This window comes from Candidatus Eisenbacteria bacterium (genome assembly GCA_020847735.1).
In the GTDB taxonomy this organism is placed as follows: domain Bacteria; phylum Eisenbacteria; class RBG-16-71-46; order RBG-16-71-46; family RBG-16-71-46; genus CAIXRL01.
In genome coordinates this window covers 1-87,780 of sequence record JADLBL010000007.1, presented here as the reverse complement: position 1 = coordinate 87,780, position 87,780 = coordinate 1, and the positions used below count along the sequence as shown (strand labels likewise).

Here is an 87,780-nt window from a genome sequence, read left to right as displayed (position 1 = left end):
GGCTCGCAGGCCTCGACGCTGGTCATTCGCGCCATGGCGCTGGGCGAGGTCCGGCTCGCCGACTGGTGGCGGGTCATCCGCCGCGAACTCATGACCGGCCTGCTGATGGGCGCCATTCTCGGCGCCATCGGCTTCACCCGCGTCTTCACGTGGGAGCACCTGTTCCACAGCTACGGCCCGCACTACCTGGTGATCGGTTTCACCATCGGACTGAGCGTGATCGGGGTGGTGACCTGGGGCACGCTCTCGGGGTCCATGCTGCCGTTCCTGCTCCGCCGGGTCGGGCTGGATCCCGCGAGCGCCTCGGCGCCGTTCGTCGCGACGCTCGTGGACGTGACCGGCATCGTCATCTACTTCACGATCGCGAGCATCGTCCTGCGCGGCACGCTGCTGTGAGCGACCCGCGGCCCGCGCGACACCCGCGCGGGCCGGCTCAGCCGGCGGCCCCGTCGGACTCGCCGACCGGCAGGCCGGGGCCGGCGTGCATCTCGTCGGCGAGCGTCCGGGCGCGCCGAAGGTCGAGGCGCAGCCAGCCGGCGGCCTCCTCCCAGGTGCGAAAGACGCGGACCTGCCCGCCGTCCCGCAGCACGTCCACGCGCATGCCGAACATGCGGGACATGCCGAAGACGATGTCGCTGCGCGCGACGATCGCGGTGCGCACCCGGCTCGTTTCGTCCGTGCCGGTCGCGACATAGCCCGCGGCCTCCCGGGTCTCGGGCGCCGACAGGTCGAGATGCTCGATCCCGGTCGCGACCACGAGGTGGGCCCCGACCCCGGCCAGGCCGTCGTCACGTTCGCGCGCGCGGCGCACCGTCGCGACGTCGGCGGCCTGAACGCGGCCCCAATAGCAGGTGACCACGAGTTTCTGGTCCGGATCGAAGCGGTAGTCCGTCGCCATCGCTCACCTCCGCGGGGGGCAGGCGAAACGGTGTTCGCGGGGAGCCGGACCAACCCGGGCGGCCCGGCATGGCGACCGCCGCGCGGAACACGCGCCCGCCGCCGTCGCGTGAACCCTACCCGAGGGTCGCCCGGCACGGGAACGGGAAACGGACGGCGGTTCAGCGCGTGCGCACGAGGCGGGCCGTCGAGACCCCGCCCGGCAGGATCAGCCGCGCGAGGTAGACGCCCGGCGGCAGGACGCGGCCCTCGTCATCACGACCGCTCCATGCGCGCGTGTGCGCTCCGGCCCCGATCCTCCCGTCCAGCAGCGTCGCGACACGCCGGCCGCCGACGTCGAGCACCTCGAGCCGCGCGCGGCCCGCCACGGGCATCGTCCAGGCGAGGCGAGTGCCCGCGGAGGCGGGATTCGGCCACGCCGCGAGCCGCACCCGCGCCTGCGGCGCGGCGGCCGGCACGTCGAGCACGTAGACGCCGTCGTTGAACATCCGCCACAGCCGGTCGAGGGCGGCGGTGTCGCCGGCGCTGGTCGAGAAGGCGACCATCAGCCTGGTCGTGAGGTCGCGGTCGTGCCGACCGGCGGGCAGCAGCGGCGACACCCAGCCCGAGAGCGACTCGGGCCCGACGCCGCGCACGATCGGGGTTCCGGGCGGCATCGTGTCGGGGTAGATCTGCGCGACCGACAGCGAGTCCGTGTTCGAGAGCTCCACGTGCTCGAGCCAGCGGCCGTCCCAGCTCGGGGTCTCGCACCCCGACCAGCAGTAGCCGCGCTGCACGTAGAGGCCCGAGACGTCGCGCCAGCGCAGGGCCCGGTAGGAGGTGAGGAAGCTCACGCGCGCGGCGTAGAGCTGGCAGGCGGCACTGTCGGGCCGGTCGCCGAAGTGCACCGTTCGCTCGACCACGAACCACGGCTGGTCGGCGACGAACGTGTAGGTGGTGGTGACCGGCGGCTGGTCCTGGCTGCCGCTCTCGATGCGCACCCGCACGATCGTTCCGGCCGTGTCGAGCACCGTCCAGTCGTGCCATTCCAGCCGTTCGTTGCGAATGAACCCCGTCGAGTCCACGCCCCGCCGGGTCTGCCCCCAGAACTCGTTGACATGCGCGTCCTCGCCGGCGATGTCGCGCTGCGGGTTCCAGTCCTTGAAATAGACGCTGGCCAGGAAGTCCGGCCGGTCGAGGTCGAAGAGCAGCCGAAGCCGCGAAGTCTCGACCATCTGCAGGGATGGGTTGACCGTGACCACCCCGGCGAGGGCCGGGGGAGCCGAGAGCGCGGCGAGGAGCAGGTACGCGGGGTGCAGGCGCATGCAGTGGGGGCGAATTGTACGCGATGAACCGCCGCGGCCGCGAATGGCGGCGGGACCTCCGAGTGAGGCGATCCGGCGCGCTCCGCGTGCGTGCGCCGGAGGCTTGAAATCCCGCCCGCGCATCCACTAATGTCCCGCGCGGTTCGTGCCAGCACTCCACCACCTTTAAGGGGGCCCCGAGAGGTCCCGAAGGGAGAACCGGGTGAACATGTCCGCTCCATCCCTGCCCGCCCCGGCGCCCGCGAGCGCTGGGCTTTTTTCTACCCCGCCCGCCGCGGCCAGCGGCCGTCACCTGCTCGGCCTCGAGGGCATGTCGCGCGCGGCGCTCGAGGGCCTGCTCGAGGAGTCCGCCGCCGAGCGCGACTGGCTGCGCAAGGGCGCGCCCAACCGCGACGACCTGGCCGGCTGCTCGGTGATGCTCACGTTCATCGAGGATTCGACCCGCACCCGGACCTCGTTCGAGGTCGCGGCGCGGCGGCTCGGCGCCAACGTGTTCACGTTCAGCGCCTCGACCTCGTCGCTGAACAAGGGCGAGACGCTGCTCGACACGATGAAGGTGTTCGAGGCGATGGGCGCGCAACTCGTCGTCCTGCGCCACTCGCAGTCGGGCTCGCCCGCCTACCTCGCGCGGCACCTGCCGCGCACCGGGATCATCAACGCCGGCGACGGCATGCACGAGCACCCGACGCAGGGCCTGCTCGACCTGCTGACGCTGCGTGACGCCTGGGGCGGGCGCTTCGAAGGCCGGCGGCTGGCGATCGTGGGCGACATCGCGCACTCGCGCGTCGCCCGCTCGGCGATCGCCGGGCTGACGACGCTCGGCGCGCTCGTCACCGTCTGCGGGCCGGGCACGCTGATGCCGGCCGAGGTCGAATCGCTCGGCTGCGCGCGCGCGGAGACGATCGAGGAGGCGATGACGGACGCCGACGGCGTGATGGCACTGCGCATCCAGCAGGAGCGAATGGAAAAGGGCCTGCTGCCGTCGCTGGTCGAATACGCGCGGGTCTGGGGCGTGGACATGGCGCGCGTCGAACGCATGAAGGACGACGCGGTGGTCATGCACCCGGGGCCGGTGAACCACGGCGTCGAGGTGGACTCGACCATCGCCGAGTACGGGCGCAACGTGATCCTGCAGCAGGTCGCCAACGGCGTCGCCGCCCGCTGCGCGGTCCTCAGGCGTTGCTGGTCGGCGTGGAAGGCGGAGCTGTCGTGAGCACCCTGACGCTCTTCCAGAACGCGACCCACTGGCGGACGGGCGAACGCGTCACGATCGCGGTCGAGGACGGCGTGGTCGTGCCCATCCCGCGGCGCGGCCACGAGCACGCGCGCGTGCTCGACGCGCGAGGCGCGGTGCTCGCGCCCGGGCTGGTGGACCTGCACGTCCACCTGCGCGAGCCGGGCCAGTCGGCCAAGGAGACCATTGACAGCGGCACACGCGCCGCGGCGGCCGGCGGCTTCACCGCGGTCGCCTGCATGCCCAACACGGTGCCGGCGGTGGATTCGCCGGCGTGGGTCGAGTGGGTTCGGCACCGCACCGGCAACGCCGCGCACGCGCGCGTCTACCCGATCGCCGCGGTCACCGTGGGCCAGAAGGGCGGGCAGCTCGCGCCGCTCATGGCCATGGCTCGCGCCGGCGCGGTGGCGTTTTCCGACGACGGCCACCCGGTCGCGAGCGCGGCGATGATGCGCCGCGCGCTCGAATACGCGCGTCCGACCGGCCTGCCGATCGTCTGCCACGAGGAGGACCCGGAGCTGCGCGGCGAAGGCGTGATGAACGAGGGCTTCACCGCCACGCGTCTCGGTTTGCGCGGCATTCCCGGGGCGGCCGAGAGCGTCATGTGCCGGCGCGACGTGGACCTCGCCGAGCTGACCGGCGGGCGCGTGCACCTCGCGCACCTTTCGACCGCGCAGTCGTTCGAGACGCTGCGCGACGCCCGGCGCCGCGGCCTGCCGGTGACCGGCGAGACGTGCCCGCACTACTGGATCCTGACCGACGAGGCGGTCGGCGACTACGACACCAACGCCAAGATGAACCCGCCGCTGCGCACCGCCGAGGACGTGCGGGCCTGCATCGCCGCGATCGCCGACGGCACCGTGGACTGCCTGGTCACCGATCACGCCCCGCACACGCCCGACGAGAAGAACCGGCCGTTCTCCGAGGCGCCGTTCGGCGTCGTCGGGCTCGAGACCGCGCTGGCGCTGACGATCACGTTCCTGGTCGAGCCGGGCCACGTCTCGCTGGCGCGCGCCATCGAGCTGTGGACCGCCGCGCCGCGCCGCATCTTCGACCTGCCGGAGGTGGACCTCGAGCCGGGCTCGGTGGCCGACCTCGTGCTGTTCGACCCCCGATCGGAGTGGACGGTGAACCCGAAGCTGTTCTACTCGAAGGGCCGCGCCACGCCGTTCGCCGGCTGGACCGTGCGCGGGCGCGTGCTCGCGACCATGATGGGCGGGCGCTTCACGCACCTGGCTCCCGACGTCGAGTTCGAGCACCAGCTCGTGCTGCCCGCCGGGGCGGCGACATGACGCGCCGGCCGCCGGCGGTGCTGGCGCTCGAGGACGGGCGCGTGTTTCGCGGCGAGGGCTTCGGCGCCGTGGCCGAGACGACCGGTGAGGTGGTCTTCAATACGGCCATGACGGGCTACCAGGAAGTGATGTCGGACCCGTCCTACTGCGGGCAGATCCTGACGTTCACGTATCCGCTGATCGGCAACTACGGCGTGAACGAGGAGGACTGGGAGAGCGAGAAGCTGCGCGCGCAGGGCATGGTCGTGCGCGACCTGTGCGAGGTTCCCAGCAACTGGCGCTCGACGGGGACGCTCCACGAGCTGCTGGAGAAGCGCGGCGTGCCCGGAATCAGCGGCATTGATACGCGCGCGCTGACGCGCCACCTGCGCGACCGCGGCGCCATGCGCGGCTGCCTGTCGAGCGTCTCGACCCGCGCCGACGAGCTGGTGGACAAGGCGCGGCAGAGCCCGAAGATGCAGGGGCTGGCGCTCGCCGACGTGGTGACGTGCGTCGAGCCCTACTGGTGGGGCGAACACGGCGCCGGCGAACGCGAGCCCGCGCCCGACCGGGACAAGCCTCTGTGCGTGGTGTTCGACTTCGGCGTCAAGTGGAACATCCTGCGCCGGCTGCGCGCCGAGGGCTTCCGCGTGCGCGTCGTGCCGGGCCGCACCCCGGCCGCGGACGTTCTGGCGATGGACCCCGACGGCGTGCTGCTGTCGAACGGCCCCGGCGATCCCGAGCCGCTCGATTTCGCGATCGCGACCGCGCGCGAAGTGTGCCGGCGGGTGCCGACGCTCGGCATCTGTCTCGGGCATCAGCTGCTCGGGCTGGCGTTTGGTGCGACGACCAGCAAGCTCAAGTTCGGGCACCGCGGCGCGAATCACCCGGTGATCGACCGGCGCACGGGCGTGGTCGAGGTCACGAGCCAGAACCACGGCTTCATGGTGAACGCCGACACGCTGCCCGAAGGCGAGTTCGAGCTCACCCACTTCAGCGGCAACGACGGCACGCTCGAGGGCATGGTGCACCGCGGCCTGCCCGTCTTCAGCGTGCAGTACCACCCCGAGGCCGCGCCGGGCCCGCACGATTCGCGGCCGTGGTTCCGCGCCTTCGCGGCCGCCGTCGAGCGGCGCCGCGGCAGGAAGCTGGTGCCCGTTCCGACGGGAGGGAGCCGCTGATGCCGAAGCGCACCGACGTCCGCAAGGTGCTCGTGCTCGGCGCGGGCCCGATCGTGATCGGGCAGGCGTGCGAGTTCGACTACTCGGGCACGCAGGGCTGTCGCGCGCTCAAGTCGCTCGGCCTCGAGGTCGTGCTGCTCAACTCGAACCCGGCGACGATCATGACCGATCCGGAGTTCGCCGACCGCACCTACGTCGAGCCGCTGCTGCCCGAGATCGCCGAGCGCATCATCGCCCGCGAGCGGCCGGACTCGCTCCTGCCGACGCTCGGCGGCCAGACGGCGCTGAACCTCGCCGTCGCGCTGTCGCGCCCGCCCGCCGGCGGCGGGCCCGGCGTGCTCGAGAAGTACGGCGTGAAGCTCATCGGCGCCTCGCTCGACGCCATCGAGAAGGCCGAGGATCGCGAACTCTTCAAGCGCGCCATGCAGCGCGCGGGCATGCAGCTGCCGCGCAGCGGCTACGCGACGACGGTGGCCGACGCCGTCGCCCTCGGCGAGCAACTCGGCTACCCGCTCGTCATCCGCTCGTCGTTCACGCTCGGCGGCCAGGGCTCGGGGCTGGTCAAGGACCGGCGCACGCTGCGCGAGGCGGCGCGCATCGGCATCGCCGCGAGCCCCAACGGCAGCATCCTGATCGAGGAGTGCCTGCTCGGCTGGAAGGAGTTCGAGCTCGAGGTGATGCGCGACGGCGCGGACAACGTCGTCATCGTCTGCTCGATCGAGAACTTCGATCCGATGGGCGTGCACACGGGCGACTCGATCACGGTCGCGCCGGCGCAGACGCTCTCGGACCGCTGCTACCAGGCGATGCGCGACGCGGCGCTGCGCATCATCCGCGAGATCCGGATCGAGGCGGGCGGCTGCAACATCCAGTTCGCGGTTCACCCCGACACCGGCGACATGCGGGTGATCGAGATGAACCCGCGCGTCTCGCGCAGTTCGGCGCTCGCGAGCAAGGCGACCGGATTCCCGATCGCCAAGATCTCGGCGCTGCTCGCGGCCGGCCTGACGCTCGACGAGATCCCCAACGACATCACGAAGAAGACGCCCGCCTGCTTCGAGCCGTCGCTCGACTACTGCGTCGTCAAGATCCCGCGTTGGGCGTTCGAGAAGTTCCGCGCGACCGAGCGCCGCCTCGGCACGCGCATGAAGTCGGTGGGCGAGGTCATGGCCATCGGCCGCACGTTCCCGGAGGCGCTGCTCAAGGGCTGGCGAGCGCTCGAAGCGGGCGGCGACCTGCTGCCCGGAGCGGCCGCCCCGGACCAGATCGAGGAGCTGCAGCTCACGCTCCGCGAGCCTCACCCGGACCGGCTGCGCGACCTGTTCCGCGCGCTCGCCGCCGGCGAGTCGCCGGAATCGCTGTCGGTGCTGACCGGCATTGATCCGTGGTTCCTGAACCAGATGCGGCGCATCACCGATTTCGACCGCGTGCTCGCGGACACCGGCTGGGACGACGAGCGCGTGCGGCGCGCCAAGCGCCTCGGTTTCTCGGACCGCCAGCTCGCCTTCCACTTCGGGCTCGCCGAGCCGCAGGTGCGGTCCCGGCGCATCGAGGCCGGCATCGTTCCGGTCATGAAGGCGGTGGACACCTGCGGGGCGGAGTTCGAGGCCGAGACGCCCTACTTCTACTCGTCCTACGAGGACGAGTCCGAAGTTCCGCAGTCGAAGCGGCCGCGGGTGCTCATCCTGGGCTCCGGCCCGAACCGCATCGGGCAGGGTCTCGAGTTCGACTACTGCTGCGTGCAGGCGGCGCTCGAGCTCAAGACGCGCGGATTCGACGTGCTGATGGCGAACTCGAACCCGGAAACGGTCAGCACCGACTACGACGTCTCGAGCCGGCTCTACTTCGAGCCGCTGACCGCCGAGGACGTGCTCAACATCGTGGACGCCGAACAGCCGATCGGGGTGATCGTGCAGCTCGGGGGGCAGACACCGCTCAAGCTCGCGAAGGCGCTGCACCAGGCGGGCGTGCCGCTGCTCGGAACGCCGTTCGACGGCCTCGACCTGGCCGAGAACCGCTCGCGCTTCCGCGAGCTGATCGAGCAGCTCGGCCTGCGCCAGCCCGAAAGCCGCATCGCGCGCTCGCGCGAGGAGGCGCTGGAGTGCGCGGAGTCGCTCGGCTTTCCGGTGCTCGTGCGGCCGTCGTACGTGCTCGGCGGGCGCGGCATGCGGGTCGTGTACGACCGCGCGGACCTCGAGGACTGGCTGGTGCGCGAGGCGCTGATCTCCGACGAGGAGCCGGTGCTGCTCGACAAGTTCCTCGAGGGCGCGCTCGAGATCGACGTGGACGCGGTGGCCGACGGCGAGACCGTCCTGGTCGGCGCGGTGATGGAGCACATCGAGGAGGCGGGCGTTCACTCGGGTGACTCGACCTGCGTGATCCCGCCCTTCACGCTCGGCGACCACACGCTCCAAGAGGTCCGGCGCATGACCGCGGTGCTGGCACGCGCGCTGGGCGTGCGCGGACTGCTCAACGTGCAGTTCGCGGTGCGGCACGAGCAGGTCTACGTGCTGGAGGCGAACCCGCGCGCCTCGCGCACCGTGCCGTTCGTCTCCAAGGCGGTCGGCCTGCCGCTCGCGCGGCTGGCCGCCCGGGTCATGACCGGCGAGCGGCTGTCCGACATCCGCCCGCCGGAACCCGAAGTCACCATGGTCAGCGTCAAGAAGCCGGTGCTGCCGTTCAGCCGGTTCCCGGGCGAGGACGCGCTGCTCGGCCCCGAGATGAAGTCCACGGGCGAGGTCATGGGGCGCGACCTCGACTTCGGGCGGGCCCTCGCCAAGGCGCACCTCGGCTCCGGCGAACCGCTGCCCGCGAGCGGCACGGTGTTCCTGAGCGTCCGCGACGACGACAAGCGGGCGATCACGTTCATGGCGAAGAAACTGGTCGAGCTGGGGTATGAACTGGTGGCGACGCGCGGGACCGCGCGGTTCCTGGCCCGCAACGGCGTGCCGTGCCGCGAGGTGTTCAAGGTCCACGAGGGCCGGCCGCACGTCGTGGACCTGATGGAGAACGGAGGCGTCCAGCTGGTGCTCAACACGCCGCTCGGCCGGCAGACCGAGTTCGACGAAAAGGCCATCCGCGAGCGCGCGGTGGCGCTCGGAATCCCCGTCATCACGACGGTGGCGGGGGCCATCGCGGCCGTCTCGGGGATCGAGGCGCTGAACCGCGGGCCGCTCGACGTGACGAGCCTGCAGGAGGCGCTCTGACCCGGCGTCGCGCGGCTTCGCTGCTGGTGGTGCTGGTCACGCTCGCCGCGACGGCCGGCTCGTGCGCGTACTACAACACCTTCTACCTCGCGCGCCGTTACTACGACCGCGCGACCGACGGGCAGCCCTACGAGGTCGGGCGCACCGCCGCGGGCCAGGTGCAGAACTACACCAAGGCCATCGACTACTCGAAGAAGGTCCTCGCGAACTACCCGAAATCGAAGTGGGTGGACGACGCCTACCTGATGTGGGCCCGGGCGCTGATCGGCCGTGACGATCCGCTGCAGACCATCAACATGCTGCAGGACTTCCCGACCAACTTTCCGAAGAGCGACCTCAAACCGCAGGCCGAGTTCTACCTCGGGCTCGCGAGCCGCAACGCCCGGCGCTACGCGCAGGCCATTTCGGCTCTCGACGACTTCCTCGCGCAGGCCCCGAAGAGTCCGCTCGTGCCGTACGCGTACTACGAACGCTCGCTGGCGCTGTCGTCGCTCAAGCGCTACGGCGAAGCCGCCGCCGCCGCCGGGCAGATCCTCGAGAAATATCCGAAGCACGTGCTCTACGACCGCGCGCTGCGCCAGCGGGCCGAGGCGCGCTTCCAGCAGGGCGACTACGACGGCGCGCGCGCCGACTTCAGGGCCATCGGGGCGCGGGCAACGAACGACGAGGAGCGCTTCCAGTTCCTGATGCGCGAGGTGGACTGCCTCGAGGCGGCCCGGCGTTTCGACGACGAGCTGGCGCTGCTCCGAAACGAGCTGTCGCACACGCCGCCGCCACCCGAGCTGCAGCCGAACCAGCTGCCGCCCGCCGGCTCGGACCACTACGGCCGGCTCACGCTGCGCGTCGGCACCGCGCAGCTGCTCGCCGGCCGGACGAAGGAGGCGCTGGCCGAGTTCGAGGCGGTGCTCAAGGACTACCCGAAATCCGCGCTGTCGGCCGAGGCGCAGTACCGGATCGGATTCGCCTACGAGACCGGCGCCGACGACTTCCCGCGCGCGCTCGAGGAGTACGGCAAGGTGAAGGAGCAGTTCGGCACGTCGTCGTTCACGACGCTCGCGCAGCAGCGGACGGACGACCTGCAGCGCATCGAGCAGTTCCGCAAGGGCTCCGGCGCCGATTCGCTCCAGAAGAAGGCCGAGGCGGCGTTCCTGACCGCCGAGCTCTATCTGTTCCAGCTCTCGCGGCCCGAACGCGCGCTCGAGGAGTACGCGAAGGTGGCGCACGACTACGCGGGCACGGCCGTCGCGGGCCGCGCGCTCAACGCGCAGGCGTGGGTACTCTCGCGGCGGCTCGACCGCAAGGCGGAAGCGGATTCGCTCTTCTGGCTGGTCGTGCGGAAGTACCCGGCCACCGAGGCGCAGCTCGCCGCGCGCGACTATCTCGAGACGGCCGGCCAGACCGTTCCCGACAGCCTGATCGTCGCGCCGGAGCCGCCGGCGCCGGACACGACGAAGGCGGACACGCTGGCCTCGCCGGCGCTGCCCGCTCCGCCGGCGGGCGTTCCGCGCCTGGGCGAGCACGCGTTCGCGCCCGCGGACTCGCTGCGGCGCGGGATGCCGGGCGCGATGCCCATGCGGCCCGAGGACCGCCTCCCGCTGGGCCGTCCCGGACCGGGCGGCCCCGCGGGGCCCGGACTCTTTCCGCCGGGATCGCGGCCCGACTCGCTGGCGGGGCGCGACTCGCCGCGCCTTCCGTCGCCGATCGCGCCGGGCCCGGACAGCGCGCGCGCGCGACCCGACACTTCCCGCGCCGCCGCGGACAGTTCCGGCGCGCATGCCGACAGCACCCGCGCGGGCACCCGCAGATGAGCGCGCCGGCCGCGCGCACCTGGCGCCAGTGCGATGCGCGCGTGCGCGCGCAGCGCCACTTCGGCGGCGACTTTCACTGGCTCGACCTCGACGTGCCGCCCGATTTCGAGACGCCCGAGGCCGGCCAGTTCGTGCAGCTGCTTCTCGAGCCGCCCTCGCCGGTGCTGCTTCCCCGGCCGATGAGCATCGCCGGCGCCGTCCGTCGCGCGCGCTCGCTGACGCTCGGCTTTCTCTACGCGCCCGTCGGCACGGGGACGCGGGCGCTCGCCGCGCTCGAACCCGGCTCCCGCGTGCGCGTCACGGGCCCGCTCGGACGCGGCTACCCGCTCGGGCGGCCGGGCACGCCGGTGCTGGTCGCGGGCGGACGCGGCGTCGCCCCGCTGCTCATGGCGGCCGACGCGCTCGCCAGGCAGCGCCGCTCCGCCGAGTTCGTCTTCGGCGCGCGCACCCGCTCGCTGCTCGTCGGGCTCGACGAGGCGCGCACGCGGATCGTGAAGCGCGGCGGCCGGCTGCACCTGGCGACGGACGACGGCTCGCGCGGCCTGCGCGGCAACGTCGTGCAGGTGCTCGAACGCCTCGCTCCAAGGCTCGCGGCGCCGCTCGTGATCCACGCCTGCGGCCCGCACGCGATGCTCTCGGCGATCGCGCGCTGGGCGACCGCGCACGGCGCCGAAGCGTGGCTGGCGATGGAAAGCGTCATGGCCTGCGGCACCGGCGTCTGCCGCGGCTGCCCGCTGCCGTGCTCGGCGCAGGCGCGCGAACGGGTGCTCGCCGCGGGAGCGGCTTCGGGAGCCGCGGCCCTCAGGGGCAACCCCGAATGGGCCATGTGCTGCACCGACGGTCCGGTGTTCGAGGCCCGCGATCTCGACTGGGAGCGCGTCGAATGAGCCGCGCGCGCGAGTGGGGCCGGGCGATCCCGCCCCGGCGCGTGGATCTTTCCGTGCGCATCGGCTCGCTCGAGCTGCGCAATCCGGTGCTGACCGCCTCGGGCACGTTCGGCTACGGCGACGAGTACGCGCACGTCGTGGACCTCCGCCGGCTGGGAGGGATCGTCACCAAGACGGTCACGGTGCGGCCGCGCCCCGGCAACGCGCCGACGCGCATCGCCGAGACCGCGGGCGGCATGCTGAACAGCATCGGGCTCGAGAACGTCGGGCTGGCGCGCTTCCGGAGCGAGAAGCTCCCGCGGCTCGCGGAGCTGAAGGCGACGGTGATCGCCTCGGTCGGCGGCGAGACCGAGGACGAGCTGGCCGAGCTGCTCGAAGCCCTCGGCGCGGAGCCGGGCGTCGCGGCGTTCGAGATCAACTTCTCCTGCCCGAACGTCGCGGCCGGCGGCGCGCGCTACTGGGCGAGTCCGTCGCGGCTCGAGGCGACGATGCGGCGCCTGCGCCCGCTTTCCCCGCGGCCGCTGATCGCGAAGCTCTCGCCCGACGTGACCGACATCCGCGACACCGCGCGCGCCTGCGAAGCCGGCGGCGCCGACGCGCTCACCGCCGTCAACACGTTCGTCGGCATGTCCATTGATCTGGATCGCATGCGCAGCCGGCTCGGCCGCGCGACCGGCGGGCTCTCGGGCCCCGCGATCAAGCCGCTGGCGCTCGCGCGCTGCCACGAGGCCGCGCACGCCGTGGGCATTCCGGTCATCGGCTCGGGCGGCGTGGCGGGCGGCCGCGACGCGCTCGAGTTCATCGCCGCCGGCGCGGCGGCCGTGCAGATCGGCACGGCGACGTTCGTCGAGCCGGGCGTCGCGGCGCGTGTCGTGGACGAGATGCGCGAGTGGCTCGCCTCGCACGGCATCGCGCGCGTCGCGGACTTCCGCGGCACGTTCGCGGCGCCCGCCGCGCAGGGCTGCGCGCCGGCGGACGCGCGCGAGCTCGCGGAGGATCGCCCGTGAGCGCGCGGCCCGACTTCGCGATCGCCTTCGACGTCGCGACGCTCGCCGAGGCGGTGGCGCTCGACGATCGGCTGGGCGGGGGCGACGAGTTCGCCAAGCTCGGCCTGGAGCTGTTCGTCGCCGAAGGCCCCGCGGTCGTGCGCGCGTTCAAGGCCCGCGGGCGGCGCGTCTTTCTCGACCTGAAGCTGCACGACATCCCCAACACTGTGAGGGGTGCGGCGGCCTCGGCCGCGCGCCTCGGCGCCGACCTGCTCACCGTGCACGCGACCGGCGGCGCGGCGATGGTGGCGGCCGCGGTCGCGGGCGTGCGCGAAGCGGGCGGAGCGACGCGCGTGGTCGCGGTCACCCTCCTCACGAGCCACGACCCCGCGGCCATGCCGGCGGGCTTCGCCAAGCCGTTCGACCTCGGTGGGACCGCGCTCGCGCTCACGCGCGAGGCGCTCGCGGCGGGCGCCGCCGGCATCGTCTGCGCGGCCCCGGACCTGGGCCCGCTGCGCGCGGCGCTGGGCCCGGAGTTCTACGCGGTGACGCCCGGGATCCGCATGTCGGGCGGGGCCGCGCACGACCAGAAGCGCGTCGCCACGGTCGAGGGCGCGGTCCGCGACGGCGCGAGCCTGCTGGTGCTGGGCCGGGCGGTGACGGCGGCCGCCGATCCGCGGGCGTCGCTCGAAGCCGCCCGGGCGGAGCGGGAGCGGGCGTTGTCCGGGTCGGGAAGGAAGTAGGAATCGCACATGAAAGCCATCCAGTGGTTCGTGATCGCCTTTGGCGGCCTGATCGTTCTCGTCTTCGCGACGCTCTTCTTTCTGGGTCGCCGGCCCGGCGCCGGCAGGGTGGGCGCGGTCGTCGAACTGAACGCGCCGCCGGCGACGGCGATCGCCTGGCTCACCGAACCCGCGAAGCTGCGCCGCTGGGTGGGCTACCTCACCGGGGTGAAGGGCGACACGAGCGCGGCCGTGGGCGCGAAGCAGACGTGGATCATGGACGACGGCAGGTCCGGAGCGCTGACGATGAGCGTCGAGGTGACGGCGTTCGCGCCTCCCGACAGCCTGCGGCGAAAGCTCTCCGTTCCGGGTCTGATGTGGGGCGAGAACCGGTTCGTGCTCGAGCGCAGCGGATCGGGTACCCGGCTCACGGTCGCGGGGCTTTACCACCACCCCAACCCGATGGTGGCGCTGCTCGAGCCGCTGCTGACTCCCGGAGCGCAGGCGAAGCTGGACTCCGACCTTGCGCGCCTGCGCGCGCAGTTCGCGTCCGCGACCGACGGTCGCGCCGGAGCGCCGGCAGACACGTCGGGGGCGACGCGGTGAGCGGCGGAGAAGCGCACGGCGGCGGGCGTGCCAGGGTCGGCTCGGTGCCCGATCCGCACGCGCTGCCGGAAATCCTCGCCGCCCTCGAGGCGAACTCCCGCGAGATCGAGGACTTCTTCGGCGGACTTCCGAACGAAGCGTTCTTCTCGGGTGACGAGCAGCACTGGGGGCCGGCGCATCACCTCTCGCACCTGAGCATCGCCCACCGGCGCGTCGGCAGGGGACTCTCCACTCCCGCGAAGCTCCCGCGGCACGAGAGCGCGCGCTCGCGGACGTTCGATCAGATGCGCGAGGCGTATCGGGCCCGCCTGGCCCAGGTGCCGCCCGAGCAACTGCGCCCGAATCCGCTGCCCCCCAGCATCGAGCCGGGCGCGAGCCAGCGGGCGCTCGTGGACGAGTACCGCGACGCCGCCGCCGCGATGCGCGCGGCGGCCACGGCGTGGTCGGAGGACGACTGCGATTCGCGGGCGATGCCGCACCCGATCCTCGGCTGGCTTTCGGCGAGGGAGATGCTGTTCTTCTTCGTCCACCACGACCGGCTTCACCTCGAGAACGTGCGCGGACGACTCGGGCCCGGCTGAGGCCGAGGTCACGGCGGGCCCTGCCCGAAGCGCCCGCTCCGGCGCCGACCCGCAGTCGCGGCCCGCCGGACGCCGGGGCGCCGGCGAGCGCCGCCGCCGCCGTCAGGCGCTGTTGTCCTCCAGCACAGCGGCGTCAATCAGCAACTCGAGCGGTCGGCCGCAGGAGTCGCAGCGAAATGCGATCGTCGGAACCGCCCGCCGCTTCTGCGTCAGCACGATCGACGCGTCGCACGCCGGGCACTTGCCTGTCGCACGCATGAGCGTCGTGTGCTCGTTGCCCTGCGAGAGCGCGTAGATCGGCCCGCCGATCAGCAGCGAGGGCACGAGTATGAAGTGCAGCACGGGCAGGAACACCGCGGCGACCGCGGCGAGCCAGCAGATGGCCCAGGTCTTCACGACCGCGACCAGGCGGTCGCGGCGGTTGCGGTGCCGGAGGGTCGCGAGGGCCGCGGCGTCCTCCTTGTTCGGGTAGCGAATGCGGGCAGGCGCCTCGTGGACGCGGGTGCCGGAGGCTTGAGTTGGCATGTCCGCACCATAGGACGATCCCTCCCCGTCGTCATCCGCGCCCGGTCCGCCGCATCCCCGGCGGGGTAATGCGCCCCGGGAGCCTCGAGGTCCGGCTCGTTCCAACCCGAAACCCCGCCCGACCTTGACGCCCCACGTCCCGATGGCCAACCTGACAGGGAATGAACCGCGAGGCCGAGCGTAACTCGACAGCCGGGCCGGGCGACGATGCCCTGGTCGCCGAGGCCCAGAAGGGCTCGCAGGCGGCCTTCGCCGAAATCGTCCGCCGCTACCAGCGGGCGGTCTACCGCGTCGCCTGGGCACTCGTGCGCAACGACGCGGACGCCGACGACCTGGCGCAGGAGGCTTTCGTGCGCGCCTGGCGGGCGATCGGCCGGTTCCAGCTCGGACAGCCGCTCTATCCCTGGCTCGCCCGGATCACGACCAACCTCGCGTTCTCGCTGTTCCGCCACCGCAAGCGGCGGCCCGAGACGCCCATCGAACCATTGATCGAGGCCGGGAGGCAGTTCGGGCTCGAGGACGACCCGGCCGACCATGCGGTCACGGACGAGCGTGACGCGAACCTGCGGGCGTGCTTCGCGCAGCTCTCGTCCGAGCACCAGGCGGTGCTCGCGCTCCGCGTGGTGCAGGACAGCTCCTACGAGGAAATCGCCCGCGCGCTCAACGTGCCGATCGGCACGGTGATGTCGAGGCTCGCCCGCGCCCGCGCGGTGCTGGCGAAGCTGATGGAAGAAAGGACCGGCGAACGGCGATGAAGCACCTGAGCGACGAGCAGCTGGGCGCGCGGCTCGACGGCGAACCGGCCGGCCCGCAGGCCGAGGCGGCCGCGCGCCATCTCGCCGCCTGCGCCGAATGCCGCGACCGCCTCGCCGCGCTCGCCGCCGCCGACGCCGCGCTCGCGCGTTCGCTGGGGCGCGATCCGGGCGAAGCCTACTTCGCGTCGTTCGCGGACCGGGTGCAGGCGCGCATCGCCCGCGCGGCCGGGGGCGGGGCGAGCGATGCGCACGCCGACGTCGCACCCGGCCGGCGCGGCTGGTTCTCGCGGCCCGCCACGCTCGCGTGGGCCGGCTCGATCGCGGCGCTCGCGCTGGTGGGCGTCTTCGCGATCCGCTTCGCTTCGCAAGAAGCGTCGCTGCCGGAGCCCGCCGCGAAGCAGGCGCCGCTCACCCGGGCGCAGCGCTCTTCTCCGCCGCTGGCGACGCCGCCCACGGCGGCGCCGACGGCGTCGCGGGCGGCGGAATCCGCCCAGGCGCCGGATCACGAAGCCGCGCCGGCTCCGCCGGCAGCCGGGGGCGCTTCGCCCGCGCCGCTCGCGGCTTCGGGCAAAGGTCTCGCGGAGGGTGCGCGCGCCTCCGAGGGCTCCGCTCCGGGGCTCGCCGCCAGCGGGGACAACGCTTCGCAGCCGCAGGAGCGTGCGCAGTCGGCGGCGCAGCGGCAACCGCCCGCACCTCCGGGGCGGCTGCAGGAGTTGCGCACGCTGCCCAACGGCGAGCAGGTCCCCGTCCAGCAGCGCACGCTGCCCGGCGCGAACGCGCGCAAGGATTTCGCGGCGCCGCCCGCGGAGGGCCAGAAGTTCCGCAAGCCGGCCGCCCAGCCGCTCGCGCCACAGCCCGGGGCGAAGCAGCCCGCACGGCACGAGAAGCCGGTCGCCGGCGGCAGCCCGAGCGAGGCGAAGCGCATTCCCGCGGCGAGCGCGCCCGCGGCGGGCGCGCCCGCGGCGAGCGCGCCGTCCATGATCGCGGAGGGGCGGGCCGGTGAAGGCGCCGTCGCCCGCGACGAAGCGCGCGGGATCGCGCTGCGGCAGGTCTGCGGAACGGTGCGCGACGCGCAGGGCCGCCCGCTCGAGGGCGCGACGGTCACCGTCGTCGAGAACGGCCGGGCGGTGCGCTCCGGTCCCGACGGCGCCTTCTGCGTGGAAGCTCCGCCCGGGGGCGGCACGCTCTCGGTGCTCGCGCTCGGCTACGGCGAACATCGCGAGAAGCTCACCGCGGACGGACCGGTCGCGATCTCGCTGCGCGCGGTCGAAACGGTCGGCAGCGGCGAGATGCCGCTCGCGCGCCTGAAGACCGCCGCGCCGCCGGGGATCGCGGGCGAATCGAGTCGCGTGGGTCCGGACGCGCCGCGAGAGAGGCTCGGCCTCGAGACCCGGCCCGGCGGGCCGCCGCCCACCGCGGCGATGGCGCGGGCGGCAAGCGCGGCGGCGCGCCTGGCCGCGCGTGCGCCGCTCTGGACCAGGGCTGGCGAACTGTGGGCCGCGGTGGCCGCCGTGGCGAAGAACCCGGCGGACGCGGACGAGGCGCGCTTCCAGGCGGCCGAGGCGCGCATGCACGCGTGGCGGCTCGCGCCGGACGGACCCGGCCGCGCCGCGGCGCTCGCCGCCGTCGAAGCCTGCCTGGCGGGCGAACCCGCCGGCATGCGCCGCACGACCGCCCTGGCCTGGAAGCGCGAACTGTCCGCGCGCTGACGCGCCGGACGCGCCGTGTTCGTCGGGTTCCGCGACACGAGGTGCCGTCGGATCCGCTCCACGGGCACTTCATGCTTGCGCTCGGGACGCGCGCTCGGCCAACCTGCGACGGCGACCTTCACGATCCGGCTTTCCGACCCCGCGAGGATTCCGCCGTGGCCGAACCGACGGCAGCGACCGAAGCAGCCCGCCCGCGCACCCCCGAGGAAATCGACCGCCACTGGTTCGAGAACGTCTACCAGGGCGACCACATGCGCCAGCTCACGATCCGCGCGGTCGTGATGGGCATGCTGCTCGGCATGATCATGGTGTGCTCCAACGTCTACGTGAGCCTCAAGGCCGGCTGGAGCATGGGCGTCGCGATCACCTCGTGCGTGCTCGCGTTCGTGGTCTTCCAGGCCATGTCGGCGACCGTCGGACCGCTGTTCGTCCGGCTGCACCGCCTGCCGGTGCTGGGCGGCTTCTTCCGCGCGATCTGGCCCGACAACCACTACTCGATCCTCGAGAACAACTGCATGCAGTCGGCCGCCTCCGCCGGCGGCTCGATGACCAGCGGCGGCGTCGCGAACGCCATTCCGGCGCTCATGATGCTGAGCGCGACCGCGCTGCCGACCGACTTCGCGACCCGCTGCCTGTGGCTGATCCCGTGGGTCGCCGTCATCTCCTATCTCGGGGTCTTCCTCGCCGTGCCGGCCAAGCGGCAGATGATCAACCACGAGCAGCTGCCGTTTCCCTCCGGCATCGCCGCCGCCTCGACGCTCAAGACCCTGCACGCCAAGGGGGGCGAGGCCCTCGCGCAGGCGCGCGCCCTCGGCCTCGCGGGCGTGCTCGGCCTTGCGACCACCTGGATCCGTGACGCCGCCGACCTGCCCTTCATGAAGGTCCACGAGTGGGCGGGTGCGCCCGTCTGGGCTCCGGTGCGCGGCTGGTTCGCGCCCGAGGGCGCGCCCTGGTTCCGGCTGCCGAAGCTGGAAGCCGTGTGGGGCACCTCGGGCATCCGCATCGGCACCCTGAACGGCGAACCCCTGCACCTGAACCAGGTGACCATGTCTTTCGAGGGCTCGCTGCTGTTCGTCGCCTCGGGCGCGATCATGGGCTTTCGCCAGGCGTGGAGCCTGATGCTCGGCGCCGTGGTCAACTACATGATCCTCGCGCCCCACTTCCTGAACACCGGCGCGATCGAGGCCGCGAGCTTCCGCCGGATCAGCAGCTGGTCCCTGTGGATCGGCGTGCCGATGATGGTGACGTCGGGACTGCTGCTGTTCTTCATGAACTGGAAGTCCGTCGTGCGCGCCTTCAGCACCATCACTTCCTTCCTCAATCGTCACTCCGTCGCCGACGATCCCATGGACCGCATCGAGGTTCCGGGCTCCTGGTTCATCACCGGCTTCCTCCTTTGCGGCGTCGCGGCGGTGTGGCTCGCGCACACGCTGTTCCACGTGCACTGGTGGATGGGCTCGATCGCCGTCGTGGCGACGTTCTTCCTCGTCGTCGTGGCGGCGCGCGCGACCGGCGAGACCGACATCACCCCGGTGGGGCCGCTCTCCAAGATCACGCAGCTCACCTTCGGCGCGCTGGCGCCCGGCAACATCCCGACGAACCTGATGACGGCCAACATCAGCGCCGGCGCCACCAGCCACGCCGGCGACCTGCTGACCGACCTCAAGAGCGGCTACCTGCTCGGCGCCAATCCCCGCCAGCAGTTCCTCGCCCAGTTCTTCGGCGTCACCGCCGGCGCGCTGGTGGTCATCCCGGTCTACTTCATCCTCATTCCCGATCCTTCGGCCCTCGGCACCGAACGCTGGCCGGCACCGGCCGCGCTCGTGTGGCGCGGCGTCGCCGAGCTGCTCGCCAAGGGGGTCGGCGCGCTGCACCCGACGGCGCGCATCGGCCTGCTCGTCGGCAGCGTGCTCGGCATCATCCTGCCGCTGCTCGAGCGGCGCTTTCCGGCGCAGAAGAAGTGGATCCCGTCCGCGACCGGCGTGGGACTCGCGTTCACCATCAACGGCTTCAACTCCGTGTCCATGTTCATCGGCGCGTGCCTCGCGCTGTGGCTCTCGAAGGCGAAGCCGAAGGTGCACGAGAAGTACACGGTGCCCGTCTCCTCGGGCATCATCGCCGGCGAGTCGCTGATGGGCGTGGCAATCGCGCTCATCACCGCGCTGCCGAACCTGCTGGCGCTCTTCAAGCGATGAGGACGGGGCGGACGCCGGGAGGGCGGCAGGTGCGTCTCGCCGCGGCGCTCGCGCTGGCGGCGGCCGCGGCGCTCGGTCCGGCGGGCCCCGGCGCGTACGCCGCGACCAGCGCGCCGGCCGGACAGCCGGGAGCGAAGCCCGCGGCCGCGGGCCGGCCCCGGCAGGCGCCGGCCCCCGCGCCCGCCCGCCGTCCCGATCCCGCCGACCTCGCGCTCTACGAACGGCTCTCGGCGCAGGTCAACTCGCTCTGGGACGAAGGCCGGGGCGGCTACGTGCGCAAGGACGGCACGCCCAGCGAAGCCGCCGTGGAACTCGCCCTGGCGCGCGGCGCCGACGGCGACACGCTGGCGATGGGGCGGGCGCTGCGCACGCTGCGCTGGATGCACGGCCTGCTCGACACCGTCGGCGGCGGCTATCTCGAGGGCGCGCGCGACATGGACCACACCACCACCTCGTTCGAGAAGCGCACCGACTTCAACCTGAGACGCCTCGGGCTGCTCGCCCGCGTCGCCGCGCGCAAGGACGAGACCTTCGCCCGCGACGCGCGCCGCGTGCTCGACCACTCCGAGCGGCTGCTGACCGATCCGGCGGGCGGGTTCTACACCGCCCAGTTCGGCTCGCGCGACCTCGAACCCGAATCGAACGGCGAGGCGCTCAGGGGCTGGTGGAGATGGTGCGTGTTCAGCTCCGACGTCCGGCGCAGGGATTTCGCGTTCCGGACCGAGGACCGGCTGTGGAAGGACTGTCGCGAGAGCGACCTCGGGATGGTGCGCCGCGACACCTGGGGCAAGGTGCGGGAGCCCGCGCTGCTCGCCGACCAGACCGAGACGGGGCTGGCGTTCCTGCACGGCTGGCAGGCCGCGGGTCGCGACAGCGACCTCGCGCGCGCCCGCGCGCTCGCGAACCACGTGCGCGCGAACTTCGAGGACCGCGAGCGCGGCGGCTACCGGACCGAGTTCGCCGCCGAGCGATTCGGACACACGAAGCGTTTCTCCCGGCCGTACGAGGACAACGCCGTCGCCGCCCGCTTCCTCGCCGAGATGGGCGCCGCCACCGGCGACACGGCGTGCACGAACTCCGCCCGCCGCGCGTGGACCGCGTTCGGCAAGGCGTTCGAGAAGCCGCGCCTCGAGGCCGCCGAATGGGCGCTCGCCGTGCGCGCCACCTGGGCCGGCCCCGCGCTCGCCCGCGGAAGCTGGAGCGTGGCGCCGGCGAAGAAGGCGGTGCCGGCGAAGAAGCCGGCGGCGAAGAAGCGGCGACGCTGAAGCCCGCCGCCCGCCGGCCGGACGCCGCCGCGTCCTGTTGACGCCCGGCTCCGCGAGCCCCTAACGTCGCCGCGCTCACGAGCCCACGCCCCCATTTCCCGAGGAAATCGCATGCCCCGCGTTCTCGTCACCGGCGTCACCGGCTTCGCCGGAAGCCACCTCGTGGACCTCCTGCTCGAGCAGGGCGGCCACGACATCCACGGCATTCAGCGCTGGCGGAGCCGGACCGAGAACATCGAGCATTTCGCCGACCGCATCACGCTGCACGAGTGCGACCTGCGCGACGCCACCAACACGTTCGAGACGATCGCGAAGGTCCGGCCGGAGTGGATCTTCCACCTCGCCGCCCAGTCGTTCGTGCCGACCTCGTGGGTCGCGCCGAGCGAGTCGCTCACCACGAACGTCCTGGCGCAGGTGAACATCTTCGAGGCGGTCCGCCGGCTCGGCCTCAAGTGCCGCATCCAACTCGCCTGCTCGTCCGAGGAGTACGGCATGGTCTTTCCGGACGAGGTGCCGATCCGCGAGACCAACCCGCTGCGGCCGCTCTCGCCGTACGCGGTGAGCAAGGTCGCGCAGGACATGCTCGGCTACCAGTACTGGATGTCGTGGAAGGTGGACTCCGTGCGCACGCGCGGCTTCAACCACGAGGGACCGCGCCGCGGACCGGTGTTCGTGGCGAGCGACTTCGCCAAGCAGATCGCCGACATCGAGAAGGGCCGCAAGAAGCCGGTGCTCAGCGTCGGCAACCTCGAAGCCCAGCGCGATTTCACCGACGTGCGCGACATGGTGCGCGCCTACGTGCTGGCGCTCGAGAAGTGCGAGCCGGGCGAGGTCTACAACATCTGCAGCGGCGAGGCGTGGACGATCCAGAAGCTGCTCGACCATCTGCTCGGCATGACGACGGCGAAGATCGAGGTGCGCCAGGACCCGGCCCGGCTGCGCCCGAGCGACGTGCCGATCCTGCTCGGCGACAACTCGAAGTTCGTGAAGGCGACCGGCTGGCGGCCCACCATTCCCTTCGACCGGACGCTGAAGGACATGCTCGAGTACTGGCGCTCGCGCTGACGCGACCATGTCCGAAGCGCCTCCGGCAACCGGCCTCGGCAGGCGACTCGCGCGCAACACCCTGCATGCCGCCAGCGGCCGCGTGGTGGCGCTGCTCGTGTGGCTGGCGATCACCCCGCCGATGGTGCGCGCGCTGGGCGCCGACGGCTACGGGCTGTGGGGACTGTTCCTCGCCCTGACCGGCTGGCTGACCGCGATGGACCTCGGTTTTTCGCAGGCCGCGCTGCGCTTCGTGGCCGCGGCCCGCACGCGGGACGACCACGCGGAGGCGGGGGAGTACGCGACGCTCGCCCTGCTCGGCTACCTCGCGCTGGGCGCGCTGTGGCTGGCGCTGGCGCCGTTGCTGCGCGAGCCGGTCGTCGCGTTCCTGCGCGTGCCCGACGCGTTGCGCGGCGCCGCCGGCTTCGCGTTCACCGCGGGCGCGGTGGTGTTCGCCCTCGCCGGACTCGCGACCACCACGTCCTCCACCCTGCAGGGCTGCGGGCGCTTCGACCTCGCGAACCTGGTCACCCTCACGGTGTCGCTCGTGACCGCCGGCGGCATCCTGCTCGCCATTCACCGCGGCGCGGGCATCGAGGCGATGGTGATCGCCGCCGGAGTGGCGTGGGCGGCGGCCTGGGTCCTCGGACTGCTGCTGCTGGCCCGCGGCGTCCCGGACTTCCGCTGGGCCCGGCCGCGGGACGCGCTGCGCCGCCTGCGCAGCGCGGCGCGCTTCGGCGGGCCGATGCAGCTCGCGAACGGCCTCGCCGTGCTCCACCAGCAGGTGCTCGACAAGGCGCTGCTTTCACGGCTCGTCGCGCTCGCCGCCGTCGCGCCTTACGAACTGGGCATGCGCGTCGTCACCGCCGCCGCGACGTTTCCTTCGCTGCTGCTGCTGGCGATGATCCCCGCGGCCGCCTCGCTGCACGCCGGCGACGACACGGCGGGGCTGCGCGAGCTTCACCGAAGGTCCAACGCCTACGTCCTTTCGCTCTCCGCGGTCCTGCTGGCCGGGCTGGTCGCGGGCGCGCCCGCGTTCTTCCTCGCCTGGCTCGGGCGGCCCGACCCGCAGGCCGCGTTCGCGCTGCAGGGGCTGGCGCTCGCCGCCTACGGCGCCGCGGCCAGCGGGGTGGCCAGCGCGATGGTGCGGGGAGTCGCCCGCACCGGGCTCGAGCTGGAGTGGTCCGCGGTCGCGTTCGTGATCCATCTCGGGCTCGGCATCCTGCTCGTGCCCCGCCACCAGCTCGCGGGCGTGCTCGTCGCCTACATCGCCGGAAATCTGCTGAGCGCGGCGTGGTTCCTCGCGCGCCTCGCGCGAACCCAGGGCTGGCCGGTCGCGGGCACGATGGCGGAGCCTTTCGGACGCCCGCTCCTCGCCGCCGCGGCCGGAGTGCTCGCCGGCCTGTCCGTCGCGAGGATGCTTCCGGCGCCCGCGGGAGCCGCGGCCTGGCTGAACGTGCTGCTCATCGGCGGCGCGGCCACGATCGTCACCGGCGGAGTCGCGATCGCGAGCCGCCTGCTGCCGTGGCGCGAGGCGCTGCGGCTGCTCGGCGCCACGCGCGGCTGAGCGCGGGGCTCAGCGCTCGCGCCGCCAGTAGGCGCCCCAACCGTCGATGTCCGCGATCGGCTCGCTGATCCGGTGCTCCGCGCGATAGTCCTCGACGGCCTTGCGGCAGCCCGGGACGGTGCCGAAATCGTCCACGATCAGGTAGCCGCCGACCGAGAGCTTCGGGTAGAGCGCGCGCAGGGCGTCCATCGTGGACTCGTACATGTCGCCGTCCAGCCGGGCGACCGCCAGCCGCTCGACCGGGGCGGCCGGAAGCGTGTCCTTGAACCAGCCCTTCAGGAACTTCACGCGCGAATCGAGCAGTCCGTAACGCCGGAAGTTCTCACGCACCTGCTCGAGCGAGACGGCCAGCGTGTCGAAGGCGTGGAAGCGATCTCCCGCGTCCGCCGCATAGCGCGCGTCGGGCTTCGGCAGGCCTTCGAAGGAATCCGCCACCCAGACCGCCCGCGACTCGTCGCCATAGGCTTTCAGGATCGCGCGCATGAAGATGACCGCGCCCCCCCGCCAGACACCGGTCTCGATGAGGTCGCCCGGAACGCCCCGGTTCAGGACGTCGGTGACGCAGGCCTGCAGGTTCTCCATCCGGCGCAGTCCGATCATGGACTCGGCGTCGGCGGGCCAGTCCCGGCCGGTCTCGCGCAGCGCCGAGTCCTGGGCCGAGCGCCGGACCACCGCCATGTCGCGGGAAGCGAGCATCCGCTGGAGCGGGGCGAACAACGTCCGCCGCGCGTCGCCGCGCGGGTACTCGACGCGATGCAGGTGCTCGGGGAAGAGCGCGCGCGTGAGCACCCGCTTGAGCAGGTCGAGATAAAGCTCCGCGGCGGTCGAGGGGGCGGTCGGCAGGGCGAGGTCGGACATGGCGCTTCGAGGACTCCGTCGGGGAGGGACCGGGGGATCTGCATGGCCCGTTTCTGGACCCGGCAGGATGGAGAAGTCCTCGGGCCCGCGTCAACTCGTTCTAGACAGCCCGCGGCGAATGCCCGATTCTCGCCGCTTCATGCGCCCGCGATCCCCGGTTCGACTCCGCCGATGAGCCCTGGAGAGCTGAACGGCCGGAGCGTTCTCGTCACCGGCGCGGCGGGCTTCGTCGGTCCGCACCTCGCGCGCGCGCTGGTGGCACGCGGCGCCACGGTCCATGGTTGCGGCCTCGGCACGCCGCCCGCGGGCACTCCGCTCGCGAGCTGGCGCGAACGGGACCTCGGTGACGCGGACGGCCTGCGCGAGACCCTGCGCGACACCGCGCCCGCCGGCGTCATCCACCTTGCGGGCCAGAGCAGCGCCGCGCGCTCGTTCGAGGCGCCCGAGGAGACGCTGCGCGCGAACGTCGCGGGGACCTGGAACCTGCTCGACGCGATCCGGCGGCAGGCGCCGCGGGCCCGCGTGATCGTCGTCGGCACGAGCGAGTCGTACGGTCCGTGCGAGCCCGGAACGCGGCTCGCCGAGGACGCGCCGTTCCGTCCCGTGAGCCCTTACGCGCTCTCCAAGGCGACGGCCGACCAGATGGCCGAGTCCTTCGCCCGGGAGCACGGCCTCGACGTCGTCCGCGCCCGGCCGTTCGGGCACACGGGCCCGGGTCAGACCGATCGCTTCGTCGTGCCGGGATGGGCGAAGCAGATCGCCGAGATCGAGGCGGGCCGGGCGGAGCCCGTTCTGCGGGTCGGCAATCTCGACGTCACGCGCGACCTTTCGGACGTGCGCGACATCGTCCTCGGCTACGTCGCCCTGCTGGAGCGCGGGACGGGCGGCGCCGCCTACAACCTGTGCCGCGGCGAGGGCGCGGCGCTCACCGAAGTCCTGGCGAAGTTGCTGACGCTCGCCCGGGTCCCGATCCGTCACGAGCAGGACCCGGCACGCCTGCGGCCCGCCGACGTGCCCTACCTGGTGGGCGACCCCTCGCGCGTCGCGCGCGAGTGTGGCTGGCGCGTGACGCGTTCGCTCGAGGAAACGCTGCGCGACGTGCTCGAGGACTGGCGCGGGCGCCTCGCGCGGTGACTCGCGACGCGGGCGGCGCGCCGCCGCCCGCGGCTCAGGTCCCGACCCGCTTCGGGAACGCGTCCCCCGCGTCGAACTCGAGCGGGGAGCACTCGATGGCCTGCGAGCGTTCGAGGCCGCGAAACGCGTGCGCGACCCGCGGCTCGATCACGACCGTCGTGCCGGCGTCGAGATCGGCTTCGAGCCGTTCGCCCGAGTCGAGATCCTCGAACACGCCGCGGAGCCGGCCCGAGATGACGTAGAAGTACTCCGTCTTCCGCTCGTGCCAGTGGTTGCCGCGCCACAGACCGGGCCCCGGCAGCAGCTCGAGGTAGGCGATGAAGCGCCACGGGCCGCCGTTCCAGACCGGCGCCGCTTCCCCCGCGGGCATGACGATGCGCACGCCGTCGAGGATCGGCCGCGCGGGCGGCTTCTCGAGCACCGGCAGCCGTCGGATGGTCACGCCCCGCATCGCGCTCAGCCGTTCTTCGGTTCCCAGACGTCCGCGAGCACGCAGTCCCACGGGAACTTGAACTCGTCCGCCGGATCGTAGACGTGGGTCTGCGCGTTGACGACCAGCACCTCGGGCGCCGAGAGCGCCTTCCAGCCGTGCAGGATGCGGGGGGGAATCTTGATCAGGCGTGGCCTGAGGGCGCCGAGGAACAGCGCGTTCACGTGGCGGAACGTGGGCGATTCGGGGCGCGTGTCCACGAGGCTCACCTGCAGCTTGCCGCGCGTGACCGTGAAGTGGTCCGTGTGCACGTCGTGCAGGTGCCAGCACTTGACGACGCCGTGGTCGGTCGCGCTCTGGTAGATGTGCGCGACGTCGTCCAGTCCGTCCTTCGTCCACGGCCGGCTCCACAGTTCGGTCACTTCGCCGCGGCCGTCGAGGTGCACGGTCAGGTCGCGGACGATGACGCCCTGGATCGTGGCCCGGCCGGGCGGCTGGATCAGGTACTCGAGGCTCTGCAGCCACTCGACGGTGACTTCACTGGCTTTCTTCACGCGGCGCCTCGCGAGGCTGGGGTGGGAAACCGGATTCGCGCCGGGACTCTAATCAGCGGGCGCGACGCCGCGCAATCCCGCGGACCCGGGACCCGCGATCCGCGCGTCGGGTCCCGGCGCGGGCGCGGTGCGCCGTGTCCCGCGCGTCCGGTTGACCCTCCCCGCAGGCTCCCCTAACCTGCCCGCCGACTTTGCGCAGTGCCCCGCAGGTCCGCAAAGGTCCGCGACTTCGGCGGAGGTGCGGGCCCGTCCACCCCGCGAAAGGACCCCTCGTGTACGACATCACCGTCGTCGGCACCGGCTACGTCGGCCTGGTGACCGGCGCGTGCCTCGCCGATTTCGGCAACAACGTCACCTGCGTGGACAACGACGCGGCCAAGATCGAGCGCATGAAGGCGCTCGAGCTGCCGTTCTTCGAGCCGGGCCTGCCCGAGATCGTCGCCCGCAACTTCAACGAGGGCCGGCTGCACTTCACGAGCGACCTGGCCGGCGCGATCCGCGGATCGAAGGTCGTGTTCATCACCGTCGGAACGCCGCCGCGCGCCGACGGCAGCGCCGACACGAGCGCCATTTACGCGGTCGCCAAGGTGTTCGCGCAGAACCTTGACGGCTGGAAGCTGCTCGTCCAGAAGAGCACGGCCCCGGTCGGCACGTCCCGCGACCTGCAGGCCTGGGTGCGCAGGTGGGCGAAGCGCGGCGCCGAGTTCGACGTCGCCTCGAACCCGGAGTTCCTGCGCGAGGGGTCGGCGCTCGAGACCACGCTGCGGCCGGACCGCGTCATCATCGGCGCCGAGTCGAAGAAGGCGGCCGAAATCCTGCGCAAGATCCACGCGCCGCTCTTCCTGATCGAGACGCCGATGGTCGTGACGACGCTCGAGACCGCCGAGCTCATCAAGTACGCCTCGAACTGCTTCCTCGCGACCAAGATCTCGTTCATCAACGAGATGGCGAACCTGTGCGAGGCGCTCGGCGCCGACGTGCAGACGGTCGCGAAGGGCATGGGCATGGACCGGCGCATCGGCGGCAAGTTCCTGCACGCCGGGCCCGGTTACGGCGGCAGCTGCTTCCCCAAGGACACTCACGCCCTGTCGGCGTTCGCGAAGGACGCGAAGGTGGCGAGCCGCATCATTGACGCGACGATCGCGGCGAACGACCACCAGATGGACCGCATGGTGGCGAAGATCTGCGAGGTGATCGGCTCGCCGCGGGGCAAGAAGGTCGCCGTGCTCGGGTTGTCGTTCAAGCCCAACACCGACGACCTGCGCGCCGCCCCGGCGCTGCACGTGATCGCCGGCCTCAAGCGCCGCGGCGTGAAGGTCGTCGCGTTCGACCCGATCGCGATGACCAAGGCCCAGGACCTGCCCGAGATGCGCAACGTCGAGCTCGGCGCCGACCCCTACGACGCCGCGCGCGGCGCGCACGCGCTGGCGATCGTCACCGAGTGGAACGAGTTTCGCGGCATGAACCTCGCGCGCCTCAAGCGCGTGATGAAGAAGCCGGTCCTGTGCGACCTGCGCAACATCTACGACCGCGCCGAAGTCGAAGCCGCCGGCTTCACGCACGTCGGCGTGGGCAAGGGGCGCGCGGGCGGCGGAAGCCGCAGGCCGTCCCGCGCGCGGAAGCGGAAGTAGGGGAGCGGCGTGGCGCAGTCCGCGACCCTGGAGCGAAGCCGGGTCCTCGTCACCGGGGGCGCCGGCTTCATCGGCTCCAACTTCGTCCATCGCCTGCTGTCGCGACATCCCGCCGCCGAGGTGGTGGTGCTCGATGCGCTCACCTACGCCGGCCGCAAGGAGAACCTGCACGGACTGCCGGACCGGCAGCTGACCTTCGTGCACGGCGACATCCGCGACCCCCAGGCGGTCGCGGCGGCGATGCGGGGCTGCGACCACGTCGTGAACTTCGCGGCCGAGTCGCACGTGGACCGCTCGATCGAGACCCCCGGGGAGTTCATCCAGACCGACGTCTACGGCGTCTTCGTGCTCGCCGAGGAGGCGCGCCGCGTCGGCGTGAAGCGCTTCGTGCAGGTCAGCACCGACGAGGTCTACGGCGAGGTGCTCGAGGGCCACTCGACCGAGGACTGGCCGCTCAATCCGCGCTCGCCCTACGCGGCGAGCAAGGCGGGCGGCGACCGGCTGGCTTACGCGTACTGGGCCACCTACGGGCTGCCGGTCGTGGTCACGCGCTGCTCGAACAACTACGGGCCGCGTCAGTACCCGGAGAAGCTCGTGCCGCTGTTCGTGACGAACGCGATCGACGACCAGCCGCTGCCCGTGTACGGCACGGGCCTCAACCGCCGTGACTGGCTGCACGTGGACGACCACTGCGACGCGCTGCTCGAACTGCTCGCCTTCCCGGGCATCGAGGGCGAGACCTTCAACATCGGCGCGCAGCACGAGCTCGACGTCCTGACGATCACCGACACGCTGCTGAGCCTGCTCGGCAAGCCGAAGACGCTCGTCCGTCACGTCGAGGACCGGCCGGGGCACGACCGGCGCTACGCCGTGGACTCGAGCAAGCTCACGAACGTCACGGGCTGGCGCCCGAAGATCCCGTTCGAGGAGGGCATCCGGCGGACCGTGGAATGGTTCCAGGCGAACGAGGCGTGGTGGCGGCCGATCCGCTCGGGTGAGTTCCGCGAGTACTACGAACGCATGTACGGGCAGCGGAAGGTGCTGAAGGAGGTGCGTGCGTGAGGTCGCGCTGGCGGCGTGCCGCGGCCGGTTTCGTGCTCGCGATCCTGCCGCTCGCGACCGTTTCCGCCTTCGCACAGAGCGATCTGTCGATTCCGTTCGGCGCGGACGCCGCGAACGCACCCGCTCCCGCCGCCGCGCCCGAGCCCTGGCAGGTCGGAACCCTGCCGCTCGGCGGCCCGGTGGACGCGCGCGAGTACGTGGTCGGGCCCGGCGACGTGTTCCGGCTCAACCTCTCGGGGCGGGTGACCCGGGACCTCCCCCTGCAGGTCGGCGCCGAAGGAGCGATCTATGTTCCGGGCGTGGGTCCGATCGCGATCGCGGGGCGGACCCTGGAAGAGTCGAGACGCGAGGTGACCCGGCGGCTGACCCAGGTGATGCGTGGCGTCTCGGTGGACCTGCGGCTCATCCGCACGCGCGTCATGAAGGTCTATCTCGCCGGCGAAGTGCGTGTCTCGGGAGCACTGGCGGTGCCGGCCACGGCCCACGCCAGCGACGCGCTGCCCGATTCGGGCTTCACGCCCGGGGCCTCCGAGAGAAACATCTACCTGAGACGCAGGACGGCTGGTCGGGCCGACGAACAGGTCGTGCCGGTGGACCTGGAACGTTTCCGGCTGCTGGGGTTGCGTACGGGGGACCCGTTGTTGCGCGACGGGGACGTGATCGTCGTGCCGCCGCGGCTCATGCAGGTCACGATCGAGGGCGCCGTGCCACGGCCGGGTTCCTACGAGCTCGGTCCCGGGGACAGCCTGCGGACGATCGTGGACCTGGCGGGAGGCCTGCTGCCGTCGGTCGCGGAGCGGGCGCTGCTGGTGCAGTTCACGTCGCCCGAGCGCGCCGAGTCCACATCGTTCGAGGTCGCGGATCTGGCCTCGGGCGGCTTCAATCCCGCGCTCGGCAACGGCGATCGCATCTACTTCTATTTCCTGCCCCGCTTTCACCAGCTCGATCAGGTCGAAATCTACGGCGAGATCAGCAGGCCCGGCAGCTACCCGATCCGGCCGGGCGTGACGCGCATCACGGACCTCGTGCGCACCGCCGGGGGATTCCTGGATCGCGCGGACCTGTCCACCATTCGTGTCTATCGCGGCAGCCGGATCGCGAGCGACGCCGACCCTGAGCTGGCCCGGCTCGGGAGCCTGTCGCGCCGCGAAATGACGACGACGGAGTACGAAACGCTGCGGGCCCGCCTGGCGGCCCGCGCTCCGGACCTGCGGGTCGACTGGTCGCGGGTGCAGCGGTCGGAGGATCTCGACATTCGCCTTCAAAGCGGCGACGTGATCCGGGTGGACGCCGTGTCGGCGTCGGTCCGCGTGGACGGCGAGGTGAAGCGTCCCGGGATCGTCGCCTTCGCCGATGGGCGGACGGTCGCGGAGTACATCGCGCTGGCCGGCGGGTTCTCGAAGATGGCCTCGCGCGGACACGTGCGGCTCACCAGCATGGCGAATGGCCAGACGGTCCTGGCGCGCGACGCTCAAGTCGTGGCGCCGGGAGACCTGATCTACGTGCCCGATCGCGGCGAGAGTTCGCTGTGGCAGAACTCCCAGACGATCATCCTGGTGCTGGCGCAGGTCGCGACCATCATCCTGGCGCTCCGCCGCTGACGGCGTTTCCGGCGTGAGCCTGTCCGTTCTCGCGCTCGTCCCCTATCCGGTCGAGGGTGCGTCGGCGCGCTACCGCGTCTATCAGCTGGCCGGCCCGCTCGAAGCGCACGGCATCCGGCTGCACGTCCGGCCGTTTTTCGACTCGGCGGGCTTCGCCGCGCTTTACCGCCCCGGGGCGATCGCGGCCAAGGCCTGGCAGCTCGCGCGTGGCGGCGCCCGTCGCTGGGCGGAGCTGGGTCGCGCGGGTCGCTTCGACCTCGCGCTCGTCCACAGGGACGTCTGGCCATTCGCCGGCGACGCGGCGGTCGAGCGACTCGCGAGCCGGCAGCCGCGCTGGGTGTTCGACTTCGACGACGCGGTGTGGCTTCCCAATGTCAGCGAGGCCAACCGCCGATTCGCGTGGCTCAAGCCGACCACCCAGTACGCGCGGCTGGCCGCGGCGGCAGGCGGCGTCGCGGCGGGCAACGCCTGGCTCGCGCGGTGGGCGCGGGAGCAGCGGCCCGGGCGCGCTCCCGAAAGCGTCGAGGTCGTCCCGACCGCGGTGGACACCTCGAGATGGGCGTCGCGTCCCAGGGGGGACGGGCCGCTCCGGCTCGTCTGGATCGGCAGCCACTCGACGGTGCACTACCTCGACCCCTTGCGGCCCCTGCTTCCCGGGCTCTTCCGCCGTCACCCGGAGCTCGAACTGCATGTCGTGGGAGCGCATTTCACCTGCGAAGGCGTGCGTGTCATCGAGCACGCCTGGAGCCTCGAGAAGGAGGTCGAAGTCACCGCCGCCTGCGACGTCGGCCTCGCGCCCCTGCCCGACGATCCCTGGGCCCGTGGAAAATGCGGTCTCAAGCTTCTCCTTTATATGTCGCTCGGGCTGCCCGCGGTCGCCTCGTCCGTGGGGGTGCACCCGGAAATGGTCCGGGACCGGATCACGGGCCGGCTGGCGGACGGGCCGGCCGACTTCGTCGCGGCGCTCGACGAACTGATTTCCGATTCCGGCGCACGGCGCCGACTCGGAGCGGCGGCGCGCGAGGACGTGGTGGCGCGCTACTCGCTCGAAGCGGTGACGCCGAAGCTCGCCGACCTGCTGCACCGTGCGTCGTCGTGATTGGCCCGGGGCCCGCACCCCCCCCGGAGATCCTCCGCGGACGGCGGGCCCGATGCCCGGGAAGTTCGCTGGTGGACCATGAGCGGCGCGGGCTAGGCTGTGCCCTGCGTGCGCCCGAAAACGGCGCGGCCAAGATGTTCCCAGGAAGGCACCCCTCCACCCACGGGGCCGGCGATGTCGCGCACAGGAGCAGGGAAGCTCGCGGTGGTGGCGGCGCTGGTTCTGCTGGCGCCGTGCGGCGCCCCGCCCGACGCCCAACCCCTGCGATATGCCGGTGAAGAGCCCGCCGGCTCGCTCCCGCGGCTGAGCGTGGCCGGCGCGGTCTGCTTCGAGGCGGACTCGGGCCAGCACGCGCTGACCTTCACGTGCTCGCTTTCGTCGCCTCCCGCGGCGCCCGTCACGTTCCGCTGCGAGACCTTCGATGGGACGGCGACCTCGGCGGGCAACGACTACCTGCCGGCATCGAGGGATCTCGTCATCCCGGCCGGCCAGACGGGCACGACGTTCGAGGTGACGGTCCTCGGCGATTCGCTGCTCGAGGGCAACGAGAGTTTCGAGGTCCGGATCACTTCGGTCGAGAACGCCTTGAGCGATGGTGTGCCGGCCGTGGGCACCCTCCTGAACGACGAACGTCCGCGCTTCGAAGCGCTGCCGACCGGCATTCCCGATTACATGCCCGGGACCCTTCCTCCGTGCTGGGGCTACGCCGACGGCGACGGCCTGCCGGATCTCGCGCTGTACCTGAACACCGGTTCGACGTTCGCGGAGATGCCGGGCTTCCGCGCGCTCCTCGGGGACGGCAACTATCACGGCGGCGCCTGGTGTGACTACGACCGTGACGGCGACATGGACCTGGTGCTGATGCCCTACGGGGGCGACACGCTCGCGAACAGCGGCGTCCAGCTCTTCCAGAACACCCCGTCGGGTTTCGTGGACGTCGCGCCCGGCATGGGCATGAACATCGCAGGGCATGGCGAAACCCCCGTCTGGGCGGACTTCGACGCCGACGGCTGGCCGGACCTGTTCCTGCCCTTCTACGCGCATGTGCCGCCATCGCGCAGCTTCCTGTTTCTCAACCAGCGCGACGGGACCTTCGTGGATTTCACCGACTCGGCGGGTGTCGGGCTCGCCGGCCTGACCATCTACGACCGGCCCGAGGGAGCGTGCGCGGCGGACTGGGACGGCGACGGCGCGCTCGACCTGTACTGCGCGGGTCACCTGTTCCACAACGACGGCGGCGCGCGCTTTCACGACATCGCGGCGCAGGTCGGGCTGCCGGCGCGGTTCGACGAAGGTGCGCAGTTCGTCGATTTCGACGACGACGGGGACCTCGACCTCTACCTTCGAACCGGCACGGGACCCACGCTGTACCGAAACGCCGATGGAGTTCTCGTGGACGCTTCCTCCGTCCTCGGGCTGGGCCTGGTCGGCTGGTCGTGGGGGGACCGCTGGAGCGACCTCGACCTCGACGGCGACCAGGACCTGCTGTGCTTCCTGCCCGACGGGGGAAAGCGGCTCCTGCTGGCCAACGGCGACGGCACGTTCGCCGCGGACACGAGCCTCGCCCCGCTCGGACTGATCGGCACGCTCAGCGCGTTCGCCGACTTCGAAGGCGACGGCGACCCGGATGTCGTGGTGGGCGATTACAGCAAGCGGTTCGCGCGCAACCGGCTCGACCTCGTGCCGCGGGTCACGACCCCGTTCGTGAAGGTGAGGCTCGAGGACAGTCTCGGCCGGCTGACCCTGCAGGGCGCCACCGTGCGACTGCGCTCGCTCGACGACCCCCGACATCCCGTGCAGACCAGGATCGTGGACGGAGGATCGGGTTACCTGGGGCAGGACGAGTACACGATCACGTTCGGCGGGATCGGTTCCGGAGCCTTCGATCTCGAAGCGAGCCTCCCCGGGCAACCGGGGCAAAGGGTGGTCGTGGGCCCCGCCGAGAATCCGCTGCTCGGCGGCATCCGGCCGGGCGGTTCCCCTCCATGCACCTACGTGATCCGGCCGGACCACACGGTGGTCGTCGAATCCTCGCCGGCTCCGCCGGCATCGCGCCGGCCTCCGCCGGGGTCCGCCGCCTCGCGCACGCCCCGCGCGGGCTGCTGGCTGGAGCCTCCCCATCCCAGTCCGGCCCGTCTGAGCACGCTGCTGGCGTTCTCGCTGCCGTCGCCGGGCGCCGCGACCGTGACGGTCTACGACGTCGGAGGGCGTCGCGTGCGCTCGCTGCCGGGCGGACGTCACGAAGCGGGACGGGGGCGCGTGGAGTGGAACCTTCGAGACGATCGCGGCCAGCCGGTGCGCGCGGGGCTCTACTTCGTGCATCTCGCTCTCGAAGGCCGGACGCTGGGTACCACGCGGCTGGTCGTGCTGCCGTAGGCGAACGGGAGGTTCGCGGCGGCCCTGCGCGCGCCGCTGGCCTGTCGTGCACCGATGCCTTAGCGTCGGGCGAATGACCACCCCGATGCGCAGCGACGCGGGATTCCCGCCCGCACTCCGGCACTGAAATGTGCGGCATCGCCGGCATCTACCGGCTGGGCGGCGCGCCGGCGACGGACTCGCTCCGGGCGGAGGACCGCCGGGTGGTCGAAGCCATGCTGCGCGCCATCGAGTACCGAGGCCCCGACGATTCGGGTCTCGAGTCGCTCGGCCGGGCGACGCTCGGAGTTCGCCGACTCTCGATCCTCGACGTGGAGGGCGGTCACCAGCCGATCAGCGACGTCGGCGAGCGGGTCTGGGCGAGCCAGAACGGCGAGCTCTACAACTTCCCGCAGTTGCGCGAGAGCCTGGCGCGTCGTCACCGGCTGCGGACGCGCACCGATACCGAGGTGCTGCCGCACCTGTGGCTCGATCACGGGCCGCGCGCCGTCGAGCACCTGCGCGGCATGTTCGCCTGCGCGATCTTCGACACACTCGACCAGACCCTGCTGCTGGCGCGCGACGCGCTCGGAGTGAAGCCGCTGTACTGGGCGCGCGTCGGCGAGAAGGTCCTGTACGCGTCGGAGATCAAGGCGCTGCTCTGCGACCCGCAGGTGCCGCGCGATCTCGACCCGGACGGCGTGGAACGCTACCTGGCGTGCGGTTTCGTCCCCGGCGAGGCGACCGTGCTGCGTGCGGTGCGAAAGCTCCGGCCCGGATGCCGGATGGTACTGACGCCCTCCGGCATCCAGATCGAACGCTGGTGGCCGCTTCCCGACCTCGCCACCGACCCGAAGCTGGCCCACGCTCCGCTCGACGCTCTGGCCGACGAGACGGGCGCGCGGCTGGCGCGCTCGACCCGCGCGATGCTGCTGTCCGACCGCCCCGTGGGCATCCTGCTCTCGGGCGGGCTCGACTCGAGTCTCGTCGTGGCTTCGCTTCCCGAGGAGATCCGCCGCGAAACGCGGACCTTCTCGATCGGTTTCGAGTCGGGAGGACATCACGACGAGCGTGGCTTCGCGCGCGAGGTCGCCCGGGTGCTCGGGACGCGCCACCACGAGAGCGTGGTCGCGCTCGATCCCGCGCGAACGCTGGCCCGGGTGGTGACGCTGCTGGACGAGCCGTGCGCCGACGCGGCCGCGGTGCCGGCGCACCTGGTGGCCCGGGCGGCCAGCGAGCACGTGACCGTGCTGCTCTCGGGGACGGGCGGCGACGAGTTGTTCGGCGGCTACCGCCGCCATCGCCTGCCTCAATGGCTGCGCCACCTCGCGCCGGTGCCGCGCGCGCTGGCTCGTGCGGGAGCCCGCCTGCTGGGCGACCGCGATCAGCACCGGGGCAGCGCCGGCGCGGAACGCCTCGTCCTGGTGCGCAAGCTTCTCGAGGCGCACGGCCGGGAGTCGTTCTTCGGCGCGTACCTTTCGACCTTCGAGCCGTGCGCGCCCGAGCGCTTGCACGAGGCGCTGCAGGCCGAACTCGAGCCGGGCGCGGTCGCGGCGCGGCTCGAAGCCGAGCTGTCCGCCGAGCTTGGCGGGCTTCCCCAGGATCAAGAGGCGCAGGCGTTGTGCGTGGACCGTCTCAGGTACCTGCCGGACGACCTGCTGCTCAAGGAAGATCGCATGACCATGGGCGCCTCGGTGGAGGGTCGCGTGCCCTTCCTGGACGAGGACCTGGTGCGCTTCGCTTCCGGACTTCCGCGGCACGCCCGCTTCGGTGATCCCGGCGGGAAGGCGGTGCTGCGCGCCCTCGCGCGCCGCGTCCTGCCGGCTCACCTGGCCTCGCGCCCCAAGCACGGGTTCTCGGTGCCCGTCGAGGACTGGCTGCGCGGTCCGCTCGCGACCCTCGCCGGCGACGTGTTCGCCTCCCCGGGCAGCGGTGTCTTCCGCATGCCGACCCTGCGCCGCTGGCAGGACGAGCACCGGCGGCGCCGCGACCGCTCGGGACCGCTGTGGGCGGCGCTCTGCTTCGAGCTCTGGTGGCGCGAGGTGGCGGGCGCGGACGCCGCGAAGCTGGCCCTCGCGGGCCGCCCCGAGGCGACCGCACGCACGGCGCCGGCGGTCCCGGTGCGCCGGTGAGCGGGTCGGGCGGATCGGCCGCGGCGCGACGCGGCTCCGAGCCGGCGCGGGCCGTGCGTGTGCTGCACGTCATCACCCGCATGATCGTGGGCGGTGCGCAGGAGAACACGATGCTCTCGTGCGCGCTGGTGGACCCCGTTCGTTTTCCGAGCGTGCTGCTCACCGGCCCGGAGACCGGTGTCGAGGGCGAGCTGCACGGCGAAGCGGCGGCCCGCGGGGTCACGGTCCGGGTGGAGCCGCACCTCGTACGCCGCCTGAGCCCCTGGCACGACCTTCGCGCCCTGTGGCGGATCTATCGCCTGCTGCGGCGCGAGCGCTTCGACGTCGTTCACACGCATTCCTCCAAGGCGGGCATCCTCGGGCGGCTGGCGGCGCGGCTGGCCGGCGTGCCCATCGTCGTCCACACGGTGCACGGCTGGAGCTTCAACGATCACCAGCCCCGGTACGTTCGCGCCCTCTACGTCCAGCTCGAGCGCTGGTGCGCTCCGCTGGCCTCGGCGCTGGTCGTGGTGGGCACACCCGACCAGGCCGCCGGTGTCGCGCTCGGCATCGGCCGGCCCGACCAGTACGAGCTGATCCGTTCGGGAATCGAGATCGAAGCGTATCGCGACGTGGCCCTGGATCGCGCCGGAGCGCGCGAACGGCTCGGGCTGCCCGCGGAGGCGTTCGTGTTCGGAAGCGTCGGACGCCTCGGCGAACAGAAGTCGCCTCTCGACCTGCTGCGGGCATTCGAGCGGGTGGCGGGAGCCTGTCCCGGCGCGCAGCTCGTGTACGTGGGAGACGGGCCCCAGCGGAATGCGCTGATCGCCGCGATCGAACGCGCCGGACTGGCCGGCCGGGTGCACCTCGCCGGGCTGCGGCGCGACGTTCCCGAGTTGCTGCGGGCGTTCGACGTGTTCGTGCTGGCCTCGCGCTGGGAGGGCCTGCCTCGGGTGTTTCCGCAGGCCATGGCGGCCGGGCTGCCGATCGTGGCGACGCGCGTGGACGGGGCGCCGGACGCGGTGATCCCGGGCGAGACGGGCTGGCTGGTCGAAGTCGGCGACGTCGAGGGGCTGGCGCGGCGCATGACCGAACTCGCGAACGACGGCGGGACGGCAGCGCGCATGGGCGCTGCCGGCCGTGCGCGCGTGGACCCGTTTTCGGCGACGCGCATGGTCCGCCAGCTCGAGGCCCTCTACACGCGCCTGGCGGAGGAGCGGTGGCCCGGGTGATTCGGCTGACCTTCCTGCTGGCGCTCTTCGCCGGCGTGGTGGCGATGGCGATCCGGCCGGAGCCGGCGCCGCGCAAGCGCCTGATCGAGTTCGGCTGGGATTCACCCGACCCGCACTTCATGCGAACGCACATCGCCGAACTGCAGGCGAGCCCGTTCGACGGTTGCGTCTTCCACGTTCCCTACTTCGAGCCCGGCGGGCGGACCGGCGACTTCACGTGGGAGCTGTGGGGGCGGCGCCGCTTCACCCGCGCCGAGCTCGACTCGGCCCGCAGGGACCTGCTCGCCACGCGGTTCGGCAGGTTTCGCGACAACTTCCTGCGTGTGAACACCACGCCCGGGAACCTCGACTGGTTCGAGGATCATTCCGCGGTCCTGTCCAACCTGGAGCTCGCGGCCTCGCTCGCGCGCGAGGCCGGAGCGCCGGGAGTGCTGCTCGATCCGGAGCAGTACCAGGGGCAGCTCTGGGATTACTCCGTGCAGCGGCGCGCCACCGGCAGGAACTGGGACCAGCTCGCGGCCCAGGTGCGGCGGCGCGGCGCCGAGGTCATGCGGGCGCTCGAACGCGGATATCCCGGACTCACCGTGTTCATGACCTTCGCCTACTCGCTGCCGCTGCACGAGACGATCGGCGGGCGCGGCGCGCTGACCGGGGCGCACAACGGCCTGCTCGCGCCGTTCCTGGACGGCATGCTGGAGGCCGCCCGCGACAGCACCCGGATCGTGGACGGCCACGAGCTTTCCTACTCGTATCGCGATCCCGCCCGCTTCGCCGCCCAGGCGGACAGCATGAGGCGGGGGGTGCTCCGCCTGGTCGCGGACCCGGCACGCTACCGGCGGCGGATGTCCGTGGGGTTCGGCATCTGGCTGGACTTCGACTCGCCGCGTACGCCCTGGCAACCCGCGGAGGTGTCGCGGAACTACTTCACACCCGAGTCCTTCGGGCGCGCCGTGCAGGCGGCATTGGACAACGCGGACGAATACGTGTGGATCTACGGAGAAAAGCCGCGCTGGTGGACCGTGCAGGGCCGGCCCCAGGACGTGCCCGCGGCCTACGACTCGGTGCTGCGCGCGGTACGGCGCTGAGCGCCCGGCGCCTCCCGTGTCGCGGCCGTTGACCCTTTCCGGAGTCCTCCGGCACACTCCGCGACCCGAAGTTCCCCGCGACGGAGCCCCTCGATGAGCGACACGAGTTCAACCCCGGTTGTGGGCATCGTCCTCCTGAACTGGAGGAACTACCCGGCATCGAGCCGGTGTCTCGAGTCCCTCGCGCGGATCACCTACCCGGCGGCGCGGACCTACCTGGTGGACAACGCCTCCGCGGACGGCTCGATGGAACGCCTGACCGCCGAGTTCGCGAACCGTGGGATCGAGTTCCTGTGGAACGACGCGAACCTCGGCTTCGCGGCGGGCTGCAACGTCGGTGTCCGTCGCGCGCTCGCCGACGGCTGCGGGTACGTGCTCCTGCTCAACAACGACTGCGTGGTGGATCGCCCCGACTTTCTCGAGCACGGAGTGGCCGCGGCGGAGGCCGACCCGCGTGTCGGAATCGTCGGCGGCAAGATCCTGTTCTTCCCCGACACGACCCGGATCTGGAGCACCGGCGGCTGGATCGGACGCTGGGGAGACGAGCACCACGTCGGCCACGGCGAGACCGATCGCGGGCAATACGACACCGCGGCCGACCGGACGTTCATCTCCGGTGCGCTCATGCTGATCCGGCGCCGGGTGCTCGAGCGGCTCGGCGAGCTGCCCGAGGCGTACTTCTTCGGCAAGGAGGAGTGGGAGTACTCCACGCGCGCCATCAGGGCCGGCTTCGTGCTGCGCTACGAGCCTTCGTTCCGCGTGCTGCACGAAGCGAGCGATTCGCACGAGTGGACGGATCCGACCTACGTCTACAACGGCACGCTCTCGAAGGTGCTCTATCGTCGCCGCAATCTCTCGGCGCCGGCGTTCGCGCTGTGGTGGGCGGTGTTTCGCGCCTATCTCGAATTCCTCCTGCCGTTGCGTCACGCGCTCCAGCGCGGCCGCTTCCTGAAAGGCATGCCGTTCACGACCCTGCGTGCGGCGATGCGGTCGGCGGTGCGCGACGTGCCGGGCTGCGAGAAGGTGACGCTCGAGATGCTCGAGCGCTTTCGGCGCGACTCGGGACTGGTGACGTCGCCGCCCGGCCGGGCCGCCGGCGCGACCGAACGCGCCTGACGCACTTCGTTGGGGCCGCGACCCCCGGGGCGCGACCCTGGTTCCGGCAACGCGGGACGCGCCGGTTCTTGACGCCGGATTCGAGCGGCCCGTACTGTCCGCCGGCTCGGGCGGCCGCCTCATGGCCCTGATGCCGACGGTGCCGCACGCACCACGACCCTCCACGAGCCTCAGGATGCGGCAGACGCTCAACGAACTGCTCAGCCCCGAACTGCGAAGCTACTTCACCGCGGTGCGCGCTCACCTGCGGGGCGTCGTGTATTTCGTCGCCGGAGTCACGGTGGTCGCCGCGGCCGTCGCCCTGCTGCTGCCCCAGTGGTACCAGAGCGACTCCAGCGTGCTGCCACCCATGGAAGGCGCCGACAGTTTCGGGACCATGGCCAGCCTCGTCCAGAACGCCGCACTCAGCAAGATCGGGCTCCTGAGCACGCAGAGTCCCAGCGATCTCGCCGCCGAGATCCTGCGCAGCCGGCGGCTTCGCGAAGACCTCGTCAGGACGTTCGACCTGCAGAGCGTCTACGGGGCGAAGAACATGGACGTCGCCCTTCGCAAGCTTGGCCAGCACGTGCGCGTCGAAGTGGACAAGGCGGGCGTCGTGCACGTCGGCGTCGAGGATCGCCAGGCCACCCGTGCGGCGGACATGGCGAACCACCTCGTGGCCGGGCTCGACCGGTTCAATCGCGAGACGTACAGCACGCGCGCCAAACGCGTGCGCCTGTTCCTGGAAGAGCGTCTCGCGGATGTCTCGCGGCGCATGAACGAAGCCGAGGCCTCGCTCACGGCGTACGAGCGCACGCACAAGGTCGTGACCACCACCGAGTCCGCGGGCGTGAGCGGTCTTGCCGGCATCATGGCCGAACGCCTGAACCTCCAGGTCCGCCGCGCCTACGTCGCCAGCTTCAGCCGTGAGGACAGTCCGGCCCTGCAGGAGATCGACTCCGAAATGAGGGCGTTCGAGCGGGAACTGGCCAAGATGCCCGCGCTCAAGCAGGAGGGCGCCCGCCTGGCGCTCGACGCGGAGCTCCAGCGGCGGCTGTTCTCCCTCATCACCGCGCAGTACGAGGACGCGCGCGTCCAGGAAGCCCGCGACACGCCCACGATCACGGTGCTGGATCCGGCACGGCCCGCCCAGATGCGGGCCCGCCCCAGACGGTCGCTGATCGTCGCCGTGGCGACCCTCGTGTCGTCCGTGCTCGCGCTCGGCTGGGTATGGATCGAACGGCGTCGGGCGACGACCGCCTGAGAGGCCGGCGGTGAGCGACGTCCGCGTGGACCGGCCCGGCCCGCGGATCGCGGTTCCGCTGTGGCTGCTGGGTGCCGGCTTCGCCCTGATCAACGCGATCGGGCTCGGTGATCCTTCGCCCGGGAACCGCCTGCTGTTCGGCGCGGCGCTGGGGGTGGCGGTGCTCATCGCGACCGTGCTCGCCCCGTTCGCCGGATTCCTCGTGCTCTCCCTGTCCTGCGTCGTGAGCGTGGTCGTGTCGGTCGGCTCCGGCGAGCGGAACGTCATGCCGTTCGACGTGCTGCTCTTTCCATTGATCGTGGCGACCGTCCGGGAATGGATGCGGCGGCGGTCGCTTCCGATCGCGCAGCTCGACGCACGCTCCGCCGAGCTGGCGGGAACCGTTCGCCGGTTCACGCGATCGGCATGGCTCTACGTCGGCGCGGCCGCCGCCTCGCTGCTGGTCACGGTGTGGATGGGGGAGGCCGCCGGAGCGTTCGATTCGGCCCTCAAGCTCGGGCGGGTCGTGGAAGGCATGCTGGTCTTCGGGATCGGGCTCGCGACGATTCACAACGAACGCGATCTCGGCCGCGTGATCGGGGCCCTCGTCGTCGGGATGCTGCTGCTGGCCGCGGTGAACCTGGCGGGTTTCACCATGGCGCCGATCACCGCGGACAACACGCTCCGGCGCGCGGGCATGACCTGGTTCGTCAACGAGCCGGGCTGGTCCATCGGCGACCCGAACGAGGCCGGCATCGGCCTGCTGCTCGTCTGGGTCGTGCTCCTCGCCTGGCAGAGCCGCCGGGCGACCGCCTGGGGCTGGATCATGATGGCGCTGACGCTGGTCTTCATGTTCCTCACCCAGTCACGCAGCGGGCTGCTCGCCTGGTTCATGTTCACCCTGCTCACCTGGAGACGGATGCCGCGCCGGTTCCTCGTGACGGCGGCCGTCGGGATCCTGATCGTGGCGCCGTTCGTGGCGACCATCTGGTGGGAGCGAATGGCCCGCACGGTGTCGGCCGACCGTGGATCCTTCGAGGTCTACACGTCGCTGGTGCGGGTCTATGGCTGGTTCAGCGCCGGGCGCATGTTCCTTTCCCACCCGATCACCGGGGTGGGCTACCTCGGCTTCCGGCATTTCAGCGACCGCTTCAACGAGCTCGGCATCATGCTCGGTACCTGCGAGAACATGTACCTCGAGGTCGCCACGGGCATGGGGATCATCGGCATCGTCGTGTTCGCGCGCCTGTTCTGGCGGACGCTGAACCTTTCCGACGTGGTGGCCCGGCATGCCCCGCCCGACTCCTTCGCCGCGGCGCTCGCCCGCCTGCACAAGCCCTACTTCATCGCCCTGGCCATCTCGAACCTGACGGGCGACAACTGGGTCGGCCTCGCCGGGATCTCGCAGCTCGCCCTGTGGTGCCTGCTGCTGGTTCGTGCCGGGCAGCTCTCGCTTCGTCCCCGGGAACCCGCGTGAGCGGGGCGCCGGCGGGCCGCTCGGCGGGAAGCGAATTGTGAGCGCACCCATCCGGGTCGCCCATGTGGTGGCGACCGTCGGTCGCTCCGGGGTCGAGTCCTTCCTGCTGACGCTGCTGCCCTCGCTGCGGCACGAGGGGGTGGCCGCGACGTTGTTCGTGCCCGGCGAGGGGAACCTGACGACGAAGCTGCGGGCCCGGGGCGTCCCGGTCGAGCACGGCGCTCCGGTTCGAAAGCTCGACCTGCGCGCGGCTTCGCGCCTTGCCGCGGCGTGGCGGGGGCGGTTCGATCTGGTTCACGCGCACGGCCCGCGCGCCGCGTTCTGGGCCGAGCGTGCCGCGCGCAGGGCGGGCCTGCCCTTCGTGCTGACCGTCCACGAGCTTCGCTGGCAGAGCCTGCCGCGGGGACCGCGGCGCTCGGCATGGGTGTGGCTCGAATCGCGCGACATGCGCCGCGCCCGGGTGCTGACGACCGTCTCCGACGCCGCCCGGGGCGGCCTCGTCGCCTTCGATCCGTCGCTCGCACCGCGCATCGCGGTGGTTCATGCGGCGACCCCGCTGGCGCTGGACGGTGGCCCCGCCAGGATGGCCGCCCCATTCGTCCGTGGAGGCGCGATGCGCCTCGTCACCGTGGGCCGGTTCGGACCCGGAAAAGGTCAGGAGGTGCTGTTCGAGTCCCTCGCGCTCGCCCTGCAGGGGGGCCTCGACTTCGAGCTCGCGATCGTCGGACACGGACCCGGTGAAGCCGGCCTCCGGTCGCTCGCCTCCCGCCTGGGGATCGCCGACCGTCTGCGCTGGCACGGGCCGGACGCCGACGTCGCGGGACATCTGGCCGATGCGGATGTGTTCGTCACCACGACCCGCGCTGAAACGTTCGGCATCGCGGTGCTCGAGGCGATGCTCGTCGGGTTGCCCGTGCTCGCGACGGCGGTGGGCAGTCTGCCCGAGGTGGTGGAGGACGGCCGGACCGGGCAGCTCGTTCCCTTCGAGCCAGAGGCCACACTCGCGCACCGAGTCGCGCGCGAACTGCTCGAGTGGAACGCGGAGCGGGCGCTGGCGCGCGAGCGCGGCGCCGCCGGGGCGAGGCGGGCGCGTGAGCGCTTCTCGCCGGAAGCCCTGGCGCGGGGGATGGCACGCGTCTACCGCGAGACGCTGGCCGCGGCCGGGTCCGTCACCCGCGACGGTCCCTGATCCTCCCGGGCACAAGGCCGGTCCGTCCGGAGCTCGCATGCGATTTCCGCAAGGAGGGCCGCCCTTGCCGGGAGCGCGCTTACCGCCGCACGGCCCATTGACTTCGCCCGCCGGGCTTCCGTACCCTGCGTCGCGATTGAATGCAACGCGGCCCACGCTGCCCCCCGCGTGCCCGGCCCTGTCCGGTGCGTCCGGCTGGCCTGCGCGCCGTTGCACCGACATGAAGGGACGAACATGAAGATCCTGGTCACAGGAGGTGCCGGCTTCATCGGTTCGCATCTTTCGGAAGAGTTGCTGGGACGCGGACACGAAGTCTGGGCCCTGGACGACCTTTCGACCGGCCGAATCGAAAACCTCGAGTCCTTCCGGCACAACCCGCGCTTCCGCTTCCTCGAAGGCGACGTCATGGACTCCCCGCTCGTCCACGGGCTCGTCGCCCAGTGCGAGCAGGTGCATCACCTCGCGGCCGCGGTCGGCGTCAAGTACGTGCTCGAGAACCCGCTCAAGTCGCTGATCACGAACATCCGCGGCACCGAGGTGGTGCTGGAAGCCTGTGCCGAACACCGGCGCAAGGTGCTCATCGCCTCGAGCAGCGAGGTTTACGGCAAGGGCGCCACGGTGCCGTTCTCGGAGGACGACGACCGGCTGATGGGCCCGACGCACAAGCTCCGCTGGTCCTACGCGGCGGGCAAGACGGTGGACGAGAGCCTCGCGCAGGCCTACTACCAGCAGCACTCGCTGCCGGTGGTGATCGTGCGCTGTTTCAACACCTGCGGTCCGCGGCAGTCGGCGGCCTACGGCATGGTGATCCCGTCCATGGTGCAGCGGGCGCTCACGGGCCAGCCGATCCTGGTCTTCGGCGACGGCCAGCAGTCGCGCTGCTTCTCGGCGGTGCACGACGTGGTGCGCGGCATGCTGCTGCTCGCGGAAACGCCCGAGGCGGACGGCGAGGTGTTCAACATCGGCTCGGACGAGGAAATCACGGTCTTCGAGCTGGCCCAGCGCATCAAGCGCCTGTGCCGGAGTGATTCGGACATCGAGCTGATGCCTTACGACCGCGTGTACGGGCAATCGTACGAGGACATGCGCCGGCGGGTGCCGGACCTGCGGAAGATCCGGCGTTTCACCGGCTACCGTCCGCAGTACTCGCTCGACATGCTGCTCGAGACGACCATCCGCGACCACTGCGAGCAGATGCGGATTCCCTGCCCGGTGGGCGTCGCGACGGCCTGACGCCGTCCGACCCGTGGCCGTCTTCCCGCTGGGCGCGTTCCCGATCGCCCTGCTGGTGTCCTTCGCGGCGATGCCGCTCGTCGTCCGCCTCGCGTGGGCGACCGGCTATCTCGACCACCCCGAGGCGCGCAAGCTGCACACCTCGGCGACCGCGCTGCTCGGCGGCGCGGGGGTGTTCGCGGTGGCGCTGGCCGTTTGGGGCGCGGCGATGGCGGTCATGCCGCACACACCGTCGGACTGGGAGGCCTACTACCTGCTGTTCGGCGCGGGCATCGCGCTCGGGCTGGGCCTGTGGGACGACCGCTTCGGCATGTCGCCGCAGATCAAGATGCTGGGGCAGGCCGCGGCCGCGACCATGATCATCGCGGGCGGCGCGGTGCCGGAACTGGGCCTGCCGGCGGGCGTCGAGGGCATCCTCGCGCTGGTGGCGCTGGTGGCGCTCATGAACGCCGTGAACTTCCTCGACAACATGAACGGCATGGTGGGCGGCCTCGCGGCGATCGCGCTGCTGGGCTTCGCCTGGACCAGCTTCGAGCGGGGGGCGAACGGCGTCGCGGCGGCCCAGCTGGCGCTGGCGGGGGCCTGCCTGGGGTTCCTGCCGCACAACTTCCCGAGGGCGCGGCTGTTCCTGGGCGACGCGGGAAGCCTGCTCTTGGGTTATAGTCTCGGCGCTTCGGCCCTGCTGGCGATGAAGTCCGCGCCCGCGGGCTGGGGCCAGGCCGGCCCGGCGATCATGCTGGCGTACCCGGCGTTCGATCTCGTCTTCGTGGTCGTCACCCGTGTGCGTGACGGCCGCCCGGTGCAGCAGGGCGGCAAGGACCACAGCAACCACCGACTCGCGAGTGTCCTCAAATGTCCGATTCGAACCGTCCTGATGATCTGGCTCAGTGGGGCCGTCCTATGCGCCGCCGGAATCGCTACGCTGCGCCTCAATCGGCCGATCCCAACGCTCCTCCTGTCGGTCCCGTTGACGATCCTGCTCTTCTGGAGCGGGCTGCGACTATCGTCCGTGCCGATCGCCCGGCCGTCCCCGCCGGCGAGGTGATCGGCGCCCCGCGCCCGGCGCGGCAGCGCATCCAGCAGGAGCCGGACGACCTCGACTTCCAGCTTCGCGACCTCGTCGGCTTCATGGCGAAGGGTCTGGTGGATCATCCGGGCGACGTGGTCGTCGAGATCCTCTCGGCGGGCGACGACGGCGTGCTCGAGCTGCACGTGAACCCGGACGATCTCGGGCACGTGATCGGCAAGCAGGGGCGCACCGCGCGCTCGCTGCGCCTGGCGCTCGGCGCGGCGGCGGGACGCATCGACCGCCGCATGACGCTCGAGATTGCCGACTAGGCTGGTCTTCCTCGGCCGCGTCGGTCGGACGCACGGCGTGGCGGGTGAGGTGTACGTGGATCGCACGTCGCTCGGGCCCGAGGCATGGCTGGCGGTGGGCCGGCTCGAGTGGCGCGGCCGCGGCGGGCAGGCGCGGCGCCTGGATCTCGAGGCCATGCGCCCGACGCACGACCGGCTGCTCGCGACCTTCCGGGGCGTCGGCGATCGCGAATCGGCGGCCGGGCTGACCAACGGCGAGCTGTGGGGCGACGCGGACCGGCTGCCCGATCCCGGCCCGGGCGTGGCGTACACGTTCCAGCTCGTCGGCCTGCGCGTGGTGGGGACGGACGGCGCCGAACTCGGCGTGGTGCGGGACCTGTCGTTCGCGGGGGCCCAGCCTCTCTACGTCGTCGAGCACGGGGGCCGCGAGCGGTTGCTGCCGGCCTACGAACCGTTCCTCAAGCGGGTGGATCTCGACGCCGGCGTCATCACGGTCGAGCTGCCGCCCGGTCTGCTGGAGATCTGACGGTCGTGCGGGTGACGATCGTCACCATCTTCCCGGAATGGTTCACGAGCCCGTTCGCCGAGGGCATGATCCGCGTCGCCCGCGAGGCCGGACGGCTCGAGCTCGAGGTCGTGAACCTGCGCGCGTTCACGGACGACACGCACCAGAGCGTGGACGACGCGCCGTTCGGCGGCGGACCGGGCATGATCCTGAAGATCGAGCCGGTGGACCGTGCGCTGCGCGCGCTGGCGTTGCCGCCCAGGGGCGGGCGGCCGGCCGGGACGAAGGTCGCGCTCACCTCGCCGCAGGGCCCGCGATTCACGCAGGAGACGGCGATCGCCTGGGCGGCGCTCGAACACCTCGTGCTCGTCTGCGGGCGCTACAAGGGCGTGGACGAGCGCGTCGCACGCCACCTCGCGGACGAGGAGTTCTCGGTCGGCGACTTCGTGCTCTCGGGCGGCGAGCCGGCGGCGCTGTGCGTGGTGGACGCGGTGGCGCGGCTGCAGGAAGGCGTCGTGGGCACGTTCGACTCGGTCGAGAGCGACTCGTTCCATTCCGGGCTGCTCGACTGCGACTACTACACGCGGCCGGCGGACTACGGCGGCTGGAAGGTGCCCGAGGTGCTGCTCTCCGGGCACCACGCGCAAATCGCGAAGGCGCGTCGCGAGGAGGCGCTGCGGCGCACGCTCGAGCGCCGGCCCGACCTGCTCGAGACGGCGGCGCTGACCGACGAAGACCGCAAGGTCCTGCGGCGGCTCGCGCGCGGGAAGGACCCCGGGGCGTGAGCGCGCGCGCGCAGGGAAGCGCGGCGGACGTCGCGACGCGGCCGGCCGGGCCGCTCGTCGCGGCCGCGGGCGCGGCGTTCGTTCTGTTCGCCTTCGTGCTGCCGGGCTCGATCGCGCCGATGGGAATCGGCGCGGCGCTGTGCGGCGCGCTGACGATCGCGGCGATCGCCAGCGGGCGGGCGCGCTGGCCATACACGCCGGTGAACCTCGCCTGGCTCGGCTGGCTGCTCGCGCTGCTGCTGTCGGCGGTGTTCGCGGTGGACCGCGGCGCGAGCCTTCCGCGGCTCGGCAAGGGCTTCATGCCGCTGCTCGTCGGGCTCGCGGCGCTGCACGGCGCCGACCGCCGAACGGGCGAGCGCGCGCTCGCGGCCTACCTCGCGGCGTCGGGGGTGGTGGCCGCGCTCGGCATCGGCCTGTGGCTCGCGCACGGCGCGAGCTTCGAATCGCGCGCGCGCGGGCTCTCGGGCCACTACATGACGTTCGCCGGCCAGCTTCTGCTCGAGCTGCCGGTCGCGCTCGGCGTGGCGCTTCTCGCACGCGGGAGGCGCTGGCGGCTGGGCGCGGCCGCGGTCGCGGTGGTCGGGCTGGTGGCCCTCGCGGCGACGTTCACGCGCAGCGCCTGGATCGGCCTGCTCGTCTCGGGCGCGGTGCTCCTCGGCGCGTGCGCGCCGCTCGGGCTCGTGGCGCTCGCGCTGCTGGCGGTCGCGGCCTGGTTCCTCACGCCCGGCACTCTGGGCGAGCGCGTTCGCAGCGTCTTCGATCCGGCGAACAAGTGGAACGAGGAGCGCATGCACATGTGGGACGCCGGGCTGCGCATGTTCCGCGACCATCCGCTGACGGGCGTGGGCCTGCAGGACCTGCACGCACTCTACGACCGCTACCGCTCGCCGGCCGCGGTCGAGCGCGCGGGCCACCTGCACAACGTCGTCGTCCAGATCGCCGCGACGATGGGCGTGGTCGGGCTGGCGGCCTTCACCTGGCTGTACGGCTCGCTGGTCAGTGCCGCGTCCGCGGGGCTGCGGCCGCTGGTGAAGCGTCGCGGGCTCGCGGCCGGGCTCAAGCTCGGCGTCACCGCCGCGCTCGCGGGCTTCCTGGTCGCGGGCTTCTTCGAATGGAACTTCGGCGACGAGGAACTCCTCTACCCGCTGTTCACGCTCGTCGGCCTGGCGTGGGCGGCGGGCGCGTGGGACGGGCCGGAGGCCTGATGCGCGTCGCGCTGGTGCACGACTGGCTGACCGGAATGCGCGGCGGCGAGCGGGTGCTCGAGCGCGTCGCGCGGCTGTTTCCGCAGGCGCCGATCTTCACCCTCGTCTGGAACCGCGGCTCGGTGTCGGCCGAACTCGAAGCGCACCCGATCCGCACCTCCTTCCTGCAGGGCCTGCCCGGGGCGGCCCGGCACTACCGCAACTTCCTGCCGCTCTTCCCGCGAGCGATCGAGAGCTTCGACCTCTCGGGCTTCGACGCGGTGATCTCGACGAGCCACGCGGTCGCCAAGGGCGCGCGCGCGGGCCCCGGAGCGTTCCACCTCAGCTACATCTTCACGCCGATGCGCTACGTCTGGGATCTGGAGGACACCTACTTTCCGCCGGGACGCTTTCCGTGGCCGCTGTCGGCGTACGTGAAGCGTACGTGCGCGAGGTTGCGCGACTGGGACCGCCGCACCGCGGACCGCGCACACCTCCTGCTCGCGGACTCGGCGTACGTCGCCGGTCGCATTCGCCGCCACTGGGGACGCGACGCCGAGGTGGTGACGCCGCCGGTGGACGTGGACCGTTTCACCGCGGGAACGGGCGCGCGCGAACGCTACCTGCTCGCCGGGGCGTTCGCGCCCTACAAGCGCGGCGATCTCGCGCTCGCGGCGTGCGCGCGACTGGGGCGGCCGCTCACGGTCGCGGGCAGCGGGCAGGAGCGCGCGCGGCTCGAGCGGCTCGCGCCGCCGGGCAGCGTGTTCCTCGGCTGGGTCGCCGAGGCCGGGATGCCGGGCCTTTACGCGTCGGCGCGCGCGCTGCTCTTTCCCGGCGAGGAGGACTTCGGGATCATGCCGGTCGAGGCGATGGCGAGCGGCACGCCGGTCGTCGCCTACGGGCGCGGCGGCGCGCTCGAAACGGTCGGTCGCGGCGCGGACGCCGCGGCGCTGGCGGAGGTCGCGGCCGGCGGCATCGCGCGTGTGCCGGGCGGCGTGCTCTTCGGCACGCAGTCGGCGGACTGTCTCGCGGCCGCGATCGCCTGCCTCGAAGCGACGCGCTTCGATCCGCACGAGCTGCGCGCGCTCGCGGCGCCGTTCGCCGCCGAAGTCTTCGACGAGCGCTTCCGCGCGGCGTTCGAGCGCGGGCTCGCCACACGGCGCGCGGGGGCGGCATGACGCGCGGCCCCGGCGGGGCGCGGACCGGCCCGGACGAACCTGGCGCCCGCCCTCGCGACACGCGGCCCGGCGCCGACGACGCACGGCCCGACCACCGCACCGATCGGCAAGACCGCGCGATCCTGGCCGAACTCGCCGCGCACGCGCGCGCCGGCATGCCCGAGATGCTGCAGTTCGGAAGCCTCGCCTCGGCGCACCAGTACCTGCCGCTCCATCGCCTGTGGCGCCGGAACGTCCCCGCGGGCGCGGAGGTCCTGGACTGGGGCGCGGGCAACGGGCACTTCTCGTACTTCCTCGTCCGCGGCGGCTGGCGGGCGACGGGCTTTTCGTTCATGCCCTTCCTTTACGAGCCGTGGCTGCCGAAGTCGCCGGCGTACCGTTACGTGCCCGGCAGCGAGTCGGAGCCGGTGAAGCTGCCGTTCGCGGACGCCTCGTTCGACGCGGTCGCCTCGATCGGCGTGCTCGAGCACGTGCGCGAGACGGGCGGCAACGAGCCGGGCAGCCTCGGCGAGATCGCGCGGGTGCTGCGGCCCGGCGGCGTGTTCGTCTGCTGGCACTTTCCCAACCGCTGGAGCTGGATCGACTCGATCGCCCGGCACGTGCCCGGCAAGCACCGGCACTTCTGGCGCTACACGCGCGACGACATCCGCGGCCTCGTCGCCGGCGCGGGCCTCGAGCTGCTCGAGACGCGGCGCTATGGCGTGATCCCGCGCAACAACGCCCACCGCCTGCTCGGGCCCGCGCGCGACGCGGCGTGGGCCGCGGATCTCTGGGACGCGGTGGACGACGCGCTGTCGTGGCCGCTCAACGCGGTCGCGCAGAACCACTGTTTCGTGGCGCGCAGGCCGGTGGGCTGAGGCGGGCATGCTCCGGCGCATCGCGGCGCATTCGCTGCTGTTGCTGACGGGCGAGGGGTTCTCGCGAGGGCTGACGTTCGTGACGACCGTCGTGCTCGCGCGCGTGCTCGGCCCCGGGGCCTTCGGCGTGCTCGCGTTCGCGCAGGCGCTGCTCGGCTACGCGCTGCTCGTCGGCGACGGCGGCCTCGCGACCCACGGCGTGCGCGCGGTCGCGAACGCGCCGGCCGAGGCACGCGCGGCGTGGACCGGACTCGCGACGGTGCGCCTCGGGCTCTCGACCGCGGCGCTGGCGATCGCCATGCTCGCGGCGTGGGCGCTGCCGGCGGAGCCGCTCGTGCGCACGGTCGCGCTCGTGACGCTGGCGGCCGCGCTGCCCACCGCGCTCCTGCCCGACTGGACACTGCGCGGCCTGCAGCGCATGGGCCGCGCGGCCGTGCTCAACGCCGTGCCCGCCGCGGTGACGCTGGTGCTGGTGCTGGCGTGCGTGCACGCGCCGGGAGACGTCCCGCTCGCGGCGCTCGCGCGGACCGCCGGCTCCGCGGCCGCCGCGGTCCTCGGCATGGTGTGGATGCGTCGCTGGCCGTTCACGCGCGCGGCGCAGCAGGAGGGGGCCGCGTGGCGCTCCGCGCACGGCGGCACGGTGCTGATGCGCGCCGGAGCCACGATCCTCGCCGCGAACCTCGCGGTGCTCGTCTACAACAGCGCCGACCAGCTCCTGCTCTTCGCGCTGGCCGACGAGCGCGCGGTCGGGCTCTACGGCGGCGCGTACCGTATCCTGCAGCTGCCCTTCGCGGCGTTCTACGCGCTCACGGCCGCCTCGCTGCCCGCGCTGAGCGCGGCGATGCGAGACGACCCGGCGGGCGCCCGCCGCACCGCCGCGCGGCTCGAGTGGCTGGGGCTCGCGGCCGGCGCCGCGCTCGCCGCGGCGCTCCTGTGGGTGCGCGCCCCGCTCCTGCAGGCGCTCTACGGTCCGGGGTATGCTGCCGCAGCGCCCGCGCTCGGGGTGCTCGCGCTCGCGATCCCGCTCGATTTCGCGGTGTCCGTGCGCGGTCTCGCGGCGATCGCGGCCGGGCGGGAGCGCACGAACCTGGTTCTCGCGGCGATCGGTGCCGCCGCGAACGTGGCCGCGAACCTCGTGCTCATTCCGCGCGCGGGGATCGTCGGGGCCGCGTGGGCGACGGTCGGCACCTACGTGGTGCTCTACCTGCTCTATCGGGCGTTCCTCGATCCGGGGGAGAAGCGATGACAGGCCGGTTCCGCGAGCGCCTCTATGGCGCGTACTACAGCACCACCTTCGCGCGCGCGAACCCCGCCACGGACGCGGACTACCGCATGCGCGCGCGCATCCTGCGGCAGGTCCTGCTGCCGCACCTGCCGGCGTCGCGGGACGCCCGCCTCCTCGATCTCGCCTGCGGCAACGGCTACGCGGTGCACATGCTGCGCGAGGCCGGCTACACGAATGTCCGGGGCGTGGACCTGAGCGGCGAGCAGGTTGCGCTCGCCCGGCGGCGGGGCCTGCCGGTCGAAGAGGGCGACGCGTTCCGCACGCTCGAGGGCGAATCGGCGAGCTGCGACGCGATCCTCGCGCTCGACTTCATCGAGCACCTCGACCGCGACGAACTGCTCGCGTTCTTCGACCTCGCCCGCAAGGCGCTGCGCCCCGGCGGGCGGCTGGTCGTGAAGACGGCGAACGCCAACTCCCCGATCGCGACGCGCCTGCGCTGGGGCGACCTCACGCACGAACAGCTGTTCACCGAGAACTCGCTGCGCGCGGCGTTCCAGGTCTGCGCGCTCAAGCCCCTGTTCATCGGCGGCCAGCGCTACCGGCCGTTCACGGTGGGGGGTTGGGCGCGGCTCGCGGTGGCGAGCGTCGGGCGCTGGCTGTGGGGCATGTACCTGATCGCCGACCTGGGCCGCGAGGGCGTCGGCGTGCCGACCGAGTTCGACCTCGTCGGCGTGGCCGAGCCCGCCTGAGCCGCGAGCGGCCCGTGCGCGTCTGCTGGGTGCTGACCGATCTCTCGGGCGGCGGAGCCGAACGCCTGCCGCTCCGGCTCGCGCCGGCGCTCACGCGCGCCGCGCTCGAGATCGTGCTGCTCAAGGACCGCGTCGAGCACGACGTGCCCTCCGGTGTGACGGTGCGCACGCTCGGGCCGGCGCGTCGCTCCCTCGCGTCCGGCGCGCCGCGCCTGGTCGCGGGCCTGCGCCACGCGGCGAGAGGCGCGGACCTCGTGGTCGGCGGGCTGGAACTGGACGCGACCTGCTTCGCGGTGGCGTGCGCGGCGCTGGCGCGCCGCCCGGTCGTGGCGGTGGTGCACACCGACCTCGAGCGGACCTACGCCCACTTCCGCCTGCCGGGCGCGCAATGGTGGGTCTACGGCCGCGCGCTCGCCGCCTGCCGCCGCGTCGTCGCCGTCTCGCCCGAGGCGCTCGCCGCGGCGCGGCGACTCGGCGTGCCGGACGAGCGGCTGGTCGAGATCCCGAACCCCGCGCCACCCGCGCCGCTCGCCGCCCGCTCCCCGCGCGTCGCCGGCCAGCCGTTCAGGTTGCTCGCGGTCGGCCGGCTCGTTCCCGAGAAGGCGCACGATCTGCTGCTCGATGCGCTCGCCCGCGTCGCGGATCGTTCGATTTCGCTCACGCTACTCGGCGACGGGCCGCTCCGGGCCGCACTCGAGGGGCAGGCCGCGAGCCTCGGGCTCGGCGGGCGCGTCCGGTTCGCGGGCTTCGTTCGCGACCCCGCGCCCGAGATGGCTCGCGCGCATGCGTGGGTGCTGACCTCGCCGGCCGAAGGCCTGCCGCTCGCGCTGCTCGAAGCGATGCAGGCGGGACTGCCGATCCTTTCGACGCGCTGCGGCCGCGCGGTCGAAGGCCTGCTCGAGGGCGAGCCGACTGCGGGCGTGCTGGTGGATGCGGGCGACGCGGCGGCGCTGGCCGCCGCGATCGACGCGCTCGCCGCCGACGAGCCGCGCGCGGCGGCGCTCGGCGCGGCGGGCCGCGAACGGGTGCGCCCGTTCACGCCCGATGCCCTCGCGCCGCGGTGGGAGCAGGTCTTCGAGGAGGCCGTGCGATGACCGGGGCGCAGCGCATCAGTGCGATCGTGCCGTCGCTGGACCGCCCGGACTGGCTGGCGCGCTCGCTCGCCGCCCTGGCGGCGGCGCAGCCGGGCTTCCACGAGGTCGTCGTCGCGGACCAGTCGCGCGGACCCGAGGCGCGGGAGTTGTGCGAACGCTTCGGGGCGCGCCACCTGGGACTCGCCGAACGCGGTCTGTCGCGCGCGCGCAACGCCGCGCTGCAGGTCGTGACCGGCGACTGGGTGGCGTTCCCGGACGACGATGCGACCGTCGCGCCCGACTTCGTCGCGGCGTTCGCCCGCGCCATCGCGCATTCGCCCGGGGCGGCTTTCGTCTGCGGCCACGTGACCTACCCCTCGGGCCGGACGATGCAGCCGGGCATGGACGGCCGGGCGCGCCCGCTCGCGGACGTCGAGGACGTCCTGCGCACCGCAGTTAGTCCCGGGCTGGTCGTGCGCCGCGAGGCACTCGAGCGCGCGGGCGGCTTCGACGAGCGCCTGGGCGTCGGCGCCGAGTACCCGAGCGGAGAGGAGTCCGACCTGCTGATCCGCCTTCTCGCGAGCGGTGAGACCGGCGCGTACGCTCCCGAGGTGCGCGTGGACCATCCCGACCCGTTCGAGATCCGCGACGACGCCGGTGCCCTGCGCCGCATGAGCTCCTACGGCCGCGGCTGGGGCGCGCTGTTCGCCAAGCACTCGGGGGGCCCCGACGGCGATCGCTTCGCGCGCCTGCAGCGCCGCTACGAGCGGCGGGCATGGCTCGGGGCGTTCGCGTTCGCGCTGCGCCTCGACCTGCGGCGCATGCGCGAGTACGCCGCCGCCCATCGCGGCCGCCGCGAAGGGTGGCGCGACTGGCTGGCGAGGGAGGGGCGCACATGAACGTCGCGCTCGACGCCCGCAAGCTGTTCGACGGCGGCATCGGCACGTACATCCGCGGCGTGCTCGGGGCGCTCGCGCGCGACGTTCGCGGCGACGCGTTCACGGCGCTCGTGGACCCGCGGGACGCCGGCCGGGTCGCCTGGCCGGGTCCGGTGGCCGAGCGGACCGCGAGCGCGGGCAAGTACGGGCTCTCCGAGCACTGGGTCGTGCCGCGCGAAGCGCGCGCCGCCGGCGCGAAGGTGCTGCACGCCCCGCATTACACGCTGCCGCTGCTCTGGAACGGACCCGCCGTGGTCACGATCCACGACCTGATCCACCTGCGCTTCCCGCAGTTTCACCCGCCGGGCGCCGCGCTCTACGCGCGCGTCGTCGCGGGCGCCGCGGTGGCGCGCGCGCGCGTGGTGCTGGCCGATTCGGAGTTCACGCGCGAGGACGTGATCGAGCTGCTCGGCGCGAATCCCGACCAGGTCCGCGTGGCCTATCTCGCCGCGCCCGAAGGCCTGGCCGCGCCGCCGCCCGGGGCGGTCGCGGCGTTCCGCGCCGCGCGCGGGTTGCCCGCCGACTACGTCCTGTATGTCGGCGCCCGCAAACGCCACAAGAACCTCGGGCTGCTCTTGCGGGCATGGGCGGCGATGCGCGGGAGCGAACGCCCACCGCTCGTCCTGTCCGGCGCGCCGTGGCCCGCGGACGACCGGCACGCGCACCTCGCGGCGGCGCTGGGCGTCGCGAAGCACGTGCACTTCGCCGGCGAGTCGCGCGACGACGGGTCGCTCGCCGCGCTCTACGCCGGCGCGGCGCTCTACGCGCACCCGGCGCTGTGCGAAGGCTTCGGCCTGCCGCCGCTCGAGGCCATGGCCTGCGGCACGCCGGTGCTCTCGAGCGACGCCGGCTCGCTCCCCGAAGTGGTCGGCGACGCCGCCCAGCTGCTTCCGCCGCGCGACCCGGCGGCCTGGGCGCATGCGATCACGAGCCTGCTCGGCAGCCCCTCGCGCCGCGACGGCCTGGTCGCCCGCGGCCGCGAGCGCGTGAAGCGCTTCTCATGGGCGAAAACCGCCGAAGCCGCCCGCGCCGCCTACCACGCGGCGGCGGCGGAGTAGGCGACCGCACCCGCGAAAGCCCCGGGCGGCCCGCGATGCAGGCGAACGCACCCGCGAAAGCCCCGGGCGGCTCGCGATGCAGGCGACCGCACTCGCGAAAGCCCCGGGCGGCTCGCGATGCAGGCGACCGCACTCGCGAAAGCCCCGGGCGGCCCGCGATGCAGGCGAACGCGGTGCGTCCGAGGAGCCGCGAAGCCAGGGATGGCGGGAGCGGCGACTGGATGCAGCGAGAGCGAGGCAGGATGCCGAGCCGAGCGGGCCGCGTTCGCCTGCATCGCGGGCCGCCCGGGGCGCCCGCCGCGAGCCGGTGCCCGTCGCGAACCGGCACCGTCGCGAACCGGCACCGTCGCGAGCCGCCTCAGTACGCCGACGCGTCGCGGAACACGCGCACGACCGTCAGCAGCAGGATCCGCACGTCGAACCACAGCGACCAGTGCTGGACGTAGAACAGGTCGTACTCGATGCGCCGCGCCAGCGGCGTGTCGCCGCGCAGGCCGTTGACCTGCGCCCAGCCCGTCATGCCCGCCTTCACGTGGTGCCGCAGCATGTAGCGCGGGATCGAACCGCGGAAGTCCTCGACGAAACGCGGCTGCTCCGGCCGCGGTCCCACCAGGCTCATGTCGCCGGCGAACACGTTCCACAGCTGCGGCAGCTCGTCGAGCGAGAGCTTGCGCAGCCACGCGCCCAGCTTCGTGCGCCGCGGGTCGTCCTTCGTCGTCCACGCGACACCGGCCGCCTCGGCGTCCACTCGCATGCTGCGGAACTTGAGCATGCGGAAGCGCCGCCCGTTCATGCCGACGCGTTCCTGCGCGTAGAAGACCGGACCCGGTGAATCGAGCCGGACCAGGATCGCGAGCAGCAGAAGGATGGGGGAGAGCAGCACCAGTCCGAGCCCCGAGCCGGCGAGGTCGAACGCGCGCTTCACGACCGCGTTCCAGCCCTGCTCGGGACTGTCGGTGACGAGCACCACCGGCAGCCCGTCGAAGTCCTCGACGCTGGGGTTCAGGCGGAACGCGCTCGTCAGGTCGGGCACGAGCCGCACCGAGGCCGTCGAGTCGGCGAGCAGCCGGAGCGCCTCCTCCTCGGCCTGCCACTCGGGCCGTGCGAGCGCCAGATAGATGAGCTCCGCGCCCTCCTCGCCGGCCAGGCGCGGCAGATCCGCGATGGACCCGAGCACCCTCGCGCCGTGGACGGTCGCGCCGACCTGCGCGGTGTCGGCCGCGACCAGCCCGTGCACGCGCAGCCCGAAGTCGGAGTGCCGGCGGATCTTCTCGAGCACGACGCCGGCAAGCTCGCCGGTGCCGACGACCAGCACGTGGCGCAGGTTGTGGCCGCTCTTGCGCAGGCCTCGAAGCATGAGCCGCAGGACGACTCGGCTCGCGCACAGCACGAGCGATCCGGTGAGGAAGAAGATCAGGATCACGAGACGCGACAGCTCGCCGCGCGAAAGGTAGGAGCCGATCGCCGCGAGCGCGCTGATGACGAGCATGGACTGGACCAGCGAGAGCAGCTCGGACCCGAGCCTCGCGGTTCGCGCCGAGCGGTACAGGCGCAGCGTCCGCAGCACGAGCAGCGCGCTCGGCACCAGTACGGCCCCGCTCCAAAGATAGAGCGACAGCGGCGCGAGCCCGCGCGGCGCCGGGAGGCCGAGGCCGTGGAAGCGCAACCACCAGGCGAGCAGCCACGAGCCGCCGATCAGGACGGCGTCCACGGCGAACATCGCGGAGGCGAAGAGTTGCCGGCTTCGGGCGAACATCGCGGCGCAATGTAGCCGAAAGGGCGCGGCGCCGGAATCGGGGCGGAAGTAGCGCCGGTGCGAGCGGCGCGCGGAAGGACGATTCGATTCGGAGGCCGCTGGACAGGGTTGAAGCCGCCCGCTGCCCCGAGACCGCGAGTGCGTCGCCGCCGCCCGCGCACTCCCCGACGTCTCCCTCGAAAACCGCGTGAAGCAAACCCTCCGAACCCTCGCCCCACCGGCGCCCGCAAGGAACATCCCCAGGCGGGCAGCCCCGCATGACCCCATCAGCACGGGAAGTGTGTACGCGACAGGAGCCGGGGCCGCGGCGCGCTCGATGGCCTCGCTGCGAAGCGCTTCCGTAGCCAGGGATGGCGGTGGAAGCGCCCAGCGAGGAGGGCAAGGCGGCAGGATGCCGCCGCCCGACGGCGAGGCCATCGAGCGCGCCGCGGCCCCGGCGACGCTCTCGCGATGGCCGCGACCAGCGAGCTGGCGGCTTCATTCGTCCTGCCGCCGCCGGCGTCCGCGCGTCTGCTCATGAACATGGATCGCGATCGCCGCACACCGCGACCATGGCGCCATCCCGCGCCGATCCCATATGCTCCCGGCAGGCCAACCCGGAGTCCTTGCAACGATGCGTCGCTCGGTCGTCATCCTGTCGTGCCTGCTGCTCGTCGCCAGCGCGTCGTGCGGCAAGTCCAGCCGTCCCGTTGCCGCCGTGCCCGGGGCGCCGCCGCCCGCCGACTCCCCGGCCAACGCCGTGCGGCTTCTCGAGTGGAGCTGGCAGCGGCGCGACTGCGATGCACTCCCGCCGCTCTTCACGGACGACTATCGCTTCGTCTTCGCCGCCGGCGATTCGGCCGGCGGCGCATACTCCGTGACGCCGTGGGTGCGCGCGGACGAGCTGGCGGCGTCCTGCGGCGCCTTCGGGCAGGCCGTGGACATCGACGTGAACCTCGGCCCTCCGCTCGCCGAGCTCCCCGACGACCGACCGGGCAGGAACCCGGTCTGGCACCGGTCCATCCGCGCGCCCGTGAGCCTCAAGGTCACGGTGGACCGCGGCGGCGGACCCGAACTCGTCGAGGTCCATGGCTACGCCAGGTTCTACTTCGTGCGCGGCGATTCGGCCGCGATCCCCGCCGAGCTCGCGGCCCGGGGCGTTCGCCCCGACTCGACCCGCTGGTGGATGGACCGCTGGGAGGACGAGACCCTGCCGGAGGGCGTGCGGGCAAATCCGACGCAGACCCGCACCTGGGGTTCGATCAAGGCGCAGTTCCGCCCGCCCGCCGTGTGAACCCGCTCGCGCTGCGTTGCCCGGCCCGCTAAGGTTCGCGGCATGAGCGAGCCAGTCGTTTCCGTCCGCATCCGCCGCCTGCCGCACGCCGGCGACCTGCCGCTGCCCGCCTACGAAACGCACGGGGCCGCCGGCATGGACGTGCGCGCGGCCGTGGAGCAGCCGCTCACCCTCGCGAGCGGCGCCATCGCGCTCGTTCCCACCGGCTTCGCGATCGAGGTGCCGGAGGGCTTCGAGATGCAGGTGCGCCCGCGCTCGGGGCTCGCCGCGAAGCACGGCATCACGCTGCCCAACAGCCCGGCGACGATCGACTCCGACTATCGCGGCGAGATCCGGGTGATCGTCCAGAACCTCGGCCCCGAGCCGTTCGTGATCGAGCGCGGCATGCGCATCGCTCAAATGGTGCTGCAGCGCGTTCCGCGGGTGGCGTGGATCGAGAGCGACGAACTGACCGCGACCTCACGCGAGGGCGGCGGATTCGGCCACACCGGGGTGAAGTAGAGGCGCCCGCGCCCGGCCGCCGTGCGCCTTGCGCCTCCCCCCGGGCTTCCCCTAGACTGCCCGCCCGCTTCCGTGGCCCGGCCTGTCGGGCTCATTGGCACTGAAAGGAGCCCGGTCATGGGCCTGATCCAGAAAGTCGAGAACGCGCACCTCAAGAGCGAGGTTCCCGACCTCCGTCCCGGCACCACCGTCGAGGTGAGCGTGCGCGTGATCGAGGGAGACAAGGAACGCCAGCAGAAGTTCCGCGGCGAGGTCACGAACGTGCGCGGCGCGGGGCTGCGCCGGACGTTCACGGTCCGCAAGATGTCCGAGGGCATCGGCGTCGAGCGCACCTGGCCGCTGCACTCGCCGTCCATCGCGGACATCAAGGTGATGGGCCAGAAGAAGGTCCGCCGCGCGAAGCTGTTCTATCTGCGCAAGAAGAAGGGCAAGGCCGCCCGCCTGAAGGAGAAGGCCGGCGCCTCGACGAACGAGTGACCCTCGGGCGCTGGCGACGCCTCGCGAGTGCCGAAGCCCGGATCGCCGGGCGCTCCGGCACGATCGCCGGGGTGGATGAGGCGGGTCGCGGCCCGCTCGCCGGTCCGGTGGTGGCCGCGGCGGTGGTGCTCGATCTGTCGCTCGACTGGGACGGGCTCGACGACAGCAAGCAGGTCCCCGCGCGCAGGCGCGAGGAAGTGTTCGCCCGGGTGCTGCAAGGCGCCCGGGCTTTTCGCTGGTGCGTCGCCGGGCCGCGCACGATCGAGCGCGTCAACATCCGCCGCGCGACGCTCGGCGCGATGGCCCGCTCGGTCGCGGGGCTGCCGGTCGTTCCGGAGTGCGTGCTGGTGGACGGCAACGACGAGGTGCCGGACCTCGCCTGCGAGCAGCGCGCGGTGGTGGACGGCGACGCGACCTGCCTGTCCATCGCGGCCGCGTCCATCGTCGCGAAGGTCGTGCGCGACCGGATCATGACACGGCTCGACCGTGTCTGGCCCGCCTACGGCTTCGCGCAGCACAAGGGCTACGGCACGCCCGAACACCTGGCGGCACTCCGCGCGCACGGGCCGTGCCCGGCGCACCGGGCGACCTACGCGCCCGTGATGGCGCTGGAGCTGCCCCTGGGCTGAGGCGCTCGCCGCCTCGCCGCCGGACGCACGGTGAGCCCCGGAACGTGACGCCGCGCCTCTTCACGATGGGCTTTCTGCTACCTTTCGGCCCTCAACTGCCCCCGCGGGAGCGACACGCATGGGACTGTCCCAGGATCGTGGCCGCGCGGGCGAGGATCTCGCAGCGGCCTACCTGCGGCTCGCCGGGCTGCGGCCGGTCGGGCGCAACCTCCGGCTCGGCGGGGTGGAAGTGGACGTGGTGGCGGACGACGGCGCGACGCGCGTGCTGATCGAGGTGCGGCTGCGCAGCCGCGGCGACTTCGGCGGCGCGGCGGCGACGGTGGACCGACGCAAGCGGGAACGGCTGGCGCGCGCGGCGCTCGCGCTCGCGCAGCAGGGCTATTCGCGCATCCGCGTGGACGTTGTGACCGTGGACCTGGACCCCGACGGCGCACGCCTCACGCACTATCGCAACGCAATCACGGAGTGATTCGTAAGCGTCGCTCATGGTGAAGATCCCCCGCATCGGACGACTCCGAATGCCCCGGCTGGGCGCGGGCAACTGGCGCGCGCGGCTGCGCGCCCAGCGCCGCTGGTGGCGCGCCCGGCTCCGGCAGATGGCCGGCGACCACGAGGTGCTGTTTCCCGCCGAGGGCGGGGGCGTCGTCGCGGTCGAAACGCTGACCGGCGAGCAGGCCGACGGGCCGCGCATCGCCATCCTGCACGCGACCGCCGGCAGCGGGCACAAGAGCGCCGCGCTGGCGCTGGCCAGCGCCATCGGCGCGCAGGCGCCGGGCGCCCGCGTGCGCGAAGTGGACACGCTGGTCTTCGCCTCGCGCTTCTACCGCTCGACCTACTCGCAGGGTTACAACGCGATGGCGCAGCGGGCGCCGAAGTTGTGGGGCGCGCTCTACCACCTGTGGGCGCAGCAGCGCGTGCACCGCGCGGCCGGCCCGACGCGCGAGGCCATTGACCGGCTTTCGCTGCGCAGCCTGGTGCGAGTCGTCGAGCGCGAGCACCCCGACGCGGTCGTGTGCACCCATTTCCTTCCGGTCGAAGCGCTCTCGCCGCGGCGGGGGCAGGGCCGGTTGCGGGTTCCGCTCTACGTCGTCATCACCGACTTCACGGCCCACCCGATGTGGGCGTATCCGCACGTGGACCGCTACTTCGTCGCCTCGGACGAGGTCGCCGACGAGCTGCACGGCCACGGCGTGCCGCGCGAGCGCATCGAGGTCTCGGGCATTCCGGTGGACCCGCGCTTCGCCCGCACGATCGGCCGCGACGCCGCGCGGGCGCGCTTTCGCCTGCCGGCCGCGGGGCCGGTGGTGCTCGTCATGGGCGGAGGCAGCGGCGTCGGACCCATGGGCGAGCTGACGCGCCGGCTCGCGCTGCTCCCTTCGCGGCCTTCGCTCGTGGTGGCCTGCGGCACGAACCGGCGGCTGCTCGGCGAAATCGAGGCGCTCGCGGCGCAGCACGACGGCCGCGTGCGCGCGCTCGGCTTCACGAACGAGGTGGATGCGCTGCTCGAGGCCGCGGACGTCGTGGTGGGCAAGGCCGGCGGGCTGACGTGCGCCGAAGCGCTCATCAAGCGCACCCCGCTGGTGGCCTTCCGGCCCACCCCCGGGCAGGAAGTCCGCAACGCGCGGTACCTGGAGGACGGCGGCGCGGCCGTGCTCGCCGACTCGGTCGAGAACGTGGCGGCCTCGGTCGAACGCTGGCTCGCGGATCCCGCGGCGCGCGAGCGCGTGCGCGGGAACGCGGCCCGGCTGGCGCGGCCGCTCGCAGCAGAGACCATTGCCCGAAGCGTGCTCGCGGCCCTGCCCGCGCCGCTCGCACGCCCGGCTTGAGCCGCTCCCCGCGGAGATCGGAGGTCGCGATGCGTTCGATGTTCGCCGCCGCACTCGTGCTGCCCCTGCTCGGTTTCGCCGACGCCGCCTGGGCCGGGCCCAAGGTCGAGGTCTACGGCCTGCGCATGGTTCCGACCGACGTGGATTCGCGCCAGTACAGCCGGCCGGGCTGGGGTGGAGGCGTGCAGGGCGTGCTGCCGCTGCCCGGCACCGCCACATTGCTGGCCGGCGTCGTCGGCGTGGAAGTCGTCAACCTGCTCATGACCACCACCGAGTTCCGCGACGCGCTCACCGGCCTGCGCGTCGAGCAGCAGACATCGCAGAACTACGGCCGCCTGTTCGTCGGGACGCAGTTCGGCTCGCACGGCCGCGGCGTGCTGCGGCCCTACGGCGGCGTCAACCTCGCGCTCGTCTGGTACGGCATCGGCACCGACGTGGTCGTGCCCGACGACTACGATCGCCAGAACGAGATCCGCCAGAGCCTCCGGAGCCGCGACGAGGTCGCCTTCGGCTGGGACGCGAACGCCGGCGTGGATTTCAACTTCTCCGACCGCTGGGGCGTGGACGTCGGGGCGCGCTGGCTGCACTCCTACGGTGTGCCGCAGCAGCTCGGCGCCGGCGCGGTGACGATCCAGCCGGGCTACGCGCAGATCAAGGTCGGCGTGGTCTTCGGCTCGCGACTGCTGAACTGACGGCGCTTCCGCCCGCGAGGCGCGCACGCGGGATCGCACCGCGGGCCGGCGTGCGGACTCCGCGCCACGCGTGCCGGAGCGGGCTCCGGGTCGCCATGGGCCGGTTGGCAGCGTCCGGCAATCGTGGCACCTTGCCCGCCGGTCGCGCCCTGTCCGCCGGGCGTCCGTCCCGAACCCGAAAACCTCCCGGAATCCCGTGAACGCCGCCTTCGCCGACCCATCCGAAGCCGAACTCATCCGCCGAACGCTGGCGGGCGAGCGCGTGCCGCTGGCCCGCGCGATCTCGTGGGTCGAGAACGAACAGCCCGGCGCCGCCGCGCTGCTCGACGCCTGCTTCGGCGCCGCCGGGCGGGCGTTCCGCATCGGCATCACCGGACCGCCCGGCGCGGGCAAGAGCACGCTCGTCACCCGGCTCGCCCGGGAGTACCGCGGCCGCGGCGAAACGGTCGCGATCGTCGCGGTGGATCCGACGAGTCCCTTCTCGGGCGGGGCGCTGCTCGGCGACCGCGTGCGCATGAACGAACTGGCCGGCGACCCGGGCGTGTTCATCCGCTCGATGGCGACGCGCGGCAGCATGGGCGGGCTGGCGGTGCACACGGCGCAGGTCTGCGACGTGCTCGACGCCGCCGGCTTCGGCCGCATCCTCATCGAGACCGTCGGCGTCGGGCAGAGCGAGCTCGAGGTCGCGCAGACCGCCGACACGACCGCGGTCGTGCTGGTGCCCGAATCGGGCGACGCCGTGCAGGCGATGAAGGCCGGGCTCATGGAGATCGCGGACGTGTTCGTGATCAACAAGGCCGACCGCGAGGGCGCCGAGCGCGCCACGTTCGCCGTCCAGTCGGCGCTGGAGCTGCGCGCGCCGACCAGCGCCTGGCGCATCCCGGTGCACCGCACGGTCGCCTCCACGGGCGAGGGCGTCGCCGGGGTTGTGGACCGCTTCGAGGAGCACCTGCTGTTCCTGCGCGAGAGCGGCGGGCTCGAACTCCGCCGCCGCCAGCGGCTCGAGCAGCGGCTGCGCGACCTGCTCGAGAGCCGGTTGTGGGCCGGGTTCCGCGCGCGGATTCCGGACGCCGACTGGCGCCAGAGCCTCGAGGCCCTCGCCGCGCGCCGCCGGACGCCGAACGAAATCGCGGCCGAGCTGGTCGAGCGGGCGGCGGGAGCCCCGGGCGGCGTCGAAGCCGCCGGGTCGCCTCCGCGCACGTCGTCGTAAACCGCCGCCCTCCGCGCTCCGTTCGCCGCCCTGTCCGCAAGCGGGCCTGCCCGCGGACGGCCGGTGAGCTTCCGCCCCGCCGGCCCGCGCGCGTTATCCTGCCGCGCATGGCCGCCCCGAACCGGACGCGACGACGCCCCGACGCGGTGCTCGCCGGGCTCGTCGGGCTGGACCTCGCGCTCAAGCTCTCGGCCGCGCTGCGGCCGCTGCGGCTGCTCGACGGCCTGACGATCCCCGACGACGCCTACCTGTCGCTCACGATCTCGCGCGGCCTCGCGCACGGCCTGGGGCCGTGGTACGGCACCGGCCCGACGAGCGGCTTCCAGCCGCTCTACGTCCTGCTGACCGCGCCCTTCCACTGGCTGTTCCCCGGCGATCCGGACGCGGTCGTGCGCGCCTCGCTGATCCTGCTGGTCGCCGCCGACGTGCTCGCGCTCGTGCTGCTGTGGCGGCTCCTGCGCCTCGTGTTGCGCACCCGCTTCGCCGCCGGCGCGGTGGCGCTCGCGTGGGTGCTGAGCCCCTACGTGCTGCACACGACGCTCAACGGGCTCGAGACGACGCCGGCGTTCACGACGCTGGTCGCCTTCTTCCTCGCGCTCGAGCGCGTCCGCCGCGCCGCGGACGCGTTCGCGCGCACGTGCCGCATCGTCGCGGCCGGCGCGCTGCTCGCGCTCGCGGTCTTCGCGCGCGTGGACGCGCTGGCCGCCGCGCCGGTCGCGGCGGGATGCCTGCTCGCGTGGTCGCGCGGCCGCGGCGAGCCGTGGCGCTCCGGGCTGCGCGATGCCGCGCTCGCGGGTGCGGTGGCCCTGGCGTGCTACCTGCCCTGGATGGTCTGGCTGCGGGCGGCGACCGGCGACTGGTTTCCGGTCTCGGGCGCCGCGCTGCACGCGATGGGCGTCGCCAACGTCGGCCACGAGCCGGGCTGGCGGAACTACTGGGGCCCGATGGCGGCGCGCGCGCTCGACGTGCTCGCTCGGCGGAACGCGTTCCCGATCGCCCTGGCGGGCCTGCTGGCCGTGACGCTGGCGCTCGCCCGCGTGCCCGCGCGCGAACTCGGCGCGCGGCTGCGGCCGGCGGCGCCGGCGGCGCTGTTCGCCGCGACGCTGCTCGCGGCCTACGTCGCCTGGCTCAACGCGGGCTGGTTTTATCCGCGCTACTTCTTCCCGGTGCTTCTGCCGCTGCTGCTCGTCTGCGGCGCGGGGCTGGACCTGCTCGCCGGGCGCTTCGCGGCGCATCCCGCACGCCGGGCGCTGGCCGCGGCGGTGCTGGCGCTCGTGGTGGCGGGCAACGTCCTGCAGCCGCCGTTCGCCCGGACGTGGCTGTCGCGCAACGACCGTACGCTCGGCTACCGCAACGCGGGGCTGTGGGCCCGCGGGCGCTTCCCCGCTGGCACGGTGATCGGGGCGCTGCAAAGCGGCGCGATCGGCTACTACGCCGACTCGCTGGTGGTCGTGAACATGGACGGGGTCGTGAATCGCGCCGCCTACGAGGCGCTGCGGGCGCGCCGCCTGTCCGACTACCTGCGCGACAGCGGCGCGCGTTACCTGCTCGGCATGCGCGAGGACCCGGCCTATCTCGAGGCCGGGACCGCCCGGCCTCGGCCCGGCGAGCTGGCGCTGCTCGGCCGCATGGGCGATTTCACGACAGGGCCGGACCCGTGGTTCGTCTGGCGCGTGGGCGCAGCGGCGTCGCCGCTCGATCCGCGCATTCCGTAGGCCGGCTCGCGCGGCGCGAGCCTTGACCCTGATTCCGGGGCCCGCTTACGCTCCCCCGGCTCTCGACGGCTGCCGGGCCCTTCCGGACCCGCCGTTCATCGGCCCTCCACGAGGATCCGCTCCATGGCGTCCCGCACCCCGAAGACGAAGGCCCGCACGACCTCCCGCAGCCACTCCGCGCGCCCGGGCCCCGCGCGGAAGTCGCCCGCGCGCGGGCGCAGGGTCGCCCCGGCCGCCCCGAAGGCCAACGGCGCCTTCGCCGCGCAGACGCGGTCGTTCGAGTCGGCCTACCCGAAGGACCGCGAGCGGCGCGACCTGTATCCGTTCACGATCTCGGGCCTGCCGATCAAGCCGCTTTACGGCCCCGCGGACCTTCAGGGCATGGACCTCGCGCGCGACCTGTCGGTACCGGGCGAATACCCGTACACGCGCGGCGTGCATCCGACGATGTACCGCGGCCGCATGTTCACCATGCGGCAGTTCGCCGGATTCGGCACGGCGCGCGACACGAACCAGCGCTTCCACTACCTGCTCGAGCACGGCCAGACCGGACTGTCCATCGCCTTCGACAACCCGACGATCATGGGCTACGACAGCGACCACCCGAAGTCGCACGGCGAGGTCGGCAAGTGCGGGGTCGCCATTGACAGCCTGCGCGACATGGAGATCCTGCTCGACGGCATCGACCCGGGCGCGGTCTCGACGTCCATGACGATCAACGGACCGGCGTCCATCATGTACGGGTTCTACCTCGCGAACGCCGAGAAGCGCGGGGTGCCGTTCCGCCGGCTGCGCGGCACGCTGCAGAACGACATCCTCAAGGAGTACATCGCCCAGAAGTGCTGGTGCTTTCCGCCCGAGCCGTCGCTGCGCATCATCGTGGACCTGATCGAGTTTTCGACGAAGCACGTTCCGCAGTGGAACACGATCTCGATCAGCGGCTACCACATCCGCGAGGCGGGCTCGACGGCGGCGCAGGAGCTGGCGTTCACGCTCGCCGACGGCTTCACCTACGTCGAGCGCTGCCTCGAACGCGGGCTCGATGTGGACGACTTCGCGCCGCGCCTGTCGTTCTTCTGGAACAGCCACCTCGACTTCTTCGAGGAGATCGCCAAGCTGCGCGCGGCGAGGCGCATCTGGGCGAGGCACATGCGCGAGCGCTACGGCGCGAAACGGCGCGAGTCGTGGCTGATGCGCTTCCACACCCAGACGGCCGGCTGCTCGCTTTGGGACAAGCAGCCCGAGAACAACATCGTCCGCACGGCGTTCGAGGCGCTCGCGGGCGTGCTCGGCGGCACGCAGTCGCTGCACACGAACTCGATGGACGAGACGATCGCGCTGCCGAGCGACAAGGCGGTCAAGATCGCGCTGCGCACGCAGCAGATCATCGCCCACGAGATCGGAGTCACCGAGACGATCGATCCGCTCGCGGGCTCGTACTACGTCGAGCACCTCACGAACACGCTCGAGGAGCAGGCCGAGGACTACTTCCGGCGCATCGAGGGCATGGGCGGCGTCGTGCCGGGCATCGAGAAGGGCTTCTTCCAGCGCGAGCTGGCGGCCGCGGCCTACCAGTACCAGCAGGAGGTCGAGCGAAAGCAGCGCATCCTGGTCGGCGTGAACGAGTACGTCGAGCCCGACGAAAAGCTCGAGATCCCGATCCTGTACATCGGCGAGGAGGTCGAGGCGGGCCAGAAGCGCGCGATCGCCGAGCTCAAGCGCGTCCGCCACGACGCGGCTACGACCGCGGCGCTCAAGGCGCTCACGGCGGCGGCGGCGACGGCTCCCGGCGGGGCGAACCTGATGGAGAAGATCCTCGAGTGCGCGCGCAGCTACGCGACCGAGGGCGAGATCCGCAACGCCATGCGCGAGGTGTTCGGGGACTACGTCGAGTCGGTGGAGTTCTAGTGGACCGGAACGCACTGCTGGCGGGCGGCGCCGTGGTCCTGCTGGTGGTCGCCGCGTTCGTCATGCGCGGCGGACGGCGGGAGGACGAGGCGGAACCCGGCGGGGCCGGCACCGCCGGCGAGGACGCGGTCTCCGAGGGTGCGGCGCCCGAGCCCGACGTGCTCGAAGCCGAGCCCGACGACGACTGGGGCGAGGACGAGGTCGTCGCCGTCACCTCGGATGGCTACGGCTTCCTGCCCGACCGCCACGCCGTGCGCCTCGTGCCGCCGCAGGAGGAGGGCGAGGGCTGGAAAGCGGGCGAGTCCGCCAATGCCCGGCGCGGGGCCGCGGCCATCGCCGCGAGCTGGCATGCCGGCGACTTCACGGGCGCGCGCGTGCGACGCGGCGGGGGCGATGAGCCGTGGCGCTTCGAGGCGCTCGGCCGAGACGGCGAGTTCGTCGTGTTCGGGTTCGAAACACGGGATGCCGCCGAGGCGGCGCTGCGCCTGTTCGAGACGCGCGGCGTCATCCGCGTCGGGCAGGACGAGGACGGCAATCCGGCGCCGCCGTCGGAGGAGCAGTTCGCCGAGGCGCGCCGCATCCACGAGGAAACCGAGCAGGCGCTCGCGCTCGAACGCGAGCCGGAGGAGCACGAGGGCTGAGTCGCGGCCGTCCGCGGGCCGCGCACCGGTGGCGCTCGCGATCGGCGGATGCGAAGGATGGACCGGGACGCGGGCGGGGCTCGCCCGGACAGGTGTTCCAGAACGTCGGAGGAAGCGATGCCGCGCAAGATTCGCGTGCTGGTGGGCAAGCCCGGCCTGGACGGCCACGATCGCGGCGCCAAGGTGGTGGCGGCGGCGCTGCGGGACGCGGGCATGGAGGTCATCTACACCGGCTTGCACCAGACCCCCGAGCAGATCGTCGAGGCGGCCGTGCAGGAGGACGTGGACGTCGTCGCGCTGTCGGTGCTCTCCGGCGCGCACATGACGCTCTTTCCGGAGGTGCAGCGGCTCATGCAGGCCGCGGGCGTCGGCGACAAGCTGCTGACCGGCGGCGGCATCATTCCGGCCGAGGACATGCAGACGCTGCTCGAGCGCGGCGTCGGCCGGTTGTTCGGCCCCGGATCGTCCACGGTGGACATCGTCGTTTACATCCGCGAGTGGTATGCGGAGCGGCATGGCGCCGACGCGCTGCCGCCGCTGCCCCCGCCGCCGCCGCGGGCCGAGCCGGTCGTCGGCTCGGGCGAGATACCGGCGCCCGCTTCGCCGCGGCCCGACCGCCACCACGTGCGCGTCGCCGCGCCGGCGCCCGCCACGAAGCGCAAGGCGGCAGGCGGCAGGCCGGCGAAGAAGTCCGTGCGCGCCGCCGCCCGGCCGGCGAAGCGCAAGGCGGCGAAGCAGGCCGCGCCGAAGCGGGCCGCGAAGCGCGGGCCGGCGAAGAAGACCGCGCCGAAGCGGGCCGCGAAGCGACTCGGACGCTGACGCCGGAGGCGACGTGACCCGCCTCAGCCCGCCACGGCTCGAGTTCGCGAGCCGCAAGGATCTGCCGTACCTGGTCGAACACTGGTACCTCGGTTCCCGCGTCCGCCATTACATGATGGTGCGGCGCTTTCAGGAGGTGCTCGAACACGCCGACCTGGCGGCGGGCCAGGCGGTGCTCGACCTCGGCTGCGGCTGGGCCTACGGCACGCACTGGGCGCACTCACTCGGCTGTCGCGCGACGGGGATCGATCTGGGCATGGACCAGCTGCGCTGGGCCCGCGGTGCGCTGCCGCCCGGCGCCTCGCTCGTGCACGCCAACGCGAAGGCGCTGCCGTTCCCGGACGCGAGCTTCGATCGCGCGGTGTCGGTCGAGATGATGGAGCACGTCTACCGGCCCGACCGGCCGGCCGTGTTCGCGGAGATCGCGCGCGTCGTGCGGCGCGGAGGGCGGATCGCGATCTCGACTCCGAACCCGGCTTCGCCGATCGAGTCCGTGAAGCGCGTCGCGGTGCGCTGGCCGTGGCTGCGCCGGGCGCTGCCCTCCTCGTGTTTTCCCGAGGCCAGCGACGACGCGGCCGCCTACCACCCGTATCGCTACCACCATCCGCTCGCGGCCGCCGAACTGGCCGCGGGGCTTTCGAGCGCGGGATTCCGCGTGCTGGGCACGCGGCACTTCCTGTGGGTGCCCAAGACGCTGCCCGATGCGCTGGCCGGAGCGGGGCGCGCGGCCGAGGCGCTGGCCGAAGCGCTGCCGCTCGTGCGCGGCGCGGGCGCGACGACGCTCGTGTGGGCGGAGCGCGCGTGAGCCCGGCGCCGCTCGTCGTCGTCATCAACGGCAGCCCGCTGCCGCGCTCGAGCGTCTCGAAGATGCTCGCGGCGGTCGCCACCGGCGCGCGCGAGGGCGGGGCCGAAGTCGCGCGGTTCGACTGCTACTCGCTGTCCGTGAAGCCGTGCATCGCCTGCGGTCCGGATGCGACCAGCGGCTACTGCGTCTTTCACGACGACATGGACCGTGTCTACGCGGCGCTCGAACGCGCGCACGCGGTCGTGGCCGGCTCGCCGGTCTACTTCGACACGGTGAGCGCCCCGTTCAAGGCGCTCATTGACCGCTGCAACTGCGTGACGCCGCTCGTCACGCTGCCCGGCGGGGGCACGGACGTGGTGCCGAAATGGGAGCGCACGCGGCGCGGCGTGTTCGTGACCGCGTGCAGCTCGAACCACACCCACGAACTCGCCGAGCGCACCGTGCGCGGCTGGATGAAGTGGGTGGGGACGAAGTGGCAGGAGACGATTCTCTGGCAGCACCCCGACGACGAGCTCGGCAGCGTCACCGAAGCGCTGCTGGCGCGCTCGCGCGATGCGGGCCGGGAGCTGGCGACCAGCCCGCCGCTGCTGCCTGGCGGCGTCGAGCCGCGGCGCTGAGCGCGGGCATCACGCCGCGCGAGCGACCCACGAGTCCGGTCCGCAAACTCAAGGTCCTTGTGAAGCGCGCTCCGCGGACATGCCGCCGCCCCTGCGCAGGTTGATGCGGGGCAATCGGCGCCGGGAATTTGCCCTGCGTTTACAGGCGAGTTGCTAACCTGCGTTCACGCGGGTCGCCATCCGATCTCGAGGCCGAATCGTCCCCGGGCCGCCTCAAGGAGAAGCTCATGAAGAGCGCCATCGTTCGAATGCAGTCGCTTCACGGCAATGCCGAGTCCTCGACGTTCGCTTCCACGCCGCCGCGCGAGAAGCCGGTGCGCAAGGCCGCGCGCGTGACGAAGGCCGCGCAGCCCTCGCCGCGCAAGGCCGACCACGAAGCGGTCGCCGTGCGCGCCTACGCCCTGTTCGAGGCGTCCGGCCGTCCGCCTGGACGCGACCAGGAGTTCTGGCTCGAGGCCGAGCGCCAGTTGCTCGCCGAGCTGCGCGTCTAGCTGGCCCGGCCCCGGCGGCCGCAGGACACGCGAGGGATCGCGTGTCCGCGCCGCCGCCGGGTCCGTGACGCGCGGAGGGCGCCACGCCGCCGCATCACGGGCCGATCAGCACGGGCGTCGGATAGCTCTTGAGCATCATCGCCTTGTTCAGCGTCGGGCGCTCCCCGGTGATGCCTCCCTTGCAGATTACCGCCCAGTCGGCGGGCGTCAGCGCCATCGCGTTGCCCAGGGACGACCACGGCTGTTCGAAGCTACCGTTCTGGGGACCGCCGTAGCTGAAGTCCACCCATGCGGCGGGCCTGTAATGGACCGTCATGCTGCTGTCGGCGGGGTTGATCTTGCTGACGACGGCGAGTTCGTTACCGCTGGGTTCGAAGCTTCCCGAGTAGCTGTTCGTGGACGGCACCGTAGCCTGGTCCAGCGCGATTCCGGCCACGTCGTGCCACAGGTCGCCCGCGTCGCCCTTGTTGACCTTCTTCTCGAGGTCGTAGTCGCCGTCGGCCTGCAGCAGCGCGACATGGAAGTGATTGCCGTTCGTGGGCCAGCCGCTCTGGCCGGGATACCCCTCGTTGTCGTTGCTGCCGACATTCTCGTCAATATGCCAGATGGCGAGCCCGGCCCCGCCCGGCGGAATCTGCTGGTCGTAACCCTCCGGCTGTCGGTTCTCGATCAGCAGGTACTCGTTGCCGGGCATCTGCAGGTCCACGCGCAGGATACTGGGCGAATGCTCGACCGGCTGCAGCGCGAAGGTGCCCGCAGTATTGAGCCCGCCCGGCACGACCCAGCCGAGCTGGATGCGGCACCAGGCGGAAGGCAGCGGCGGATACAGCTGGCTCTGGTCCCAGCCCCATGAGTTCGCCATCAGACAGTAGTTGCCGATGCCCCAGCTGGTGTAGTCCGAGTCGTACAGATCGGGCAGGCCGAAGAAGTGCCCGGTCTCGTGCGCGATCACCCCGAGCCGCACTAGGTCCGGCCCGCTCGTGCCCCAGCGCGCCGGCTCGGTGTGATACAGGTCCACCTTGACGTTGACGTTGTTCGCGTTCCGGTCGGCGCTCGACCACTCGCCACCGCCAAAGGTGTTGTTCAGGTTGCCCTTGTGCGACCAGATCGTGCCGTTGCCGTTGCCATTCACTTCGCCACCATAGCCGGAGTGGATGAAGTCTATGGCGTCCACGTAACCGTCGTTGTTCTGATCGAAGTCGGCGAAGTTCACCACCCCGTCCACCAGCGCGAGGGCGTCGTGCACCATGCCCGCCGCGTTGTTCGGATACGGATTGGCCGCATTCGGGAACCCGTAGCCACCGTTGGCGTACCACGCTTGTTCGTGCGGCAGCGTCACCCAGGCGAGTACCGTGCTCTGAAGCGTGAGCAGTCCGTACGACGCCTGCGAGTAATAGTCGCGCACGCTGCCGCTCTGAGCGTTGAAGCCCGTCGAGCCCACCTGGTTGAAGAGCGAATCGTAGGCCGAAGGCGCGCGCCCGCTGTTTTCCACGGTCTGATCGGAGAACAGGCACAGGATCACGAGATTCTTCACCACGCCGATGGGCGTGGTCGCCGCGGGTGCCGGGCGCGTACGTGACAGGTTCGTGCGCGCGAGCCGTTGCGCGCGCGCCTCGGGGCCCGGTCGGGGCCCCCCCTTCGCGAGACCGAGTGCCCGTGGGTCGGAGCGGCCGACCGCCGCGTCGGTCGCGACCAGCTCGCCGCTTCCGCCCTGGCGGGCGTAGCGCCACTCCCCATTCACCTGCACGACCGGATATCCCTGTGCGTCCTCCTGCCAGTGCAGCCACTCGTCGCCGCGCAGGTAAAGGGTGATCCGGCTGCCGTCGGGCTGGACGAACTGCGCCGGACGTGGGTCGGCGTTGATCGCCGCCGCGGTCCGCGGCAGGGCGGCGAACGCGAGGGCGATCGCGGCGAAGGTGGCGAGCGTTGCCCGTGCGGTGCCCCTCATCGCAGCCCCACGAGAACCAGCACGTAGCCGGTCCCCGTCTCCAGCGCGCTCATTGCCTTGCCGAGCACGGCGCCGTCGGCGCGGGCGCCGTCGGCCACGCGCATGGCGAAGCCGGCATGCGATGAGGTGGTGAGCAGGTCTCCCGGGACGATGGCGCCGAAGTCCGCGTCGCACTTCACCCACACGCGACCGGTCAGGGCGACCGCCTCATGCGCGGGCTCGTCGAACGACTTGCCCTTGAACACCACGGCGGGGTCGAGGCCGTTGGCCCCGCTCACGACGCCGGCCACCCGCCGCGAGCACGGCTCGTCGGCCACGCGCAGCCGGCCCGGCTCGCGCTCGTCCATCATCAGCACGGTGCCGGGCTCGACGTTCGCTTCGCGCACCGGGAAGCTCTCGGCGAGATCGGCGCCCAGGATCTGGAGCACCCGCACCTTGGCGAGCCCGTCTGCGAACAGCGCCGCCCCGCCGCCATCGTTGCGGAAGTAACCGCCCTGCCCGCTCGCCGAGGTCGAGAGGCCCGTGACCCCGGAGTATCCGGCGCCGGAGCTCTGTCCGTAAACGCCGTCGTTCGCGTTGCTCGTGGCGTAGACGCCGAACGCTCCGCGGCCCAGCGGGCCGGCGCCGACCTCGCCGATGGCGTAGACCGCCGCCGCGTCCGGATAGGCAGCGTGGCCCTCGCCATGGCTACGGATGCCGTAGCGGGCGCTGGCAACCTCGAGCCGCGCCGCGTTCGTGGGAAGGGTCTGAATGTTGCCGATCACGACCGTCTGCGTGGTGCCCTGGGCGTTCAGGTAGAGCGGCAGCGCCTTGTCGGTGGTGTAGTCGTAGCCGTAGACGAACGCGCGGTCCGGCCAGCCGCCCTGCAGGAACACGCCCTTGCCGGTGGCGGGGTAATACGTGTTACCGGTGCTTCCGACGTTGCCGTTGTAGGTGATGTTCTGATGGCCGTCGTCCGCCCACGGGCTGCTCCCTCCGCCGTTCAGCGCGCGAAGCGCGTAGGGCACGGCCAGGATGGGTTGGCGGGGCGTGAGGGTCGTGTAGGCGCCCGAGCCGGCCGAACGCACCTGAATGTCGAGCCAGACCTTGCTGCCGTCGAACACGGCCGCCCCGAAATCGAGGGAGTCGGTGAACAGTCCGCTCACGACCTGCTGGTTCAGCACCGTGATCGGCGTTCCGACCGCGCCGGGCCCGGCCGCCGCGTTGTAGAGCGTGAAGACGAAGTCGTAGCTGCCGGTTACCGCGATGCCGTTCAGCTGCAGCTCGCCCTGGTAGGTGATGGCGGAGCCCATGGGCGCCGCGCCGGCGGCTCCGGGAAAACCCGGGAGGGCGAGGGCGGCGAGCAGAATGGCCAGAGGTCGAATGCGCATGGAAGAGGTCTCCTGGATCGGGTGCGGGCGGATGTGCGCCGCCGGATGCGTCGTCAGTGAAGTAACACGACGCGACGTGAAGTGCGCCGAACGTCGGTTTCGAGTCGGAAGAAGTAGACGCCGGCCGCGAGGTGCCGCCCGTCGTCTCCGTCGCCGTTCCAGTTCACCCGGAAGGTTCCCGCCGCCTGAGCGCCGTTCATGAACGAGCGCACGCGCTGGCCGGCGAGGTCATAGACCTCGAGTCGCGCGTGGCCCGGGCGGGCGAGCGCGAAGGCCACCTCGGTGCTGGTACCGAATGGATTGGGCCGCGGCGCCGACAGCAGGTCGGGCTGCAGGACGGCGGGTGGATCGGGAACGCCGAGCGCGGTCGTCGCCGAGGTCACCCAGCACCCGCCGTGCACGGTGTACGGCCCGCCGGTGAGAGCGCCCGCCTCCGGCTGACCGATGGTGCCCGAGAGGGAGAACGCCCCGCCCGAGCTGCCCGTGGCGCCGCCGCCGCCGATGGTTCCTCGCTTGATGGAAAAGCCCTGGGCGTGCGTCCACGATGGGGTGCCCGCGCCGGCGACGGCGAGGCAGGCGACGAACGCGAAGGTGCTGGCGCACCTGTTCACGAGTCTCACGATGGCTCCTTTCCGGCCGCGCCCGCGTCCCATGCGCGCGAGGCGGCTCACGATGGGGAAACGAAGCTTCGCCCCGGGGCGAACACTCACCCTCCGGGCCGCCGTACCACCCCGGCGACCGGCCGCGGTTTCCGGGTCGCTCGCGGAACCTCCCGGAAGCCGGGCCGCGGTCGCGACGGCGGCCCGGGCGTGCGCGCCGACCCGGATGGCGCGCTTGGTGTAACGTCCGCGCGTCACGGGTGCGCGACGCGCCGCGGCACGCGGCCCGGGGGCCGCGAACGCCACCCTTCACCAGGATCGAGGGTCATGTCGGCAGGGCAATCGGACGCATTCGTGTTCTTCGGCGCCACCGGCGACCTCGCCTACAAGCAGATCTTTCCGGCGCTGCAGGAGCTCGTCAGGGACGGCAAGCTCGAGGTGCCGGTGATCGGCATCGCCTGCTCGGGCTGGAACGTGGACCAGCTTCGCGAACGGGCCCGCGCCAGCCTCGCCGAGCACGGCGGCGTGGACGAGCGCGCGTTCGAGAAGCTGTCCCGGCAGCTTCGCTACATTGATGGCGACTACAACGACGCCGCGACGTTCGCCCGGCTTCGCCAGGCGCTGGGCGAGGCCCGCCGCCCGCTCCACTACCTGGCCATCCCGCCCAGCCTGTTCGTGCCGGTCGTCGAAGGGCTGGCCTCGGCCGGCTGCTCCCAGGGCGCGCGCGTGATCGTGGAGAAGCCCTTCGGCCGCGACCTCAAGTCCGCGAAGGCGCTCAACCGGACGCTGCACCGCTATTTCCAGGAGCGGGACATCTTCCGCATTGACCACTACCTCGGAAAGGAGCCGGTGCAGAACCTGCTCTACTTCCGGTTCGCGAACGCGCTGCTCGAGCCGCTCTGGAACCGCGATCACGTCGCCAGCGTGCAGATCACCATGGCCGAGGACTTCGGCGTGCAGGGCCGCGGCAGGTTCTACGACGAAGTCGGGGCCATCCGCGACGTGGTGCAGAACCACATGTTCCAGGTCCTCGCCCTGCTGGCCATGGACCCGCCCGCCAACCGCAGCGCCGACGCCATGCGCGACGAGAAGCTGCGGCTGTTCCGCTCCATGCGGCCGCTGGAGCCGGCCGACGTCGTGCGCGGGCAGTTCGAGGGCTATCTCGCGGAGCCGGGAGTCGCCGCGGACTCGAAAGTCGAGACCTACGCCGCCCTGCGCGTGCACATGGACACCTGGCGCTGGGCCGGTGTGCCGTTCTTCATCCGCGTCGGCAAGCGCCTGCCGCTCAAGTGCACCGAGGTGCTGGTGCGCCTGAAGAACCCCCCGCAGCAGGTGTTCGACGATCTGCCGGATTCGGCGGTGAACCATTTCCGGTTCCGGTTCAACCCCGACGTCGCCATCTCGATCGGCGCGCGCGTCAAGCTGCCGGGGGAGGAGATGCTGGGGCGCGAGGTCGAGCTGGTGGCGCACCGGCACGTGCGCACGGCGATGGCGCCCTACGAGCGGCTGCTCGGCGACGCGCTCGAGGGCGACTCGGTGCTGTTCACTCGCGACGACTGCGTCGAGGAGGCCTGGCGCGTTCTCGATCCCGTGCTGGGGGACCGTGTGCCGGTGCAGCGCTACGCGGCCGGAAGCTGGGGACCGGAAGCGGCGGACGCGCTGACCGCCGGCTTCGGCGGCTGGAACGATCCGGAGCCGGCCCCGGCGCCGAAGGCCGGCGCATGAGCCGCGAGGCGCCGGTCGTCTTCCTGTTCGATGTGGACAACACGCTGCTCGACAACGATCGGATCAAGTACGACCTGGACCGGCGCGTTGCCGCCGGGTTCGGCCCCGAGGGGGCGGCGAAGTTCTGGAGCACCTACGAGGATCTGCGCGGCCGGCTGGGCTACGCCGACCTGCTCGGCGCGATCCAGGTGTTCCGGCTCGAATGCGACGACGCCGTGCGCGCGCAGGAACTGGCCGAGTTCCTGCTCGACTACGACTTCGCCGCGCGGCTCTTCCCGCGGGCGCTGGAGGCCATCCGGCACCTGTCGCGTTCAGGGCCCTGCGTGGTGGTCTCCGACGGCGACGCCGTGCTTCAGCCCCGCAAGATCCGCAACTCCGGCATCGCCGCGGCCGTGCAGGACCAGGTGCTGATCTACGTCCACAAGCAGCGCATGCTGCAGGACGTCGAGCGGCGCTATCCGGCGCGCCACTACGTGATGGTCGAAGACAAGCTCGAGGTCCTCGACGGCATCCGGCGGCGCTGGGGCGATCGGGTCACAACCGTGCTCGTCCGTCAGGGCCACTACGCCGAGGAGCAGTCGCGGCTCTCGCGGATTCCGCCCGCGCAGGTGACGCTGCGCGAGATTGGCGAGCTCTGCGACCTGCCGGCCGTCGACCTCGTTTCGCCGCCGGCGAAGCCGCAGGCGCGGGAGTGATTCGCGGGCCCGCATGAGCCGGGGGCGATGACCGCCGCGCGAAGGACTTGTCGGGCGGCGCCCGAACGGCGAGAGTCGGTGCGGCAAAGTGGAGGATTCCGGTCATGATCATCGAACTGCTGGCGGCCGCCGCCCTGGCGGGTACGCCGCTCGCGGCCGAGTCGGGACCGCAGGGCCCGCGACCCCTTCGCGTCGTCTCCGTCGAAGGGGTTCCGGCGGACTCCACGATCCGGGCGGGCTTCATGGCGGGCTTCGACGAGGCGATCTCGGCCGGCACGCTCGCGGTCGAACAGCGCGAGCGGGACGGCGCATGGCGGCCGGCCGGCACCCGGCCCGATGGGTTCGCGCGCGAGGACGACCCCGAGGCGGCCGACGCGTGGACCCTGCAGGTCGTGGTCCGCGCGCCGCCGCCCTTCAGCGCGAAACGCAGGAACCGCTACACCGGCAAGTACGAGCGCTTCGTGGACCCGCACCTGAGGGCCTCGCGCGGCATGACGGTCGCGCTGCTCGTGCTCTCTCCCGAGGCGATCGCCGCCGGCGCGCGCGCGATGCCGGAACACGCGGCGATCGTCTTCCCGCAGAGCGTCACGCCGGCAGGAGTCCTGCGCAACACGGCCGAGGGTTTTCGCTTTCCCTGGCGGGACGCGGGCCGCGCGACGGCGCTGCTCGCGCTGGACCTGCTCCATCACCGCGCAGGCGATTTCCCCGTGGACGTCCGCTGCGACCTGTCGCCGGCGCTGCGGGCCGAGAGCGCCCGCTGAAGCGCTGCCTGCACGAGGAGGACCTTCCATGAGAGACCGCGTTCCCGTGTCGTTCGCGATCGCCCTGCTCGCCCTGCTCGCGGGTTGCGCGCCGGCGCAGAAGCCGGCGAAGGCGGCGCTCACCGAGCACCAGCGCGACAGCGTTCTCGCGACCGAGCCGATTCCCGGCGCCGCGACGGTGGGCAGGGCGCTCGAGCAATCGGCGAAGGCGACGGCCGGCGCCGCGCAAATGGATTCGCTCACGCGCTGACGCGCCGGCCGGCTTTCCGGTACAGTTCCCGGCGCTCCACGCCGGCCCTTCCCTCGCCGCGTCGTCTCCGGCAGGCTGCCCCGGCGTGCCCTCCGCATCCACCCTCAGGGAGTCCGTCCGCATGCTGATGCTGAAGGAAGAACACCACCAGGTTCGCGACATGGTGCGCCGCTTCGCCGAGGAGATCGTCGCTCCGCGCGCGCGGGACCTGGATGAGCACGAGGAGTTCCCGCTCGACACCGTGAAACAGATGGGCGATCTGGGCCTGATGGGTCTGCCGTACCCCGAGAAATACGGCGGCGCGGGCATGGACACGCTGTCGTACGCGATCGCGGTCGAGGAGGTCGCGCGCGTGTGCGCGTCCACCGCCATCACGCTCGCGGCGCACGTTTCGCTCGGCTGCGGTCCGGTCTACGGCGCGGGCACCGAGGAGCAGAAGCTGCGCTTCCTCGTGCCGATGGCGAAGGGCGAGGCGATCGGCGCGTTCGGGCTCACCGAGCCGAACGCCGGCTCGGACGCCGCCGGCACCCAGACGCGGGCGGCGAAGGTCGCCGGCGGCTGGCGCGTGAACGGCTCGAAGATCTACATCACGAACGCGAGCTACGCGAAGTACGTGACGCTGACCGCGGTCACCGACGCGAGCCAGGGCGCGAACGGCATCTCGGCGTTCATCATGGACACGGCGACCCCGGGGTTCCGAGTCGGCAAGAAGGAGAAGAAGATGGGACTGCGCGGCTCGGACACCGTCGAGATCGTGTTCGAGGACTGCCTGATTCCCGCCGACCAGATGCTCGGTGAGCCCACCGGCGGCTTCAAGGCGTTCATGCGCACCCTGATGGGCGGCCGCATCTCGATCGGCGCGCTGGCCCTCGGCTGCGCGCAGGGGGCGTACGAGCACTCGCTCAAGTACGCGAAGGTGCGCCACCAGTTCGGGCAGCCGATCGCGAACTTCCAGGCCGTGCAGTTCATGCTCGCCGACATGGCGGTCAAGATCGAAGCCGCGCGCCACCTCGTCTACCACGCGGCGATGCTGCGCGACGCCGGCCGCGAGTTCGGCAAGGAGGCCTCCATGGCGAAGCTGTTCGCCAGCGAGATCGGCAATTGGGTGACCGACAAGGCGATCCAGATCCACGGCGGCATGGGCTACTGCCGCGACCTGCCGGTCGAGCGGATGCACCGCGACGTCAAGCTCATGGAGATCGGCGAGGGCACGAGCGAGATCCAGCGCATGGTGATCGCCCGCGAGATCCTCCGCGACGTCTGACGTGCGGGAGGACGCGCGCATGCGCTGGGCGAGCGCGCACGTGCTGTCGCACGACGCGGCGGAGGCCGCCGAGTCCGTCGCCTTCGAACTCGCCGGCGCCCTCGGGCCGGGTCCGGTGGATCTCGCGCTCGCATTCTACTCGGCGCCACTCGCCGCGGCCGCCGAACGCATCGCCGCGGTGCTGCGGCGCGCGCTGGCGCCGGCCACGCTCGCCGGCGTCCCGGCGCGCGGGATCGTTTCGTCCGCTCACGAGCACGAGCAGGGCGCCGCGCTCTCGGTCATCGCCGCGAGACTTCCGGGCGTCGAGGTGCGTCCGCTGCTGCTCGTGCAGGAGGCGTGGAGCGACGAGGTGGCCGACGCGGCGGCGTTCGATCGGCTGGCGCCGCGACTGCGCGGCGCCGAGCTGGCGCTGTTCGCCGCCGATCCGTTCTCGCTCGATGGCGAGCGGGTGCTGGCGCTCGTCAACCGCTTCGCGCCGGACGTCCGCATGGTCGGCGGCTTCGCCAGCGCGTCGGCGCGACCCGGCGGCAACTGGTCGTTCCTGAACGACTGGGCTTCGCCCGAGGGCGGTTTCATGATCGCGCTGCACGGTGCGCTGCGCGCGGACGTCGTCGTTTCGCAGGGCTGCGAGCCCGTGGGTCCGGTGCTCGAAGTGACCCGCGCGCGCGACCTCCTGATCCTCGAGCTCGACGGACAACCGGCGCTCGCCCGCATCGCGCGGGTGCTGGGCGATCTGCCGGAGGACGGGCAGGCGAGGCTCCGGCAGGGGCTCTACGTCGGCCGGCCCGCGCACGGCGACGCCAGCGGGCGCGGCGGGTGGCTGATCCGCAACCTGCTCGGAGCCGACCGGGAAAAGGGCGCGATCGCGGTCGGCGACCGGATCGGAGCGGGCGAGAAGATTCGCCTGCACGTGCGCGACGCGGACGCCGCCGCGGCCGATCTCGGCATGCTGCTCTCGCCGCAAACGTTCGACAGCCGCGCCGCCGCGGCCCTGCTGTTCGCGTGCAACGGCCGCGGTCGCGCGCTGTACGGCGAGCCCGACCGCGACATCGCGACGCTCCAGGCCGCGCTCGGCGGCGTTCCCGCCGCGGGCATGTTCTGCGCCGGCGAGGTCGGTCCGATCGGCGGCCGCAACTTCCTGCACGGACACACGGCCAGCATCGCGATCGTCCGGCCGCGCTGAAGCCGGCGGGGTCAGGCCGGCGCAAATCCTCCTCGAGAACACGCGCGCCCCGATCCGGCGCCGGGGCCCTCGCGCTGTGCCGCGACCGCCGCTGTTCTATCCTGCGGGTGCGGCCGATAACCCGGACGCTCCCGCCGCGCGGGAGCCCTTCCCATGCACACCTCCTCCTCGTCCAGCTCCGTGACGCCCGCCCTCCAGGGTGGCGGGCGCGTCGCCGACCTGCCGTCGCTGCGGCGGCCGGTCACCGTCGGCGTGCTGTCGCTGTGGCTCGTGGGATGGGCCTTCGGCGTCGCCTTCATGATCCAGCAGTTGCTTCTGCCCGGGCCGTTCGCCGCCGACCGCCTGTTCCTGTTCGCCTGGCTCGTGCTGTGGCTCGCCGCCGGCGGAGGCGTGATGGCCTACATGGTCTGGCTGCTGGTGGGCCGTGAGCGCATTTCGATCGAGGGCGACGACCTCGTCATCCGGCTCGGCATCCTCGGCCTGTGGCGCACGCGGCGCTGGCCGCTCGCCTCCATCCGTCGCCTGCGTCCGTTCGGGCGCGGGATCCCGCCGGTGATCGCGTTCGGCCTCGACGTGTCGGGGCAGGGAGCCAGCGGCGCGCGCTTCGAATCCGGCGGACACGTCGTGCGCTTCGCGCGCTCGCTGAGCGAGCACGACGCGCGCGCCCTCGTGGACGAGCTGCGCTCGCGGCACGCGTTCGACCCCGATTCCGCGGCTGATCCCGCGCGCCCGCACGCCCAGGGTGCGGCATAGGGCGCGAGCGCGACGCCGCGCGTCGCTCGCGTCGGCGATTCGACCGTCGGCGCACGGCGTTGCGACCGCCGTGCGCGCTCGCGAATCAGGACGATGAATCCGCCGCCAGAGCGCGGCGCTGCTCGCGATGTTCGCGCGCCAGGGTCAGGACGAGCAGGGCCGCGAACGCGACCAGCGCCAGTCCGCTCGCGCGCAGCATCGCGGCGCCGGCCTCGCGTTGCTGGGCGAGCGTGAACCAGCCGCACACGAGCGCGTCGTAGCGGGAGTAGAAGACTCCCATCGCTCCGAGCATCGCGACGGTGAGGATCGAGGCGCCGCCCCGGGCCGCGAACGGAAGCCGCCGCCAGCCGGCCCCGAGTCCGAAGCCGGCCGCCAGCAGCGACAGATGCCGGAGCTGGTCCATGACTTCGCTTCGCGCCGCTTCATCGAGCGAGCGCGGCAGCATCCAGAAGACGAGCGCGCCGGCCGCGAAGGCGAGCCCGGTGAAACCCGCCGGGTCCCAGCGGCGCGCCGCCGCGTCAGGCGTCCGCCGTCCCACCAGCGCGCCGAGCACGAGCAGCAGCGGCACCTGGATCAGGACGACGCGCACCATGACGCCGTCGAGGTAGGGATCCAGCGGCGGCGCGAGCAGCGCGCCGGTGACCAGCAGCCAGGCGAGCGCGAGGATCATCGGAGGGCGTCGCGGATCCGCGCCGCGATGGATCGAGCGTCGCCGGCGCCGAAGATCCGGACCAGGCGCGAGTCCGGGTCGAGCAGGTAGAGGTCGGTGCCGTGATTGACGAGGCCGTCGGGACGCCGAACGACCAGCACGCCGAAGCGCTCGTAGGTGCGCGCGGCGTCGGGATCGGCGAGCGAGGCGAACGTCCAGCCGGGAGGATCGCCGTAGAGCCGCCGCAACTCGGCGAGCCGCTCGGGCGGGTCCGAGTCCACGCTCACGCTGACGATCTCGAGCCGCGGGCCCACGAGGTCGCCCAGTTCCTCGCGCACGCCCTCGATGCGGGCGGTGTTGGCCTGGCAGACGCCGGTGCAGCTCAAGTAGAAGAAGTTGACGAGCCGCCAGCGTCCGGAGGAAGCCGCCAGCGTCCGCGGCTGCCCGTCCGAGCCCACGAGCCGCAGCTCCGGTGTGGCGCGCGGCAGCGGCCCGGGAGCCGCCGCCGCCGCCGAGAACGAGGTGAACGCCGTGCCGCCGTACGTCCAGACGGCGAGGAGCGCCGTCCAGCCGGTCACGCACGCCAGCGGCAGCAGGCCCCGGAGCCCGGTCCGCTTCATTGACCTGCCGCGCGCCGGCCCTTCATGAGCGAAACGTAGAACGTCAGCACGCCGATCAGGAACGTGAGCGCCGAGATCGCCCCGAGCAGCGCGAGGTGCTTGCCGGTGAGCGCCAGCGAGCTCATGGGAATCATGTCGTAGCTCGCGTAGCGCCGGGGGACGGAGTTCGCGCCGCCCAGGTAGAACGACGTCACCAGTCCGTAGCCGCCCAGCAGCATCAGGCCCAGCGAGGCCGCGGCGAGCTTCTCGGCGTGCGAGCGGTACAGGTGATGCGCGAAGCCGAGCAGCATGAGCACGTAGCCCACCAGGAAGTAGGTGTGGAAGTGCCCGGGGACCCAGAGCGTGTTGTGCAGGACGCGGTTGATCGCGATGGTCGAGTCCGCGACGGCCGCGAAGCCGCCCACGACCCAGCCGACGATGCCCGCGGTCATCGCCAGCGGCGTGAAGCTCCAGCGGTTGCTGCCGCGGTACACCTGGCCGATGACGCCGAAGATCGTGACCGCGGTCGCGGGGACCGAGCTCAGGTACGACGTGACCTGCCCGACGATCTGCAGCGCGAACGGCTGCGCGAAGTCCATGTAGATGTGGTGGAAGTAGGCGGTGAGCACGAACAGCAGCGTGACGTTCCACGACAGCGTCGTGATCCGGTTGTTCTTCCACGGGCGTCCGGTGAACTCGGGCAGCAGCTCGTAGACGGCCGCGACGCCCATGTACATGGTCACGTTCACGATGGTGTGCCCGAACAGGAACACCATGTTCTTGAGCAGCAGCGCGTCGTACTCGACCGACGGGTTGAACCACTTGAGCAGGTAGAGGAAGAACACCGCCGCGCCGACCACGGTGGTCAGGCTGCCCGCCACGGTGACGACCGCCGCGATCATCACGGTCGGCGGCGTCTCGGGTTCGCCGGCGCGGGTCCAGCCGAGCATGCCGGCGGGGCCGTAGCGGCGCGCGATGACGCGCAGGATGTCGAGCTGGGTCAGCAGCCAGCCCACGCCGAGAATCATCAGCGACGCGGTCGCGAGGCCGATGGACCAGTGCGGCCAGCCGGAGGCCGCGAACGGCAGCGGGTAGAGCAGGTACCAGCCGGGACCGAAGCGCCCGACCAGCGTCGCGACGACCAGGCCGACGACCCCGAGGACGATCAGCACGTACGAGGTGTTGAGCACGCGCAGGCTGGGCGGCGCGTAACGCGACACCAGCAGCCAGAGCATCGCCAGACCGCCGGTGAAGAGCACGCCGGCCATGCCGAGTCCGTGCAGCGTCATGATCGCGTAGAACAACTGCGGGTCGAGCGCCAGCACTCCGGACTGCCCGGAGCGCATGAGGAATCCGAGGATCACCATCACCGCGAACAGCACGCAGGTGGTGATCAGCCACAGCGAAACGGCCGAGCGACCGCGCGAGGAATCGAAGGTCTGTTCCGGGTTCATGGTCGGCTCACCTCACTCGAAGGACGGAAGTCATGCCGTGGTGCACGAGGCCGCAGTACTCCATGCACATGATGTGGTAGTCCCCCGGCGTCCGGAACGTGTAGAGGAGGCGGTTCGTGTATCCCGGCATGGCCTGCGTCTGGGACAGCAGGTGACCGGAGGGGCTGTAGATGCCGAAGCCGTGGTTCACGTCGCCGGAGGTGACGCGGAACTCGATCGCCTGGTCCACCGGAACCTCGATGGCGCCATCCTCCGCGAGCGGGGCGCTGCCGAAGTCCCAGGCCCACATCCGGCCGGTGACATCCAGCTGCACCTGGCCGTGTTCGCCGGGCGAAGGGTACGGCAGGTGCGCCATCGAGACCGCGAAGGTCACGGCGAGGCCGACGATCAGGACCACGAAGTAAACCTGACGCGCACCGTAGACCTGCTTGGGCACGGTCGGACTGGGCTGGGCCACCGGACGGCGCCCGAGCCAGACGGCGATGCCCCACGCGGCGACGGCAACCACCAGCGTCAGGACGCCAAGAAGCCAGATGGACATGGATACCTCCAGGATGTCGCGCCGGTGTGTCGCGAGCGATGCCGTCCGTGCCACCGATGGCGCCCGAACGTACTCTAGTCACCGCGCTCCGGCGGGCGCAAGGCGACGAGCGCACGCCGAGAATGAACACGCGCTCGCCGCCGAGAAACACGCGCGCCGGGTGCCCGCCCGCGCCCGCTCGTGTAAGATGCGCACCGGTTCCCGCACCTGCCCGCTTCGACCCTCCGCGGCGCCTTCCGGCCCGCCGGCTTCCAGAGGTTCCTCATGGCCACTCCCGACGTCTTCATCGTGGGCGCCGCGCGCACGCCCACGGGCAAGTTCCTCGGTGCGCTTTCGCCGCTCAAGGGCTCCGACCTCGGCGCCGTCGCGATACGCGAAGCGATGCTGCGAGCGAAGGTCGGCGGCAACGACGTGGACGAGGTGATCATGGGTCACGTCGTCCAGGCCGGGCAGGGCCAGGCGCCCGCGCGACAGGCGCAGATCAAGGCCGGAATCAACCCGGCGGTCGGAGCGGTGACGATCAACAAGGTCTGCGGCTCCGGACTCAAGGCGGTGATGCTCGGCGCGCAGGCCATTCGCGCCGGCGACGCCGAGTGCATCGTCGCCGGCGGGCAGGAGAGCATGAGCACCGCGCCCCACTACCTGTTCACGCTGCGGAGCGGACAGAAGCTGGGCGACAGCACGCTCAAGGACGGCGTCGTCATGGACGGACTGTGGTGCTCATTCAACGACTGCCACATGATCGAGCTGGCCCAGTACACCGCCGAGAAGGCGAAGCTCACGCGCCAGCGCATTGACGAGTTCGCGCTCGGCTCCCAGAGGAAGGCCGCCGCCGCGCAGGCTTCGGGCGCGTTCGACCGCGAGATGGCGCCGGTCACGATCCCGCAGCGCAAGGGCGAACCCCTGGTCGTCCGGGCCGACGAAACCGTGCGCGGCGACACGACGCTCGAGGCCCTCGCGAAGCTGGGCGCGGTGACGAAGGCGAAGGACGGGGTGATCACCGCCGGCAACGCGCCAGGCCTCAACGACGGCGGCGCCGCGCTCGTGCTGATGAGCGAAGCGCGCGTCAAGGCGACCGGCGCGAAGCCCCTCGCCCGCGTGACCGGCTACGCCACCGGCGGCGGAGAGCCGAAGGAGCTGTTCTTCGCGCCCGTGGACGCCGTGCAGAAGCTGCTGAAGAAGCTGGGTGTCGCGATCGGCCACTTCGACCTGATCGAAGCCAACGAAGCCTTCGCCGCGCAGGCCCTGGCCGACGGCGACGCGCTCGGCTGGGACTGGGAGCGCGTCAACGTGAACGGCGGCGCCGTCGCGCTCGGCCACCCCATCGGCGCGAGCGGCGCCCGCATCCTGACGACGCTGCTCTACGCGCTCGAAGCGCGCGGCAAGAAGACCGGGCTCGCGACGCTGTGCCTGGGCGGAGGCAACGCCGTCGCTCTTTCCGTGGAGCGTGTCTGATGAGCACCCTCGCCGAGCAGCGGACGAGCGGCCCGTCGGCCGCGGTGAAGAAGGTCGCCGTCGTGGGCGGCGGAACGATGGGCAACGGCATCGCGCAGGTGTTCGCGACCAGCGGCCTCGACGTCGAACTGATCGACGTGAAGCCCGAGTTCGTGGACCGCGGGCTCGCCACCATCGCGAAGAACCTCGACCGCGTCGCGAAGAAGCAGGAGTGGCCCGCCGACAAGGCCGCCGGCATCGTCGGGCGCATCCACGGCAGCACCTCGCTCGACGCGGCGAAGGGCTGCCAGCTCGTGATCGAGGCCGTGACCGAGAGCTGGGATCTCAAGAAGCAGATCTTCACCACACTCGACGCGGCCTGCCCGGCGGGAACGATCCTGGCGAGCAACACCTCGAGCATCTCGATCACCGAGATCGCCGCCGTCACGAAGCGCCCCGGCCACGTCATCGGCATGCACTTCATGAATCCCGTGCCCGTGATGCAACTCGTCGAAGTCATCCGCGGCCTCGCGACCACGGACGAAACGTACGCGCTCACCGAGGATCTCTCGAAGCGCCTGGGCAAGACCCCCGTCGAGGTCAACGACTACCCCGGCTTCGTCGCCAACCGCATCCTCATGCCGATGATCAACGAAGCCTGCTACACGCTCATGGAAGGCGTCGCGACGAAGGAAGCGATCGACACCGTCATGAAGCTCGGCATGAACCACCCCATGGGGCCCCTCGCGCTGGCCGACCTGATCGGCCTCGACACCTGCCTGTCCATCATGAACGTTCTGCACGAGGGCCTCGGCGACTCTAAGTACCGCCCGTGCCCCCTGCTGCGCAAGATGGTCGCCGCCGGCTGGTTGGGCCGAAAGAGCGGCCGCGGGTTCTACGAGTACGCGCAGGGCTGAGGCGTTCGGCTTCGGCGGATCGCTTTGGGTGGGCGCGGGTGCTGTGTGTGGGGGGGCACGCGTCGCGCGGGCTGGCGGACGCCGAGGACCTCCGCGTTCATCATGAGCGCGATCTCGGTGGACGCATCCCGGTCCCTCGCCCGCCCTCAAGCCCCAGGCGCTGGCGCCTGGACACGCCTCGCGCTCGCGGGGGCCAGGCACGTGAGTGCGTGCCGAAAGAGGTCCTCGAGCGGCAGCTCGAGCCGGTCCGCGAACCGCGACGCCGCCCACCTGGCCT

General features: G+C 72.3%; 80 protein-coding genes and 1 pseudogene. 67 read left to right on the top strand and 14 right to left on the bottom strand.

Translation table 11 applies throughout. The features are described from left to right. Positions 1-396 (top strand): magnesium transporter (locus IT347_03685; GenBank protein ID MCC6348678.1); only part of this gene is annotated, 396 nt, incomplete at its 5' end. Between the two features lie 37 nt (positions 397-433). On the opposite strand, the gene IT347_03680 is transcribed toward IT347_03685, so the two are convergent. Both IT347_03680 and IT347_03675 read right to left on the bottom strand, forming a co-directional pair. Continuing rightward, entirely contained in the window at positions 434-898 is a 465-nt protein-coding gene (locus IT347_03680; protein MCC6348677.1) for a hypothetical protein, read from the bottom strand. 160 nt (positions 899-1,058) lie between these two features. Further along, a complete protein-coding gene (locus tag IT347_03675) occupies positions 1,059-2,201 on the bottom strand; it encodes a hypothetical protein (GenBank protein MCC6348676.1) in 1,143 nt (380 codons plus the stop codon). A gap of 208 nt (positions 2,202-2,409) precedes the next feature. Between IT347_03675 and IT347_03670 the strand changes: the two genes are divergently transcribed. From IT347_03670 to IT347_03625, 10 genes are read left to right on the top strand one after another with little or no spacing between them, the layout of a single operon-like run. Further along, positions 2,410-3,414: an aspartate carbamoyltransferase catalytic subunit gene (locus tag IT347_03670; protein MCC6348675.1), complete on the top strand. Its 1,005-nt coding sequence runs from the start codon at positions 2,410-2,412 to the stop codon at positions 3,412-3,414. Beyond that, complete coding sequence (locus IT347_03665; protein MCC6348674.1) at positions 3,411-4,727, top strand: dihydroorotase; 1,317 nt, start codon at positions 3,411-3,413, stop codon at positions 4,725-4,727. The genes IT347_03670 and IT347_03665 overlap by 4 nt, the downstream gene beginning before the upstream one ends. Beyond that, positions 4,724-5,887: a glutamine-hydrolyzing carbamoyl-phosphate synthase small subunit gene (gene carA, locus IT347_03660; protein ID MCC6348673.1), complete on the top strand. Its 1,164-nt coding sequence runs from the start codon at positions 4,724-4,726 to the stop codon at positions 5,885-5,887. Before IT347_03665 ends, carA begins: the two co-directional genes overlap by 4 nt. Then, on the top strand, positions 5,887-9,093 hold the full coding sequence (carB, locus tag IT347_03655) for a carbamoyl-phosphate synthase large subunit (protein MCC6348672.1): 3,207 nt from the start codon (positions 5,887-5,889) through the stop codon (positions 9,091-9,093). The genes carA and carB overlap by 1 nt, the downstream gene beginning before the upstream one ends. Positions 9,094-9,119: 26 nt before the next feature. Beyond that, on the top strand, positions 9,120-10,901 hold the full coding sequence (locus tag IT347_03650; protein MCC6348671.1) for a tetratricopeptide repeat protein: 1,782 nt from the start codon (positions 9,120-9,122) through the stop codon (positions 10,899-10,901). Further along, complete coding sequence (locus IT347_03645; protein ID MCC6348670.1) at positions 10,898-11,788, top strand: hypothetical protein; 891 nt, start codon at positions 10,898-10,900, stop codon at positions 11,786-11,788. Before IT347_03650 ends, IT347_03645 begins: the two co-directional genes overlap by 4 nt. Then, positions 11,785-12,795, top strand: coding sequence for a dihydroorotate dehydrogenase (locus IT347_03640; GenBank protein ID MCC6348669.1), 1,011 nt, complete (start codon positions 11,785-11,787; stop codon positions 12,793-12,795). Before IT347_03645 ends, IT347_03640 begins: the two co-directional genes overlap by 4 nt. After that, positions 12,792-13,517 (top strand): orotidine-5'-phosphate decarboxylase, encoded by a 726-nt coding sequence (gene pyrF / locus IT347_03635; protein MCC6348668.1) that lies wholly within the window; start codon positions 12,792-12,794, stop codon positions 13,515-13,517. The genes IT347_03640 and pyrF overlap by 4 nt, the downstream gene beginning before the upstream one ends. A gap of 9 nt (positions 13,518-13,526) precedes the next feature. Beyond that, positions 13,527-14,102, top strand: coding sequence for an SRPBCC family protein (locus IT347_03630; GenBank protein ID MCC6348667.1), 576 nt, complete (start codon positions 13,527-13,529; stop codon positions 14,100-14,102). After that, on the top strand, positions 14,099-14,683 hold the full coding sequence (locus IT347_03625; GenBank protein ID MCC6348666.1) for a DinB family protein: 585 nt from the start codon (positions 14,099-14,101) through the stop codon (positions 14,681-14,683). The genes IT347_03630 and IT347_03625 overlap by 4 nt, the downstream gene beginning before the upstream one ends. A 102-nt stretch (positions 14,684-14,785) precedes the next feature. On the opposite strand, the gene IT347_03620 is transcribed toward IT347_03625, so the two are convergent. Beyond that, the gene (locus IT347_03620) at positions 14,786-15,208 is read right to left on the bottom strand and encodes a hypothetical protein (GenBank protein ID MCC6348665.1); all 423 of its coding nucleotides are present in this window, start codon (positions 15,206-15,208) and stop codon (positions 14,786-14,788) included. Positions 15,209-15,369: 161 nt separating this feature from the next. On the opposite strand from IT347_03620, the gene IT347_03615 reads away from it, so the two are divergent. From IT347_03615 to IT347_03590, 6 genes are all read left to right on the top strand, one after another. After that, the gene (locus IT347_03615) at positions 15,370-15,963 is read left to right on the top strand and encodes a sigma-70 family RNA polymerase sigma factor (protein ID MCC6348664.1); all 594 of its coding nucleotides are present in this window, start codon (positions 15,370-15,372) and stop codon (positions 15,961-15,963) included. Then, positions 15,960-17,672 (top strand): carboxypeptidase regulatory-like domain-containing protein, encoded by a 1,713-nt coding sequence (locus IT347_03610; GenBank protein ID MCC6348663.1) that lies wholly within the window; start codon positions 15,960-15,962, stop codon positions 17,670-17,672. The genes IT347_03615 and IT347_03610 overlap by 4 nt, the downstream gene beginning before the upstream one ends. A gap of 155 nt (positions 17,673-17,827) precedes the next feature. Continuing rightward, positions 17,828-19,867 (top strand): OPT/YSL family transporter, encoded by a 2,040-nt coding sequence (locus tag IT347_03605; GenBank protein MCC6348662.1) that lies wholly within the window; start codon positions 17,828-17,830, stop codon positions 19,865-19,867. A 29-nt stretch (positions 19,868-19,896) separates the two neighbouring features. Further along, on the top strand, positions 19,897-21,132 hold the full coding sequence (locus tag IT347_03600) for a hypothetical protein (GenBank protein ID MCC6348661.1): 1,236 nt from the start codon (positions 19,897-19,899) through the stop codon (positions 21,130-21,132). Positions 21,133-21,243: 111 nt separating this feature from the next. Beyond that, positions 21,244-22,197: a GDP-mannose 4,6-dehydratase gene (locus IT347_03595; protein MCC6348660.1), complete on the top strand. Its 954-nt coding sequence runs from the start codon at positions 21,244-21,246 to the stop codon at positions 22,195-22,197. 7 nt (positions 22,198-22,204) lie between these two features. Continuing rightward, the gene (locus IT347_03590) at positions 22,205-23,743 is read left to right on the top strand and encodes a lipopolysaccharide biosynthesis protein (GenBank protein ID MCC6348659.1); all 1,539 of its coding nucleotides are present in this window, start codon (positions 22,205-22,207) and stop codon (positions 23,741-23,743) included. 9 nt (positions 23,744-23,752) lie between these two features. Here the strand turns inward: IT347_03590 and IT347_03585 are convergent, their stop codons facing one another. After that, positions 23,753-24,601: a class I SAM-dependent methyltransferase gene (locus IT347_03585; GenBank protein MCC6348658.1), complete on the bottom strand. Its 849-nt coding sequence runs from the start codon at positions 24,599-24,601 to the stop codon at positions 23,753-23,755. A 171-nt stretch (positions 24,602-24,772) separates the two neighbouring features. Between IT347_03585 and IT347_03580 the strand changes: the two genes are divergently transcribed. Continuing rightward, positions 24,773-25,735, top strand: coding sequence for a GDP-mannose 4,6-dehydratase (locus IT347_03580; protein MCC6348657.1), 963 nt, complete (start codon positions 24,773-24,775; stop codon positions 25,733-25,735). A 34-nt stretch (positions 25,736-25,769) separates the two neighbouring features. Here IT347_03580 and IT347_03575 read toward each other — a convergent pair whose 3' ends face one another. Both IT347_03575 and IT347_03570 read right to left on the bottom strand, forming a co-directional pair. Beyond that, the gene (locus IT347_03575) at positions 25,770-26,177 is read right to left on the bottom strand and encodes a cupin domain-containing protein (protein MCC6348656.1); all 408 of its coding nucleotides are present in this window, start codon (positions 26,175-26,177) and stop codon (positions 25,770-25,772) included. A 14-nt stretch (positions 26,178-26,191) separates the two neighbouring features. Then, the gene (locus tag IT347_03570; GenBank protein ID MCC6348655.1) at positions 26,192-26,719 is read right to left on the bottom strand and encodes a dTDP-4-dehydrorhamnose 3,5-epimerase family protein; all 528 of its coding nucleotides are present in this window, start codon (positions 26,717-26,719) and stop codon (positions 26,192-26,194) included. Positions 26,720-26,991: 272 nt separating this feature from the next. Between IT347_03570 and IT347_03565 the strand changes: the two genes are divergently transcribed. The 25 genes from IT347_03565 to IT347_03445 all read left to right on the top strand — a co-directional run bounded on the left by IT347_03565 (position 26,992) and on the right by IT347_03445 (position 56,001). Beyond that, positions 26,992-28,350 (top strand): UDP-glucose/GDP-mannose dehydrogenase family protein, encoded by a 1,359-nt coding sequence (locus IT347_03565; protein ID MCC6348654.1) that lies wholly within the window; start codon positions 26,992-26,994, stop codon positions 28,348-28,350. A 27-nt stretch (positions 28,351-28,377) separates the two neighbouring features. After that, positions 28,378-29,412 (top strand): dTDP-glucose 4,6-dehydratase, encoded by a 1,035-nt coding sequence (gene rfbB, locus IT347_03560; GenBank protein ID MCC6348653.1) that lies wholly within the window; start codon positions 28,378-28,380, stop codon positions 29,410-29,412. Beyond that, a complete protein-coding gene (locus tag IT347_03555; GenBank protein ID MCC6348652.1) occupies positions 29,409-31,013 on the top strand; it encodes an SLBB domain-containing protein in 1,605 nt (534 codons plus the stop codon). The genes rfbB and IT347_03555 overlap by 4 nt, the downstream gene beginning before the upstream one ends. 13 nt (positions 31,014-31,026) lie before the next feature. Further along, positions 31,027-32,112 carry a glycosyltransferase family 4 protein gene (locus tag IT347_03550; protein ID MCC6348651.1) on the top strand — a complete coding sequence of 362 codons (1,086 nt, stop codon included), beginning with the start codon at positions 31,027-31,029 and terminating at the stop codon, positions 32,110-32,112. A gap of 207 nt (positions 32,113-32,319) precedes the next feature. Further along, positions 32,320-34,488: a VCBS repeat-containing protein gene (locus tag IT347_03545; GenBank protein ID MCC6348650.1), complete on the top strand. Its 2,169-nt coding sequence runs from the start codon at positions 32,320-32,322 to the stop codon at positions 34,486-34,488. A gap of 128 nt (positions 34,489-34,616) precedes the next feature. Further along, entirely contained in the window at positions 34,617-36,599 is a 1,983-nt protein-coding gene (asnB, locus tag IT347_03540; protein ID MCC6348649.1) for an asparagine synthase (glutamine-hydrolyzing), read from the top strand. 53 nt (positions 36,600-36,652) lie between these two features. Further along, positions 36,653-37,810: a glycosyltransferase family 4 protein gene (locus IT347_03535; protein MCC6348648.1), complete on the top strand. Its 1,158-nt coding sequence runs from the start codon at positions 36,653-36,655 to the stop codon at positions 37,808-37,810. Then, positions 37,807-38,895, top strand: coding sequence for a hypothetical protein (locus IT347_03530; protein ID MCC6348647.1), 1,089 nt, complete (start codon positions 37,807-37,809; stop codon positions 38,893-38,895). Before IT347_03535 ends, IT347_03530 begins: the two co-directional genes overlap by 4 nt. 93 nt (positions 38,896-38,988) lie before the next feature. Continuing rightward, positions 38,989-40,011, top strand: coding sequence for a glycosyltransferase family 2 protein (locus IT347_03525; GenBank protein MCC6348646.1), 1,023 nt, complete (start codon positions 38,989-38,991; stop codon positions 40,009-40,011). Positions 40,012-40,186: 175 nt separating this feature from the next. Beyond that, positions 40,187-41,254 (top strand): hypothetical protein, encoded by a 1,068-nt coding sequence (locus IT347_03520; GenBank protein MCC6348645.1) that lies wholly within the window; start codon positions 40,187-40,189, stop codon positions 41,252-41,254. A 10-nt stretch (positions 41,255-41,264) separates the two neighbouring features. Beyond that, a complete protein-coding gene (locus IT347_03515) occupies positions 41,265-42,710 on the top strand; it encodes an O-antigen ligase family protein (protein MCC6348644.1) in 1,446 nt (481 codons plus the stop codon). 37 nt (positions 42,711-42,747) lie between these two features. Further along, positions 42,748-43,899 carry a glycosyltransferase family 4 protein gene (locus IT347_03510; GenBank protein ID MCC6348643.1) on the top strand — a complete coding sequence of 384 codons (1,152 nt, stop codon included), beginning with the start codon at positions 42,748-42,750 and terminating at the stop codon, positions 43,897-43,899. Between the two features lie 234 nt (positions 43,900-44,133). Continuing rightward, the gene (locus tag IT347_03505; GenBank protein ID MCC6348642.1) at positions 44,134-45,132 is read left to right on the top strand and encodes a GDP-mannose 4,6-dehydratase; all 999 of its coding nucleotides are present in this window, start codon (positions 44,134-44,136) and stop codon (positions 45,130-45,132) included. Positions 45,133-45,145: 13 nt separating this feature from the next. Beyond that, on the top strand, positions 45,146-46,177 hold the full coding sequence (locus tag IT347_03500; GenBank protein MCC6348641.1) for an undecaprenyl/decaprenyl-phosphate alpha-N-acetylglucosaminyl 1-phosphate transferase: 1,032 nt from the start codon (positions 45,146-45,148) through the stop codon (positions 46,175-46,177). An 83-nt stretch (positions 46,178-46,260) separates the two neighbouring features. Next, a complete protein-coding gene (locus tag IT347_03495) occupies positions 46,261-46,470 on the top strand; it encodes a KH domain-containing protein (protein MCC6348640.1) in 210 nt (69 codons plus the stop codon). Then, the gene (gene rimM, locus IT347_03490) at positions 46,460-46,975 is read left to right on the top strand and encodes a 16S rRNA processing protein RimM (GenBank protein ID MCC6348639.1); all 516 of its coding nucleotides are present in this window, start codon (positions 46,460-46,462) and stop codon (positions 46,973-46,975) included. The genes IT347_03495 and rimM overlap by 11 nt, the downstream gene beginning before the upstream one ends. Before the next feature lie 5 nt (positions 46,976-46,980). Beyond that, positions 46,981-47,739 carry a tRNA (guanosine(37)-N1)-methyltransferase TrmD gene (gene trmD / locus IT347_03485; GenBank protein ID MCC6348638.1) on the top strand — a complete coding sequence of 253 codons (759 nt, stop codon included), beginning with the start codon at positions 46,981-46,983 and terminating at the stop codon, positions 47,737-47,739. Further along, on the top strand, positions 47,736-48,944 hold the full coding sequence (locus IT347_03480; GenBank protein MCC6348637.1) for an O-antigen ligase family protein: 1,209 nt from the start codon (positions 47,736-47,738) through the stop codon (positions 48,942-48,944). The genes trmD and IT347_03480 overlap by 4 nt, the downstream gene beginning before the upstream one ends. Next, positions 48,944-50,101 carry a glycosyltransferase gene (locus IT347_03475; GenBank protein MCC6348636.1) on the top strand — a complete coding sequence of 386 codons (1,158 nt, stop codon included), beginning with the start codon at positions 48,944-48,946 and terminating at the stop codon, positions 50,099-50,101. The genes IT347_03480 and IT347_03475 overlap by 1 nt, the downstream gene beginning before the upstream one ends. Beyond that, on the top strand, positions 50,098-50,958 hold the full coding sequence (locus IT347_03470; GenBank protein MCC6348635.1) for a class I SAM-dependent methyltransferase: 861 nt from the start codon (positions 50,098-50,100) through the stop codon (positions 50,956-50,958). Before IT347_03475 ends, IT347_03470 begins: the two co-directional genes overlap by 4 nt. Before the next feature lie 7 nt (positions 50,959-50,965). Next, the gene (locus IT347_03465; GenBank protein MCC6348634.1) at positions 50,966-52,204 is read left to right on the top strand and encodes an oligosaccharide flippase family protein; all 1,239 of its coding nucleotides are present in this window, start codon (positions 50,966-50,968) and stop codon (positions 52,202-52,204) included. Beyond that, entirely contained in the window at positions 52,201-52,932 is a 732-nt protein-coding gene (locus IT347_03460; protein MCC6348633.1) for a class I SAM-dependent methyltransferase, read from the top strand. Before IT347_03465 ends, IT347_03460 begins: the two co-directional genes overlap by 4 nt. A gap of 14 nt (positions 52,933-52,946) precedes the next feature. Continuing rightward, entirely contained in the window at positions 52,947-54,026 is a 1,080-nt protein-coding gene (locus IT347_03455; protein MCC6348632.1) for a glycosyltransferase, read from the top strand. Then, the gene (locus IT347_03450; GenBank protein MCC6348631.1) at positions 54,023-54,904 is read left to right on the top strand and encodes a glycosyltransferase family 2 protein; all 882 of its coding nucleotides are present in this window, start codon (positions 54,023-54,025) and stop codon (positions 54,902-54,904) included. Before IT347_03455 ends, IT347_03450 begins: the two co-directional genes overlap by 4 nt. Continuing rightward, positions 54,901-56,001 (top strand): glycosyltransferase family 4 protein, encoded by a 1,101-nt coding sequence (locus IT347_03445; GenBank protein MCC6348630.1) that lies wholly within the window; start codon positions 54,901-54,903, stop codon positions 55,999-56,001. Before IT347_03450 ends, IT347_03445 begins: the two co-directional genes overlap by 4 nt. A 358-nt stretch (positions 56,002-56,359) precedes the next feature. On the opposite strand, the gene IT347_03440 is transcribed toward IT347_03445, so the two are convergent. Next, positions 56,360-57,712, bottom strand: a complete 1,353-nt coding sequence (locus IT347_03440; GenBank protein MCC6348629.1) for an undecaprenyl-phosphate glucose phosphotransferase — start codon at positions 57,710-57,712, stop codon at positions 56,360-56,362. Positions 57,713-58,370: 658 nt separating this feature from the next. Between IT347_03440 and IT347_03435 the strand changes: the two genes are divergently transcribed. The 15 genes and pseudogenes from IT347_03435 to IT347_03365 all read left to right on the top strand — a co-directional run bounded on the left by IT347_03435 (position 58,371) and on the right by IT347_03365 (position 71,361). Beyond that, entirely contained in the window at positions 58,371-59,030 is a 660-nt protein-coding gene (locus IT347_03435) for a hypothetical protein (GenBank protein MCC6348628.1), read from the top strand. A gap of 42 nt (positions 59,031-59,072) precedes the next feature. Beyond that, complete coding sequence (gene dut, locus IT347_03430) at positions 59,073-59,531, top strand: dUTP diphosphatase (GenBank protein ID MCC6348627.1); 459 nt, start codon at positions 59,073-59,075, stop codon at positions 59,529-59,531. A 117-nt stretch (positions 59,532-59,648) separates the two neighbouring features. Next, entirely contained in the window at positions 59,649-60,008 is a 360-nt protein-coding gene (gene rplS, locus IT347_03425; protein MCC6348626.1) for a 50S ribosomal protein L19, read from the top strand. Beyond that, positions 60,005-60,637, top strand: a complete 633-nt coding sequence (locus IT347_03420) for a ribonuclease HII (protein MCC6348625.1) — start codon at positions 60,005-60,007, stop codon at positions 60,635-60,637. Before rplS ends, IT347_03420 begins: the two co-directional genes overlap by 4 nt. Before the next feature lie 118 nt (positions 60,638-60,755). Further along, positions 60,756-61,106 carry a YraN family protein gene (locus IT347_03415; protein ID MCC6348624.1) on the top strand — a complete coding sequence of 117 codons (351 nt, stop codon included), beginning with the start codon at positions 60,756-60,758 and terminating at the stop codon, positions 61,104-61,106. Between the two features lie 49 nt (positions 61,107-61,155). Then, positions 61,156-62,463, top strand: a complete 1,308-nt coding sequence (locus IT347_03410) for a hypothetical protein (protein MCC6348623.1) — start codon at positions 61,156-61,158, stop codon at positions 62,461-62,463. Positions 62,464-62,492: 29 nt separating this feature from the next. Next, positions 62,493-63,155 carry a hypothetical protein gene (locus tag IT347_03405; GenBank protein MCC6348622.1) on the top strand — a complete coding sequence of 221 codons (663 nt, stop codon included), beginning with the start codon at positions 62,493-62,495 and terminating at the stop codon, positions 63,153-63,155. A 196-nt stretch (positions 63,156-63,351) separates the two neighbouring features. Further along, positions 63,352-64,365 carry a methylmalonyl Co-A mutase-associated GTPase MeaB gene (meaB, locus tag IT347_03400; GenBank protein ID MCC6348621.1) on the top strand — a complete coding sequence of 338 codons (1,014 nt, stop codon included), beginning with the start codon at positions 63,352-63,354 and terminating at the stop codon, positions 64,363-64,365. A 107-nt stretch (positions 64,366-64,472) separates the two neighbouring features. After that, entirely contained in the window at positions 64,473-66,080 is a 1,608-nt protein-coding gene (locus IT347_03395) for a hypothetical protein (GenBank protein MCC6348620.1), read from the top strand. A gap of 123 nt (positions 66,081-66,203) precedes the next feature. Next, on the top strand, positions 66,204-67,988 hold the full coding sequence (locus IT347_03390; protein MCC6348619.1) for a methylmalonyl-CoA mutase: 1,785 nt from the start codon (positions 66,204-66,206) through the stop codon (positions 67,986-67,988). Further along, complete coding sequence (locus tag IT347_03385; protein MCC6348618.1) at positions 67,988-68,629, top strand: hypothetical protein; 642 nt, start codon at positions 67,988-67,990, stop codon at positions 68,627-68,629. Before IT347_03390 ends, IT347_03385 begins: the two co-directional genes overlap by 1 nt. A 117-nt stretch (positions 68,630-68,746) precedes the next feature. Beyond that, a pseudogene (locus IT347_03380) lies at positions 68,747-69,130 on the top strand (cobalamin B12-binding domain-containing protein). A gap of 331 nt (positions 69,131-69,461) precedes the next feature. Continuing rightward, positions 69,462-70,253 carry a class I SAM-dependent methyltransferase gene (locus tag IT347_03375; GenBank protein ID MCC6348617.1) on the top strand — a complete coding sequence of 264 codons (792 nt, stop codon included), beginning with the start codon at positions 69,462-69,464 and terminating at the stop codon, positions 70,251-70,253. After that, on the top strand, positions 70,250-70,870 hold the full coding sequence (locus IT347_03370) for a flavodoxin family protein (GenBank protein MCC6348616.1): 621 nt from the start codon (positions 70,250-70,252) through the stop codon (positions 70,868-70,870). Before IT347_03375 ends, IT347_03370 begins: the two co-directional genes overlap by 4 nt. A 248-nt stretch (positions 70,871-71,118) precedes the next feature. Beyond that, positions 71,119-71,361, top strand: a complete 243-nt coding sequence (locus IT347_03365) for a DUF2934 domain-containing protein (protein MCC6348615.1) — start codon at positions 71,119-71,121, stop codon at positions 71,359-71,361. 94 nt (positions 71,362-71,455) lie between these two features. On the opposite strand, the gene IT347_03360 is transcribed toward IT347_03365, so the two are convergent. The 3 genes from IT347_03360 to IT347_03350 are packed head-to-tail and all read right to left on the bottom strand — an operon-like array spanning position 71,456 to position 75,299. After that, positions 71,456-73,309, bottom strand: a complete 1,854-nt coding sequence (locus IT347_03360) for a M6 family metalloprotease domain-containing protein (GenBank protein ID MCC6348614.1) — start codon at positions 73,307-73,309, stop codon at positions 71,456-71,458. Beyond that, positions 73,306-74,679 (bottom strand): hypothetical protein, encoded by a 1,374-nt coding sequence (locus IT347_03355; GenBank protein MCC6348613.1) that lies wholly within the window; start codon positions 74,677-74,679, stop codon positions 73,306-73,308. Before IT347_03355 ends, IT347_03360 begins: the two co-directional genes overlap by 4 nt. A 53-nt stretch (positions 74,680-74,732) precedes the next feature. After that, positions 74,733-75,299 (bottom strand): T9SS type A sorting domain-containing protein, encoded by a 567-nt coding sequence (locus tag IT347_03350; GenBank protein ID MCC6348612.1) that lies wholly within the window; start codon positions 75,297-75,299, stop codon positions 74,733-74,735. A gap of 306 nt (positions 75,300-75,605) precedes the next feature. Here IT347_03350 and zwf point away from each other — a divergent pair, with 306 nt between their 5' ends. The 7 genes from zwf (at position 75,606) to IT347_03315 (ending at position 81,909) form a co-directional block, all read left to right on the top strand. Beyond that, positions 75,606-77,003 carry a glucose-6-phosphate dehydrogenase gene (zwf, locus tag IT347_03345; protein ID MCC6348611.1) on the top strand — a complete coding sequence of 466 codons (1,398 nt, stop codon included), beginning with the start codon at positions 75,606-75,608 and terminating at the stop codon, positions 77,001-77,003. Then, positions 77,000-77,698 (top strand): HAD family hydrolase, encoded by a 699-nt coding sequence (locus tag IT347_03340; GenBank protein ID MCC6348610.1) that lies wholly within the window; start codon positions 77,000-77,002, stop codon positions 77,696-77,698. The genes zwf and IT347_03340 overlap by 4 nt, the downstream gene beginning before the upstream one ends. Before the next feature lie 104 nt (positions 77,699-77,802). Next, positions 77,803-78,459 carry a hypothetical protein gene (locus IT347_03335; GenBank protein ID MCC6348609.1) on the top strand — a complete coding sequence of 219 codons (657 nt, stop codon included), beginning with the start codon at positions 77,803-77,805 and terminating at the stop codon, positions 78,457-78,459. Between the two features lie 28 nt (positions 78,460-78,487). Further along, positions 78,488-78,709, top strand: coding sequence for a hypothetical protein (locus IT347_03330; GenBank protein ID MCC6348608.1), 222 nt, complete (start codon positions 78,488-78,490; stop codon positions 78,707-78,709). Between the two features lie 121 nt (positions 78,710-78,830). Further along, positions 78,831-79,973 (top strand): acyl-CoA dehydrogenase family protein, encoded by a 1,143-nt coding sequence (locus IT347_03325; protein MCC6348607.1) that lies wholly within the window; start codon positions 78,831-78,833, stop codon positions 79,971-79,973. 19 nt (positions 79,974-79,992) lie between these two features. Then, complete coding sequence (locus IT347_03320; GenBank protein ID MCC6348606.1) at positions 79,993-81,156, top strand: FIST C-terminal domain-containing protein; 1,164 nt, start codon at positions 79,993-79,995, stop codon at positions 81,154-81,156. A gap of 153 nt (positions 81,157-81,309) precedes the next feature. Next, positions 81,310-81,909, top strand: a complete 600-nt coding sequence (locus tag IT347_03315; GenBank protein MCC6348605.1) for a hypothetical protein — start codon at positions 81,310-81,312, stop codon at positions 81,907-81,909. A gap of 85 nt (positions 81,910-81,994) precedes the next feature. Here IT347_03315 and IT347_03310 read toward each other — a convergent pair whose 3' ends face one another. The 4 genes from IT347_03310 to IT347_03295 are packed head-to-tail and all read right to left on the bottom strand — an operon-like array spanning position 81,995 to position 84,966. Beyond that, positions 81,995-82,579 carry a hypothetical protein gene (locus IT347_03310; protein ID MCC6348604.1) on the bottom strand — a complete coding sequence of 195 codons (585 nt, stop codon included), beginning with the start codon at positions 82,577-82,579 and terminating at the stop codon, positions 81,995-81,997. Then, positions 82,576-83,178: an SCO family protein gene (locus tag IT347_03305; protein MCC6348603.1), complete on the bottom strand. Its 603-nt coding sequence runs from the start codon at positions 83,176-83,178 to the stop codon at positions 82,576-82,578. Before IT347_03305 ends, IT347_03310 begins: the two co-directional genes overlap by 4 nt. Beyond that, positions 83,175-84,611 (bottom strand): cbb3-type cytochrome c oxidase subunit I, encoded by a 1,437-nt coding sequence (locus IT347_03300; GenBank protein MCC6348602.1) that lies wholly within the window; start codon positions 84,609-84,611, stop codon positions 83,175-83,177. The genes IT347_03305 and IT347_03300 overlap by 4 nt, the downstream gene beginning before the upstream one ends. 7 nt (positions 84,612-84,618) lie before the next feature. Continuing rightward, positions 84,619-84,966 carry a hypothetical protein gene (locus IT347_03295; GenBank protein MCC6348601.1) on the bottom strand — a complete coding sequence of 116 codons (348 nt, stop codon included), beginning with the start codon at positions 84,964-84,966 and terminating at the stop codon, positions 84,619-84,621. Positions 84,967-85,416: 450 nt separating this feature from the next. Between IT347_03295 and IT347_03290 the strand changes: the two genes are divergently transcribed. Both IT347_03290 and IT347_03285 read left to right on the top strand, forming a co-directional pair. Beyond that, positions 85,417-86,607: an acetyl-CoA C-acyltransferase gene (locus tag IT347_03290; GenBank protein MCC6348600.1), complete on the top strand. Its 1,191-nt coding sequence runs from the start codon at positions 85,417-85,419 to the stop codon at positions 86,605-86,607. Then, positions 86,607-87,503, top strand: a complete 897-nt coding sequence (locus tag IT347_03285; GenBank protein MCC6348599.1) for a 3-hydroxybutyryl-CoA dehydrogenase — start codon at positions 86,607-86,609, stop codon at positions 87,501-87,503. The genes IT347_03290 and IT347_03285 overlap by 1 nt, the downstream gene beginning before the upstream one ends. The last annotated feature ends 277 nt before the right edge of the window (positions 87,504-87,780 follow it).

Excerpts from the sequence above, each read along its gene's own strand:
- IT347_03680 (MCC6348677.1), bottom strand. The coding sequence starts at position 898 with ATGGCGACGGACTACCGCTTCGATCCGGACCAGAAACTCGTGGTCACC.
- IT347_03675 (MCC6348676.1), bottom strand. The coding sequence starts at position 2,201 with ATGCGCCTGCACCCCGCGTACCTGCTCCTCGCCGCGCTCTCGGCTCCC.
- IT347_03670 (MCC6348675.1), top strand. The coding sequence starts at position 2,410 with ATGTCCGCTCCATCCCTGCCCGCCCCGGCGCCCGCGAGCGCTGGGCTT.
- carA (MCC6348673.1), top strand. The coding sequence starts at position 4,724 with ATGACGCGCCGGCCGCCGGCGGTGCTGGCGCTCGAGGACGGGCGCGTG.
- carB (MCC6348672.1), top strand. The coding sequence starts at position 5,887 with ATGCCGAAGCGCACCGACGTCCGCAAGGTGCTCGTGCTCGGCGCGGGC.
- IT347_03645 (MCC6348670.1), top strand. The coding sequence starts at position 10,898 with ATGAGCGCGCCGGCCGCGCGCACCTGGCGCCAGTGCGATGCGCGCGTG.
- IT347_03640 (MCC6348669.1), top strand. The coding sequence starts at position 11,785 with ATGAGCCGCGCGCGCGAGTGGGGCCGGGCGATCCCGCCCCGGCGCGTG.
- IT347_03630 (MCC6348667.1), top strand. The coding sequence starts at position 13,527 with ATGAAAGCCATCCAGTGGTTCGTGATCGCCTTTGGCGGCCTGATCGTT.
- IT347_03620 (MCC6348665.1), bottom strand. The coding sequence starts at position 15,208 with ATGCCAACTCAAGCCTCCGGCACCCGCGTCCACGAGGCGCCTGCCCGC.
- IT347_03615 (MCC6348664.1), top strand. The coding sequence starts at position 15,370 with ATGAACCGCGAGGCCGAGCGTAACTCGACAGCCGGGCCGGGCGACGAT.
- IT347_03610 (MCC6348663.1), top strand. The coding sequence starts at position 15,960 with ATGAAGCACCTGAGCGACGAGCAGCTGGGCGCGCGGCTCGACGGCGAA.
- IT347_03595 (MCC6348660.1), top strand. The coding sequence starts at position 21,244 with ATGCCCCGCGTTCTCGTCACCGGCGTCACCGGCTTCGCCGGAAGCCAC.
- IT347_03590 (MCC6348659.1), top strand. The coding sequence starts at position 22,205 with ATGTCCGAAGCGCCTCCGGCAACCGGCCTCGGCAGGCGACTCGCGCGC.
- IT347_03585 (MCC6348658.1), bottom strand. The coding sequence starts at position 24,601 with ATGTCCGACCTCGCCCTGCCGACCGCCCCCTCGACCGCCGCGGAGCTT.
- IT347_03580 (MCC6348657.1), top strand. The coding sequence starts at position 24,773 with ATGAGCCCTGGAGAGCTGAACGGCCGGAGCGTTCTCGTCACCGGCGCG.
- asnB (MCC6348649.1), top strand. The coding sequence starts at position 34,617 with ATGTGCGGCATCGCCGGCATCTACCGGCTGGGCGGCGCGCCGGCGACG.
- IT347_03525 (MCC6348646.1), top strand. The coding sequence starts at position 38,989 with ATGAGCGACACGAGTTCAACCCCGGTTGTGGGCATCGTCCTCCTGAAC.
- IT347_03520 (MCC6348645.1), top strand. The coding sequence starts at position 40,187 with ATGCGGCAGACGCTCAACGAACTGCTCAGCCCCGAACTGCGAAGCTAC.
- IT347_03505 (MCC6348642.1), top strand. The coding sequence starts at position 44,134 with ATGAAGATCCTGGTCACAGGAGGTGCCGGCTTCATCGGTTCGCATCTT.
- IT347_03495 (MCC6348640.1), top strand. The coding sequence starts at position 46,261 with ATGGCGAAGGGTCTGGTGGATCATCCGGGCGACGTGGTCGTCGAGATC.
- IT347_03475 (MCC6348636.1), top strand. The coding sequence starts at position 48,944 with ATGCGCGTCGCGCTGGTGCACGACTGGCTGACCGGAATGCGCGGCGGC.
- IT347_03470 (MCC6348635.1), top strand. The coding sequence starts at position 50,098 with ATGACGCGCGGCCCCGGCGGGGCGCGGACCGGCCCGGACGAACCTGGC.
- IT347_03465 (MCC6348634.1), top strand. The coding sequence starts at position 50,966 with ATGCTCCGGCGCATCGCGGCGCATTCGCTGCTGTTGCTGACGGGCGAG.
- IT347_03460 (MCC6348633.1), top strand. The coding sequence starts at position 52,201 with ATGACAGGCCGGTTCCGCGAGCGCCTCTATGGCGCGTACTACAGCACC.
- IT347_03450 (MCC6348631.1), top strand. The coding sequence starts at position 54,023 with ATGACCGGGGCGCAGCGCATCAGTGCGATCGTGCCGTCGCTGGACCGC.
- IT347_03445 (MCC6348630.1), top strand. The coding sequence starts at position 54,901 with ATGAACGTCGCGCTCGACGCCCGCAAGCTGTTCGACGGCGGCATCGGC.
- IT347_03435 (MCC6348628.1), top strand. The coding sequence starts at position 58,371 with ATGCGTCGCTCGGTCGTCATCCTGTCGTGCCTGCTGCTCGTCGCCAGC.
- dut (MCC6348627.1), top strand. The coding sequence starts at position 59,073 with ATGAGCGAGCCAGTCGTTTCCGTCCGCATCCGCCGCCTGCCGCACGCC.
- rplS (MCC6348626.1), top strand. The coding sequence starts at position 59,649 with ATGGGCCTGATCCAGAAAGTCGAGAACGCGCACCTCAAGAGCGAGGTT.
- IT347_03415 (MCC6348624.1), top strand. The coding sequence starts at position 60,756 with ATGGGACTGTCCCAGGATCGTGGCCGCGCGGGCGAGGATCTCGCAGCG.
- IT347_03410 (MCC6348623.1), top strand. The coding sequence starts at position 61,156 with ATGCCCCGGCTGGGCGCGGGCAACTGGCGCGCGCGGCTGCGCGCCCAG.
- IT347_03405 (MCC6348622.1), top strand. The coding sequence starts at position 62,493 with ATGCGTTCGATGTTCGCCGCCGCACTCGTGCTGCCCCTGCTCGGTTTC.
- IT347_03395 (MCC6348620.1), top strand. The coding sequence starts at position 64,473 with ATGGCCGCCCCGAACCGGACGCGACGACGCCCCGACGCGGTGCTCGCC.
- IT347_03390 (MCC6348619.1), top strand. The coding sequence starts at position 66,204 with ATGGCGTCCCGCACCCCGAAGACGAAGGCCCGCACGACCTCCCGCAGC.
- IT347_03365 (MCC6348615.1), top strand. The coding sequence starts at position 71,119 with ATGCAGTCGCTTCACGGCAATGCCGAGTCCTCGACGTTCGCTTCCACG.
- IT347_03360 (MCC6348614.1), bottom strand. The coding sequence starts at position 73,309 with ATGAGGGGCACCGCACGGGCAACGCTCGCCACCTTCGCCGCGATCGCC.
- IT347_03355 (MCC6348613.1), bottom strand. The coding sequence starts at position 74,679 with ATGCGCATTCGACCTCTGGCCATTCTGCTCGCCGCCCTCGCCCTCCCG.
- zwf (MCC6348611.1), top strand. The coding sequence starts at position 75,606 with ATGTCGGCAGGGCAATCGGACGCATTCGTGTTCTTCGGCGCCACCGGC.
- IT347_03340 (MCC6348610.1), top strand. The coding sequence starts at position 77,000 with ATGAGCCGCGAGGCGCCGGTCGTCTTCCTGTTCGATGTGGACAACACG.
- IT347_03335 (MCC6348609.1), top strand. The coding sequence starts at position 77,803 with ATGATCATCGAACTGCTGGCGGCCGCCGCCCTGGCGGGTACGCCGCTC.
- IT347_03330 (MCC6348608.1), top strand. The coding sequence starts at position 78,488 with ATGAGAGACCGCGTTCCCGTGTCGTTCGCGATCGCCCTGCTCGCCCTG.
- IT347_03325 (MCC6348607.1), top strand. The coding sequence starts at position 78,831 with ATGCTGATGCTGAAGGAAGAACACCACCAGGTTCGCGACATGGTGCGC.
- IT347_03320 (MCC6348606.1), top strand. The coding sequence starts at position 79,993 with ATGCGCTGGGCGAGCGCGCACGTGCTGTCGCACGACGCGGCGGAGGCC.
- IT347_03315 (MCC6348605.1), top strand. The coding sequence starts at position 81,310 with ATGCACACCTCCTCCTCGTCCAGCTCCGTGACGCCCGCCCTCCAGGGT.
- IT347_03310 (MCC6348604.1), bottom strand. The coding sequence starts at position 82,579 with ATGATCCTCGCGCTCGCCTGGCTGCTGGTCACCGGCGCGCTGCTCGCG.
- IT347_03305 (MCC6348603.1), bottom strand. The coding sequence starts at position 83,178 with ATGAAGCGGACCGGGCTCCGGGGCCTGCTGCCGCTGGCGTGCGTGACC.
- IT347_03300 (MCC6348602.1), bottom strand. The coding sequence starts at position 84,611 with ATGAACCCGGAACAGACCTTCGATTCCTCGCGCGGTCGCTCGGCCGTT.
- IT347_03295 (MCC6348601.1), bottom strand. The coding sequence starts at position 84,966 with ATGGCGCACCTGCCGTACCCTTCGCCCGGCGAACACGGCCAGGTGCAG.
- IT347_03290 (MCC6348600.1), top strand. The coding sequence starts at position 85,417 with ATGGCCACTCCCGACGTCTTCATCGTGGGCGCCGCGCGCACGCCCACG.
- IT347_03285 (MCC6348599.1), top strand. The coding sequence starts at position 86,607 with ATGAGCACCCTCGCCGAGCAGCGGACGAGCGGCCCGTCGGCCGCGGTG.